Annotated in this window: 109 protein-coding genes (2 of these 109 cut by a window edge); 37 read left to right on the top strand and 72 right to left on the bottom strand. The window is 70.0% G+C overall.

From position 1 onward, the window contains the following. The 3 genes in view from Q0599_RS03610 to tagH are tightly spaced (at most 25 nt apart) and all read left to right on the top strand, a layout consistent with a single transcriptional unit that may run on beyond the window. Positions 1–72 carry the 3' portion of a DUF3365 domain-containing protein gene (locus Q0599_RS03610; RefSeq protein ID WP_298825787.1) on the top strand. Its footprint begins 801 nt before the window's first position, so 72 of the gene's 873 nt are visible here — the last part of the coding sequence; its start codon lies beyond the left edge, outside the window; its stop codon occupies positions 70–72. A 7-nt stretch (positions 73–79) separates the two neighbouring features. After that, the gene (locus tag Q0599_RS03605; protein WP_298825784.1) at positions 80–1,552 is read left to right on the top strand and encodes a serine/threonine-protein kinase; all 1,473 of its coding nucleotides are present in this window, start codon (positions 80–82) and stop codon (positions 1,550–1,552) included. Between the two features lie 25 nt (positions 1,553–1,577). Continuing rightward, positions 1,578–2,849 (top strand): type VI secretion system-associated FHA domain protein TagH, encoded by a 1,272-nt coding sequence (gene tagH / locus Q0599_RS03600; protein ID WP_298825781.1) that lies wholly within the window; start codon positions 1,578–1,580, stop codon positions 2,847–2,849. A 16-nt stretch (positions 2,850–2,865) separates the two neighbouring features. Here the strand turns inward: tagH and tagF are convergent, their stop codons facing one another. The 20 genes from tagF to Q0599_RS03500 all read right to left on the bottom strand — a co-directional run bounded on the left by tagF (position 2,866) and on the right by Q0599_RS03500 (position 21,560). Continuing rightward, on the bottom strand, positions 2,866–3,510 hold the full coding sequence (gene tagF / locus Q0599_RS03595; protein WP_298825778.1) for a type VI secretion system-associated protein TagF: 645 nt from the start codon (positions 3,508–3,510) through the stop codon (positions 2,866–2,868). Continuing rightward, a complete protein-coding gene (gene tssM, locus Q0599_RS03590; RefSeq protein ID WP_298825775.1) occupies positions 3,510–6,914 on the bottom strand; it encodes a type VI secretion system membrane subunit TssM in 3,405 nt (1,134 codons plus the stop codon). The genes tagF and tssM overlap by 1 nt, the downstream gene beginning before the upstream one ends. 20 nt (positions 6,915–6,934) lie before the next feature. Then, positions 6,935–8,089, bottom strand: coding sequence for a type IVB secretion system protein IcmH/DotU (icmH, locus tag Q0599_RS03585; protein ID WP_298825772.1), 1,155 nt, complete (start codon positions 8,087–8,089; stop codon positions 6,935–6,937). Continuing rightward, a complete protein-coding gene (gene tssJ, locus Q0599_RS03580) occupies positions 8,086–9,327 on the bottom strand; it encodes a type VI secretion system lipoprotein TssJ (RefSeq protein WP_298825769.1) in 1,242 nt (413 codons plus the stop codon). Before tssJ ends, icmH begins: the two co-directional genes overlap by 4 nt. A gap of 131 nt (positions 9,328–9,458) precedes the next feature. Beyond that, positions 9,459–10,298: a caspase family protein gene (locus Q0599_RS03575; protein ID WP_298825766.1), complete on the bottom strand. Its 840-nt coding sequence runs from the start codon at positions 10,296–10,298 to the stop codon at positions 9,459–9,461. Positions 10,299–10,303: 5 nt separating this feature from the next. Next, on the bottom strand, positions 10,304–10,921 hold the full coding sequence (locus Q0599_RS03570; RefSeq protein ID WP_298825763.1) for a hypothetical protein: 618 nt from the start codon (positions 10,919–10,921) through the stop codon (positions 10,304–10,306). Next, positions 10,918–11,505 (bottom strand): sigma-70 family RNA polymerase sigma factor, encoded by a 588-nt coding sequence (locus Q0599_RS03565; RefSeq protein ID WP_298825760.1) that lies wholly within the window; start codon positions 11,503–11,505, stop codon positions 10,918–10,920. The genes Q0599_RS03570 and Q0599_RS03565 overlap by 4 nt, the downstream gene beginning before the upstream one ends. Positions 11,506–11,693: 188 nt before the next feature. Next, positions 11,694–11,915 (bottom strand): hypothetical protein, encoded by a 222-nt coding sequence (locus Q0599_RS03560; RefSeq protein ID WP_298825757.1) that lies wholly within the window; start codon positions 11,913–11,915, stop codon positions 11,694–11,696. A gap of 102 nt (positions 11,916–12,017) precedes the next feature. Next, positions 12,018–12,587, bottom strand: coding sequence for an OmpA family protein (locus Q0599_RS03555; protein ID WP_298825755.1), 570 nt, complete (start codon positions 12,585–12,587; stop codon positions 12,018–12,020). 58 nt (positions 12,588–12,645) lie between these two features. After that, complete coding sequence (locus Q0599_RS03550; protein ID WP_298825752.1) at positions 12,646–13,356, bottom strand: DUF2807 domain-containing protein; 711 nt, start codon at positions 13,354–13,356, stop codon at positions 12,646–12,648. Beyond that, on the bottom strand, positions 13,353–13,769 hold the full coding sequence (locus tag Q0599_RS03545; RefSeq protein ID WP_298825749.1) for a hypothetical protein: 417 nt from the start codon (positions 13,767–13,769) through the stop codon (positions 13,353–13,355). Before Q0599_RS03545 ends, Q0599_RS03550 begins: the two co-directional genes overlap by 4 nt. Continuing rightward, entirely contained in the window at positions 13,753–15,291 is a 1,539-nt protein-coding gene (locus Q0599_RS03540; protein WP_298825745.1) for a DUF4384 domain-containing protein, read from the bottom strand. The genes Q0599_RS03545 and Q0599_RS03540 overlap by 17 nt, the downstream gene beginning before the upstream one ends. 27 nt (positions 15,292–15,318) lie before the next feature. Then, the gene (locus tag Q0599_RS03535) at positions 15,319–15,627 is read right to left on the bottom strand and encodes a hypothetical protein (RefSeq protein ID WP_298825741.1); all 309 of its coding nucleotides are present in this window, start codon (positions 15,625–15,627) and stop codon (positions 15,319–15,321) included. A 61-nt stretch (positions 15,628–15,688) separates the two neighbouring features. Beyond that, the gene (locus Q0599_RS03530; RefSeq protein ID WP_298825738.1) at positions 15,689–16,261 is read right to left on the bottom strand and encodes a hypothetical protein; all 573 of its coding nucleotides are present in this window, start codon (positions 16,259–16,261) and stop codon (positions 15,689–15,691) included. 156 nt (positions 16,262–16,417) lie between these two features. Next, positions 16,418–16,990, bottom strand: coding sequence for a hypothetical protein (locus tag Q0599_RS03525; RefSeq protein WP_298825738.1), 573 nt, complete (start codon positions 16,988–16,990; stop codon positions 16,418–16,420). An 88-nt stretch (positions 16,991–17,078) separates the two neighbouring features. Beyond that, positions 17,079–17,663, bottom strand: coding sequence for a GNAT family N-acetyltransferase (locus Q0599_RS03520; protein ID WP_298825735.1), 585 nt, complete (start codon positions 17,661–17,663; stop codon positions 17,079–17,081). A gap of 20 nt (positions 17,664–17,683) precedes the next feature. Beyond that, positions 17,684–17,971 carry a methyltransferase dimerization domain-containing protein gene (locus Q0599_RS03515; protein ID WP_298825734.1) on the bottom strand — a complete coding sequence of 96 codons (288 nt, stop codon included), beginning with the start codon at positions 17,969–17,971 and terminating at the stop codon, positions 17,684–17,686. Between the two features lie 209 nt (positions 17,972–18,180). Continuing rightward, positions 18,181–18,354, bottom strand: a complete 174-nt coding sequence (locus tag Q0599_RS03510) for a hypothetical protein (RefSeq protein WP_298825733.1) — start codon at positions 18,352–18,354, stop codon at positions 18,181–18,183. Between the two features lie 43 nt (positions 18,355–18,397). Further along, positions 18,398–18,520: a hypothetical protein gene (locus tag Q0599_RS03505; RefSeq protein ID WP_298825731.1), complete on the bottom strand. Its 123-nt coding sequence runs from the start codon at positions 18,518–18,520 to the stop codon at positions 18,398–18,400. A 121-nt stretch (positions 18,521–18,641) separates the two neighbouring features. Continuing rightward, on the bottom strand, positions 18,642–21,560 hold the full coding sequence (locus Q0599_RS03500) for an adenosylcobalamin-dependent ribonucleoside-diphosphate reductase (protein ID WP_298825728.1): 2,919 nt from the start codon (positions 21,558–21,560) through the stop codon (positions 18,642–18,644). A 264-nt stretch (positions 21,561–21,824) separates the two neighbouring features. Between Q0599_RS03500 and Q0599_RS03495 the strand changes: the two genes are divergently transcribed. The 9 genes from Q0599_RS03495 to Q0599_RS03455 are packed head-to-tail and all read left to right on the top strand — an operon-like array spanning position 21,825 to position 29,671. Then, positions 21,825–22,997: an ABC transporter substrate-binding protein gene (locus Q0599_RS03495; RefSeq protein ID WP_298825726.1), complete on the top strand. Its 1,173-nt coding sequence runs from the start codon at positions 21,825–21,827 to the stop codon at positions 22,995–22,997. Positions 22,998–23,033: 36 nt separating this feature from the next. Further along, a complete protein-coding gene (locus Q0599_RS03490) occupies positions 23,034–23,891 on the top strand; it encodes a branched-chain amino acid ABC transporter permease (protein ID WP_298825723.1) in 858 nt (285 codons plus the stop codon). After that, a complete protein-coding gene (locus Q0599_RS03485) occupies positions 23,888–24,853 on the top strand; it encodes a branched-chain amino acid ABC transporter permease (RefSeq protein ID WP_298825720.1) in 966 nt (321 codons plus the stop codon). The genes Q0599_RS03490 and Q0599_RS03485 overlap by 4 nt, the downstream gene beginning before the upstream one ends. After that, positions 24,850–25,593, top strand: coding sequence for an ABC transporter ATP-binding protein (locus tag Q0599_RS03480; RefSeq protein WP_298825717.1), 744 nt, complete (start codon positions 24,850–24,852; stop codon positions 25,591–25,593). The genes Q0599_RS03485 and Q0599_RS03480 overlap by 4 nt, the downstream gene beginning before the upstream one ends. Before the next feature lies 1 nt (position 25,594). Further along, on the top strand, positions 25,595–26,308 hold the full coding sequence (locus Q0599_RS03475) for an ABC transporter ATP-binding protein (protein ID WP_298825714.1): 714 nt from the start codon (positions 25,595–25,597) through the stop codon (positions 26,306–26,308). An 11-nt stretch (positions 26,309–26,319) separates the two neighbouring features. After that, entirely contained in the window at positions 26,320–27,519 is a 1,200-nt protein-coding gene (locus Q0599_RS03470) for a cytochrome P450 (protein WP_298825711.1), read from the top strand. Positions 27,520–27,549: 30 nt separating this feature from the next. Next, positions 27,550–27,873 (top strand): 2Fe-2S iron-sulfur cluster-binding protein, encoded by a 324-nt coding sequence (locus Q0599_RS03465; protein ID WP_298825708.1) that lies wholly within the window; start codon positions 27,550–27,552, stop codon positions 27,871–27,873. Beyond that, complete coding sequence (locus Q0599_RS03460) at positions 27,874–28,461, top strand: MarR family transcriptional regulator (RefSeq protein ID WP_298825706.1); 588 nt, start codon at positions 27,874–27,876, stop codon at positions 28,459–28,461. Then, entirely contained in the window at positions 28,454–29,671 is a 1,218-nt protein-coding gene (locus Q0599_RS03455) for an FAD-dependent oxidoreductase (protein WP_298825703.1), read from the top strand. Before Q0599_RS03460 ends, Q0599_RS03455 begins: the two co-directional genes overlap by 8 nt. Before the next feature lie 18 nt (positions 29,672–29,689). Here Q0599_RS03455 and Q0599_RS03450 read toward each other — a convergent pair whose 3' ends face one another. From Q0599_RS03450 to Q0599_RS03425, 6 genes are all read right to left on the bottom strand, one after another. Further along, positions 29,690–31,372 (bottom strand): hypothetical protein, encoded by a 1,683-nt coding sequence (locus Q0599_RS03450; protein ID WP_298825701.1) that lies wholly within the window; start codon positions 31,370–31,372, stop codon positions 29,690–29,692. Between the two features lie 82 nt (positions 31,373–31,454). Then, positions 31,455–33,116, bottom strand: a complete 1,662-nt coding sequence (locus tag Q0599_RS03445) for a hypothetical protein (protein WP_298825699.1) — start codon at positions 33,114–33,116, stop codon at positions 31,455–31,457. A 47-nt stretch (positions 33,117–33,163) separates the two neighbouring features. Continuing rightward, complete coding sequence (locus tag Q0599_RS03440; protein ID WP_298825696.1) at positions 33,164–34,414, bottom strand: NnrS family protein; 1,251 nt, start codon at positions 34,412–34,414, stop codon at positions 33,164–33,166. Beyond that, positions 34,414–35,391: a zinc-dependent alcohol dehydrogenase family protein gene (locus Q0599_RS03435; RefSeq protein ID WP_298825963.1), complete on the bottom strand. Its 978-nt coding sequence runs from the start codon at positions 35,389–35,391 to the stop codon at positions 34,414–34,416. Before Q0599_RS03435 ends, Q0599_RS03440 begins: the two co-directional genes overlap by 1 nt. A 29-nt stretch (positions 35,392–35,420) precedes the next feature. Then, positions 35,421–36,614 carry a nitronate monooxygenase family protein gene (locus Q0599_RS03430; RefSeq protein ID WP_298825960.1) on the bottom strand — a complete coding sequence of 398 codons (1,194 nt, stop codon included), beginning with the start codon at positions 36,612–36,614 and terminating at the stop codon, positions 35,421–35,423. 133 nt (positions 36,615–36,747) lie between these two features. After that, positions 36,748–37,365: a LysE family transporter gene (locus Q0599_RS03425; RefSeq protein WP_298825693.1), complete on the bottom strand. Its 618-nt coding sequence runs from the start codon at positions 37,363–37,365 to the stop codon at positions 36,748–36,750. Between the two features lie 150 nt (positions 37,366–37,515). Between Q0599_RS03425 and Q0599_RS03420 the strand changes: the two genes are divergently transcribed. Continuing rightward, complete coding sequence (locus Q0599_RS03420; protein ID WP_298825691.1) at positions 37,516–37,833, top strand: hypothetical protein; 318 nt, start codon at positions 37,516–37,518, stop codon at positions 37,831–37,833. An 84-nt stretch (positions 37,834–37,917) separates the two neighbouring features. Here Q0599_RS03420 and Q0599_RS03415 read toward each other — a convergent pair whose 3' ends face one another. The 11 genes from Q0599_RS03415 to rpe form a co-directional block, all read right to left on the bottom strand. Continuing rightward, positions 37,918–38,613: a carbonic anhydrase gene (locus tag Q0599_RS03415; protein WP_298825689.1), complete on the bottom strand. Its 696-nt coding sequence runs from the start codon at positions 38,611–38,613 to the stop codon at positions 37,918–37,920. A gap of 10 nt (positions 38,614–38,623) precedes the next feature. After that, entirely contained in the window at positions 38,624–39,406 is a 783-nt protein-coding gene (locus Q0599_RS03410) for a peptidylprolyl isomerase (RefSeq protein ID WP_298825686.1), read from the bottom strand. Between the two features lie 10 nt (positions 39,407–39,416). Beyond that, positions 39,417–40,154 carry a respiratory nitrate reductase subunit gamma gene (narI, locus tag Q0599_RS03405; RefSeq protein ID WP_298825683.1) on the bottom strand — a complete coding sequence of 246 codons (738 nt, stop codon included), beginning with the start codon at positions 40,152–40,154 and terminating at the stop codon, positions 39,417–39,419. Continuing rightward, positions 40,151–40,846, bottom strand: coding sequence for a nitrate reductase molybdenum cofactor assembly chaperone (gene narJ / locus Q0599_RS03400; RefSeq protein ID WP_298825680.1), 696 nt, complete (start codon positions 40,844–40,846; stop codon positions 40,151–40,153). The genes narI and narJ overlap by 4 nt, the downstream gene beginning before the upstream one ends. A gap of 2 nt (positions 40,847–40,848) precedes the next feature. Beyond that, a complete protein-coding gene (narH, locus tag Q0599_RS03395) occupies positions 40,849–42,372 on the bottom strand; it encodes a nitrate reductase subunit beta (RefSeq protein WP_298825677.1) in 1,524 nt (507 codons plus the stop codon). Next, entirely contained in the window at positions 42,369–46,157 is a 3,789-nt protein-coding gene (locus Q0599_RS03390) for a nitrate reductase subunit alpha (RefSeq protein WP_298825673.1), read from the bottom strand. The genes narH and Q0599_RS03390 overlap by 4 nt, the downstream gene beginning before the upstream one ends. Before the next feature lie 10 nt (positions 46,158–46,167). Further along, entirely contained in the window at positions 46,168–47,820 is a 1,653-nt protein-coding gene (locus tag Q0599_RS26095) for an antiporter (RefSeq protein ID WP_367180894.1), read from the bottom strand. Positions 47,821–47,847: 27 nt separating this feature from the next. Continuing rightward, the gene (locus tag Q0599_RS26090) at positions 47,848–49,098 is read right to left on the bottom strand and encodes a nitrate/nitrite transporter (protein WP_367180893.1); all 1,251 of its coding nucleotides are present in this window, start codon (positions 49,096–49,098) and stop codon (positions 47,848–47,850) included. Between the two features lie 224 nt (positions 49,099–49,322). After that, positions 49,323–49,991, bottom strand: a complete 669-nt coding sequence (locus Q0599_RS03380) for a LuxR C-terminal-related transcriptional regulator (RefSeq protein ID WP_298825670.1) — start codon at positions 49,989–49,991, stop codon at positions 49,323–49,325. Continuing rightward, positions 49,988–51,898, bottom strand: coding sequence for a type IV pili methyl-accepting chemotaxis transducer N-terminal domain-containing protein (locus tag Q0599_RS03375; RefSeq protein WP_298825667.1), 1,911 nt, complete (start codon positions 51,896–51,898; stop codon positions 49,988–49,990). The genes Q0599_RS03380 and Q0599_RS03375 overlap by 4 nt, the downstream gene beginning before the upstream one ends. A gap of 72 nt (positions 51,899–51,970) precedes the next feature. Continuing rightward, positions 51,971–52,651, bottom strand: a complete 681-nt coding sequence (gene rpe / locus Q0599_RS03370; protein ID WP_298825664.1) for a ribulose-phosphate 3-epimerase — start codon at positions 52,649–52,651, stop codon at positions 51,971–51,973. 57 nt (positions 52,652–52,708) lie between these two features. On the opposite strand from rpe, the gene apaG reads away from it, so the two are divergent. After that, complete coding sequence (gene apaG, locus Q0599_RS03365; protein WP_298825661.1) at positions 52,709–53,083, top strand: Co2+/Mg2+ efflux protein ApaG; 375 nt, start codon at positions 52,709–52,711, stop codon at positions 53,081–53,083. 57 nt (positions 53,084–53,140) lie between these two features. Here the strand turns inward: apaG and Q0599_RS03360 are convergent, their stop codons facing one another. From Q0599_RS03360 to Q0599_RS03350, 3 genes are read right to left on the bottom strand one after another with little or no spacing between them, the layout of a single operon-like run. Continuing rightward, on the bottom strand, positions 53,141–53,920 hold the full coding sequence (locus Q0599_RS03360) for a gamma-glutamyl-gamma-aminobutyrate hydrolase family protein (RefSeq protein WP_298825658.1): 780 nt from the start codon (positions 53,918–53,920) through the stop codon (positions 53,141–53,143). After that, positions 53,917–55,041, bottom strand: coding sequence for a YbdK family carboxylate-amine ligase (locus Q0599_RS03355; protein ID WP_298825655.1), 1,125 nt, complete (start codon positions 55,039–55,041; stop codon positions 53,917–53,919). Before Q0599_RS03355 ends, Q0599_RS03360 begins: the two co-directional genes overlap by 4 nt. Beyond that, complete coding sequence (locus Q0599_RS03350; RefSeq protein WP_298825652.1) at positions 55,038–56,276, bottom strand: cation:proton antiporter; 1,239 nt, start codon at positions 56,274–56,276, stop codon at positions 55,038–55,040. Before Q0599_RS03350 ends, Q0599_RS03355 begins: the two co-directional genes overlap by 4 nt. Before the next feature lie 307 nt (positions 56,277–56,583). On the opposite strand from Q0599_RS03350, the gene Q0599_RS03345 reads away from it, so the two are divergent. Next, positions 56,584–57,615 (top strand): murein transglycosylase A, encoded by a 1,032-nt coding sequence (locus Q0599_RS03345; protein WP_367180892.1) that lies wholly within the window; start codon positions 56,584–56,586, stop codon positions 57,613–57,615. A 15-nt stretch (positions 57,616–57,630) separates the two neighbouring features. Here Q0599_RS03345 and Q0599_RS03340 read toward each other — a convergent pair whose 3' ends face one another. Both Q0599_RS03340 and Q0599_RS03335 read right to left on the bottom strand, forming a co-directional pair. Next, a complete protein-coding gene (locus Q0599_RS03340; protein ID WP_298825647.1) occupies positions 57,631–57,834 on the bottom strand; it encodes a hypothetical protein in 204 nt (67 codons plus the stop codon). A 54-nt stretch (positions 57,835–57,888) separates the two neighbouring features. Then, positions 57,889–58,440 carry an Lrp/AsnC family transcriptional regulator gene (locus tag Q0599_RS03335; protein WP_298825644.1) on the bottom strand — a complete coding sequence of 184 codons (552 nt, stop codon included), beginning with the start codon at positions 58,438–58,440 and terminating at the stop codon, positions 57,889–57,891. A 136-nt stretch (positions 58,441–58,576) separates the two neighbouring features. On the opposite strand from Q0599_RS03335, the gene Q0599_RS03330 reads away from it, so the two are divergent. The 5 genes from Q0599_RS03330 to Q0599_RS03310 all read left to right on the top strand — a co-directional run bounded on the left by Q0599_RS03330 (position 58,577) and on the right by Q0599_RS03310 (position 64,615). After that, positions 58,577–62,143 (top strand): indolepyruvate ferredoxin oxidoreductase family protein, encoded by a 3,567-nt coding sequence (locus tag Q0599_RS03330; protein ID WP_298825642.1) that lies wholly within the window; start codon positions 58,577–58,579, stop codon positions 62,141–62,143. 149 nt (positions 62,144–62,292) lie between these two features. After that, positions 62,293–62,838: a cytochrome b gene (locus tag Q0599_RS03325; protein ID WP_298825639.1), complete on the top strand. Its 546-nt coding sequence runs from the start codon at positions 62,293–62,295 to the stop codon at positions 62,836–62,838. A 14-nt stretch (positions 62,839–62,852) separates the two neighbouring features. Further along, complete coding sequence (locus Q0599_RS03320) at positions 62,853–63,416, top strand: YceI family protein (RefSeq protein WP_298825636.1); 564 nt, start codon at positions 62,853–62,855, stop codon at positions 63,414–63,416. A 38-nt stretch (positions 63,417–63,454) separates the two neighbouring features. Then, positions 63,455–64,021, top strand: a complete 567-nt coding sequence (locus Q0599_RS03315; protein WP_298825634.1) for a YceI family protein — start codon at positions 63,455–63,457, stop codon at positions 64,019–64,021. Between the two features lie 12 nt (positions 64,022–64,033). Continuing rightward, a complete protein-coding gene (locus Q0599_RS03310) occupies positions 64,034–64,615 on the top strand; it encodes a YceI family protein (RefSeq protein ID WP_298825632.1) in 582 nt (193 codons plus the stop codon). Here the strand turns inward: Q0599_RS03310 and Q0599_RS03305 are convergent. Continuing rightward, a complete protein-coding gene (locus Q0599_RS03305; protein WP_298825629.1) occupies positions 64,609–65,229 on the bottom strand; it encodes a 2-dehydro-3-deoxy-6-phosphogalactonate aldolase in 621 nt (206 codons plus the stop codon). The two genes, Q0599_RS03310 and Q0599_RS03305, sit on opposite strands and share 7 nt — an antisense overlap. A 310-nt stretch (positions 65,230–65,539) precedes the next feature. Here Q0599_RS03305 and Q0599_RS03300 point away from each other — a divergent pair, with 310 nt between their 5' ends. From Q0599_RS03300 to Q0599_RS03255, 10 genes are all read left to right on the top strand, one after another. Next, positions 65,540–66,706 carry a TRAP transporter substrate-binding protein gene (locus Q0599_RS03300; protein WP_298825626.1) on the top strand — a complete coding sequence of 389 codons (1,167 nt, stop codon included), beginning with the start codon at positions 65,540–65,542 and terminating at the stop codon, positions 66,704–66,706. A gap of 85 nt (positions 66,707–66,791) precedes the next feature. Continuing rightward, positions 66,792–67,385 (top strand): TRAP transporter small permease subunit, encoded by a 594-nt coding sequence (locus Q0599_RS03295; RefSeq protein WP_298825623.1) that lies wholly within the window; start codon positions 66,792–66,794, stop codon positions 67,383–67,385. Next, a complete protein-coding gene (locus Q0599_RS03290; RefSeq protein WP_298825621.1) occupies positions 67,382–68,728 on the top strand; it encodes a TRAP transporter large permease subunit in 1,347 nt (448 codons plus the stop codon). The genes Q0599_RS03295 and Q0599_RS03290 overlap by 4 nt, the downstream gene beginning before the upstream one ends. Before the next feature lie 3 nt (positions 68,729–68,731). Beyond that, the gene (locus Q0599_RS03285) at positions 68,732–70,081 is read left to right on the top strand and encodes an amidase (protein ID WP_298825618.1); all 1,350 of its coding nucleotides are present in this window, start codon (positions 68,732–68,734) and stop codon (positions 70,079–70,081) included. Positions 70,082–70,109: 28 nt separating this feature from the next. After that, on the top strand, positions 70,110–70,271 hold the full coding sequence (locus tag Q0599_RS03280) for a hypothetical protein (protein WP_298825615.1): 162 nt from the start codon (positions 70,110–70,112) through the stop codon (positions 70,269–70,271). 45 nt (positions 70,272–70,316) lie between these two features. Next, entirely contained in the window at positions 70,317–71,699 is a 1,383-nt protein-coding gene (locus Q0599_RS03275; protein ID WP_298825612.1) for an AAA family ATPase, read from the top strand. Between the two features lie 15 nt (positions 71,700–71,714). After that, on the top strand, positions 71,715–73,202 hold the full coding sequence (locus Q0599_RS03270; protein WP_298825609.1) for a VWA domain-containing protein: 1,488 nt from the start codon (positions 71,715–71,717) through the stop codon (positions 73,200–73,202). Between the two features lie 222 nt (positions 73,203–73,424). Beyond that, positions 73,425–74,798, top strand: coding sequence for a sensor histidine kinase (locus Q0599_RS03265; protein WP_298825606.1), 1,374 nt, complete (start codon positions 73,425–73,427; stop codon positions 74,796–74,798). Beyond that, complete coding sequence (locus tag Q0599_RS03260; protein WP_298825604.1) at positions 74,795–75,616, top strand: LytTR family DNA-binding domain-containing protein; 822 nt, start codon at positions 74,795–74,797, stop codon at positions 75,614–75,616. Before Q0599_RS03265 ends, Q0599_RS03260 begins: the two co-directional genes overlap by 4 nt. A gap of 91 nt (positions 75,617–75,707) precedes the next feature. Continuing rightward, entirely contained in the window at positions 75,708–76,085 is a 378-nt protein-coding gene (locus tag Q0599_RS03255; RefSeq protein ID WP_298825602.1) for a hypothetical protein, read from the top strand. An 18-nt stretch (positions 76,086–76,103) separates the two neighbouring features. Here the strand turns inward: Q0599_RS03255 and Q0599_RS03250 are convergent, their stop codons facing one another. Both Q0599_RS03250 and Q0599_RS03245 read right to left on the bottom strand, forming a co-directional pair. Continuing rightward, a complete protein-coding gene (locus tag Q0599_RS03250) occupies positions 76,104–76,760 on the bottom strand; it encodes a lysoplasmalogenase (RefSeq protein WP_298825599.1) in 657 nt (218 codons plus the stop codon). Continuing rightward, positions 76,757–78,811 carry an ATP-dependent helicase gene (locus tag Q0599_RS03245; RefSeq protein ID WP_298825596.1) on the bottom strand — a complete coding sequence of 685 codons (2,055 nt, stop codon included), beginning with the start codon at positions 78,809–78,811 and terminating at the stop codon, positions 76,757–76,759. The genes Q0599_RS03250 and Q0599_RS03245 overlap by 4 nt, the downstream gene beginning before the upstream one ends. 163 nt (positions 78,812–78,974) lie before the next feature. Between Q0599_RS03245 and Q0599_RS03240 the strand changes: the two genes are divergently transcribed. Further along, positions 78,975–79,967 carry an AEC family transporter gene (locus Q0599_RS03240; protein ID WP_298825593.1) on the top strand — a complete coding sequence of 331 codons (993 nt, stop codon included), beginning with the start codon at positions 78,975–78,977 and terminating at the stop codon, positions 79,965–79,967. Positions 79,968–80,030: 63 nt separating this feature from the next. Here Q0599_RS03240 and Q0599_RS03235 read toward each other — a convergent pair whose 3' ends face one another. From Q0599_RS03235 to Q0599_RS03195, 9 genes are read right to left on the bottom strand one after another with little or no spacing between them, the layout of a single operon-like run. Beyond that, positions 80,031–80,450: a F0F1 ATP synthase subunit epsilon gene (locus Q0599_RS03235; RefSeq protein ID WP_298825590.1), complete on the bottom strand. Its 420-nt coding sequence runs from the start codon at positions 80,448–80,450 to the stop codon at positions 80,031–80,033. A gap of 9 nt (positions 80,451–80,459) precedes the next feature. After that, positions 80,460–81,872 (bottom strand): F0F1 ATP synthase subunit beta, encoded by a 1,413-nt coding sequence (gene atpD / locus Q0599_RS03230; RefSeq protein WP_298825588.1) that lies wholly within the window; start codon positions 81,870–81,872, stop codon positions 80,460–80,462. Positions 81,873–81,906: 34 nt separating this feature from the next. Further along, the gene (gene atpG / locus Q0599_RS03225; protein WP_298825584.1) at positions 81,907–82,785 is read right to left on the bottom strand and encodes a F0F1 ATP synthase subunit gamma; all 879 of its coding nucleotides are present in this window, start codon (positions 82,783–82,785) and stop codon (positions 81,907–81,909) included. 20 nt (positions 82,786–82,805) lie between these two features. After that, positions 82,806–84,359, bottom strand: coding sequence for a F0F1 ATP synthase subunit alpha (gene atpA / locus Q0599_RS03220; RefSeq protein WP_298825581.1), 1,554 nt, complete (start codon positions 84,357–84,359; stop codon positions 82,806–82,808). A gap of 47 nt (positions 84,360–84,406) precedes the next feature. Then, positions 84,407–84,940, bottom strand: a complete 534-nt coding sequence (locus tag Q0599_RS03215) for a F0F1 ATP synthase subunit delta (protein ID WP_298825579.1) — start codon at positions 84,938–84,940, stop codon at positions 84,407–84,409. Positions 84,941–84,942: 2 nt separating this feature from the next. Beyond that, a complete protein-coding gene (locus tag Q0599_RS03210; RefSeq protein WP_298825577.1) occupies positions 84,943–85,413 on the bottom strand; it encodes a F0F1 ATP synthase subunit B in 471 nt (156 codons plus the stop codon). A 47-nt stretch (positions 85,414–85,460) separates the two neighbouring features. Then, positions 85,461–85,724, bottom strand: a complete 264-nt coding sequence (gene atpE / locus Q0599_RS03205; RefSeq protein WP_047501588.1) for a F0F1 ATP synthase subunit C — start codon at positions 85,722–85,724, stop codon at positions 85,461–85,463. 55 nt (positions 85,725–85,779) lie between these two features. Next, complete coding sequence (gene atpB / locus Q0599_RS03200) at positions 85,780–86,637, bottom strand: F0F1 ATP synthase subunit A (protein ID WP_298825559.1); 858 nt, start codon at positions 86,635–86,637, stop codon at positions 85,780–85,782. 28 nt (positions 86,638–86,665) lie between these two features. After that, on the bottom strand, positions 86,666–87,136 hold the full coding sequence (locus tag Q0599_RS03195) for an ATP synthase subunit I (RefSeq protein ID WP_298825557.1): 471 nt from the start codon (positions 87,134–87,136) through the stop codon (positions 86,666–86,668). A gap of 223 nt (positions 87,137–87,359) precedes the next feature. On the opposite strand from Q0599_RS03195, the gene Q0599_RS03190 reads away from it, so the two are divergent. Further along, positions 87,360–89,471: a protein-disulfide reductase DsbD gene (locus tag Q0599_RS03190; RefSeq protein WP_298825555.1), complete on the top strand. Its 2,112-nt coding sequence runs from the start codon at positions 87,360–87,362 to the stop codon at positions 89,469–89,471. 60 nt (positions 89,472–89,531) lie between these two features. After that, entirely contained in the window at positions 89,532–90,119 is a 588-nt protein-coding gene (locus tag Q0599_RS03185) for a thioredoxin family protein (RefSeq protein ID WP_298825957.1), read from the top strand. Positions 90,120–90,128: 9 nt separating this feature from the next. Here the strand turns inward: Q0599_RS03185 and Q0599_RS03180 are convergent, their stop codons facing one another. Genes Q0599_RS03180 through Q0599_RS03160 form a run of 5 tightly spaced genes read right to left on the bottom strand, consistent with a single transcriptional unit; the run spans position 90,129 to position 93,978 of the window. After that, positions 90,129–91,025 (bottom strand): SMP-30/gluconolactonase/LRE family protein, encoded by an 897-nt coding sequence (locus Q0599_RS03180; RefSeq protein ID WP_298825553.1) that lies wholly within the window; start codon positions 91,023–91,025, stop codon positions 90,129–90,131. Then, a complete protein-coding gene (locus tag Q0599_RS03175; protein ID WP_298825550.1) occupies positions 91,022–91,888 on the bottom strand; it encodes an aldose 1-epimerase in 867 nt (288 codons plus the stop codon). Before Q0599_RS03175 ends, Q0599_RS03180 begins: the two co-directional genes overlap by 4 nt. Positions 91,889–91,937: 49 nt before the next feature. After that, positions 91,938–92,744: an HpcH/HpaI aldolase/citrate lyase family protein gene (locus Q0599_RS03170; RefSeq protein WP_298825548.1), complete on the bottom strand. Its 807-nt coding sequence runs from the start codon at positions 92,742–92,744 to the stop codon at positions 91,938–91,940. Between the two features lie 24 nt (positions 92,745–92,768). Beyond that, positions 92,769–93,287, bottom strand: a complete 519-nt coding sequence (locus tag Q0599_RS03165) for a GNAT family N-acetyltransferase (RefSeq protein ID WP_298825544.1) — start codon at positions 93,285–93,287, stop codon at positions 92,769–92,771. A gap of 10 nt (positions 93,288–93,297) precedes the next feature. Then, positions 93,298–93,978, bottom strand: a complete 681-nt coding sequence (locus tag Q0599_RS03160) for a cytochrome b/b6 domain-containing protein (RefSeq protein WP_298825541.1) — start codon at positions 93,976–93,978, stop codon at positions 93,298–93,300. Between the two features lie 185 nt (positions 93,979–94,163). On the opposite strand from Q0599_RS03160, the gene Q0599_RS03155 reads away from it, so the two are divergent. Next, positions 94,164–94,628, top strand: coding sequence for a cytochrome c (locus Q0599_RS03155; RefSeq protein ID WP_298825538.1), 465 nt, complete (start codon positions 94,164–94,166; stop codon positions 94,626–94,628). 36 nt (positions 94,629–94,664) lie between these two features. On the opposite strand, the gene Q0599_RS03150 is transcribed toward Q0599_RS03155, so the two are convergent. The 6 genes from Q0599_RS03150 to Q0599_RS03125 are packed head-to-tail and all read right to left on the bottom strand — an operon-like array spanning position 94,665 to position 99,839. After that, a complete protein-coding gene (locus tag Q0599_RS03150; RefSeq protein ID WP_298825535.1) occupies positions 94,665–95,636 on the bottom strand; it encodes a threonine dehydratase in 972 nt (323 codons plus the stop codon). Between the two features lie 19 nt (positions 95,637–95,655). After that, on the bottom strand, positions 95,656–96,303 hold the full coding sequence (locus Q0599_RS03145) for a VOC family protein (RefSeq protein WP_298825532.1): 648 nt from the start codon (positions 96,301–96,303) through the stop codon (positions 95,656–95,658). Next, on the bottom strand, positions 96,300–97,139 hold the full coding sequence (locus tag Q0599_RS03140; protein WP_298825530.1) for a PhzF family phenazine biosynthesis protein: 840 nt from the start codon (positions 97,137–97,139) through the stop codon (positions 96,300–96,302). Before Q0599_RS03140 ends, Q0599_RS03145 begins: the two co-directional genes overlap by 4 nt. Then, positions 97,136–98,302, bottom strand: coding sequence for a PLP-dependent aminotransferase family protein (locus tag Q0599_RS03135; RefSeq protein WP_298825528.1), 1,167 nt, complete (start codon positions 98,300–98,302; stop codon positions 97,136–97,138). Before Q0599_RS03135 ends, Q0599_RS03140 begins: the two co-directional genes overlap by 4 nt. Further along, on the bottom strand, positions 98,299–99,228 hold the full coding sequence (locus Q0599_RS03130; protein WP_298825526.1) for a DMT family transporter: 930 nt from the start codon (positions 99,226–99,228) through the stop codon (positions 98,299–98,301). Before Q0599_RS03130 ends, Q0599_RS03135 begins: the two co-directional genes overlap by 4 nt. Beyond that, on the bottom strand, positions 99,225–99,839 hold the full coding sequence (locus tag Q0599_RS03125) for a LysE family transporter (RefSeq protein WP_298825523.1): 615 nt from the start codon (positions 99,837–99,839) through the stop codon (positions 99,225–99,227). Before Q0599_RS03125 ends, Q0599_RS03130 begins: the two co-directional genes overlap by 4 nt. A 91-nt stretch (positions 99,840–99,930) precedes the next feature. Here Q0599_RS03125 and Q0599_RS03120 point away from each other — a divergent pair, with 91 nt between their 5' ends. Further along, positions 99,931–101,397 (top strand): PLP-dependent aminotransferase family protein, encoded by a 1,467-nt coding sequence (locus Q0599_RS03120; RefSeq protein ID WP_298825519.1) that lies wholly within the window; start codon positions 99,931–99,933, stop codon positions 101,395–101,397. A 30-nt stretch (positions 101,398–101,427) separates the two neighbouring features. Further along, complete coding sequence (locus Q0599_RS03115) at positions 101,428–102,168, top strand: hypothetical protein (protein ID WP_298825516.1); 741 nt, start codon at positions 101,428–101,430, stop codon at positions 102,166–102,168. A gap of 15 nt (positions 102,169–102,183) precedes the next feature. Here Q0599_RS03115 and Q0599_RS03110 read toward each other — a convergent pair whose 3' ends face one another. Next, entirely contained in the window at positions 102,184–104,085 is a 1,902-nt protein-coding gene (locus tag Q0599_RS03110; RefSeq protein WP_298825513.1) for an ATP-binding cassette domain-containing protein, read from the bottom strand. Positions 104,086–104,141: 56 nt separating this feature from the next. Here Q0599_RS03110 and glyA point away from each other — a divergent pair, with 56 nt between their 5' ends. Beyond that, positions 104,142–105,452, top strand: a complete 1,311-nt coding sequence (gene glyA, locus Q0599_RS03105) for a serine hydroxymethyltransferase (protein ID WP_298825510.1) — start codon at positions 104,142–104,144, stop codon at positions 105,450–105,452. On the opposite strand, the gene gshB is transcribed toward glyA, so the two are convergent. The 6 genes from gshB to gshA form a co-directional block, all read right to left on the bottom strand. Then, on the bottom strand, positions 105,445–106,398 hold the full coding sequence (gene gshB, locus Q0599_RS03100; RefSeq protein WP_298825507.1) for a glutathione synthase: 954 nt from the start codon (positions 106,396–106,398) through the stop codon (positions 105,445–105,447). The two genes, glyA and gshB, sit on opposite strands and share 8 nt — an antisense overlap. A gap of 93 nt (positions 106,399–106,491) precedes the next feature. After that, on the bottom strand, positions 106,492–106,917 hold the full coding sequence (locus Q0599_RS03095) for a DoxX family protein (protein WP_298825504.1): 426 nt from the start codon (positions 106,915–106,917) through the stop codon (positions 106,492–106,494). Positions 106,918–107,052: 135 nt separating this feature from the next. Beyond that, complete coding sequence (locus tag Q0599_RS03090) at positions 107,053–108,261, bottom strand: AGE family epimerase/isomerase (RefSeq protein WP_298825501.1); 1,209 nt, start codon at positions 108,259–108,261, stop codon at positions 107,053–107,055. Between the two features lie 26 nt (positions 108,262–108,287). Continuing rightward, positions 108,288–109,457 carry a benzoate/H(+) symporter BenE family transporter gene (locus Q0599_RS03085; RefSeq protein ID WP_298825498.1) on the bottom strand — a complete coding sequence of 390 codons (1,170 nt, stop codon included), beginning with the start codon at positions 109,455–109,457 and terminating at the stop codon, positions 108,288–108,290. A gap of 73 nt (positions 109,458–109,530) precedes the next feature. After that, complete coding sequence (locus Q0599_RS03080) at positions 109,531–111,405, bottom strand: potassium transporter Kup (RefSeq protein WP_298825495.1); 1,875 nt, start codon at positions 111,403–111,405, stop codon at positions 109,531–109,533. Positions 111,406–111,445: 40 nt separating this feature from the next. After that, positions 111,446–111,663, bottom strand: the end of a protein-coding gene (gshA, locus tag Q0599_RS03075; RefSeq protein ID WP_298825493.1) for a glutamate--cysteine ligase. It continues 1,078 nt past the right edge of the window; 218 of the gene's 1,296 nt are visible here — the last part of the coding sequence; its start codon lies off the right edge, out of view — the gene reads right to left on this strand; its stop codon occupies positions 111,446–111,448.

The following is a 111,663-nucleotide window of genomic DNA, read 5'->3' as shown; positions in this document are numbered from 1 at the left end:
GGCCGCCTGGCCGAGTCGTTCACCCGCATGCGCCGCAGCCTCGAGCAGGCGATGAACATGCTGGGAGCCTGAGCCGACGATGAGCGCCGCCCTGCCCCCGTCGCGCAGCGCCATGCCCGCCGAGTTGCCCGCGCGCATCGGCGGCTACGACGTGCGCGGCGTCATCGGCACCGGTTCGATGGGCGTGGTGTACCTCGGCCACGATCCCGTGATCGACCGGCCGGTGGCGATCAAGACCATCCAGCGCCACCTGCTGGAGGCCGGTGCGCAGCAGCATGGCGCCGAGGCACGCTTCCGCGTCGAGGCGCAAGCGGCAGGCCGGCTCAGCCACCGCAACATCGTCTCCGTCTACCAGTTCGGGCAGGACCCGGCCTGCGCCTACATCGTGATGGAGTACGTCGACGGCCACAGCCTGGGCGACTACCTGCGTCGGCCCGAACGACTGACCCGCGAGGAAGTGCTGTGCCTGATGTTCCAGCTGCTCGACGCACTGCACTACGCGCACGAGGCCGGCGTCGTGCACCGCGACATCAAGCCGGCCAACCTGATGGTCGATGGCGAGGGCCGGCTGAAGATCACCGACTTCGGCATTGCCCGCACCGAGTCGTCGCAGGTCACCCGCGTCAACACGGTGATCGGCTCGCCGGGTTACATGGCGCCCGAGCAATACACAGGCGGCCCGCTCGACCGGCGCGTCGACGTCTTCTCCGCCGGCGTGCTGCTCTACCAGATGCTCGCGGGGGTGATGCCGTTCACCGGGAGCGACGAGGCGATCATGTACCAGATCGTCTACGGCCAGCCCGGCCAGCTGTCGCTGCGCGGCGGTGATGCGTCGCTGGCCCTGTTCGACGCCATCGTCGACAGTGCCTTGGCGAAGCTGCCGGCGCAACGCTTCGCGAGCGCGCTCGAGTTCCGCGATGCGCTGAAGGCCGTGGCGCCGGGCCCGATCCCCGATCGGATCGCCGCGCCGCGGCTGATGCCGCCGCGTGTCATTGCGCAGAAGCCGGCCGCACCGGCGGGCGTGGTTGCACCGGCGCAGGTCTTCGCGGACAGCGGTCTGCCCTCGCAACTGCCGGTGCCGACCGGCTGGGACGAGACCGAACTCGCCGACCTGGAGCGCGAATTGACGCGCTACGTGGGGCCCGTGGCCCGGGTGCTGGTGCGCCGCGCGGCCCGCGACAAGGCGGATGTCGCCGAGGTGCGGCTGAGCGTCGCCGCGGCGATCGTCGACCCCGACGTCCGCGAACGCTTCCTCACTGCCACGGACGGCCGCGGCAAGCCGGCGTTCCGCAACAGCGCGCCTCCGTCCAGCGGCTTCCCCGAGACCCAGCCGTCGCTGCCTCGCGATGGCACGCCCCTGCGGCCCGGCGATGTCGACAAGGCCGCCGCGACGCTGGCCCGCTCGCTGGGACCGATCGGCAAGGTGCTCGCCGGTCGATGCGCCGAAGGCGCCGCCACGCGCGAACAGTTCGTCGCCCGCGTGCTGGATCAGCTGGCGGCGCGCGTCGATGCCAAGACAGTGGAGGCCGATCTGTGGCGCAGCCTGATCTGAATCGCTGCCCGTCCCGGCACGGCCGATGAGCACGCTGACGATGCGCCTCGTGCGGCTGCCCGAAGGCGCCGCCTCCGGGCCGGTGGCCCGGCCGGTCGGCGACGGCGGCGCATCGATCGGTCGTTCGGCCGACTGCGATCTGGTGCTCGACGACCCCTTGCGCCTCGTCTCGCGCCGCCATGCGATGCTCGTGCCCTGCGGCGCGGGCCAGGCGACGCTCCATTGCGTCAGCACGAGCGCGTCGCTGACGGTCAACGGCGAAGCGCTGCCGCCCGGTGGGCAATGCGCCGTGACCGACGGCGATCGCATCGGCATCGGCGCCTTCGAGATCCTGCTCGAGGTCCAGCGTCCCGCCGACGCAGCCCTGATGGAACTGGCTCGCCATGTCGCGCCGCCGCCCTCCGCACCCGCCATCGCGCGACCCGGCCCCGCGCGATCGTCACGGCTCGACCAGTGGTTCGCGCTCGATACCGTCGCCGACCCGCTCGGCCCCGGGTCGCCGCTGGCTTCGCTCGACGCGCCATCGCCCATCCCGCCGGCCCGCCCTGCCGCCGTGGCAGCTTCCGCTGCCGTTGCGGCGCCGCCGCGCGCCGCCGAGCCGACCCCGCCCCCCACCGCGGCGCCACCCGACGGCCCCCCCGCCGGCGTCGAAGGCGACGCCGCAGCACTGCGCCAGGCTTTCCTGCGCGGCGCCGGGCTGGCCGACGGGCGCATGCTGGGCCCCGCCTGGGCCGAGCACGCCGGCGCGCTGCTGCGCAGCATGACGGAGGGAACCTTCGAGCTGCTGCGCAGCCGCGCCGCCACCAAGCAGAGCATCCGCGCGCAGGGCACGCAGATCGCGGCGCGCGAGAACAATCCGCTGAAGTTCGCGCCCGACGCGAGCGAATGCCTGCGCCTGCTGCTGCAGGAACGTGCCCGCCCTGGCTTCCTCGCGCCGCTCGAGGCGCTGCACGATGCGCACCGGGACCTGCAGATGCACCAGCTGGCCATGGTGGCGGGCATGCGCGCAGCGGTCTCCGAGCTGATCCTGAGGCTGGGACCGACCGCGATCGAAGAGGCCGCCGGCGCGCCACGCGGCTGGGCCCGCATCCTCCCGTGGCTGCGCGAGGCGGAGTTGTGGCGCCGCCAGCGCGAACACCACGCGCGGCTGCTGGACAACCTCGACGACGCATTCGAGGCCGCCTTCGGGCGCGAATTCCTGCTGGCCTACGAGGCACAGGCGCGGCGTACCGCGCCACGCCCCGAGACACACCGCGACGCGGAACTCCCGCCCGCAGAAAGCGCCTCGCGCCCCTAGCCGCCCTGCTGCCGCTTCAGTCGGGCACGGCGAGCCACTCCAGCAGCAGGGACTCGCGCGGCGGCCAGGGTTCACCGAGCACCTCGCCGTCATGTGCCGGCGGCTCCAGGCGCCACCAGAACGAGCCCGCCGACGGCCGGCCTTGCCGCAGCCCGGCGAGCGTGCCATCGGGGGCGGGCCGACCGGCCGTGGCTCGCGACGTCCACGCCGCCGTGGCCCATCGCGCCGCGGCGATTTCGAGCTCGCGCGGCGACGAGCCTGGGGCGGCATCGCGCAGCCACGACGCGATCTGCGCGGCGCGCCCGCGCAGCGCTGCCAGATCGACCCGCTCGAGCGCCGGCTCGTCGTAGGCCTCGGCGAACAGCAGCGGGAAGACCCGGCCGACCCGATCCGACGAGGCGGTCACGACGCCGTTCCATGCCGGCTGGCCGGCCGTTGACGGCAGCACCAGGCACTGCCACGGCGACATCGCGAGCAGCCGTTCGCGCAACAGCGCCGCCTCGACCTGCCGCGACGCATCGGCCAGGGCCCGCTGCAGCCAGTCGTCCCAGAGCCGCAGCCACGGCCGAGGCAGGCCCCGGCCGACGAAGTCGCCGCGGGATGGCAGCTTGCCCCACCAGCCGACGGCCTGCGGCAGCAAGGTTTCGATGTCGGCGTCCATCACCAGGCCTCCGGGCAGCGGAAGCGCCCGAGTTCGCCGAGCAGCGTGGCGGGCACGGAGGAGCCCTCGGCACGGAGGTCGACCGTGAGCGCCCGCCCATCGACCTCCAGTCGCGCGCTCGTGGCCGCACTGCCGCCGCGTTGCACGCCGCCGCGCTGCAGCACGCGCAGCAGCGCCCACGGGCCCTCGTGCACCTCCGCACCGACCCCATTGGGGCCGGCGGGCAGGATGCGCATCAACACGCGCTGCGTCGCCCCGGGCCCCGGCCAGAGGATGGTCTTCGGCCGGCGCGGGCCGTTCTCGTAGCGCAGCAGCTGGCCGTCGACGTCGGCGCTGAACATCAGCAGCTCCCCGTCCATGGCGGCGGGCGTCAGCTGCAGCCGCAGCTGCGGCAGCTCGGACTGCGCGGGGAAGAACAGGCGCCGGATATCGTCTGCCATCTCGAACGAGCGCACCGTCGCCTGCGCCTTCTCCGACGTCGCGACTTCGCCGTGCGGCCGCCAGGGCCGCACACGCGTGTCCACCTGGCCGGCGAGACGGGTGCGGAAGAAGCCGTCGAGCAGGCCCGATGGCCCGAACAGGCGTGCGAAGTCGGCGAACGGCATGTCGCGCCGGGCGTCGGTCGCGAACGGGAATCGGTCGGCGGTCAAGCGTCGGCAGGCCTGTCCGAGCTCGGCCAGGCTGGCGCCGATCTGCTGCTCGAAGGCGCGCCGCTGCTGCGCGGCGAGCGCGTCGGCCAGACCGGTCCACACTGCGCGCAACGGCAGCGGCGCGCGGCCGGCCTCGGCGCGCAGCTCGCGCGCGAGTTCGGCACCGCGGGCCCCGGTGGGTTCGCCCAGCACGCCAGCGAGCGGCTCGACGAGGCGGTCCACGGCGGCCCCGCCCGACGTCTGCACGTAGTCGCGCAGGCCGCCGAAATGCGCGCCGAGCGCCTCGTCGTAGGCCTGCGTCGCCACCGACGCGGCGCCCCCCGGCGGGGCAGCAGGAAACTCCGTGGCGATGCGGCGCAACAGCTGGCGCAACGGGGAATCCGCTGCGGCGAGCCGCATGCCCAGCCGGACGAGGCCGTCGCGGTCCGTGGGCGGCTGCAACACCAGTGTCGCGAGCAGCCGGTCCCACTGCTCGGCGGTCGCCTGCGCATGGCGCCGTGCGACCTGACGCGCGAGCGGCTCGCGGGCGCTGCGCTCGCGCGTCAGCCGCTCGTTCGCACTCGAGCGCTCGCCGAGCACCCAGCCGGCTTCCTCGGCGAGCTCGGCGATCGTCGGCTCGATCGCCGGTTCGATGACCTCGCGCCAGGCCTGCCGCGTATAGGCCGCCGGCAGGACTGCCGAGTCCGCCGCGTCCTGGGGCGCGAAGGCGATCACCGCCGCAGGGCTGGCAAGATCGGCAAGCGTCTGGTCGCCGGCGAGCCGCTCGCGGGCACGGTGCATCAGACGGTCGTGCACGCGCTGCTCCATCGACATGCCCGCCAGCGAAGCACGCGCCGCGCGTACGCTCGCTTCGTCGAGGCGGATCAGGCCGAGCACCGCGTTGCGCTCGAGCAGCGCGTCGAGATGGCGAAGCCACTCCTGCTGCTCGCCGGCGCCGGGGCCCTGGCCGCCGGTGGCTGACGTCCCGGCAAAGGCCTGCGCCGCCCAGCGCCGCACCTCGCCGCGCTGCAGACGGTTCGGCGTCGCCAGCATCAGGCCGACACGCAGCGCCTCGTAGCGCGCTGCCGGGTTGCCTTCCTGCCGGATCGCCTCGGTCAGCCGCTCGGCCAGCAGCGGCGCGAGCGTGCGGTCGAGGACGCGCTGGTAGGTCTGCCGGGCCGACTGGGCCATCCTGGGCCCCTGGAACAGACCCAGGTCGAGTCGCCACGACGCCTGCCCGGGGTCGACCGCGCCGCTGTGTGCCAGCTGGCCGAGCAGGGCGTAGAGCGGCAGCAGCTGGTCGATGTCGGCGGCACGCGCCAGGTCGATCTCCTGCGCCACCTTCTTCACGCGCTCGCGCACCGCCTCGACGTATTGCAGATTGCTGCGATAGCTGACGATCCATCCCGCGCACGCCGCCAGCAGCAGCGCCGCGACGGTGCCGCCGAGCCCGGCGGACAGCCAGCGGCGACGCTGTCGGCGCTGCAAGTTCCTGCCGGCCAGCGCCGCCTCCGGGATGATCAGCTGCTGCAGCAGCCGGGCCAGGAAGTACGCCTTGCCGCTGCCGGCCGGGCGCGCCGGCGCACGCAGCGCCATGCCGAAGCTGCGGCTGAGCTCGCCGAGCACGCGGTCGATCGGATTGCCTTCCTGCGTGCCGCTGGACAGGTAGACGCCGCGCACCCATTGCCTGGGTGGCTCGGCCGCGTGGCGCAGCGCCTGCCGCGCGAAGCCCTCGAGGGCGGGCAGCAGCGCATCCAGCTGCGCCGCGAAGTGGTAGATCGCGGCGCGGCGCTGCACCAGGGGCTCGGCCTGCAGGCGGCGCGGCGTCATGGCGGCAATGCGCGACGTGAGCGCCGCAAGCTGCGCGCGCAGATCGTCGGGCAAGGGCGCCGTGGCACTCCGGGCCTCGGCGTCGAAAGTGACCCCCCACACCTGCTCGCGTTGTGCGGCGTCGAAGTCGCCGAAGAACTCGACGAAGCCGGCGAGCAGGTCCGCCTTGGTGACGAGCAGGTAGACCGGAAAGCGCTGGCCGAGCTGCGCGCGCAGCTCCTGCAGCCGGCGATCGACGGCCGCGGCCTGCAGTTCCAGGTCGGCGCCGCCTTGCAGCAGGTCGGGCACGCTGACCGTGACGATCACGCCGTTGATCGGCTGCACCGGCCGGTAGCGACGCAGCAGCTGCAGGAAGGTCTGCCACTCCTGGGCATCGACCGAGACGTTGCTGTCCTGCGTCGTGTAGCGGCCTGCCGTGTCGATGAAGACCGCCTGCTCCGTGAACCACCAGTCGCATTGCCGCGTGCCGCCGACTCCCGCCACGGGAACGCTGCCCAGTCGCTCGGCCAGCGGGAAGCGCAGACCGGCGTGCAGCAGTGCCGTGGTCTTGCCGGCGCCGGGCGCGCCGATGAACATGTACCAGGGCAATTGGTAGAGATGCCGCCGCGGCTGCCACCAGCGCGCCTGCTGCGCGCCCGATGCGGCGACGCCGGAGCGCAGCAGCTGCATCGCGTGGGCGAAGCGCTGCGCGAGCATGTCGGAGGCCGGATGGTTGCCGCCGAGCTGTCCGAGCAGGCGCGCGTTGCGCCTCTGGCGCAGCAGCCGCTTGGCGGCCCAGAGGCCGATCAGCAGAAGCGCGCTCGCGGCCAGCAGGCCGAGCCGGGCGGTGCGGCTGTCGAAAGGCCGCCAGCCGTCCCACGCGATCAGCGGTGCGGCGAGCCACAGCAGCGCCGCCGCGCCGGCGAGGTTCGCGACGGTCTGCAGGCGCGGCAGGTTCGTGCTCATCGACCGACCGCGCCAGCGCCTCAGGGATAAAGCACGATGTCGACGCGGCGGCGCGGCTGCGTCGCCGCCCCCGCGTCGTCGAAGTCCGCCGCACCCTCCACGGCCAGCCGCTGCGCCGGCAGCGCGCGGCCCAGCGCACCCGCCGCTTCGCGCGCCCATTCGAACGACTGGTGCCAAGGCGACGGCAGCCGCGCGCTGCGTGCGTCCTGGCCGTCGGTGTGGCCGACCACGACGATCTTGCCCGGCCGGTCGGCCAGCGCCGCAGCGATGCGCGACAGCAGTGCCGCGCCCTCGCCGGTCAGCCGCGTGGAATCCGCCTCGAACAACTGCTCGGTCGGCACGGACACGACGCTGCGGTGCTCTTCGTCCCGCACGCCGATGCGCCGAGCTCCGAGATCCTCGGCCAGCAACGGCACCAGCCGCGGCGCGGCGGCCGGGGCCGAGGCGGCCGGCGTCGCCGGCGGGCTCTCGGCGCCGCGCGGCGCGATCTGCTGCATGGAGGCGAACACCTCGTCGACACGAGCGGCGAGCCGGACATGCGCCGTGGTGTAAACGCCCAGCGTGCCCAGACCGAGCAGCAGCACGGCGGCCAGCCAGGCATGGCGCTGCCACACCGGCCGCGGCGGACTGACTGCCGTGCGCCACGGTGGCGAGAGTTCCGACTCGGCACCGGACGGCAGCGTCAGGAACAGGCGCGTGCGCAGCCTGTCGAGCTGCTGCGCAGCATCGGGCGCGCCGCGCAGGTCGCCGGTCATCCCCAGGCTGAGACAGGCGTGGAACAGCTCGAGCAGCGCCTGGTTCCTCTCCGGCTGCTCGGCCAGTCGCGACAGCAGCCGCATCACGCGGGCCCCCCCGCCGGGCTCGCCATGGAAACGTTCGAGCAGTGTCGTGCCGCCCGCGCCCCACGGCGTGTCGGCGACGACCTCGTCGACCCACACGCACAGCACGTAGCTCGCTGCGACGATGCTGCGCTCGTCCCAGCCCGCCACGGCCAGCTCGCGCTCGAGGCGCTCGACGGCAGCTGCCAGCGCGCGCTTCATGCCCTCCGGCGACTCGAGCACCGCACGGCGCAGCTGCGTGGCCAGCGCGACCAGTGGCCGCGAACTCGCCTGCAGGACGCGCGCCTGTCGCCGCAGCTCGGCAGCAGCCGGCACGGCATCCGCCCTGTCGCTCACGGTGCCCACGTCAGCATCACTTGGCGGGCGCGCGCGCTCAAGTGAGCCGGCGGCACGGGCTGCGCCGCCGGCAGGGCGAGCACGCTGCGCCACTGCGACCGCTCCAGTTCGCGATAGGCCGCCACGACCGCGACGAAGCGGGCCTCGCCGCCCAGGGTGAGCACCATCTCACGCGACTCGCCGGGACGCAGGTGCAGGACCTCCCGACGCAACAGCGCACTGCCGAGTGCCGCTTCGTCGTTGTCGTACAGGCTGTCGAAGCTGGCCAGCTGGATCGCCTGGCCGTCGCGCAGCACGTAGACGCGCAGCGCCAGCGACGCGGAGCCCTGCTGGCGGTCGGTGTTGAGGCTGCGCTCGGCCTGGATGCTCAAGTGCAGGCTGCGCTGGCCGGCCGCCTCGGCGCGCGGTGGCGCCTTCGCCGGCGCGGCGGCCGGCGCGGCCGCCACCGCCGTGGCCGCGCCGCCCGGGTTGAAGGTGAAGTTGACCACCATCGACGTGTTGACCCACGGGATCTGCCGTTCCTGGGTCTCGCGCAGCACCTTGATGCGCACGTTCTTCAGCATCTCCTCGACCTCGATGCCTTCGACACGCATCTCCTGCGCGAGCAGCCGGCTGTAGATGCTGTTCGTGCCCGGCGGGCCGTCCTCCGCGGTGCGGCCGGGCGCGGCGGAGAATGCGATCAGCGCACCGGGCGCGGCCATCTCGGCCAGCCCGGCGGGCGAGCGCGAGACGCGCTGCCGGTCACTGAAAGGGTTGTCACGGCAGGCATCGATGATGAAGATGCGCGCGCGCGCGCGCACACGGTCGATGTGACTGAGCAGCGCCTCCTCGAGGTCGATCGCCTCGTCCTTCACCTCGCTTTCATCGCGCAGGTTCAGGTCGACGGGCAGCAGGTAGTTGCGCCGGTCGATCTGCATGCCATGACCCGCGTAGTAGAAGACCGACGCACTGTTGTCGTCGTCCATGCGACGACCGAACTCGCGCAGCACGCGACGGAACTCGCGCACCTTGAGGTCGAAGTGCATGGTGACCTCGAAACCGAGCGCCTTCAGCGTCGCTCCGACGAGTCGCGCGTCGTTCACCGGATTCGCCAGCGGCGCCTGCGCGTACTCGGCGTTGCCGATGACCAGCGCAACCCGGCGCGATGCACCGGCCACCGGTGCCGCACGCAGCGGCAGCGCCCCCAGCCACGAGGCGGGTGCCAGGCCGAGCCAGGCGAGGATGCAACGGCGGTACATGCGCGAACTCCGGCCGAGCGGCACGAGGTCATCCGGCGACGGTCGATTCTGCGGCGAAGCAGGCGCCGCGCGCAATGCGCGGTCATCCCCTCCCCGGTGGCGCCGGTACCCCTAGAACCCCGCCAAGGTGTTCAGCCGCACTGCCCCTGCGCGCCGGTCTTGAAGCAGAAGTCGGAGGTCAGGCTCGACGACTCCCATGGCACCTGCACGCGCTGCGTCTCCTCCGCCACGCCGATGCGCACGCGCTTGAACAGCTGTTCGATCGGCAAGCCCGGTGTCTGGATGTGCTGCAACAGGTGCTTCGCATAGATGCTGTGCGCCCCCACCGGGCCGTCGAGCGCCACCCCGTTCGGCGCGGTCGAGAACGCGACCAGGGTGCCGACCGGCGCGTCGACGCGGGCCAGTCCGGTGGGCGTCAGGCCGCGGAACTTCAGCCTGCGGCCGTCCGGACCGACGATCACCCCACCGGCGAACGGGTTCACGCGGCAGGCATCGAGCACCACGATATTCAGCCCCTGCTTGTTCGCCCCGAGCCGGTCGATGAACTCGCCGACGTCGGCAGCCTTGGCGGCGATCTCGTCCTCGTCCTGCGGCTCGACGTCGACCGGCAGCAGATAGTTGCGGCCCCTGGCCTGGATGCCATGGCCGGCGTAGAAGAGCAGGCGCACGTCGCTCTTCACCGAGCGCAGCGAGAAGTCGCGCAGCGCCTCGATCAGCTCGAACAACGTGGTGTTCTGCCGCAGCGTGACCTCGTAGCCGAGGTCCTTCAGGCTTGCCGCAACGGCCTGCGCGTCACCCACTGGGTTCTTCAGCGGCGCCGACTTGTACGCGCCGTTGCCGATGACCAGCGCGCTGCGCCGTTGCGTCCGTGCCGTCGCCGCCAGCGCAGGCACACCAAGCGGAAGCAGCGTCGCCGCGGCCAGGCGCAGCAGGTTGCGCCGCTCGATGCTCGTGTGTTGCAGCCCGGCCATGATGCTCACTCCCGCGGCGGCAGGCCCGGCGCGAGCGAGACGGCCGCCACGATCGGGTTGGACTTGAGCTGCTCGGCGATCACCGCCTCCTTGCCGCGCGGCACGATGACGAAGTAGTCGCCGAGCTGGCCGGGCCCGCCGGCCAGGCGCCCCTGCACGGACATCAGCAGATGGCGGATCTCCGCCTCCTTCGCGTCCGGCGCGAAGTTCAGTTTCAGCATCGGCCCTTCTTCGACGACCGAGGCGCGCAGCGCGCGGATCTCGGAGGCGTCCTCGCGGGCTGCGTCCATCATGTTCAGGATCACCCCGCCTTGCACCGCGAAGATCGCCAGCCCGGCGAACGCCGTCGCCGGGCGCATGCCGAGTCCGGCGAAGAACGCCGACACGCGCTCCGAGAAGGTCGGCCGATCGCCTCGAATCAGCGTCATCGCCTTGGCCAAGCCGATCGTCTCGGGCACCGCGGGCGCGCTGTCGCGCAGCTTCTGGCCGAGCGAGCGGTACCAGTCGAGCTCGGCGCGCGCCTGCGGGTGTTCCTCGAGGTACTTCTCGACCCAGGCGCGGTCCTCGTCGCCCAGCGTCCCGTTCGCGTACCAGGGCAGCAGTTCGTCGAATCGCTGCTTCATGATTGCACTCCGATCGGCGATGCGCCTTCGCGCTGCAGCATCGTGCTGAGGCACTTCTTGATCTTCTGGCGCGCGTGGAACAGCCGGGTCTTGACGGTGTTCTCGGGACAGCCCTGCACCTCGGCAACCTCGGCCAAGGACATCCCCTCGAAGAACACGAGGTGCATGCACTCGCGGTGCTCGTCCGACAGGCGGCCCATGCAGTGCTGCACGCCCTCGCTGCGCTGCTTCTCGGCCAGCTGCGCGAAGCCGTCGGGCGTGTCGGCCGCGGTGGTTTCGGCGATGTCGTCGAGGTCGTCGTGCACCTCGTCGGGACGGCGGCCTCGGTAGACCATCAGCGCCTTGTTGCGCGCGATGCCGATCAGCCAGGTGCCGAACTGCGAGTCGCCGCGGAAGCGCGACGGTGCGCGCCAGACTTCATGCATCGTGTCCACCAGAATCTCCTCGGCGCGGCCGTGATCCTTGACCATGTTCAGCGCGTAGGTATAAACGCGACGGCTGAACGCCTTGTAGAGCTCGCGGAAGGCAGACTCTTCTCGCCGGCCGATCCGATCAAGCAGTTCCCTCAGCCGGTCGTTGTCCATGGCGCGGAGGTGGCAGTGGCGTCGGACGAATATAGCCCAGAGCTTTCGCCGCTCCACCCCATGACACGAGGAGGCCGAGACCCGTGGCGCCCCGGCGTGCCGGGGCAGATCGAGGCGCCACGCATCCTTGAGTTGCCGCGCAGGCGCCGACGGTTCAAGGTTTTTCGCCGGCGCCTGCCAGGCAGTCGTCAATGCAGCGACCGCGGCAGCAGTGCGGGCATCGAGAACTCGCGGCCGATCAGCGTGCGGGCGTACAGGTAGTTCAGCCGCAGCGTCCCGCTGAGGCGGTCGATGTCGACGTGCCCCCTGGCGTCGCAGGGAAAGGCGAGGCCGCGGCCCTCGTTGAAGAGCGACTGGAAGCGCAGTTCGAAGCCGGCTTCATCGTGCGTCTGGGTGTGCATCGGGTTCATGGTCATCTCCTGTGAGGTAGGTATCGACATGAACCTGAGTTGCACGGTCTGCGCGGTCGGTTCAATCGATCGTCGGGGTCCGGTCGCGCCGGTCGGGGCGACTCAGGAACCGCGGAACTCGACGCGTCGGTTCGCCCCGGCGTACGGGTCGATGCCATCGATCGGACGGCCCTCGCCGTAGCCGGCCGTCCTCAGCGTGCCGCTGTCGATGCCGTGCCGGTGCACCAGGTAGTCGCGCACCGAGCGCGCCCGCTCGCGCGACAGCTCGAGGTTGTAGGCCTCGCTGCCGGCCGCGTCCGTGTGGCCCTCGATGGTGACCACGGCCGCGGCCGGCAGCATCTTGATGCCGGCGGCCAGTGCGTCGAGCTGCGAGCGCGCGGCCGGCAGGATCTCGGCCGATCCGAAAGCGAAGCGCACCGGCAGCGACAGGCCAGCGGCCTCGTCCGAGGCCGGCGCGGCCACGTTCACCACCGGCGACGGCGCAACGGCACCGGCGGCAGGTGCCTCGTCGAGCAGGCGGATCGAGCGCGTGCGCGCGCCGAGCAGGCGAACCACGTCCTGCGCCTCGACACGCTGGCCTTCGCGGTAGTGGACGATGGTTTCGGCCGGCACGGCCACGGAGAAGAGCGCCGCCGCGAGGGCGACGGGAAGGGCGCGGAGGGAGCGTTGCATCATGGTCTCCATGGGCAGGTCGTCGATGCCCATGGGTTGCGCCGACCGCGGCGCAGGTTCAATCTCTTTCGACCGAACCGATGCCGCGGATCGACTGCGTCAGCGCCGGCTCGCCGCGGTAGTGCACCTGGCCGACGCCGCCGATGCGCACGTCCAGCGTGCCGGCGGCGGCGAGCCGCGCCTGGCCGTTGCCGTCGATCGCCACCTCGGCGCGTTCGCTGTCCATGGCCGGCGCGACGTAACCGCCGATGCCGGTGATCACCACGCGCTGCGCCTTGACGTGGCCGCCGCCGATGGCGACATCGCCGGCACCGGCAATGCGCACCTCCAGCGTCTGTGCGAGCACACGGGCGACGCGGATCGATCCGCCGCCGCCGAGCGTCAGCGCGAGCGACGCCGCCTGCAGCGGCCCGGCACTCACGGCGCCGGCCGCACGCGACTCGAAGGACCGAATCTTCCGCAGCGCCAGCGTCATGCGGATCGGCTGCCTCGTCTCGACACGCCCGGGCGCGAGGCCGATGCGCAGCCGCCGCTGCCGGACTTCCGTCGTGATCATGCGCAGCACGGCGGGCTCGGCCTCGAGCGTCAGAGCCTCACGCGGGCCCTGCTCGATGCGCAGGTCGCCGGCGACCTCGAGCACCACCTCGTCGAAGTCCGCGACGCCGCGTGACTCGACCTCGGCCCGGGCAGGCGCGGCGCTGCACGCGAGGGCGGCCAGCGACGCCGCGGCGAGGCGACGCAGGCCGATGGCGGCCTCCCGAGCCCTCACCGCGGACCCTGCTCGCGCGGCGCTGCCGGGCTCGGCGACGCCGCGAAGGACCGGGCCAGGCAGGTGGTGCCGCCGGCGTCGGTGACGAGCAGCGGCGCGCCGCTGCGATCGGTACCGACCAGCTTGGCGCCCAGCCGGGCATCAGCGTTCAGGCTGACTGGACCCTCGTCGAAGATCAGCCGGCCATACTGCCAGCAGCGCAGGCGGTAGGTGACGGAGGACTTCGGCGTCGCGGGCGGTGCCGCCGGCACCGCCGACGCGGGCGGCTCGCCGGTGGGGCGGATCGTGCCGGCGGGCCCGACGCCCGCGGAGGCACCGAGCGGCCACTGCAGCAACCCGGCGACCGCCAGCAGCGACACGCCGGTCAAGGCGGCCAGCCGGCGCGGCCATGTGCGCTCACTTGGCTTGGACATGGAGGTTCTCCTGGACGAGCGCACCGCCGCTGGCCTGCACGAAGGCGGCGCGGATCATCTCCAGCGTCGCACCCGGCAGGGGCTCGAAGTCCGTGCCGACCAGCGCCTGCGGCAGCTGGGCCAGCACGTCGTGCGGGGTGGCAAAGCAGCTGACCGTCTCGGACACGCCCTTCGGGCTCACGACCAGCTGGAATCGCTGCGTGCCCGGCAGCACGAGGGGCTTCGCGGCGGCCACACGCGAGTCGCGTTCGAAGCGGTTCGGGAAGAAGCGCAGCACCTTCGCGCTGTCGTCGAGCAGGTAGCAGTAGACATGCGCATCCTGGGACGGCGCCAGCGCCAGGTTGATCACCTCGCCGCGCACGAAGCGGGCCTTCGGCGTCGGCGCCGTGGTCAGCGACAGCGTCAGCGGCGCGGCGGGAGCCGGCGTCGCCTGGGCATGGCGGGCGGGCTCCGGCGGGCGCTTCACCTTGCTGTGGTCGGCCGCCAGGAAGGCGTAGAAGAACTTCTCCTCCAGCAGCGGCTCGCGGCTCAGGCCGAGCTCGGCGCGGTAGTTGGCAATGGCCTCGTCGATCGCCGCGTTGAACTCGCCGTCGATCGGGCCGTCGTAGAAGCCGCGCCGGCGCAGCTGGTTCTGGAAATAGGCGATCAGCTCGACGCGCGTGGCCGCCATGGCGTGGTACCAGTCGAACATCTCGAGCCGCGTCTCCTCGTTGGCCATCGGGTCGGTGACGCCCAGGCAGCTCCAGTACGGCGTCTTCGTCAGCTTGCCGACGAGCTCGACCGTGGCCAGTTCGACCAGGCCGCGCAGCGCCTGCGACTGGCCTTCGGAGCGCGCCAGGGTCATGCTGTAGTTGATGCCGAACTTGTGGTAAGCGGCGTCGCCGTCGAAGCCGCGGCCCTGCTTCAGGATCACCACCGAGTTGCGCGAGGTCACGCCCGGCAGCACCGCCATGTCGCTGGTCGTCAGCACGCTCAGGTCGAGCGCAAGCATGCTGGACGCCGCGTCGCGGGCGATGCCCAGGTTGATGAACGGCGAGAAGCCGATGCCCAGGTCCTTCTGGTTCTTGATCAGGTTCTCGTCGAACTGGGACACCGAGCCCTTGATGTCGTAGAGCGGGATCGCCTGGTAGGCCTGCGCACTCTGCGCGGAGGCGAGGAAGCTGATCATGTTCATCGTGTCCTTGCCGAACGCCACCAGGCGAACGGCACGGCTGCGCCGAGACATGTCCGACACTGACGAGATCAGCATGTCGCGGGTGCCGGCGTTGAGCTTCTTGGTCTCGTCGGCGATCTCCTCGGCGAGCATGGTCACGTCGCGCACGCCGTAGTCGAGCATCAGCGTGTCCATGCAGCGAAGTGCCTGCGAAAAGCCCGTGATCGAGCGCTGGGGGCGGTCTTCCGGGCCCTTGCGGATCTGCGCCGTCTGCTCGACGGTCGGCTTCTTGACTTCGAGCGCCTGGCAGCCGGTGAGCACCGCCAGGGCGGCGATCGCGAGCCAGCGAACGATACGGGACGGCTTCATGGGTCCTCCGTTCTGCCGGGCGGTCGATCAGTTGCAGCCGCCACGGCCGACGATGTTGACGGCGTTCGGCGCGAACACGAACACCTCGCGCGGCGCCGCGCCGATGCGCCCGCCGGTGTCGACGTTGCCGATGCTCTGACTTCCGCAGCGGCTTGCGTCCAGGGATTTGCCCTGGGCCTCGGCACGACGCTCCTGCGCGCCCAGGCGGATCTTCTCCTTGGCGATCTTGGCGCGGAAGCGGGCATCGACGCCCAGCATCTCCTGGCCGGCCTGCGCCGGCGCGCCGGCAGCGAGGGCGAGGGTGACCAGGGCCATGCGGAAGAGAGTGCAGTTCATGGGGTGCTCCTTGCTGGCATGCCCGCCGGCGCAGCATGCCGGCGGGCGGGGGGACGACAGGTCACTTCGCGACGCCGATGCTCTGGTCGGCGGTGGACAGGAAGCCGCCGGCGTTGTTCAGCGAGCCGCTGGCGATGACGGTCGAGTTCTTCAGCGTGCCGTTGCCCTGCGCGCCGCCGATCTGCTGGCGCGCCGTGGCCAGGAAGCCGCCGGCGATGTTGCTCGCGCCGTTGGCCTGCACCAGCGAGTTCTCGACCTTGCCGTTGCCCTTGGCGAAGCCGACCTCCTGCGAGGCCGTGCTCAGGAAGCCCGCGGCCGTGTTGTTCAGGCCCGTGCCGGTCACCACGCTGTTGGTGATCTTGCCGTTCTGCGTGGCGCGACCCACGCTCTGCGTGGCGCTGGACAGGAAGCCGGCGGCGGTGTTGGTCGCACCGCTGACGATCACGGTGCTGTTGGTGATCTTGCCGTTCTGTTCGGCCACGCCGATGTTCTGCCGCGCGGAGGCCAGGAAGCCCACCGAGCTGTTGACGGCGCCGCTGGACAGCACGGTCGAACCGGCGATCTCGCCGGCCATCGCGGCACCGAAGCCGAGACCGAGAGCGACGAGGACGGAAACTTTGCGAGCGACTTGCATGACGATCTCCTGAAAGGTTGGCGGGGTGAGGTGGTCGGGGGACTTGCGTGCCCTCCGCGACATGAGTTGCACCTGCCTCGCCAACGGTTCAAGAAACTTTCGCGCCAACGAAAAAGCCCGCCGGAAGGCGGGCTTGGCAACGCGCAGCGGTGCTGCTTACTTCGCGACGCCGATGCTCTGGTCGGCGGTGGACAGGAAGCCGCCGGCGTTGTTCAGCGAGCCGCTGGCGATGACGGTCGAGTTCTTCAGCGTGCCGTTGCCCTGCGCGCCGCCGATCTGCTGGCGCGCCGTGGCCAGGAAGCCGCCGGCGATGTTGCTCGCGCCGTTGGCCTGCACCAGCGAGTTCTCGACCTTGCCGTTGCCCTTGGCGAAGCCGACCTCCTGCGAGGCCGTGCTCAGGAAGCCCGCGGCCGTGTTGTTCAGGCCCGTGCCGGTCACCACGCTGTTGGTGATCTTGCCGTTCTGCGTGGCGCGACCCACGCTCTGCGTGGCGCTGGACAGGAAGCCGGCGGCGGTGTTGGTCGCACCGCTGACGATCACGGTGCTGTTGGTGATCTTGCCGTTCTGTTCGGCCACGCCGATGTTCTGCCGCGCGGAGGCCAGGAAGCCCACCGAGCTGTTGACGGCGCCGCTGGACAGCACGGTCGAACCGGCGATCTCGCCGGCCATCGCGGCACCGAAGCCGAGACCGAGAGCGACGAGGACGGAAACTTTGCGAGCGACTTGCATGACGATCTCCTGAAAGGTTGGCGGGGTGAGGTGGTCGGGGGACTTGCGTGCCCTCCGCGACATGAGTTGCACCTGCCTCGCCAACGGTTCAAGAAACTTTCGCGCCGGCGAAGCGCCCGCCGGAAGGAAGGTTCGGCGCAACCGGCCCGGGATTGAACTGCTTGACGTAGATCGCCGCGTCGCACGGCGTGCCGTCGGGGCGCAGCGAGTCGTACGGAAGCAGTCCGACGCGCATCCAGCCGAGCTTGCGGTAGAGGTGCTCGGCCTCGCTGCCGCGCCGCGTCGTCAGCGACAGCGCGTGGCGCCCCATCGCCAGCGCCTCGCGTTCCGCGGCACACATTAGCGCCGTGGCCAGGCCGCGCCCGCGCGCACGGCGGTGCACGATCACCTTGGCGATCTCGGCGCGGTGCGGCTGGAAGGCACTGCCCGACGGCAGCACCGCCGCCACGCCGGCGATGCCCTGGGCATCCAGCGCCACCAGCACGGCGCGTGCATCGTCGGCGCTCGCCGCCGCGCGCCACCAGGCCTCGGCCTGCGGCACGCTGACGTCGGCCATGTAGCCCACGGAGGCGCCGTCGGCCACGGCGTCCAGCACGAGCGCAGCGAGTTCCGGCGCGTGCGCCTCGACTTCCTCCCGGCGCAGACGGCGAACGACGGTCGGGTCGGCGCTCATGTTCATGCCCGTCCTCGTCTTCACTTGTAGGCCACCGCGGCGCTGCCCGGCCCGGCCAGCGGATTGCGACAGGCTGCCTGCTCGCTGTGGCCTTCGCGCTTGAGGAAGCCGAGCGCGAGCAACGCATCGGTGCAGTCGGGCAGCGCGCGCGGTTGAAGGCCGAGTTTGCGGCACAGCTCGTCGGCGGTCTTCGGGCCGTCGGCCAGCGCCGTCAAGACACCGAGCTCGACGGCCGACAGCAGCGTCTTGGACGCCCAGAAGCCCAGGCCGGTCTGCAGGATGGCGTCGGGAGAGGGAGGGTTGCGCATGGTGATGACCTCGTGCGGGGGGTGGCGTGCGGCACTCACGATCGGTGCCTGCAGGCAGTGTTCCCGCGCCGTCGCGGCCACGCATCGACCAAACGGGCCATCGGCGGGCCATGCGCGACCGTGTGCGCCCTCGCGAGGGATGTCCGAGCGGGGCACTCAGGGAGGCATGGCGCTGTCGCTGCGGCGAAGGGCCAGCGTGCAGGATGGGCTCACACCATGCCCCACTTTCCTGCGGTAAGGCGTGACAGCAGGACGGACACCGCGAGCCGATCCTGCTCCGTGGGCGCCAGCAGATGCCGCGCCAGTGGCACAAGCACCTCGTCTTCCAGCCTGGCGTGCTCTCGGTAGTGCTGCGCCAGGTCGGCCACTGCCGCGCCGTCCACTCGCGCCGCTCGATCGGCGGCAGCCGCTTGGCTGGCCCGGTGATCAGCGGCGCCATGCCGGAGCCTTGACCGCTGACCGTTTGTCGCCATGCACGATCACGCCGATGGTGACGCGGCCCTGGCGGAACAACGGTCCGTGTCGCATGTCGCCGTCGACGATCGCCACCAGGTTGCCGAAGCACAGGCCGCCGAGCCGGTAGCGTTCGCGCGGCGCGATGGTGTTCCGCTACGCCCAGAACTTCATCGCCGCAGACCACAAGAAGTGCCCGGGGCACGCCCCGGTCAGCTCACCCGCACTGCCCCACGTAGCCGCAGGCGGTGCAGAAGTCGCAGCCGTCCTTGTGGATCACCGTCGGGTTGCCGCACTCGGGGCACACCGAGCCGGCCTGCAGCGCCGGCGTGGTCGCCGCGCCGCCGCCCTTGGGCGACTCGAGCACGCCCATGTCGCGCAGCGGGAATCCCTGCTCGTCGAGCACGCCGAGCATGGCGTAGCGGTGGATGATCAGCCGCGCCAGATAGGCCACCGTCGACGGCCAGGTCTGCTGGCGACGCTCGCCATGCGGCAGGCCCGGCACGAAGGCCATGAAGTGGCCCAGCGGCTCGGCGTAGTTGAGCAGCTTGCGCAGCTTCATGCCGATCCAGGCCGGGTCGACGACGCGCATGTCCAGCGACAGCAGTCGCGCCAAGCCGTCGAGGGCGCGCGGGTAGTTGCCGCTGAAACCGACCGCGCAAGGCCGCGTCACCGTGCCGCCGTCGGGGCCGGGCAACGTGACCTCCTTGAGCGTCAGCGTGAAGTTCTCGCCGGTGGCCGGGTTGTCGATGTCCACCGCCCAGGCCAGCGTGCCCGAGGGGCCGGTGCGCGGCTCGTCGCGGCTGAACATCGCGTCGATCACCGGCGTGGCCGCCTTCTGGCCGAGCCGTGGCAGCGCCTTGAGCTGCTCGCAGCGCCAACGCACCACGGCCGCGGTGGCCGCCACCACGCCGGGGAAGAGGCGCTTCTCGCCATGCGGCGGGAACGGCATCTCGAAGGCGCGCTCCTCGGCCACCGTGGCCAGCGCATCGAGCTTGAGCTGCAGCCATGCCGGGTCGTTGGCGCGCAAGTCCATCGACAGCGTCTTGGCCATCGCGCCGAGGCCGCGCGGCTGCTCGGCGCCGTTCACCCAGACTTCGAACGGCTGCGGCGTGCCGCCGCCCTGCGGCGCGAGCTCCCCGACGAACAGCGCGAAGCTGCCGAAGGGGTGATTGATCATGAAAGTCCAGGCCGGGTTGCCGCCGGGCAACTCGGGGCGGCCCGGCCAGCGCAGCGAGGACAGCACCGGCGCGGGCAGCCGGTCGAGCGCGAGGCGGCGGTTCTTGTCCTCGATCTGCAGTGGCGCGGCGGCGGTGGGCGTGACGCTGAGCACCGAGCCGAGCACGGCGTTGGGCCGGTAGGTGGCCAGGCCCTTCAGCCCCGACTGCCAGGCCTCCAGGTAGAGGTGCTGGAAGTCCTCGTAGGGATAGTCGGCCGGCACGTTGACGGTCTTGCTGATCGCCGTGTCGATGAACGGCGCCACGGCGGCGACCATCGCCTCGTGCGCTTTCGCGCTCATCTCCAGCGCGGTGACGAAGGCGTTGCTCAGCGACGCCTTCTCGCCCTTGAGGTGGCGGTACAGGCGCCAGGCATGGTCCTCCACGGCGTACTCCTTGAAGCTGCCATCGGGCATGCGCTTCTTGCGCGTGTAGGTCCAGCTGAAGGCGGGTTCGATGCCGTTGCTGGCGTTGTCAGCGAAGGCCAGGCTGATCGTGCCCGTGGGTGCGATCGACAGCAGGTGCGAGTTGCGCAGGCCGTGCGCGCGGATGCGGTCCTTCAGCGCCTGCGGCAGGCGCGAGGCGAAGGTGCTGCCGGCGAGGAACAGGTCGGCGTTGAACAGCGGGAAGGCGCCGCGCTCGCGCGCCAGCTCGCTGGAAGCCTCGTAGGCCGCATCGCGCATCACCTCGCTGATGCGACGCGCCGTCGCGCGCGCCTCGGGCGTGTCGTAGCGCAGGTTGAGCATCACCAGCGCGTCGCCCAGGCCGGTGAAACCCAGGCCGACGCGGCGCTTGTTGCGCGCCTCCTGCTGCTGCTGCGGCAGCGGCCAGACGGTGACGTCGAGCACGTTGTCGAGCATGCGCACCGCCACCTTGGCGACCTTGGCGAAGCCGGACTCGTCGAACGAGGCATGGGCCTCGAACGGGTCGCGCACGAAGCGCGTCAGGTCGATCGAGCCCAGGCAGCAGCAGCCATACGGCGGCAGCGGCTGCTCGGCACAGGGGTTGGTGCTGGCGATCGTCTCGCAGTACGACAGGTTGTTGTCGCGGTTGATGTGGTCGAGGAAGAGCACGCCCGGTTCGGCATGGTCGTAGGTCGAGCGCATGATCTGTTCCCACAGGTCGCGCGCGCGCAGCTTGCGGTAGACCCACAGGCCGTGGTTGGCGAGATCGCCCTTCTCCGACTTCAGGTAGGCGCCGGCGGCCTTCTGCGCCACGCCGGGCTCGGCGCGGTGCACCAGCTCGAACTCGGCATCGCCCTGCACCGCCTCCATGAAGGCATCTGTCACACCCACCGAGATGTTGAAGTTCTTCAGGTCGCCGCCGTCCTTGGCGTGGATGAACTCCTCGATGTCCGGGTGGTCGCAGCGCAGCACGCCCATCTGCGCGCCGCGGCGCGCGCCGGCGCTCTCCACCGTCTCGCAGGAACGGTCGAACACGCGCATGTAGCTCACCGGGCCGGAGGCGCTGCTCTGCGTGCTGCCCACCCAGGCGCCGCGCGGGCGGATGCGGGAGAAGTCGTAGCCCACGCCGCCGCCGCGCCGCATCGTCTCGGCGGCCTCGGTCAGCGCGGTGTAGATGCCGGGATGGCCCTCGTCGTCGTGGGCGATCGAGTCGCCCACCGGCTGGACGAAGCAGTTGATCAGCGTCGCCGACAGTTCGGTGCCGGCGGCCGACTGGATGCGGCCGGCCGGCACGAAGCCAGCGTCGAGCGCGGCGGCGAAGCGTTCCTCCCAGGCCTTGCGCTGCTCGGGCGCCTCCGCCTGGGCCAGCGCGCGCGCCACGCGTGCATGCACCGCCGCGATGCTGCGCTCCTCACCCTTGGCGTACTTCTCGATCAGCACCTCTTCGCTGATCGGCTGGGCAGGCAGGTTGTGCGGCGTGTGCTTCGTGTCGGCGCTCTTGCGGGTCTCGTGCATGTTCTGTGTCTCCTGGTGCGAGGGCGGACGGTAGCGGCAGCGATCCGGCACGCATTTGACCTGGATGAAACGACAGGGTGCATGGTGCCGGATGCAGCAAACATTGACCCTCGGCAAAGCCCCACTGGTGAAAGGCACATCGGGTGAAACCCGCATGTTAGTTGCTATCTCAACTTGTTGACATACCAACTATTTCCACCGACCATTGCGGCAGATCAACACGCGCTCTTGCTTTCCCGCGGCGCACCCCACTGGAGACAGCCCATGAACTTCCGCAGCAGACGCAGCGTGGCCGCGCTGACCGCCGCCCTCGCACTGACCTCGTTCGGCGCCGCCGCACAGACCGTGAAGATCGGCATCGTCGGCCCCTTCTCGGGCCCGTTCGCGCACTACGGCACGCTGTTCAAGAACGGCGCCGAGGCCTACATCGCCTCCCAGGGCGGCAAGCTGGCCGGCAAGGATGTCGAGCTGATCTACCGCGACACGGGCGGCCCCAACCCCGGCCAGACGAAGACGCTGGTGCAGGAGCTGATCGTCAAGGACAAGGTCGACTACCTCGGCGGCTTCGTCTTCACGCCGAACGCCTTCGCGGTGGCGCCGCTGATCCAGCAGTCGCAGACGCCGACGGTGATCTTCAACGCTGCCACCTCGGCGATCACCGACAAGAGCGAGTTCTTCATTCGCACCAGCTACACGCTGTGGCAGGTGACGGTGCCCCTGGCGCAATGGGCGGCCAAGAACAACATCCAGAAGGTCGTCACCGCGGTGACCGACTACGGTCCCGGCATCGATGCCGAGGCAGCCTGGAAGAGCGAGTTCGCCAAGCAGGGCGGGACGGTGGTGGAGAGCATCCGCATGCCGATCGCCACGACGGACTTCGCGCCCTTCGTGCAGCGCATCAAGGCCAGCGGTGCGCAGGCGGTCTACACCTTCCTGCCCGGTGGCCCGCCCAACCTCGGCTTCGTCAAGGCCTACAACGAGAACGGCCTGGCCAAGGCCGGCATCCAGTTCCTCGGCACGGCCGAGATGGACGAGTTCGACCTGCAGAAGTTCGGCGACTCGGCGTTGGGCCTGACGACCGCCTTCCACTATTCGGCGGCGCACGACTCGCCGGCGAACACGGCCTTCGTCGCCGCGCTGAAGAAGAAGGACGCGGACGCGATCGCCAACTACGCTTCGGTGGGCGCCTGGGACGGCATGCACGTGATCCACAAGATGATCGAAGCCAACGGTGGCCAGAAGGACGGCTCGAAGGCGCTCGCCGCAGCCCGCTCGCTGCAGTGGGAAAGCCCCCGCGGCCCCGTGCGCATCGACCCGAAGACGCGCCACATCGTGCAGAACGTCTACCTGCGCAAGGTCGAGAAGGTCGGCAATCTGCTCGTCAACAAGGAAGCGCAGAGCTTCGGCCCGCAGCTCGACCACGGCCTCGTCAAGTAAGCCTCGCGACGCGGCCCGGACCTCGAACGACACGCCATGCAGCTGCTCGCCAATGTGCTGATCGACGGCTTGGCCTACGGCATGGTGCTGTTCATCATCGCCGTGGGCCTGTCGGTCACGCTCGGGCTGATGCGCTTCGTCAACCTGGCCCACGGCGCCTTCGCGATGATCGGCGGCTACGCGGCCGCCCTGCTCACCCGCGAGGCGCAGTGGAGCTTCTGGATCGCGGTGCCGGCGGCGTTGCTCCTCGTCGCCGCGCTCGGCGCGCTGCTCGAATCCCTGGTGCTGCGCCACCTCTACCGGCGCAGCGAGCTCGAGCAGGTGCTGTTCACCATCGGGCTGAGCTTCTTCCTGATCGCCCTGACCAACGCGGTGGCGGGCCCGCAGGTGCAATTGATCGTGCTGCCGCCGCTGATCGCCCAATCCGTCGACCTTGGCTTCCGCACGCTGCCGGCGCAGCGGCTGCTGGTGATCGCCGCCGGACTGGTCGTCGCCGCCGCCGCGGCCTGGACTGTCACGCGCACGCGCTTCGGCGTCTGGCTGCGCGCCGCAGTCGACCACCCGGACACTGCCGCCACGCTGGGCATCCCGATCCGCGCGGTGCAATGCGCCAGCTTCGCGGCCGGCGCGGCACTGGCGGGCCTCGGCGGCGTGCTCGGCGCCGAGTTGATGCCCCTGGAGCCCTACTACGCGCTGAAGTATCTGGTGCTGGTGCTGGTCGTCGTGGCCGTCGGCGGCATGGGCAGCCTGCCAGGCTCGCTGCTCGCCGCCGTGGTGCTGGGGATCGTCGAGACAGCGAGCAAATATCTGGCCTCCGAGTGGGGCAGTCTGTTCTTCTTCCTCGCCATGGCCGTGATGCTGGCCTGGCGGCCGAATGGCTTGCTGAAGCGATGAGCACCACCGACACACAGGCACCCAGGGTGGCGCCGCCCTGGCGCGCGCCGCTGGTGGTGCTGGCCCTCGGCCTCGTTGCCTGGTGGGCGCTGCCCGAACAGCTCGGCCTGCTCACGCGCATCGCCGTGACAGCGCTGTTCGTGCTGTCGCTCGACCTCGTCGTGGGCATCGCGGGTCTCGCCACGCTGGGCCACGCGGCGCTGTTCGGTGCCGGGGCCTACGCGGCCGGCATCTTCGCCCTGCGCGCGCATCCCGACCCGCTGCTCGGCCTGGCCGTCGGCACCGGCGCCGGCGCGCTGCTCGCGCTCGCCTCCGGTGCCTTCCTGCTGCGCTACCACGGCTTCACCTTCCTGATGCTCACGGTGGCCGTGGCACAGATCGTCGCCAGCCTGGCGCAGAAGGCGCGCGACTGGACCGGCGGCGACGACGGCCTGACCGGCTTCTCCGTGAGCCCGCTTCTCGGCCGCTTCGCCTTCGACCTCGAGGGCAGGACGGCGGCGCTGTACGCAGTGGCCATGCTGGCGCTGGGGCTGTACATCGCGCGCCGCGTGGTCGATTCGCCCTTCGGCCTGGCGGTGCGCGGCATCCACGAGAACCGGGCACGCATGGCGGCGCTGGGCACGCCGGTGATCCCGCGCCTGCTGGCGATGTACACGCTCGCCGGCGGGCTCGCCGGCGCGGCGGGCGCGCTGTCGGCGCAGACCAACGCAATCGTCGGCCTGGACAGCCTGTCCTTCGCCGTCTCGGCCGAAGCGCTGGTCATGCTGATCCTCGGCGGCGCCGGGAGGCTGCACGGCGCGCTGGTCGGCGCCATCATCTTCACGCTGCTGCACCACACGGCGGCGTCGATCAACCCGTACCACTGGCTGTTCGTCATCGGCGCCGCGCTGATGGCCGTGGTGCTGGTGCCGCCGCAGAAGGCCTGGGGCTGGCTGCGTGCGCGGCTGGGGGCAGGCTCATGAGCAGCCTTCTTCTCGAGACCCGCGGGCTCGACAAGCGCTACGGCGGCCTGCACGTCACACGCAGCGTGTCGCTGCAACTGCACGCCGGCGATCGACTCGCGCTGATCGGCCCGAACGGCGCCGGCAAGACCACGCTGGTCAACCAGCTCAGCGGCACCGTGGCGCCGAGCGCGGGCAGCGTCTGGCTGAACGGCGAGGACGTGACGCGCCACTCGCAGGCGCAGCGCGTGCGCGCCGGCCTGGCCCGCACCTTCCAGATCACCACGCTGGCGCCGCACCTGCCGGTGCAGCGGCAGGTCGAGCTCGCGCTGTTCGAACGCGAAGGTCTGACCGGCCGCTACTGGCGCTCGATCGACGGCTACCCGGCGCTGGCCGCCGAAGCGCAGGCGCTGCTGCGCGACCTCGGTCTGGGCGAACACGCCGGCTGGCCGACCGAGCGCCTGGCCTACGGCGAGCAGCGCCTCGTCGAAATGGCGCTGGCGCTGGCGCTGCGCCCGAAGGTGCTGCTGCTCGACGAACCAATGGCCGGGGTGCCGCAAGGCGAGGGCGCGCGCCTGCTCGCCGCACTCGACGCGCTGCCGGGCGATCTGGCCGTGCTGATCATCGAACACGACATGGACCTGGTATTCCGATTCGCCAAGCGCATCGTCGTGCTGGCCGAGGGCGCGGTGATTGCCGATGGCACGCCCGAGGCCATCCGCAGCGACCCGCGCGTGCGCAGCGCCTACCTGGGGCACTGAGATGGCCGCCCCCCTGCTCGAACTGCACGAGGTGGTCGCCGGCTACGGGCCAATCACCGTGCTCAATGGCCTGAGCCTGGCGGTCACGCCGCAGGAGAAGCTGGCGCTGATCGGCCGCAACGGCGTGGGCAAGACGACCACGCTGTCGGCGATCATGGGCCTGGCGCAGTTGCGCAGCGGTCGCATCGTCTTCGACGGAGAAGACCTCGCGGGCATGGCACCGCACGAGCGCGCCGCCCGCGGGCTCGGCCTGGTGCCGCAGACGCGCGACATCTTCCCCTCGCTGAGCGTCGAGGAGAACCTGGTCGCCGGGCTCAAGCGCCGGCCGAAGAGCGCACTCGACGAGGCCTACGCGCTGTTCCCGCGCCTGGCCGAACGGCGCCGCAACGGCGGCCAGCAGCTCAGCGGCGGCGAGCAGCAGATGCTGTCGGTGGCGCGTGCGCTGCTGGGCCAGCCGCGGCTGCTGCTGCTCGACGAGCCGCTCGAGGGCCTGGCGCCGCTGATCCGCCAGGAACTGCTCGCCGCCTTCGCCCGCATGAGCCGCGAGCACGGTATCACCGTGCTGATCGTCGAGCAGCAGGTGCAGGAAGCGTTGGGCTATGCGGACCGCGCGATCGTGCTCGAGCGCGGCGCGGTGGTGCACGAAGCGGCGGCCAGCGAACTTCGCGAAGACAGCGCCACGCTCGAACGCCTGGTCGGCATGGCCGTGCATTGAAAGGACCCACGATGAACGAGACTGCAGACATCCCCGAACTGGACATCGACCCCTACGCGGCCGAGAACCTGATCGACCCCTACCCGATGCACCAGCGCATGCGCGAAGCCGGGCCGGTGGTCAGGCTGACGCCCTACCCCAGCCTGGTGGCCTGCGCGCGCCACGAGCAGGTGCATGCGGTGTTCCACGACCACGCCACCTTCATCTCCGGCGCCGGCGTGGGCCTGACGAACTTCAACCTCGAGACGCCGTTCCGCCCGAAGAGCCTCATCCTCGAGGCCGATCCGCCGCTGCACACGCAGACGCGCGCCGTGCTGTCACGCATCCTCAGCCCGAAGGCGGTGATGCAGATCCGCGCCAGCTTCACCGAGGTGGCCGAGCAAATGGTGGATCGCTGCCTGGACAAGGGCCGCATCTGCGGCATCCACGACCTGGCGCAGATCTACCCGCTGAAGGTCTTCCCCGATGCGGTGGGCGTGGAGGAGGACGGCCGCGAGAACCTGCTGGTCTACGGCGACCTGATCTTCAACTCGATGGGCCCGCGCAATGCGCTGCTGGCGAAGGCGGCCGAGCGCATGGGCCCGGTCACCGACTGGATCATGGCCCACTGCCAGCGCGAGCACCTGCGCCCCGGCGGCTTCGGCGACCAGATCTACCAGGCGGCCGACGCCGCAGAGATCACGCACGAGCAGGCCCCGTTGCTGGTGCGCTCGTTCCTCTCGGCGGGCGTGGACACCACCATCAACGGCATCGGCAATGCGCTGTTCGCGCTCGCCCACCACCCCGAGCAGTACGCGAAGCTGCACGCCGACGCATCGCTCGCGCGGCCGGCCTTCGAGGAGGCGCTTCGCTGGGAGTCGACCGCGCAGACCTTCTACCGCACGGCGGCGCGCGACTGCGAGATCGCCGGCGTGCCGGTGGCCGAGAACACCAAGGTGCTGTGCATGCTCGCCTCGGCCAACCGCGACCCGCGCAAGTGGGCCGACCCGGACCGCTACGATATCGAGCGGCGGCCGAGCGGCCACGTGGCCTTCGGCGCCGGCATCCACGGCTGCGTGGGCCAGGCGGTGGCGCGGCTCGAGGGCGAGGTGGTGCTGACGGCGATCGCCAGGCGGGTCAAGCGCATCGAGGTCGCCGGACCGCACACCCGTCGACTCAACAATACGCTGCGTGCCCTGGACACGCTGCCGCTTCACCTCATCCCTGCCTGATCATCGCCTGACCATCGTTCGAGAAAGTCCATGCCCGACATCACCTTCATCCTGGCCGACGGCAGCGAGCGCGGCCTCGAGGCGCCCGAGGGCGTCAGCGTCATGGCCGCCGCCACCGGCGCCGGCGTGCCCGGCATCGTCGCCGAATGCGGGGGCTCGGCGATGTGCGCGACCTGCCATGTCTACGTCGACCCGGCCTGGGCCGAGCGGCTGCCCGCGCCGCTGGCCAACGAGTTGGAGATGCTCGAATGCACCGCTGCGCCGCGCCAGCCGAGCAGCCGGCTGTCCTGCCAGATCAAGCTCACCGCCGCCTTGCAGGGGCTGGTGGTGCGCATCCCGGAGCGCCAGCAGTAAGTGAAGCCCACCGCCCGCCCGGCTGCGAAGCCCGCCGTCCCGCGCAGGGCGTCGTCGGCTGCAGCGCAGAACGTCGACCTCGAACGCTACGTTCCGGCCTTCCTGACCTGGATCGCCAACAAGCTGTCGCGCGGCGCATCGCAGCACTACCTCGCCGTTTTCGACGTCGGCATCGAGACCTGGCGCTGCCTGGTGCTGCTGGCCATCCACGGCTCGATCTCGGCGCAGCAGGTCTCGCGCATCATCGGCATGGACAAGGCCTCGGTGAGCCGCTGCTTCAAGAGCATGCAGTCGCGCGGCCTGGTGACGATCGGCCTGGACGCGGACGACGGCCGGTTGCGCATCGCCACGCTGACGAAGCAGGGTCGCGAGTTGCACGACCAGATCCGCGGCATCGCGCTGGAGCGCGAGCGCGCCTTCCTCGAGGTCCTCGATCCCGACGAGGTGGAAACGCTGATCGGCTTGCTCAAGCGGCTGCACGAGAACCTGCCGGCGGTGGAAGCCGCCACCGCGCGCTACGTGAACCAGCGCTTCCCCGCGGCCGCTGCGCGGCGCCGCGCCCCCACCGAGGAGAGCGACGATGAGTGAGAACAGCCCGATCGTGATCGTCGGCGGCGGCCATGCCGGCGCGGCGCTGTGCGCTCTGCTGGCCGGGGCCGGCCTGGGCGCGCGCGTTCACCTCGTCTGCGACGAGACCGACCTGCCCTACCAGCGGCCGCCGCTGTCCAAGGCCTTCCTGAAGAATTCGCAGGAGTCGGTGCAGTTGCACCGCAACGAAGCCTGGTATGCCGAGGCCGGCATCACGCTGCACCGCGGCGACGCGGCGCTGGCCATCGACCGCGCGGCGAAGACCGTGACGCTGCGCTCGGGCACGAGACTGCCCTACGGCTGGCTGGTGCTGGCCACCGGCGCATCGGCGCGCACCCTGCCCGCGTTGCCGGCGACGCTGGCCAACGTGGCCGTGCTGCGCAGCGCGGCCGACGCGATTCGCCTGCGTGGCCAGCTTCAGGCCGTGCAGCGCGTGACCGTGCTCGGCGGCGGCTTCATCGGCCTGGAGATCGCCGCCACGGCCGCCGTCCTGGGCAAGCAGGTCAGCGTGCTGGAAGCCGCGCCACGGCTGCTGCAGCGTTCGGTCTCGCCGGAACTCGCCGAGCACGTGCTGGCCACGCATCGCACCAGCGGCATCGACGTCCGACTCGGCGTCGCGGTGGCCGATCCCGCCATCGAGGGCGACCGCCTCGATGCCCTGTCGGTGAGCGGCCGGCGTGAACCGGTCGAACTGCTCGTCATGGGCATCGGCGCGGCGCCGCAGACTTCGCTGGCGATGTCGGCTGGCTTGACCTGCGACAACGGTGTCGTCGTCGATGCGTCGCTGCGCAGTTCCGACCCCGCCATCCTCGCCATCGGCGACTGCGCCAACTTCCCCGAGCCCGGCAGCACACGCCGCCTGCGGCTGGAATCGGTGCAGAACGCGAACGACCAGGCACGCACCGCCTTCGCCACGCTGACCGGCGCGCACGAGCCCTACCGCGCACTGCCCTGGTTCTGGTCGGAGCAGGGTGCGCTGCGACTGCAGATGGCCGGAGTGATGCCCGCCGACGCGGTGCGGCATCGCCGGCCGGGCGCGAGCCCGGCGAGCTTCTCCATCCTGCACTACGCGGGGGACCGCCTCGCTTGCGTGGAGAGCGTCAACGCGCCGCTCGATCACATGGCGGCGCGCAAGCTGCTCGAGGGCGGCAAGAGCCCGGCGCCTTCGCTGGCCTGCGACCCGGCCGTGCCGCTGAAGTCGCAGCTCTGAGCCGGCGCCGCGCGGACCTCAGGCGGACTGCAGCACGCGGATCAGCGCGTCGATCACGTCGTTGCCGTCGGGCGACTTCAACCGGTGCTGGCGCAGCGTGCGGGCCAGGTCGGAGCGGGCCAGCATCTTGTGGTCGGCGCGGATCAGGATGCCGGCGATGGCGCGCTGCGCGTCGAGCGAGCGGGCCAGCGGGAACAGCCGGACGATCTCCTGCAGGCTTTGCGCGTCGGCGAGGCGCTGCCGGGCCAGCGCCTCGAGCGCACGCACCTGGGCGCGGGCGGCGGTCATGCGCCCGATGCCCGAGGTGACGGCACGCACCTCGGCGACGTCGGCCAGCGGCCGGTGACGCAGGTAGACCTGTGCGATCGCGACCTCCTCGTCCTGCGCACTCGTCAGCGCACGCACCGTGCGCTCGTGGGCTTCGGCGCTGCCCAGGCAGGCCAGCACGGCCGAGTGCGCGACATTGCCGGTCCGCGCAGCGCCGGTGGCCAGCACCTGCTGCGCGAGGTTCGACTCCCGCTCGCGATGGCTCGAGCAGACGAGATCGACCTCATGCTTGCCCAGGCTGCCGCGTGCCATGCGGTCGGCGACCATGCGTACGAATTCCGCCTGCTCCTGCGCCGGCGACAGCCAGCCGAGGTTGCGCGCCAGGGCCAGCATGCGCGCCTGCACTGACGCCTCGTCGGCGTCGCGTGCGAACTCGAGGTAGCGGTCGCGCGAACTGCGGTCGTGCTCGATCGCCGCCAGCGCCTGCGCCACCTCGGGCTGTCGACGCCGCGCCGGGTCGAGCGACGCCGTGTAGCGTTCGAGGTGGTCGAGGAACATGCGCACTTCGGCGACGTCGCGCTGCAGCACCTCGTGCATGAAGGCGAGCTTCTGCGCATCCGACGGGCGGTCGTCCACGAAGCCGCACATGTCGCTGCGGAAGGATGCGTGCGGATCCGACCCGGTCAGGCCCGACACGGCGATCATCGAACTCGGCCCGAACAGCTTCAGCAGCGTCGGGCTCGGGCGCCCGCTGCCGATCTCGCCCGCCGGCGCCGTCTGGAAGTAGCGCTCGAGCAGCGGCCCCGCATAGCGTCCGAGCGGCGCCTTGGAGGAGAAGCCGTAGAGCACCGGCACGTCCTTGAACACATGGCGCAGGCGGTCGCGATTGCTCTGCCCGTAGCGCGCATTCAACTGGGCGGCCACGCGCTCGGCATCCGCTCGCGAATGGCCCGAGCGTTCGAGGCTGCGCAGGATCTCGCCCTGGGCGACCTGCCTGGGCTGCGACTGCAAGGTGTTGCACCCGAACAGGTACACCTCCTTGAGCCGCGAGAACAGACCGTCATGAGGATGGCTGCACGACTCGTGCTGCATTTCCTGGACCGTCAGGAATTCGCGGTCGTGGTGGCGGTCGGTGTAGAACTCGGTGCCGTCGTCGAAGTGGCCGGAGATCACGAGCACGTCGCAACTCACGCCGCGCCGGCGCGCCGAAGCCAGCCAATCGGGCTGACCGCGCTGCACCAGTTCGACGAACTGGTATTCACCCGGCGGCAGGTGGCGCTGGAACGTCTCCTTCTCGTCGGCCGAATTGATGGTGACGGTGCACACCGTCTTCGGCGCGGCGCGCACGCCGAAGGAACATGCCGCGGCCAGGCTGGCCAGCAGCGTGGCCGACAGGCGCCACAGGAACCGGGGCGGGACAGCTCGATACAGCATGGGGTAAGTGTTCCACAGGGCCGGCCGAGAGGATGTAACCGATGGCGAACCAACTGCGCCGGATTTCGCACCGGCGTCACGCTCAGGGGGACTGCAGCCTGTGGATCAACGCGTCGACCATGTTGTTGCCCTCGGAGGACGACTGCCGCTTCTCGACCAGGGTGCGCAGCAGCTCCGGAGCGGCGATCGACCGCCGGTCGGCGCGGATCAGGATGCCCGCGATGGCGGTCTGCACCGACCATGACGGCGTCTGCGCGAACAGCTGCGTCAGCATCTTCAGCACCTCGGCGTCGGACACGTAGTGCCGGCCCAGCGACTCCAGCGCGCGAACCTGCGCCTCGCCGGGCTCCATGCGGGTAATGCCAGCGACGACTTGGCGCAACTCCTGCGCGTCGGTGATGGGCCGGTGGCGCAGATAGGTCTGTGCGATGAGGACCTCGGCTTCTTTCGCGCTGCGCAGGGCCTCCAGCGTGCGTGCCCGCCCCTCGGCGCTGCCCAGGCAGGCGCGCATGGCCGCGTGCGGCACGTCGTCGGCCGCACTGCCTGGCACGACGCGCCGGTTGAACGCGCCGTCGAGGTCGCCCTGCTCGTTCAGGCTGCAGGCCAGCCCCACCTCCGGCACGCCGACCACACGGCGGTCCTGCAGTTCGCCCAGCATCAGCGCGAACTGCTCCCAGCGCTGTTCTTCCGACAGCCAGCCCAGGTCGCGTGCGACGTCGACCATGCGTACGCGCTCGGTGGACGGCTCGAAGGCGCGTATTTCGTCGAGAAAGCGTGCCCGGGCGGTGCCGTCACGTGCAATGCCCTCGAGCGCCCGCGCCACCGCAGGGCTGCGGCGCGTCGGCTCGTCGAGCCCGTTGGTCAGGCGCTGGATGCGGTCGAGGTACAGCCTGGCTGACGCGCTGGGCCTGCGCAGCAGTTCGTGCACGAAGCCGAGCTTGGTCGCCTCCGACAGGCGCTCGTCGGCAAAGCGGCACATGTCCCGCCGCGCCTGGAGATGCGGGTCCTTCTCGGTCATGCCTTGTGCGGCCGTCATCGCGAACGGCGCGAAGTAACCCAGCAGGCGCCCGCTGGGATGGCCTCGGCCGATCTCGCGCGCGCCGCCGGCACGGAAGTAGCGGTCCAGCGTGGAGGCGGCGATCGGCCCCAGCGGCGCCTTCGTCGAGAAGCCATAGATGACCGGCACGTCCTTGAAGATCTGGCGCATGCGGTCGCGGCTGTTCTCGCCGTGCGCGGTGCTCAGCGACTCGAGCTGGCGCTTGGCCTCCTTGGGGGCGTGGCCCTCGCGCACCAGGCTGCGCACGATCTCGGCCGACGCGGCGCTCTGCGGGTGCGGATTCAGGGTGTTGCAGCCGAACAGATGGACTTCCTTCAGCCGGGAGAAGAGGCTCGGGCAGGAACCGCTGCAGGAGACGCGCTCCAGTTCGGAGACGGTCAGGAATTCGCGCACCTCCAGCTGGTCCGAGAAGAACTCGTTGCCGCCGTCGTAGTGGCCGGAGACGACGAGCACGTCACAGGAGACGTCCTCGCGGCAGGCCGAGGCCAGCCAGTCGGGGCGGCCGCGCTCGACCAGTTCGACGAAGCGATACCGGGCCGGCGGCAGGTGGCGGCGAAACGACTCCTTCTCGTCGGCGGAGTTGACGGTGATGGTGCACACCGTCTGCAGCTCGGCCGCATGCGCTTGCGTCGACAACGAGCAGGCGGTGGCGAGGAGGACGGCATGGATCTTCGGCGGCCAGCGCATGAGCCAATCGTACCGAGGTCGGCGCGGCGGCGCGGCGACAAGGGTCGTCAACCGGGGCGCCCGTCCACCCGCGGCCGGCCGAACCAGCGGCCACAGCGCACGGCCCAGCCCCCCACCGCGGCCGTCCAGGCCAGCGCGGCGGCGATCAGCAGGGTGGCCTCGGCGGCCGGCCACAGCGTCGCGGCCATGCGCAGCAGCACGGCGAGCTGCAGCACGAGGAACAGCGCCCAGGCCAGGTCGTCCGCCGCCAGGGTCCGGCCGGCCTGGCCGCTGGCGATCCGCGAGGTCATCGCCAGCATCGTGCTGCCGAGAAATCCGATCGTGAAGGCGTGCGGCGCGGCCAGGCCGAGCGCCTGCGTGCCCCCGCTCGCCCACAGCAGCGCCTGGGATAGCGCCGACAGCGCGAAGGACACGCCCAGCCAGACGAAGCCGACGTGCAGCATGGCGATCATGCGCGTGCGCATGCCCTGCACGCGCACCCAGCGCCACGCCAGCGCGAACACCAGCAGCGCGCCGGCGGCGTCGGCGACGATCTGCAGCGCCCGCCACGCGCCCGGCTGCGGCCACCACCACAGGTCGGCGAGGGCGAACGGCCACTGCGCAGCGCACAGCGCGAGCAGCGTCCACAGCAGCCACTGCGGCCGCCATGCGGCCAGGGCCGGCGAGGCGGACTCGCCGAGGAAGGGCACCAGGCGGTGCGCCGCCGCGACGAACACCGGGGCAATGAAGCCCCACAGGCCCAGTTGCACGGCGGCGCGCGCGGCGTCCTCGCGGCCGGCGAGCAAGCAGGCGGCGGTGGCGAGGATCGCCAGCGCGCCGACCCGGCCGGCAGCCAGCATCACCCGCAGGTGCACGCGGTCGCGCTCGACGCTTGCTCGCAGCAGGCCCGCAAGCCGCCGCACGATCGCCAGCCAGGCCGCAGCCACCACCACCAGCCCGAGCGCGGCGAGCAGCAGTTGCGCATGGACGCCGGCGACGAACAGCAGCCAGCCTGCCAGCGCCGAGGCGATCGCCGGCGCGAGCGCGCGCGCCTCGACCGGCGGCAGGCGCAGCCACTTCGGCCCGGCGGTGAAGAGGAAGCCGGCGAAGAACAACGGCATGAATCCGAATCCGAACCACACGCCGTGCGCGAGCCCGGGGGACACCGCCCAGCGCCAGGCGAGGCCGATGGCGTGCCGCGACAGCATCCAGGCCAGCCACCACAGTGCGGACAGCGCCAGCATGCAGGCGGCGGCGAAGAAGCCGAGCCGGTGCGGCGCGGCGAGCAGCCAGCGCGCGCGCCAGCGCCTGTCCGCCATCACGGCACCAGCACCGCCGCGCCGCTGACGCGCCCGCCGCGCAGGTCGGCCAGGGCCTGGTTGGCGTCGTCCAGCGCATAGCGCCTGGTGTGCACCTGCAGCGGCATGCGCGCGGCCAGCGCCATGAAGGCCTCGCCGTCGGCACGCGTGAGGTTGGCCACCGAGACCAGGCGACGCTCGCCCCACAGCCAGGCATAGGGGAAGGACGGGATGTCGCTCATGTGGATGCCCGCGCACACCACCGTGCCGCCGGCGCGCACCGCGCGCAGCGCTGCGGGCACCAGCGCACCGACGGGCGCGAAGATCAGCGCGGCGTCCAGCGGTTCGCGCGGCGCTTCGTCGGAACCGCCGGCCCAGGCCGCGCCGAGCTCGCGCGCGAGCGCCTGCGCGGCAGCGTCGCCCCGCCGTGTGAAGGCATGCACCTCGCGGCCCTGATGCACCGCCACCTGCGCGATCAGGTGCGCCGCCGCGCCGAATCCGTACAGGCCGAGCCGCGCGGCCTCGCCGGCCATTGCGTAGGCACGGTAGCCGATCAGGCCGGCGCACAGCAGCGGCGAGGCCTGCTCGTCGCTGTAGCGATCGGGCAGGCGAAACACGTAGCGCGCATCGGCCAACGCGTGCGCGGCGTAACCGCCCGGGATCTGCCAGCCGGTGAAGCGCGCCTGCTCGCAGAGGTTCTCGCGGCCGGCGCGGCAATGGCTGCACGCGCCGCAGGTCCAGCCCAGCCAGGGCACGCCGACGCGCTCGCCGAGGCTGAATGCGCTCACGCCCTCGCCCAGCGCCTCGACGCGGCCGACGATCTCGTGGCCCGGCACGACCGGGTGGTCCGGCAGTGGCAGGTCGCCGTCGACGAGGTGCAGGTCGGTGCGGCAGACCCCGCAGGCCAGCACGCGCAATGCCACCTCGCCCGGCCCGGGGGTGGGTCGCCGTTCACGCCAGACCTGCTGCAGCGGCCGGCCGGCAGCCTCGAGCTGCATGGACAGCCAGCCGCTCACGACCGCCCCTCTCAGGCCGGTGCCACCTCGGCGCGGGTCAGCAGCCGCTCCATCAGCTCGCGCACGCTGCGGATCTGCTCGCCGAAGGGCAAGGCGCCGGCGCCGCGGAAGAACAGACCCTTCTTGGTGTCGCCGCGCAGGGCGGCGGCGAGCTGGTTGTCGATGCAGAACTGGCCCCAGCCCTTCAGACCGTCGCGCAGCCCGCATTGCGCGAGGCAGTCGAAGGCCTTGGTGCAGCGCGTCTTCGCGTGCGTGACGGCCTGCAGCTTGTCCTCGATCTTCAGGTAGGCACGCAGCCAGGGCGTGGCCACCGCGCGCGCCGGCAGACCGGCCACGCTGGTGAACTCGACCATCTCCTCGTCCTTCGCGCCGGCGAGCACCTGCTTGAACGCGTCGCTCGCGTCGCCTTCCTCGGTGACGGCGAAGGGCGTGCCGAGCTGCACCGCTGCGGCGCCGAGCGACTGCAGCTTCGCGATGTCCTCGAAGGTGCGGATGCCGCCAGCGGCAATGAGGGGAATGTCGCGCTCGATGCCCGCGCTCTTGAGGAACTCGCGCGACTGCGGGATCACGTTCTCGAAGTCGAAGCGCGGGTCGTTCAGGTCGGCGATCTTCGCCGCGCCGAGGTGGCCGCCGGCCAGCCGCGGGTGCTCGATGACGATGGCGTCCGGCAGGCGCTTCTTGCGCTCCCACTTCTTCACGATCAGCTGCACGCCGCGCGCGTCGGACAGGATGGGCACGAGCAGCGCGTCGGGATGGTCGGCGGCGAGGTCGGGCAGGTCCAGCGGCAGGCCGGCGCCGACCACGACCGCGTCGATGCCGGCCTCCAGCGCGCGCTTCACCGAGGCGGCGTACTCGGCCACGGCGCGCATCACGTTGATGGCCAGCAGGCCGCGGCCCTGCGACAGTGTGCGCGCCGCCGCGATCTCGCGGCCGATCGCCTCGAGGTTGGCGGCGTCGATCTTCGCCTTGCTGTCGGCATCCATGCCCGGCCGCGAGGCCAGACCCTGGGTGCGCTCCATCAGGTCGGGGTGATGGCGGCGCAGGTCCACCGACGAAATCGTGCCCACGCCGCCGAGCGCGGCGACACTGCCGGCCAGCTTGTGCGCGGACACGCCGACGCCCATGCCGCCCTGCACGATGGGCAGCATCGCGCGACCGCGCAGGCGAAGCGCCGACAGGCCGCTGCGTTCGAAGAACGGCCGCATGCGCGGGTCGATGGCATCGGCGTCGGTTCTGAGCAACATGGGCAGTCAATCCTCCAGGCTGCGACTGTGCAGGGCACGAAGCGCTTCGGCATTGATGCCCGTCAAGCTCGAGCCAATCGCCACGATGGCACGGTCAGCCCGCGACCAACGAGACCAGCTGCCACAGCGCGAAGCCGGCCAGCACGCTGGCGCTGGCCAGGTTGACGCGGCGCCGCCAACGTGCATCGAAGCGCTCGCGCAACCGGCCGACCGCGCTGCTCAGCGCCAGCCACCACAGCGCGGAGCCGGCCAGCACGCCTGCCACCATCAGCGCCGGCGAGCTCGTCGCCGCACGACCGGCCATGCTGCCGAAGATGGCGATGAAGGAGAAGATCGTCGCCGGGTTGGACAGCGTCAGCACGAAGGTGCCGGCAAAGTACTGCCAACCGTTGCGCGCCGGCGCCATGCTCGCCGCGCGATCGGCCACCGGCGCGCGCACCAGCTGCCAGGCCATCCACAGCAGGAAGCCGCCGCCGAAGATCGCCAGCGGCGCGCGCGCCGCGACCAGCGCCTTGACCAGCCAGCTCACGCCGTAGGCGCCGATGGCGCCGTACACCGCGTCGGCCGCCGCGGCGCCCAGACCGGTGGCCAGGCCGGCACGCGCGCCGTGCTCCAGGCTGCGCTGGATGGTGAGCAGGCCGATCGGGCCGACCGGCGCGGCGATCGACAGGCCGATCAAACCAGAGGACAGGAACAGGGTCAGGGCATCCACGGGGCGGACTCTAGCCCGGTCGCCCGCTTGCGCTGGATCAATTCATACCACCCCCGGTGTCAACACAATGAACTCGGGTCACGTTGTAGTCCCGACCGGTCGCGAGTGTGGCCGGTGCCAAACTGAACACCACGAGAAGGAGAGAGCACCATGCAACTCAAGACCACGACCCTGATCGCCGCCGTCCTCGCCGCTTTCGTCGCCCAGGGCGCCCTGGCTGCGGACGCGAAGAAGACCGCCAAGGCGGACGAGTGTCTCGACGCGGCCACGATGCCGAAGGCCAAGTCGGAGAAGGAACGCGCCGAGGTGAAGGCCGCCGGCAAGGGCACCAGCCGCGAGTGCGACGCCAGCCCGGCGCCTGCCGCGAAGTCGGAGAAGAGCCGCGCCGAAGTGAAGCAGGAGGTCAAGGAAGCCGTCAAGTCCGGCGAGCTGTCCAAGAGCGACGCGATGGAGAAGGTGAAGAAGTAAGCCACCCCACCGGCTCCGAGAGGCGGCGACAGGGTGACCTGCCGCCGCTTCTTGCTTTGGGTTGACGCGGGATCGGCGCCGCGCTCAGCGCGGCGCGAAGGCGTCGTCGATCTCGTTGAACAGCGCGCCGCCGTCTTCGGCGCCCGCATAGGGCCCGGTGCCGCTGTGCACCGACTTCGACGCCGGAATGAAGCCGCCGCTCCTCACGTCGAAGACATGCACCTCGCCGTCCTCGATGACGTAGTGCCAGCCGTGCAGCGCGAGCTTCCCGCGCTCGACCTGCTGGCGCACCATCGGGTAGTCCATCAGGCGCTCGAGCTGCAGCACCACGGCGCGTTGCTCGGTGCGGCGCAGCGCCTCCGGCGTCAGCTGCACCGGCAGCACCGCCTCGCGGCCCAGCTCCAGCCAGGCATTCAGGTTGGTGGCCTGCGGCGAGACGCCCTCGTAGAGCGCACGGATGCCACCGCAGTGGCTGTGACCACACACCACGATGTGCGCCACGTGGAGGTTGAGCACCGCGAACTCGATCGCCGCGGCGGTGCCGTGATAGCCGGCGGACCCATCGTGCGGCGGCACGAAGGCGCCGACGTTGCGCACGATGAACAGCTCGCCCGGCCCGGTGCCCGTGAGCAGATAGGGCACGAGCCGCGAATCCGAACAGCCGATGAACAGGATGGTCGGGTGCTGGCCCTGCCGCACGAGGTCCTGGAACTGGTCCTGGACGCCGGGGAAGGTGTGGTCGTGGAAGCGCTGCAGGCGCTGCAGCAGTTCGTCGGGCATGGCGGCTCGCCTATTGCACCAGCGGCGTGTCGGCAGCCTCCAGGTCGACGCCCTCGACCGCCGCCTCGCCGGCAAGCAATTGCAGGTACTGGCGCAGCGCGGTGACGAAGGCCTGCTGGCGCAGCGCCATGGCGACGGCGCCGCGCACCGCCTCGAAGGGGCGGACCTCGCCCGCCTCGCGCTGCTGCACTTCGACCACGTGCAGCCCGAAGCGGCTGTGCACCAGCCGCGGCAGCACGCCGAGTTCGGCATGGCCGAACAGCTCGCGGGCGAACTCGGGGGCGCAGTCGGCCGCTTCCAGCCAGCCGAGCTCGCCGCCCTGCGCGCCGCTCGGGCAGTTGGAGAGCTCCTGCGCCGCCCGCGCGAATCCGTCGCCTGACGATCCGTCATGGCAGCGCACGTCGAGCAGGCAGGCTTCGGCGCGCTGGCGCAGTGCCGTGACGTCGACACCCGGCATCACCGCGAAGAGGATATGGCGCAGGCGCAGCCGCTCGCCGGCGGCGTAGCTCGCCGCATGGGCCGCGTGGTGGCGGCGGCAGGCCTCCTCCGACGGCTCGGGGAGCTGCAGCGCGCGGTCGAGCAGCGCATCGATGGCCGCCGAGGCGGCCTCGCTGATCGCGCCGTCGCTGGCCGGCGGGTCGTCCGCGGCCAGCAGGCCGGCGCGCTGCGCCGCCTGGCGCAGCAGCTCCGTGCAGGCGCGCTGGCGCAGCTCTTCCGCGCTCGGCCCCTCGCCCTCGTGCATCAGCGGCACGCCGTTGACCGACGGCAGCGTCGCGGTGCTCGTGCTCGTCATCGCCGCCTCCTCAGACGCTCGCGCCGGGCTGGCGCGGCAGGTTCTGGCCGGCCGGCACGTTCAGCCGGCGCGCGCGCACCACCTGGTAGGGGCGCACCACGTAGGCCAGCGTGCCGAAGCCGCTCCACACGTGCACCAGGCGCGTGAACGGGAAGATCAGGAAGATCGTCATGCCGAGGAACATGTGGGCGCGGAACACCGGCCCCACCTCGGCCATCAGCTCGGCGGCGCCGCCTCGGAAGGTGACGATGCGCTGCGCCCATTCGGCCAGCACCAGCATCATGCTGCCGTCCAGGTGCTGCGCCGACAGCGGCACGGTGGCCAGGCCGAGCGCGAACTGCAGCCACAGCAGGACGAGCAGCACGATGTCGCTGGTCCTGCTGGTGGCGCGGATGCGCGCGTCGGCCAGGCGCCGGTGCAGCAGCAGCGTCAGGCCGATGATGCCCAGCACGCCGAAGGCGCCGCCGGAGACCATCGCCAGCAGCTGCTTGGCGCCGGCCGTCATGAACGGCTCGTAGACGACGTGCGGCGTGAGCATGCCCACCGTGTGGCCGAAGAACAGGAACAGGATGCCGGCGTGGAACAGGTTGCTGCCCCATTTCAGCTGGCCGCTGCGCAGCAGCTGCGACGAGTCACTCTTCCAAGAGTACTGGTCGCGGTCGAAGCGCAGCAGGCTGCCGAGCAGGAAGATGGCCAGGCAGAGGTACGGATAGATGCCGAACAGCAGGGTGTCGAGCCAGGCTTTCATGCGCGGACTCCTTCGGAAGCGTGGATCTTGCGGACGATCTGCACCGGTTGCGGCGCGCCGGGACGGGCCTGGCCCTTCACCGAGCAGCCGTCGAAGGCGGCCGGCTCCGCCCAGCTCTCGTCGAGCGACTCCTCCGGCGCGACCTTGACCGGCTGCGCCCGCTCGCCGGCCAGCTCGATCAGTGCGCCCAGCACGCTGGCGTAGGGGCTCTGGCGCTGCTGCAACGCGCTGAAGATGGCGCTGAGGATGTGCACCATCTCGGCCAGGAAGGCGCGCGCCTCCTTCGGCGGCTGCGTCGAGGCGAACTCCAGCACCACCGGCAGGTGGTCGGGCAGTTCGTGCGGCCCGAGCAGCAGCCCCGCCTTCTCGTACGTCCGCACGAGATCGATCATCGCCGGACCGCGGTCGCGAGAGTCGCCATGCACGTGCTCGAACAGATGCAGCGAGGTGCTGCGCCCGCGGTCGAACAGCTCGACGTAGGTGGCTTCGGCCTCCAGCGCGCCCGCCTTGGCCAGGCCGTCCATCAGCGCATCGAGTTCGGCGCGGCGCGAGAAGCTCAGCGCGCGCTCCGACTGCAGCGCATCGCGCAACTCGGGCAGGTGACGGCGCAGCTCGGCATCGGGGTAGCCGAGCAGCTTCGCCAGCACGCGCAACGTGAGCGTCGCCTTGGGATTGGTGTCGAGGAAGCTCATGCTCAGACCTCCGCCTTGATGGGAATGGTGCGGCGCCTGCCGCCGCCGAACAGGCTGGTGTCGCTCGAGCCCTCCGAGCAGCCGTTGCCGAACGAGAAGCCGCAGCCGCCACGCACGTCGAAGGCGTTCTCGGCGTACTCGCGGTGCGTGCTCGGGATGACGAAGCGGTCCTCGTAGTTCGCGATGGCCATCACCTGGTACATGTCCTCGACCTCGGCCTCGCTCATCTGCACCTGCTGCAGTGCCGCGCTGTTGATCGTGCCGTCGACGTGCTTGGCGCGCTGGTAGGCGCGCATCGCCAGCATGCGCTCGAGCGCGCGCACCACCGGCACGGTGTCGCCCGCGGTGAGCAGGTTGGCGAGGTACTTGACCGGGATGCGCAGCTGGTTGACGTCCGGGATCTCGCCATTGGTGCCGACCTGGCCGGCATTGGCGGCGGCCGTGATCGGCGACAGCGGCGGCACGTACCAGACCATCGGCAGCGTGCGGTACTCCGGGTGCAGCGGCAGCGCCACCTTCCACTCCACCGCCATCTTGTAGACCGGGCTGCGGCGCGCCGCCTCCATCCATGCGTCGGGGATGCCGTCGGCGCGCGCCTGCTCGATCACCTTCGGGTCATTGGGGTCGAGGAAGATGTCGAGCTGTGCCTTGTACAGGTCGCGGTCCTGCGCCACGCTGGCCGCTTCCTGGATGCGCTCGGCGTCGTAGAGCAGCACGCCCAGATAGCGGATGCGGCCCACGCAGGTCTCGGAGCACACCGTCGGCTGGCCCGCCTCGATGCGCGGGTAGCAGAAGATGCACTTCTCGGCCTTGCCGGTGTTCCAGTTGTAGTAGATCTTCTTGTACGGGCAGCCCGACACGCACATGCGCCAGCCGCGGCACTTGTCCTGGTCGATCAGCACGATGCCGTCTTCCTCGCGCTTGTAGATCGAGCCCGAGGGGCAGCTCGCGACGCACGCCGGGTTCAGGCAGTGCTCGCACAGCCTGGGCAGGTACATCATGAAGGTGTTCTCGAACTGGCCGTAGATGTCCTTCTGCACCTCGTCGAAGTTCTTGTCCTTCGAGCGCTTGCTGAATTCGCCGCCGAGGATCTCCTCCCAGTTCGGGCCCCACTCGATCTTCTCCATGCGCTGCCCGGTGATCAGGCTGCGCGGCCTGGCGGTCGGCGCCGCCTTCATCTCGGGCGCCGACTGCAGGTGGTCGTAGTCAAAGGTGAAGGGCTCGTAGTAGTCGTCGATCTGCGGCAGGTTGGGGTTGGCGAAGATGCGCATCAGCAGCTTCCACTTCGCGCCCTGGCGCGGCTGGATCGAGCCGTCGGCGTTGCGGATCCAGCCGCCGTTCCACTTGTCCTGGTTCTCCCACTCCTTCGGGTAGCCGATGCCGGGCTTGGTCTCGACGTTGTTGAACCAGGCGTACTCCATGCCCTTGCGGCTGGTCCAGACGTTCTTGCAGGTGACCGAACAGGTGTGGCAGCCGATGCACTTGTCCAGGTTCAGCACCATGCCGATTTGTGCGCGGACCTTCATGCGTGCACTCCTTGCGTCGCGGCGACGGGCGTGTCCAGCCAGTCGACCTTGTTCATCTTGCGCACCACCACGAACTCGTCGCGGTTGGTGCCGATGGTCCCGTAGTAGTTGAAGCCGTAGCTCAGCTGTGCGTAGCCGCCGATCATGTGGGTCGGCTTGAGCACGATGCGCGTCACCGAGTTGTGGATGCCGCCGCGCGCCCCGGTGATTTCCGACCCCGGCGTGTTGATGATCTTCTCCTGCGCGTGGTACATCAGCACCATGCCCGGGTTGACGCGCTGGCTCACCACCGCGCGTGCTGCGATGGCGCCGTTGAGGTTGAACAGCTCGACCCAGTCGTTGTCGACGATGCCGGCGCGCTGCGCGTCGTCCTCCGACAGCCAGATCACCGGGCCGCCGCGGTTGAGCGTCAGCATCAGCAGGTTGTCGCTGTAGGTGCTGTGGATGCCCCACTTCTGGTGCGGCGTGATGAAGTTCAGCAGGATCTCCGTGTTGCCGTTGCCCTTCACGCCGTGGATGCCGGCAGTGGTCTTCAGGTCCACCGGTGGGCGATAGCTGACGAAGCCTTCGCCGAAGGCGCGCATCCACGGGTGGTCCATGTAGAACTGCTGCCGACCGGTGAGGGTGCGCCAGGGGATCAGCTCGTGCACGTTGGTGTAGCCGGCGTTGTACGAGACCTTCTCGCTCTCCAGCCCCGACCAGGTCGGCGAGCTGATGATCTTGCGCGGCTGCGCCTGGATGTCGCGGAAGCGGATCTTCTCGTCCTCGCGGTGCAGGGCCAGGTGCGTATGGTCCAGGCCGGTGGCCTTGGACAGCGCCTGCCAGGCCTTCACGGCGACGTGGCCGTTGGTCTCCGGCGCGAGTTGCAGCACCACCTCGCAGGCGTCGATGTCCGATTCGATCCGCGGCATGCCCTTGGTCACGCCTTCGTCCCGCACCACACCGTTCAATTCACCGAGCTGCCTGACCTCGTCCTGCGTGTTCCAGGCGATGCCCTTGCCGCCGTTGCCCACCTTGTTCATCAAGGGGCCGAGCGCGGTGAAGCGCTTGTAGACATTCGGGTAGTCGCGCTCGATCACCGTCATCTGCGGCGCAGTCTTGCCGGGGATCAGGTCGCATTCGCCCTTCTTCCACTCCTTCACGTCGAAGGGCTGGGCCAGCTCGGCGGGGCTGTCGTGCATCAGCGGCGTCAGCACCAGCTCCTTCTCGACGCCGAGGTGGCCGACGCAGACCTCGCTGAACTTCTTCGCGAAGCCTTTGTAGATCTCCCAGTCGCTCCTCGATTGCCACGCCGGGTCCACCGCGGTGGACAAGGGGTGGATGAAGGGATGCATGTCGCTGGTGTTGAGATCGTTCTTCTCGTACCAGGTGGCGGTGGGCAGCACGATGTCGGAGTACAGACACGTGGTGCTCATGCGGAAGTCCAGCGTGACCAGCAGGTCGAGCTTGCCTTCCGGCGCCTTGTCGTGCCAGACGACTTCCTCCGGCTTCGCGTCGTCGCGGCCGAGGTCCTTGCCCTGCACGCCGTTGCTGGTGCCCAGCAGGTGCTTGAGGAAGTACTCGTGGCCCTTGCCCGACGAGCCGAGCAGGTTGGAGCGCCAGACGAACAGGTTGCGCGGCCAGTTTGCGGGCGCGTCGGGATCTTCGCAGCTCATGCGCAGGGCGCCGCTCTTCAGCGCGCCGACCGCGTAGTCCTTCGGGTCGAGGCCGGCGGCCGCCGCGTCCTTCACCACCTGGATCGGATTCGTCTGCAGCTGCGGCGCGCTCGGCAGCCAGCCCATGCGCTCGGCACGCACGTTGTAGTCGATCATGCTGCCGCCGAACCTGGCCTTGTCGGCCAGCGGCGAGAGCACCTCGTCGACGCCGAGCTTCTCGTAGCGCCACTGGTCGGTGTGCGCGTAGAAGAAGCTGGTGCTGTTCTGCTGCCGCGGCGGGCGGATCCAGTCCAGCGCGAAGGCCAGCGCGGTCCAGCCGGTCTGCGGGCGCAGCTTCTCCTGGCCCACGTAGTGCGCCCAGCCGCCGCCGCTTTGCCCGATGCAGCCGCACATCATCAGCATGTTGATGATGCCGCGGTAGTTCATGTCGCTGTGGTACCAGTGGTTCATCGCCGCGCCGATGATCACCATGGACTTGCCGCGCGTCTTGTGCGCGTTGCCGGCGAACTCGCGCGCCACGCTGATCACCTGCTCGCGCGGCACGCCGGTGACTTTCTCCTGCCAGGCCGGCGTGTACGGTGTGTCGGCGTCGTAGTTCACCGCCGCGTTCTCGCCGGGCAGGCCGCGCGCCACACCGTAGTTGGCCACCTGCAGGTCGAACACCGTGGCCACCAGCGCCTCGCGGTGGTCGCCTTCCTTGCCGAGGCGGATGCGCTGCACGGGCACGGTGCGCACCAGCACGTCGCCGCCTTGTTCGTTGGCGGTGAAGTGCGCGGTCGCGATGCCGCCGAAGTAGGGGAAGCCGACCTGCGCGGTCTGCTCGCTCGGATCCTGCCCTTCCAGCACCGAGAGCTTGAGCTTCACCTCGCCGCCGTGGCGGGCTTCCTTGGCCTCGAGGTTCCACTGACCGGCATCGGCGCGCCCGTCCGGGCCCCAGCGGAAGCCGATCGCGCCGTGGGGCAGCACGACCTTGCCCTTCTGGTCGAGGGCGACGGTCTTCCAGTCGGGGTTGTTGGCCTGGCCGAGCTTGCCGTTGAAGTCGCTGGCGCGCACGTAGCGGTCGGGCACCATCACCGTGCGGCCGTCGGGCAGGGTCTGCTCCTTGAGCAGCACCAGCATCGGCAGGTCGGTGTAGCGGCGTGCGTAGTCGTCGAAGTACTCGCTGCGCTGGTCGAAGTAGAACTCCTTCAGGATCACGTGGCCCATGGCCATCGCGAGCGCCGCGTCGGTGCCCTGCTTCGGGTGCAGCCAGAGGTCGCAGAGCTTGCTGATCTCGGCGTAGTCGGGCGTCACCGCGACCGTCTTCGCGCCCTTGTAGCGCACCTCGGTGAAGAAGTGCGCGTCGGGCGTGCGCGTCTGCGGCACGTTGCTGCCCCAGGCGATGATGTAGGTCGAGTTGTACCAGTCGGCCGACTCGGGCACGTCGGTCTGCTCGCCCCAGATCTGCGGGCTGGATGGCGGCAGGTCGCAGTACCAGTCGTAGAAGCTCATGCACACGCCGCCGATCAGCGACAGGTAGCGCGAGCCGGCGGCGTAGCTGACCATCGACATCGCCGGGATCGGCGAGAAGCCGATCACGCGGTCGGGGCCGTACTTCTTGATCGTGTAGACGTTCGCCGCCGCGACGATCTCGTTGACCTCGTCCCAGCTCGAGCGCACGAAGCCGCCGAGGCCGCGCACGCTCTGGTAGTCGCGCCGCTTGGCCTCGTCCTCGACGATGCTCGTCCAGGCGGCGACCGGGTCGTTGGCCAGGCGCGCCTCGCGCCAGGCCTTGAGCAACCGGCCGCGCACCATCGGGTACTTCACGCGGTTGGCGCTGTAGAGGTACCAGCTGTAGCTGGCGCCGCGCGCGCAGCCGCGCGGCTCGTGGTTGGGCATGTCCCAGCGCGTGCGCGGGTAGTCGGTCTGCTGGGTCTCCCAGGTGACGATGCCGCCCTTGACGTAGATCTTCCACGAGCACGAGCCCGTGCAGTTCACGCCGTGGGTGGAGCGCACGATCTTGTCGTGCGCCCAGCGGTCGCGGTAGGCGTCCTCCCAGGTGCGATCTTCTCCGGTGGCGACGCCGTGGCCGTTGGAGAAGCTCTCCTTGGGCTGCGCGAAATGGGTCAGTCGATCGAGGAAGTGGCTCATTGTCTTGTCCTCAGGGGTTCTTCACGTAGGCGTTGGCGCGCAGGTAGAACCACCAGTTCAGCACCAGGCACACGGCATAGAAGGCGGCGAAGCCGTACATCGCGAACTGCGGCGTGCCGGCCTTGATCTGTCCGCCGATCACCACCGGCGCGATGAAGGCGCCGTACGCCGCCACCGCGGAGGTCCAGCCCAGCACCGGGCCGGCCTGCTGGCGGTCGAAGATCACGCCGATGGTGCGGAAGGTCGAGCCATTGCCGATGCCGCTGGCAGCGAACAGCACCACGAACAGCGACATGAAGATCAGAAAGTACTGCTCGGGCGTGGCCGACTGGTAGGCCAGCAGCATCACGTAGCCGACCCCGGCCGAGGCCGCCACCATCACCGCCGAGATCACCTGGGTGACGATGGAGCCGCCGACCTTGTCGGAGATCCATCCGCCCACCGGACGGATCAGCGCACCGACGAAGGGTCCGATCCATGCATAGGTCAGCGCCGAGGGCGCATTCGGGTTCTTCAGCGTGTGCTGCATCACGCCGTTGGCATCGGGCACGTGGCTGATGCCGAAGATCACCGTGATCGCCAGCGGCAGCGCCATCGAGAAGCCGATGAATGAGCCGAAGGTCACGATGTACAGCGCGGTCATCGACCAGGTGTGCTTGTTGCCGAAGATGGCGAACTGCTTGGCGATGTTGTCCTTCATCGTGCCGAAGGCCGTCAGCTTCATCGTGAACAGCGTGGCGACGATGATCAGCGGCAGGGCAACCCACAGGTTCAGCAGGCCGAGCCCGGTGGGCTTGGGCAGGTAGAGGTAGAGCCCGATGCCGGCCGGCACGAAGGACAAGGTGTACAGCCAGATGATCTTCAGGAACGCCGGGATCGTGCCGCCGATGTTGGGCGAGACCGTGGCCAGGTTGTTCATGCCGAAGAAGCACAGCACCGACAGCGGCACCAGCGACAACAGCCAAGCGAAGCCGGCGTTCTGGATCCAGGTTGGCGTGCCCGCGGCGATCTTGCCGAAGATCCAGCCGCTGTCCTTCACCAGTGTCATCGACTCGCCGCCGAGACCGCCGAAGATGCTCATCGTCATCACCAGCGGGATCACCACCTGCATGGTAGTGACGCCGAAGTTGCCCAGGCCGGCATTCAGGCCCAGCGCCGTGCCCTGCAGCCGCTTCGGGAAGAAGGTGCTGATGTTGGACATCGAGCTGGCGAAGTTGCCGCCGCCCACGCCCGACCACAGCGCCATCAGCTGGAAGGCCCACAGCGGCCAGTCCTTGTGCTGCAGCACGATGCCGGTGCCGATGGCCGGCGCCAGCAGCATCGCGGTGGTCAGGAAGATGGTGTTGCGCCCGCCGGCCAGACGGATCAGGAACGACGCCGGGATGCGCATCGTCGCCCCGGCCAGGCCGGCGATGGCGGTCAGCGTGAAGAGCTCGGCCTGGCTGAACGGGAAGCCCAGGTTGAGCATCTGCACCGTGATGATGCCCCACATGCCCCAGACCGCGAAGCCGCACAGCAGCGCGGGCACCGAGATCCAGAGGTTGCGGTAGGCGATCTTCTTCCCGGTGCTCTCCCAGAAGGCATCGTCCTCGGGGCGCCAGTCGACGATGTCGGCGCCGCTGGTGGGCCGTGCCTGTGCACTGCCCGCAGTCGTGGTATTCATGGTGTGACTCCGTGGTGGAGGTGACGCTCAGCGGGCGAAGGCCTGCGAGCGGGGGCCGATGACCTCGGTCTTGCGCACCTCGGTCCAGTACATCCAGATCAGCGAGACCCAGACCACGCCGTACATCAGCATGAAGGCGCTGGAGCGGATGCCGGTGAGGTCCATCAGCGCGCCGAACATGATCGGCAGCACGAAGCCACCCAGGCCGCCGGCGAGGCCGACGATGCCGCTGATGGTGCCGATGTTGTGCGGGTAGTCGTCGCTGATGTACTTGAAGACGCTGGCCTTGCCGAACGCCCAGGCGATGCCCAGCAGGAACATCAGCAGCGTGAACACGTAGACGTTCAGGCCGATGTGGAAGGTCTTCGGACCGTTGGCGGTGAGGATGGTGAAGTCGGTCTGCGGGTAGGACAGCAGGAACAGGCAGATCCAGCTCACCCACATCACCCACCAGGTGACGTGGTGCGCGCCGTACTTGTCGGACAGCCAGCCGCCGATCGCACGCAGCACGCCGCCGGGCAGCGAGAAGCAGGCCGCGAGCAGCGCCGCGGCGCGGATGTCCAGGCCGTACTCGCCGACGTAGTACTGCACCATCCACAGCGACAGCGCGACATAGCCGCCGAACACGATGCTGTAGTACTGGCAGTACTTCAGCACCCGCGGGTCCTTCAGCGCCTTGAGCTGGTCGACGAACTTGGTGTGCGCCGGCACGAGGTGCGCCGGGTCGCTGTGGCTGAACATCCAGAACACGATCAGCGTGCCCAGCATGACCGCAGCGTAGACCTGCGGCACCATGGTCCAGCCGAACGCGACGACCAGCGCCGGCGCGACGAACTTGTTGACTGCCGCGCCCGAGTTGCCGGCGCCGAACACGCCCATCGCGAAGCCCTGGCGGTTCTTCGGGAACCAGCGCGCGACGTAGGGCGTGCCGACCGAGAACGAGCCGCCGGCCAGTCCCAGCACCAGGCCGATGGAGAGGAACTGCCAGAACTGCGTGGCGTAGGCCATCGCCCAGATGGCCGGGATCGTGATGGCCAGCAGCACCGCCATGACGATCCGGCCGCCGTACTTGTCGGTCCAGATGCCCAGCGGCACGCGAACCAGCGATCCGCTGAGCACCGGCATCGCGGTCAGCAAGCCGAACTCGGTCGCGTTCAAGCCCAAGGTCTTGCGGATCGGGATGCCGATCACCGCGAACATCATCCAGACCATGAAGCAGACGGTGAATGCCAACGTGCTGACGATCAGCACGGACAGCGCCTGTCGTTGTCGAGTCATGGTTCAACCCCTTCCTCAGTGATGCCGTCACTGTAGGAACGGGGCTGCCGCGACGGCATCCTGCGGTGGAACGCGCGACGCGCGGCGGAAGGACGATGCGCTGACGCGGCGCATCCTCCGGAAGAACTAGTGATGGCCGATCGTTGATCCGCATCAACCCGGCGCGTGCCGCCGGTCAGGACGGCAGACGCCCCGCCTCGCGCATGGCCCGCGGCGCAGGGCCTTCAGCCCAGGCCCTGCTCGGTGGCAAGCACCGCGGCCTGCACGCGCGAGCTCACGTCGAGCTTGCGCAGCACGTGCTGCACGTGGATCTTCACCGTGGTCTCCGCGATGCCCAGCGAGCGCGCGATCTCCTTGTTGCTCTCGCCGCGGGCGATGCCGCGCAGGATCTCGCGCTCGCGCGGCGACAGCTGTGCCAGCGGCGACGCGGCCGGCTCCGGCCCGTCCGCCTGCGAGGTGCCGGCGCCGCGGAAGGCCGCCACCAGCTTGCCGGTCATCTCCTCGGCGATCACGCTCTCGCCGCGCATCGCGCGACGGATCGCATGCCCCAGCGCGTCGCCCTCGGTGGTTTTGAGCAGGTAGCCGCAGGCGCCGTTGCGCAGCGCAGCGGCGAGGTCCTGCTCGTCCTCGCTGACGGTGAGCATGATCACGCGCGCCGCCGGCGCCGCCTCGCGCAGCGCGGGCAGCGCGTCGACGCCGTTCACGCCAGGCAGGTGGTTGTCGAGCAGGATCAGGTCCGGCTGCAGCTCGAGCGCGCGGCGCTGCGCCTGCCCGGCGTCGCCGGCATCGCCGACCACCTGGAACTGCGGATCGAGCGAGAGCAGCGCCATCAGCCCGCGGCGGAACAGCGTGTGGTCGTCGACGACGAGGATACGGACCGTGTCGGCGCTCATGCCGCGTCCCGCAGGTCGGCGGCGTCGGCGGCGCGCGCCGCGGTGCCGGCCGGCAGCGTCAGCACCACCGAGGTGCCTCGGCCGGCCACCGAGAAGGTCTCGAGCTGCGCGCCGATGCGCTCGGCGCGCTCGGCCATGATGCGTCGTCCGACATGCGTCTCGTCGGGGGCGCCTTGCTCGACGTCGAAGCCGATGCCGTCGTCGCGCACCTCGAAGCGCCACTGCGGCTGCTGCTGCACATCGACCCACACCCGCGTCGCATGGGCATGCTTGCGCACGTTGGACAGCGCCTCCTGCACGATGTGCAGCACCTGCAGCTGCAAATCGGGCGGCAGCGGCAAGCCGTGGCCGTGCATCTGCAGCTCGGCGCGCAGGCCGCTCTGGTGCTCGAACTTGCGCAGCGTGGTCTGCAGCGCGGGCTCGATGTCCTCGCCGCTGCTGCGCGTGCGGAAGTGCATCAACAGCTCGCGCACGTCGCCGTAGCTCTCGCGCACACCGGTGTCGATCTCGGCGACCACCTGCTCGAGCCGCTGGGCGTCGCCGCTGCGCAGCGCCTCGCGCAGCAGCTGCACCTGGATCTTCAGGAAGGCGAGCGACTGCGCGATCGAGTCGTGCAGCTCGCGCGCGATGAAGCTGCGCTCCTGAGAGACCGCGGCCTCCTTCTCCAGCGCGTTCAGGCGCAGGTATTCCATCGCCGCGGCCAGGTGCGCGGCGAGCACCTCGAGCAGCGAACGCTCCGCGTCGCTGAGGGTGTACTGGGCATGGAAGAACAGGTCGATCTCGCCCATCACGCGCTCGTGCTGGCGGATCGGCACCGACACCACCGTCTCGAAGCCGGCCTCGCGGCAGTGCGGCATGGCGGCCGCCTCGCTGCGCAGCGGGATCACGCGCACGCCGTGCGCGGCGCCGTCGGTCACGCCGCAGTGGCACTGGCCGGCGTGCAGGCAGTGCTCGCCCTCGGCCATGGCCACGGGCAGCCCCTCGCTGGCGAGCATCAGGTAGCGCTGCTGCGTCTCGTCCGACCAGCGCAACGCCACCGCGTCGGCATGCACCGCCTCGCGCACGCGCTGCGCGAAGTTCCGCGCCAGCGGCTCCAGCGCGCTGGCGCCCGCCACCAGCGCAGTCACGTCGTAGAGCACCTGCAGGCGCTCGCGCTTCTCTTCCAGCTGCGCGGTCTTCTCGCTGACCTTGGCCTCCAGCCCGCGGTACATCTGCTGCAGGTTCTCGGCCATGCCGTTGAAGCCGTCGGCCAGCGTGCCGAACTCGTCGCGCGTGGGGCGGTCGACGCGGGTCGAGAAGTCGCCCCCCTGGATGCCCTCGATCGCGCGCTTGAGATCGCCCACCGGCTCGAGCACGAAGCGGTAGCCGCTGTAGACCAGCACGGCGGCCCCGACCACCGCGAGCACCATCATCGCCGTCTGCAGCAGGTGCATCAGCGCCGTCCAGCGCGACATGTGCGCCTCGATGGCGGCGACCAGCGCGTCGATGTGCCCGGCGAACGCCGCGCTCTCCTCGCGCAGGCCGGCGATCGAGGCCGGCGGCGCCACTGTCCAGCGCGCGCGAAAGTGCCGCCAGTCGGCCTCGACGCGGTCGAAGCGCTCCGCCACCTTCTCGTCCCAGGGCAGGAACAGCGGCCGCTCCGGGTCGCCGTGGCGCAGCAGGGCCACGCTGCGATCGAATTCGGCCACCTGCGACGGCAGCACGTCGCGGTCCACGCTCGCCACCGACAGCGCCATGCGGTAGGCCTGCATGCGCATGCGGCCGGCTTCGTTGACCGCCGCGGCGCCGCCGTCGAGCTGCCACGACACCCACAGCGTCAGGCCGATCGAGGTGAACGCGAGCAGCAGGAACGGCGCCGCCACCAGGGCGAGCTTGGTGCCGAGGGTCCAGGCGCGGGAGCGGGCCATGGGCGCAGTCTAGACAGCGGTCCGGCTCTCGTCTTGATTCCGGTCAAGCCCGAGCGTCCGGCCCGCGCCGATTCAGCGGCCCAGCCGCGCGCGCATCGCGTCGATGACGACCTTGTAGTCGCGCTGGCCGAAGATCGCGCTGCCGGCCACGAAAGTGTCGGCGCCGGCGTCGGCCACGGCGCGGATGTTGTCGATCTTGATGCCGCCGTCGACCTCCAGGCGGATGTCGCGGCCGCTGGCGTCGATGAGGCGGCGCGCACGCTCGATCTTCTTCAGCGCCGCGGGGATGAAGCTCTGCCCGCCGAAGCCGGGGTTGACGCTCATGATGAGCACCAGGTCGACCTTGTCGAGCACCCAGTCCAGCACGTCCAGCGGCGTGGCCGGGTTGAACACCAGGCCGGCCTGGCAGCCCTCGGACTTGATGAGCTGCAGCGTGCGGTCGACATGCGCGCTGGCCTCGGGGTGGAAGCTGACCAGGTCGGCGCCTGCCCTGGCGAAAGCCTGCGCCAGCGCATCGACCGGCTGCACCATCAGGTGCACGTCGATCGGCGCGCGGTGGCCGGCCGGCGTCACCGCATGCTGGCGCAGCGCCTCGCAGACCATCGGGCCGAAGGTCAGGTTCGGCACGTAGTGGTTGTCCATCACGTCGAAGTGGATCCAGTCGGCGCCCGCCGCGAGCACGTCGCGCACCTCCTCGCCGAGGCGGGCGAAGTCGGCAGAGAGGATGCTGGGGGCGATTCGATAGGTGCTCATGGCGGATGGGCTTGTGAATGCGAGGGAATTCTAGGTGCGCTCCTAGAATGCGTTCGCATGTCACGCCCCGAGTTCACCAATACCGTCGCCGTGCGGCCGCTGCCCGAGCAGTCCGACCCGGCGAACGGCCAGCATGCGTTCGCCTACACCGTCACCATCCGCAACACGGGCGACGTGACCGCGCAGTTGATCGCGCGCCACTGGGTCATCACCGACGCCGACGGCCACGTCGAAGAGGTGCGCGGCCTCGCGGTGGTCGGCCACCAGCCGCTGCTGCAGCCCGGCGAGAGCTTCGAGTACACGAGCTGGACGCGCCTGGCCACGCCGCACGGCACGATGCGCGGCACCTTCTTCTGCATGACCGAGGACGCGCACCCCTTCGACTCGCCGGTGCCCGAGTTCGGGCTGACCACCGCGTCCTCGCTGCACTGAGCCGCCCGAGGGCGGGCGCGGGCCGGGGCCGGAGCGCTCCGGGCGGGACGAGGCCGCTCAGCGCGCAGCACGCGCCGCGTCGAGGAAGGCCTCCATCAGGGGCGTGCCGCTGAGCAGTCCGGGCACGCCGGCGTGGAACTCGGGATGCCACTGCACGCCGGCCACGAAGGCCGACCCGCGTGCGCGGATCGCCTCGACGACGCCATCCTCGGTCGAACGTGCCTCGACCACGAGATCGGCGCCGAGGCGGTCGACGGCCTGGTGATGGATGCTCGTCACCAGGCCTCCCGGCCGGCCTTCGTAGAGCTCGGCCAGGCGCGCGTCCTGCTCGAAGCGCACCTCGTGGTGCAGCTTGTCGTACAGCAACGGGTCGACGTGGTCGCGCGAGGCAGCCCGCTGCGTCGGGATGTCCTGGATCAGCGTGCCGCCGAAGGCGACGTTGAGCAGCTGCGAGCCACGGCAGATGCCCAGCACCGGCTTGCCCTTGGCCAGAAAGCCCTCGAGCAGCTCCATCTCGTAGCGGTCGCGCACCAGGTCACCCGACCATTCCGGCCGCAGCGGCTGCTGGCCGTAGCTGCTCGGACTGACGTCGGCGCCGCCCTGCAGCACCAGCCCGTCGAGCAAGTCGACGTAGTGGTGCACCGACACCTTGCGCCGCGACACCTCGGCGTCGTAGCCCAGCGTGGGCAGCATCAGCGCCAGCGCGCCATGCGCCATCACCCAATGCGCGATCGACTGCTCGAGGTACTGCAGCGTCTTGTTGCGGAAGCCCAGTTCGGCCGGCGGCTGGTGCAGCAGCCGCGCCGACAGGCCGATGCGCAACGGCGCAGGGTTCACAGGGGGCGGCCCTCCCACCGCAGGCACTGCTGGCGCACCACCTCGGGCAGCAGGTGCTCGCGCTCCCAGGCGGTGCGGATCCAGCTGGCGTCGTTGCCGTCGCCGACCAGCTCGTTGCGCAGCAGCCGGATGGCGTCCTCCGCCTCCAGCTCCATGGCGTGGATCTCCAGCGCCGCGAAGCTGGCCTCGATGTCCTCGCGCAGCGTGCGCTGCTCGCCGCTCTTCGGGTCGACGAAGATGCCGTCGAGCCCGAAGCGGCAGGCCTGGAAGCGGTTGAAGGTGTAGGGCAGGTAGTCGTCCTCGGCCGGCTCGTAGGGCCGCTCGACACGCAGCCAGCGCGCCAAGCACTGGATGTAGGCGGCCAGCGCGGCCGACTTCTCGATGGTCAGCGGCGTGTCCAGCACGCGCACCTCGATCGTGCCGTACTCGGGCTTGGGCCGGATGTCCCAGTAGAAGTCCTTCATGCTCTTGACGACGCCGGTGCGCGCCATCTTCTCGAAGTGCACGAGGAAGTCCTCCCAGCGCAACACGAACGGTGCCCGTCCCGACAGCGGGAAAGCGAACACCGAGTTCAGGCGCGCGGAGTGGAAGCCGGTGTCGGTGCCCTGCACGAAAGGCGAGGAGGCCGACAGCGCGATCAGGTGCGGGATGAAGCGCGACAGCCCGTGCAGCAGCACGAGCGCCTGATCGGGGCCGGCGCAGCCGACGTGCACGTGCTGGCCGAAGATGGTGAATTGCTTGGACAGGTAGCCGTACAGCTCGGAGAGCTGCTTGAAGCGCGGTTTGTCGAAGATGCGCCGCTCGCTCCACTGCTGGAACGGGTGCGTGCCGCCGCCGCACAGCCCGACGTTGAGCCTGTCGGCGCATTCGACGAGCGCATCGCGCGTCTCGGTCAGTTGGGCCAGCACCTCGGCATGGCTGGCACACACCGAGGTGCACAGCTCGATCATGCTGTTGGTCATCTCCGGCGTCACCGCGCCGGGGATCTTGCGCGAGCCCATCAGTCGCAGCAGGTCGCGCGCGCTGGGCGAGAGGTCGTAGTCGTGCGTGTTGACGATCTGCAGCTCCAGCTCCACGCCGAGCGTGAGCGAGCGCGATTCGGCGAAGGGCCCGAGGCTCATGCGCGCGCTCCCGGCGGACGGTGGGCCGGATGATCCTCGTCGGCCAGCCGCAGCCCCCACTGGACGGCCAGCGGTCCGGCCAGCTCCATCGCCGCGACGGCGGTGAGCACCACCGGGGCGATCGTGATGGCGAGATCGGGATGATTGAAGTGCAGGTCGGCGAACAGCACCAGCGCCGTGCCGGACACCGGCATCAGCGTCAGCGTCAGCGCGACGCCCTGGCGCGTCTCGATGCCGCTCCAGCGCGCCAGGCCGATCACCGCGACCGCCTTGGCCAGCCCCCGCGCCGCCAGCAGCAGCAGCGCGCCCGCCGCGCCCAGCGCCAGGGCCTGCACCGACCAGGCCGAACCGACGACGACGAACAGCATCAGCACCAGCACGCCGCCGGCGGTGCCGAAGTGACGCGGCCACACCCAGGGCCGCTCCGTGCTGTTGCGCAGCACGACGCCGGCGAGCAGCGGCACGAGCAGCGTCGAGAGGCTGAACGCGCGTGCCAACGTGAGCGCGAGCACGATCATGCCCAGCAGCAGCAGCACCGAATTCTCGTTGCGCAGGTCGAGCCGCCGCGCCACCCAGGCGACCAGCCCGGCGAGCAGGAAGGCCAGCAGCACCGAGCCGCCGAAGGTGTAGAGGGGTTGCGCGATCGCCTGCCCCCAGTTGCCGGCGCGGTCCAGGTACAGCCAGCCGATCACCAGCTTGTGCACCAGCACCGCGAACAGCGTGTTCAGTGCCGTCAGCATCAGCATGCGCTCGGTGACCTGCCCTTCGGCCTTGAGCTCGGTGGCGACACGTCCGACCACCGCGCCCGACGCCGCCACCGTGATGGTGGCGCAGGCCAGCGCGAGAGGCGTCTCCATGCCCAGCCAGGCGAGAGCGGCGACGATCGCCGCGAAGCTGAGCAGCGTTTCGGCGCCGCTGGTCCACAGCAGGGCCGGGTTGATGCGCAGCCAGCGCAGGCGCAGGCGGCTGCCGAGTTCGAACAGCAGCAGGGCCAGTGCGAGGTCGACGATCAGCCGCAGGCTGCCGCCGAGGCGGCCGTCGGCCAGGCCATGCCCGGACAGCGCGATCGCCATGCCGACGACGCTGTAGCCGACGATGCGCGGCAGGCCGAGCCCGCGCTGCACCCCCTCGCCGAGCAGCGCACCGGCCACCAGCGCGAGCGCCGACCAGAACATCGCGTCGGGCACGGGCGGCCAGGGCTCCACCTGCAGGTAGGCAGCAAACTCCGTCAACATGCTTGTCTCCGTGTGCCGGGCCGAAACGGGTTGCCTCGGTTCCGACCGTCCTCGCCGGCCACGCTCCGGCTACTCATCCGCGTCTCGACGGCGCTCGCCGCGCGAGCGACCCGAGAACATCGTCCACCAGACGATGAGCAGCAGGATGACCAGCGCCCCCAGCGCTTCCAGCAGAATCAGCCACATGACTATGTCTCTCTGCCGCGTGTCGATCGGCGCGTGGATTCTAGGCGGACTCGCCGCCTGCGCCGTGGAGCCGGAGCCCTCGCCACCGGCTGCGCCGGCCTCCGTTGCAGCGCAGCGCCCGATGGTCACGGCCCCCCCCGCAGCGGCCGACGCTCCCATCGTGCGTGCGCGCTCGCGCTGGCTGCCGGCGGACTGGTCCGAGCTGCCCGGCTGGTCCACCGACGCCACGCGCGAACTCTGGCCTGCACTGCAGCGCGGTTGCGACAAGCCCGCGCCGGGCTGGGAAGGCGTCTGCGTGGCGGCGCGCGGCTTCCAGCCGGGCAACGACGCCGACGCCCGCGCCTGGCTGCAGGCACGGCTGCGGCCCTACCGTGTCGAGGCGCCCGACGGCACGATCGAAGGCCTGGCCACCGGCTACTTCGAGCCGCTGATCGAGGCGCAGCGCCAGCCGCGCGCGGCCTTCCGCGTGCCGCTGCACGCGCTGCCCGACGACCTTGCCACGCGCAAGCCCTGGTGGACGCGCCAGCAGATCGACACGCTGCCGGCCGCGCAGGCGGCGCTGCGCGGGCGCGAACTCGCCTACGTGGCCGATCCGCTCGATGCGCTGCTGCTGCAGGTGCAAGGCTCCGGCCGGCTGCTGCTGTCGGAGGGCAACGGCACGCGCCGCCAGGTGCGCGTGGCCTACGCGGGCCACAACGACCAGCCCTACAAGTCGGTCGGCCGCTGGCTGATCGAGCAGGGCGAGCTGCGGCCCGAGCAGGCTTCGTGGCCGGCCATCAGGGCCTGGGCGAGGTCGAACCCGAAACGGGTCCAGGAGCTGCTGTGGAGCAACCCGCGTTACGTGTTCTTCAAGGAGGAGCCGCTGCCCGACCCGCAGGTGGGCCCGAAGGGTGCGCAGGCCGTGCCGCTGACACCGGGACGCTCGATCGCGGTCGATCCGCAGTCGGTGCCCTACGGCACGCCGGTGTGGCTGGACACCACCGAGCCGCTGTCGAGCACGCCACTGCGCCGACTGGTGATGGCGCAGGACACCGGCAGCGCGATCACCGGTGCGGTGCGCGCCGACTACTTCTGGGGCTGGGGCAAGGAGGCCGAGGCGCAGGCCGGGCGCATGAAGCAGCCGCTGCGCATGTGGGTGCTGTGGCCGCGCTGAAGCGAGGTCAGGCCATCACCGTCCGGTCGGCCCGCTGACCGCCTGCGCCAGTGTCTGCCCGGGCGCGAGCGCCGCGAGGCCGGCCGAAAAGGCCACCGCCACCAGCGCGAGCCACGCCACCGGCCGGCCCGGCGCCATGCCCACCCAGACGAAGCAGGCCTTGCTGCCGACGCTGTACACCATCAGCGCGCAGGCGAGCAGGCAGCGCGCGGCGCGCACACGCTGGCGCGGGTCGCTGCCCAGCAGCGCATCGCCCAGCGCGCCAGGGCGGACTCATCGCGCCCCCGACGTCTCGGCGGCGCCACGCAGATGGCCCAGCGGCAGCGCGCCGCCGGACTTCACCTCGCCGAGGGAAAAGCTGGTGTGCAGGTCCTTCACGTGCGGCAGGCCCATCAGCACGTCGAGCGCGAAGCGCGAGAAGGCGTCCAGGTCGGTGGCCATCACCTGCAGCTCGAAGGTGCCCGAGCCCGAGATGTAGTGGCAGGAGATCACCTCGGGAATGCGCCGGATGGCGTCCTCCAGCTCGCGCGTCGCCGCGGCGGTGTTGCGGTCGGCGTCGATGCGCACGAAGGCCAGCACACCCAGGCCGATCTTGCGGCGGTCGATCTCGGCGCGGTAGCCGGTGATGAAGCCATGCTCTTCCAGCCAGCGCACGCGGCGCCAGGTCGGCGCCGCCGACAGGCCGATGCGCGTGGCCAGTTCGGCGTTCGACAGGCGTGCGTCTTGCTGCAGGGCGCGCAGGATGGCAATGTCATAGCGATCGAGTGCCGCGCCATGGGTCTCGGGCTCGCCGCTGGACGCTGGGGTTTTCCCTGAAGTGACCATACCGAGCGCGATTCTCGAATGTTTTCGACACTTCAAGCAAGACTCTTTCTCCGCATAGCCGTACTCGGGCAATGAAAGAAAGCACTTCACGGCGCCGAATCTCTACACTGTGCCTCGCCCCACCACGGAGCTGGTCATGAACGCACCCCTTCCCGAGGCGATCCGCAAAGCGCTGGAGAGCGCATCGCTCGACGACAAGTACAGCCTCGACCATGGCCGCGCCTTCATGAGCGGCGTGCAGGCGCTGGTGCGGCTGCCGATGCTGCAGCGCCAGCGCGACGCAGTCGCAGGGCTGAACACCGGCGGCTTCATCAGCGGCTACCGCGGCAGCCCGCTCGGCGGCTACGACCAGGCGCTGTGGGCGGCAAAGAAGCACCTCGAGGCCAACCACATCGTCTTCCAGCCGGGCGTCAACGAGGAGCTCGGCGCCACCGCAGTGTGGGGCACGCAGCAACTCGACCTCTACCCTGAAGCGAAGAAGTACGACGGCGTGTTCGGCATCTGGTACGGCAAGGGCCCGGGCGTGGACCGCTGCTCCGATGTCTTCAAGCACGCCAACATGGCCGGCACCGCCAGGCACGGCGGCGTGATCGCCATCGCCGGCGACGACCACGTGGCCAAGAGCAGCACCGCCGCGCACCAGAGCGACCACATCTTCAAGGCCTGCGGGCTGCCGGTGTTCTTCCCGTCCAGCGTGCAGGACATCCTCGACATGGGCCTGCACGCCTTCGCGATGAGCCGCTACGCCGGCGTCTGGTCGGGCATGAAGACGATCCAGGAGGTGGTGGAGTCCAGCGCCTCGGTGAGCGTCGACCCCGACCGCGTGAAGATCGTGCTGCCCGAGGACTTCACCATGCCGCCGGGCGGCCTGCACATCCGCTGGCCCGACGCCGCGCTCGAGCAGGAGGCGCGCCTGTTCGACCACAAGTGGTATGCGGCGCTCGCCTACGTGCGCGCCAACCGCCTCAACCACAACGTCATCGAGGGGCCGAACGACCGCTTCGGCATCATCGCCAGCGGCAAGGCCTACAACGACACGCGCCAGGCGCTCGCCGACCTGGGCCTGGACGACGACACCTGCCGGCGCCTCGGCATCCGGCTGCACAAGGTCAACGTCGTGTGGCCGCTGGACGCCACCATCACGCGCGAGTTCGCAAAGGGGCTGCAGGAGATCCTGGTCGTCGAGGAGAAGCGCCAGGTCATCGAGTACCAGCTCAAGGAAGAGCTCTACAACTGGCGGCCCGACGTGCGCCCCAACGTGCTGGGCAAGTTCGACGAGCCGGAGGGCGACCTCTCCGGCGGCGAGTGGTCCATGCCCAACCCGAGCGAGAACTGGCTGCTGCGCGCCAAGGCCGACCTGACGCCGGCCATCATCGCCAAGGCGATCGCCAAGCGGCTGAAGAAGCTCGGTTTCGCGCCCGAAGGCAGCGAGACAGCGGCGCGCATGGACGCGCGGCTCGACGTGATTGCCCAGCGCGAGCGCGCCATGGCCGCGATGAAGGCCGACACCGGCGATCGCCTGCCGTGGTTCTGCAGCGGCTGCCCGCACAACACCAGCACGCGCGTGCCGGAGGGTTCGCGGGCAATGGCCGGCATCGGCTGTCACTTCATGTCCGTGTGGATGGACCGCAGCACCAGCACCTTCAGCCAGATGGGCGGCGAGGGCGTCGCCTGGGTCGGCCAGGCGCCGTTCACCAAGGACCGCCACGTGTTCGCCAACCTCGGCGACGGCACCTACTTCCACAGCGGGCTGCTGGCGATCCGCCAGGCCATCGCGTCGGGCGTCAACATCACCTACAAGGTGCTCTACAACGACGCGGTGGCGATGACCGGCGGCCAGCAGGTCGGCGAGCGTCCGGAAGGCCACTCGGTGCTGCAGATCCAGAAGAGCCTCGTCTCCGAGGGCGTGAAGAAGCTGGTGATCGTGACCGACGAGCCGGAGAAGTACACCGGCGTCGCGCTGGAGCCGGGCGTCACCGTGCACCACCGCGACGAGCTCGACGCGATCCAGCGCCAGTTCCGCGAGATCCCGGGCACGACGGCGATCATCTACGACCAGACCTGCGCCACCGAGAAGCGCCGCCGCCGCAAGCGTGGCAAGCTGGCCACGCCGTCCAAGACGGTGGTGATCAACGAACTGGTGTGCGAGGGCTGCGGCGACTGTTCGGTGCAGAGCAACTGCCTGTCGGTCGAGCCTGTGGAAACCGAATTCGGCCGCAAGCGGCGCATCAACCAGAACACCTGCAACAAGGACTTCTCCTGCGTGAAGGGCTTCTGCCCGAGCTTCGTCACCGTCGAAGGCGGCACGCTGAAGAAGGCGAAGAAGGAGAAGAAGGGCGACCTCTCGGCCCTGCCGCCTCTGCCCGAGCCGAGCCTGCCCCTGACCGAGAAGCCCTGGGGCATCGTGGTCGGCGGCGTCGGCGGCACCGGAGTCATCACGCTCGGCCAGTTGCTCGGCGTCGCTGCGCACCTGGAAGGCCGCGGCGTCGTCACGCAGGATGCCGGCGGCCTGGCGCAGAAGGGCGGCGCCACCTGGAGCCACATCCAGATCGCCAACCGGCCCGAGGCTATCCACACCACCAAGGTGGACACCGCGAAGGCAGATCTGGTGATCGCCTGCGATGCGATCGTCGGCGCGAACAAGTACACGATGAGCGTGATGCGCGACGGCCGCACCTTCGTGGCGCTGAACACGCACGGCACGCCCACCGCCGCCTTCGTGCGCAACCCCGACTGGCAGTTCCCCGGCGGCAGCTGCGAAGCGGCGCTGGCCGCGGCGGTGGGCGCCGAGATGGTCGGCGGCTTCGACGCCGAGCGGGCCGCCGTGCAGCTGGTGGGCGACTCGATCTACACCAACCCGCTGCTGCTCGGCTATGCGTGGCAGAAGGGGCGCGTGCCCCTCACCCACGCGGCGCTGATGCGCGCCTTCGAACTCAACGGCGTGCAGGTGGAGAACAACAAGGCCGCTTTCGAGTGGGGCCGCCGCTGCGCGCACGACCTCGCGGCGGTGCAGTCGCTGTTCGCCGCCGCGGCGGTGATCGAGTTCGTCAAGAAGCCCTCGCTGGACGAGGTGATCGCCCGCCGCGTGGAGTTCCTCACCGGCTACCAAGACGGCACCTATGCCGCTCAGTACCGCGCCTTCGTGGACAAGGTGCGCGCCGCCGAGGCGCCGCTGGCGAGCACGAAGCTGACCGAAGCGGTGGCGCGCTATCTCTTCAAGCTGATGGCCTACAAGGACGAGTACGAGGTGGCGCGGCTGCACACCGATCCGGCCTTCACGGCGAAGCTCGCCGAGATGTTCGAGGGCGACGTGAAGCTGGTGCACCACCTCGCGCCGCCGCTGCTGGCCAAGGCCAACGACAAGGGAGAGTTGCAGAAGAAGCCGTACGGTCCCTGGATGCGCAGCGCCTTTACGCTGCTGGCGAAGCTCAAGGGCCTGCGCGGCACGGCGCTCGACCCCTTCGGGCGCACCGACGAGCGCAGGACCGAGCGCGCGCTGGTCGGCGAGTACCGCGCCTGCATCGATGAACTGCTGGCCTCGCTTGCGGCCACCAACCTCGCCCAGGCGGTGGAGATCGCGCGCCTCCCCGAGGAGATCCGCGGCTTCGGCCACGTGAAGGCGCGCCATCTCGCGGCGGCGCGACCCAAGTGGGAGACCCTGATGTCGCAATGGCGCGCGCTCGCACAGCGTCGCGCCGCCTGAAGCGCAGGGCGCCGACACAAGGCGTCACAACTGCCGGCCGCCGGGTGGCGAACCGGCAGTGTTTTTGAACGGTCACATCAAGTGCCGTGAAGTGCCATCGAACGGTCGCGGCCTAGAGTGCCGTGCCCCGGCTTCACGGAGCGACGACCATGACCGAACGCCCCCTGCCCGAGCGCTACACCGGCACCGCGATCGCCCTGCACTGGCTGCTGGCGCTGGCCCTGCTCGGCTCGTTCGTCGTCGGCCTGTACATGACGGAGCTTCCCGTCTCGCCGCAGCGCCTCAAGCTCTACAACTGGCACAAGTGGGCCGGCATCGTGATCCTCACGCTGTCGGTCATCCGGCTCCTGTGGCGGTTGACGCACCGCCCGCCGCCCGACCTCGCCATGCCGGCCTGGCAGCGCAAAGCCGCGCACGCCGTGCACCGGCTGCTGTACCTGCTCTTCTTCGCCGTGCCGCTGGCCGGCTGGGCCTACAGCTCGGCCGCCGGCTTTCCCGTCGTCGTCTTCGGCGTGCTGCCGCTGCCCGACTTCGTGGCGGCGGACAAGGAACTGGCCGAGGCCATCAAGCCTCTGCACAAGATCCTCGCCTACACGATGGCCGTGCTGGTGCTGGCGCACGTGGGCGCCGCGCTCAAGCACCATCTGATCGACCGCGACGGGCTGCTCGCCCGCATGCGCCCCGGTCGCGCCTGACGGAATCCCCTGATATGAAGACCTACCTGCTCGTCAGCATGCTCGCCCTCGCCGCGACGTTCGCGGCGCCGGCCTGTGCCCAGCAGCTGGTGCCCGCGACCAGCGAGATCGCCTTCACCAGCCGCCAGATGGGCGTGCCGGTCGACGGCAGGTTCCGCAGGTTCGAGGCGCAGGTCGCCTTCGACCCGAAGAAGCCCGAAGCCGCGAAGATCGGCTTCACCATCGACCTGGCCAGCGTGTCGCTGGGCGTGACCGAGACGGAGGCCGAGGTGGCCAAGCCGGACTGGTTCGACACCAGGAGGTTTCCGCAGGCCACCTTCCAGAGCACCGCAGTGAAGGCCACCGGCGCGGGCAGGTACGAGGTGGCCGGCCGCCTGACGATCAAGGGCGCCACGCAGAACGTCGTCGTGCCGGTCGCGCTGGCGCAGGCCGGCGGCACGACCACCGCCAGCGGCACGTTCGCCATCAAGCGCCTCGACTTCAAGATCGGTGACGGCGACTGGAAGGACACCTCGATGGTCGCCAACGACGTCCAGGTCAAGTTCAAGCTGGCGCTGACAGGCATCGGCGCGCTCTGAGTTCATCCCCATCATCCATGCACAGGAGAGGATTGCCCATGACCAAGTCCCTGCTCGCCGCCGCCCTGCTGGCCGCTGCCGGTCTCGCACAGGCGCAGAGCGCCACCTACAGCATCGACCCGGCTCACACCTTCGTGACCTTCGAGGCCAGGCACTTCGGCACCTCGACGCTGCGCGGCCGCTTCGATCGCAAGGAGGGCGCCGTGCAGTTCGACCGTGCCGGCAAGAGCGGCAAGGCCGAGATCACCATCGACATGGCGTCGGTGAGCACCGGCGTCGGCCCGCTGGACGGTCACCTGAAGAGCAAGGACTTCTTCGACGCCGCCGTCAACCCGACCGCGAAGTTCGTCGGCGACAAGTTCGTCTTCGAGGGCGACAAGGTCGGCGAGGTCAGCGGCTCGCTGACGCTGCTGGGCAAGACCCACCCCGTCACGCTGAAGGCCAGCAACTTCAACTGCTACCAGAACCCGATGCTCAAGCGCGAGGTCTGCGGCGGCGACTTCGAGACCACGATCACGCGCAGCCAGTGGGGCATGACCTACGGCCTGCCGGGCATTCCGGACAACATCCGCCTGCTGATTCAGATCGAGGCCATCAGGCAGTAGACGGATCGGGCCGTGTCGCGCCCGCCGAAGCACATCGCCCTCGCCGCCCTGCTGGCGGCGCTGGGTGCGCCCGCCGGCGCCCAGCCGGCGGTCTACCGCCTCGACCCCGCGCACAGCTTCGTGCACTTCGAGGTGATGCACTTCGGCACCTCCACGCTGCGCGGCCGTTTCGGCCCCCTGGAGGGCTTCGCGAGGCTGGACCGAACGGCCGCGCGCGGCGAGGTGACGGTGCGCGTGCCCACGCGCGTCGTCAGCACCGGCCTGCCGGTGCTCGATGGCCGCCTGCGCCAGGCCGACATGCTGGCCAGCGACGAGCACCCCGACGCCTTCTTCGTCGCCGAGCACTTCGTGTACGAGGGCGCCCGGCTTCGCGAGGTGCGCGGCGAGTTGACGTTGCGCGGCATCAGCCGGCCGCTCGCGCTGCTCGCGCAGCGCTTCTCCTGCGGCATGCATCCGCTGCTGAAGCGCGAGTGGTGCGGCGGCGACTTCGAAGCCGAGCTGCGCCGCAGCGACTACGACATCAGCTTCGGACTGCCGCTGGTGGCCGACCGCGTGCGCCTGCTGGTCCAGGTCGAGGCGATCCGCGATCAGTGAGCGCCTGACCAGGCGTCCATGAACGCGCGAGCGGCGCGGTCGATGTCGGCCAGCGCCATGCCCGGCCGGAACAGCTGGCTGCCGAGTCCGAAACCGGTGGCGCCCGCCTTCACCCAAACGGCCAGGCTTTCCGGGGTGATGCCCCCGACCGGCCACAGCGCGGTGCCTGCCGGCAGCACCGAAGCCATCGCCCTGAGGCCCGGCGCACCGACGACCTCGGCCGGAAACAGCTTCAGCACATGGGCGCCCGCGTCCAGCGCGGCAAAGGCCTCGCTCGGCGTGGCCACGCCCGGTGCCGCGACCATGCCGCGCTGCCTGGCCTGCGCAATCACCGCCGGCTGGCAGTTCGGCGCCACCATCAGCCGGCCACCGGCAGCATGCACGGCATCGACGTCGGCCGGCGTGAGCATCGTTCCGCCGCCGACCAGCACGTCGGCCGGCGCCATCCGCGCGATGGCAGTGATCGATTCCAGCGCGCCGGGCCGGTTCAGCGGCACCTCCACGATGCGAAAGCCAGCGTCGAACAGGACGCGCGCCACCTCCGCGGCACGCTCGGGCTCGAGGCCACGCAGGATGGCGGCCAGGGGCGGCGCGGCGATGCTGGGGGCAGACATGCCGGCAATGCTAGGCGATGGAACCATGCGCGCGACTTCACAGGCATGCGCGCCCGCGGTCGCCGACGGGGTCGAAACAGTTTTGACTGCCGGGTTGGACTGGGGTTTTTTGACCCGTCGCCCGAGGGACCAGCGCCTCGAAAGGGTCTCTACGTAGAAGCCACATCTCGGGTTACCCCCCGCCCCAATTGTCGGGCCCGTCGGTAAGGTACGAGGGCACGGACGCGATCGTCGCGTCGCGCGGCAGTGCTGCCGCCTTGGGCGGCGTCTGCCGTTAGTTAACCGATCACACCAAGACCTGGAGGCCAGGATGACCGAAAAGACTTCGACCGTTGCTCAACAGCCTGCCGCTCGAGAGGAGCGGCCGTCCCGTCGCCGGTTCCTCGGCTCGGCCGCTGCGGGCGTGGCTGGCGCTGCGGCGCTGACGGCACCGATGGTGGCCGTTGCACAGTCGCCGGTGGTGCTGAAGATGCAGGGCGCCTGGGGTGCCAAGGACATCTTCAACGAGATGGCCGAGGAGTACGTCAAGCGCGTCAACGAGATGGCCGGCGGCCGCCTGCGCATCGACTACCTGATCGGTGGCGCAGTGGTCAAGCCGTTCGAGGTCATGGACGCCACCAGCAAGGGCGTGCTCGACGCCTGCCACGGCGTGCCGGTGTACTGGTACGGCAAGAGCAAGGTGGCCTCGCTGTTCGGCTCGGGCCCGATCAACGGCTGCGATGCGCCGCAGACGCTGGCCTGGATCTACCGGGGTGGCGGCCTGGAGATGTACCAGGAGCTGCTGAAGAAGATCAACCTCGACGTCGTGGGCTACTTCGCGATGCCGATGCCGACCCAGCCGCTGGGCTGGTTCAAGAAGCCGATCAAGAGCGCCGACGATCTGAAGGGCCTGAAGTACCGCACCGTGGGCCTGGCGGCCGACCTGATGCAGGAAGTCGGATGCAAGGTCACGCAGTTGCCCGGCGGCGAAATCGTGCCGGCGATGGACCGCGGCGTGATCGAGGCCTTCGAGTTCAACAACCCGACCTCCGACCGCCGCTTCGGCGCACAGGACGTGGCGAAGAACTACATGATGGGCAGCTTCCACCAGGCGATGGAGTTCTTCGAAATCGCCTTCAACAAGAAGAAGCACGACTCGCTGCCCAAGGACCTGCAGGCCATCCTGCGCTATGCGGCCGAAGCAGCCTCGTCGTCCAACTGGTGGACGGCGATGGACAACTACTCGAAGGACCTGGACGAGCTGATCAACAAGGACAAGATCAACGTGCTGCGCACGCCGAAGGCCGTGTTCGACGCGCAGATCAAGGCCTGGGACGTGGTCACCAAGAAGCTTTCCGACGAGGATCCGTTCTTCAAGAGGGTGGTCGACAGCCAGCGTGCCTGGTCCAAGCGCGTGGCCAAGTACATGTTCCTCAACGAGGCCGACTACCAGCTCGGCTACGAGCACATCCACGGCAAGATCCCGGGTCTGTCCTGACCCGCCACGGGCGGCCGCCCTGGGCGGCCCGACCCGTTTCCACGAAGGGAGGCCGGTGAGCCTCCCTTCTTCGTGAGGAGTTCCCATGATTCGCGATGTCATTCGCACGATCGATCTGCTGAACAAGTCGGTCGGCCATGCGTTCGCCTGGAGCATCGTCATCCTGACCCTGGGCGTCAGCTACGAGGTGTTCGTGCGCTACGTGCTGCGCGACCCGACCAGCTGGGCCTTCGACCTCAGCTACATCCTGTACGGCGCTATGTTCCTGATGGCGGGCGCCTACACGCTGTCGCGCGGCGGCCACGTGCGCGCGGACGTGTTCTCGCGCCGCTGGCGACCGCGCACGCAGGCGACGGTCGAACTGGTGCTGTACTTCATCTTCTTCTTTCCCGGCGTGCTGGCCCTGGTCATCGCCGGCTGGGGCTACGGGCACGAGTCCTTCGCGATCCGCGAGGTCAGCGTGAACAGCCCGGTAGGTGTGCCCGTGTGGCCGCTCAAGCTGCTGATCCCGGCCGCGGGCGTGCTGCTGACGCTGCAAGGCATCGCCGAGGTGCTGCGCTGCCTGCTGTGCCTGAAGGAGGGCGCCTGGCCGCCGCGACTGCACGACGTCGAGGAGCTGGAAAGCCAACTGATCCACTCCCACGCCGCGCCCACCGACAACGCCGGAGCCCAGTCATGAGCAATCCCCAGCTCGCCCTGCTGATGCTGGGCCTGTTCATCTTCATCATCATGCTGGGCTTCCCGATCGCCTTCACGCTGATGGCGATGGGCGTGGCGTTCGGTTTCTACGCCTACTGGCAGCCCGACCAGGCCTTCTTCGACAACCGCGTCTTCTACCTGTTCACCCAGAACACCTTCAGCGTGATGAACAGCGACATCCTCGTCGCCATCCCGCTGTTCCTGTTCATGGGCTACATGATCGAGCGCTCGAACATCCTCGACCAGCTGTTCCTCAGCCTGCAGGTGGCGTTCCGGCGCGTGCCGGGCGCGATGGCGATCGCGGCGCTGGTCACCTGCGCGCTGTTCGCCACGGCCACCGGCATCGTCGGCGCGGTGGTCACGCTGATGGGCCTGCTCGCCTTCCCGGCGATGCTCAAGGCGCGCTACGACCAGGGCATCTCGGCCGGCGTGATCTGCGCCGGCGGCACGCTGGGCATCCTGATCCCGCCGTCGATCATGCTGATCGTCTACGGCGCCACGGCGGGCGTGTCGGTGGTCAAGCTGTATGCGGCGGCGCTGATCCCGGGATTCCTGCTCGCCGGCCTGTACATGGCCTACGTGGTGGTGCGCGCCCTGCTCAACCGCAACCTGATGCCGCGCATGCCCGACGACGTGTCGCCGATGGCCTTCGGCCAGGTGGTCGTGCTGCTGTTCAAGGCCTTCGTGCCGCTGGCGGTGCTGATCATGTCCGTGCTCGGCGCGATCCTCTTCGGCCTGGCCACGCCGAGCGAGGCCGCGGCGATCGGTGCGCTGGGCTCGGTGGTGCTGGCCGCCGCCTACCGTGCCATGTCCTGGGACAAGCTGCGCGAGGCCGTGTACCTGACGGCGCGCACCTCGGCGATGGTGTGCTACCTCTTCGTCGGATCGTGGACCTTCTCGTCGATCTTCAGCTACCTGGGCGGCGAGGCGCTGGTGAAGGATTTCGTGCTCGGATTGGACCTGAACACCGTCACCTTCCTGCTGCTCACCCAGGTGATCATCTTCGTGCTCGGCTGGCCGCTGGAGTGGAGCGAGATCATCATCATCTTCGTGCCGATCTTCCTGCCGCTGCTGGAGCACTTCGGCGTGGACCCGATCTTCTTCGGCATTCTCGTCGCGCTGAACCTGCAGACCTCGTTCCTCACGCCGCCGATGGCGATGTCGGCCTACTACCTGAAGGGCGTGGCGCCTCCGCACGTTCAGCTGGTGACGATCTTCAAGGGCTGCCTGCCGTTCGTGTCGATGGTCTTCGTCGCGATGGCGATGATGTACGTCTTCCCGTCGCTGGTGACCTGGCTGCCGGGCGTGCTCTACAGCCGCTGACGCATGGCGATCGACCCCGCAATCCTGGTCGCCATGGGCGCCGTAGAGGCCACCGGCCGCATGTCGGCGGGCGAGTTCTCGGCGCGCGACTACGCCGAAGCGCTTCTCGCGCGCGTCGAGCAGGTCGAACCGCAGGTGCAGGCCTGGGCGCATCTGGACCGTGCCCATGTGCTGTCGCAGGCCGAAGCGGCCGACGAGGGGCACCAGCTCGGCGAGCCCGACGCGGCACTGTTCGGCATCCCGGTGGGGGTGAAGGACATCATCGACACCGCCGACCTGCCCACCGAGAACGGCACCGTGCTCCACGCCGGCCGCCAACCGCGCACCGACGCCTACGTGGTGCGGGCGCTGCGCGCCGCCGGGGCGCTGGTGATGGGCAAGACGGTGACCACCGAGCTCGCCACCTACGCTCCCGGGAAGACGCGCAACCCGCATCACCCCGGCCACACGCCGGGAGGCTCGTCCAGCGGTTCGGCCGCCGCCGTCGCCGCGGGCATGGTGCCGCTGGCCATCGGCACGCAGACCAACGGCTCGGTGATCCGGCCGGCGTCGTTCTGCGGCGTCGTCGGCTACAAGCCGAGCGCCGGGCTGATCCCGCGCAGCGGCGTGCTCACGCAATCGCCGCCGCTCGACGCGGTGGGCGTGTTCGGCCGCAGCGTGGAAGACGTGGCGCTGCTTGCCCAGGTGCTGGCCGGTCACGACGCGGCCGACCCGGCGACCCGGCTGCGTGCCATGCCGCCGCTGCTGCGCACGGCGAGCAGCGACCCGGCCCTGCCGCCCACGCTGGCCTGGGTGGCCACGCCCTTCTGGGAGCGTGTGGAGCCCGATGCGCGCGCCGCCTTCGACGAACTGCGATCGCTGCTCGAAGGCCGCATCGCGCCGTTCGAGTTGCCGGGCAGCGCAGCCGATGCGATCGGCTGGCAAAAGCTGGTGATGGAGGCCGATCTCGCAGGCTCGTTCGCGGCCGAATACGAGAACGGCCGCGAGCAGCTCTCGGCCTCCCTGCGCGCGCAGATCGAGCGCGGCCGCCAGGTGACGGCGGTGGACTATCGCCGCACGCTCGAACGTGTGCCGGTGCTGAACGAGGCTTTCGACACGGTGTTCGACAGCTTCGACGCCATCGTCACGCCAGCCACGCTGGGCACCGCCCCGGCGGGGCTGGAGGCCACCGGCGACCCGATCATGTGCACCCTGTGGACCTTCCTCGGGCTGCCCTGCCTGAGCCTGCCGCTGCTGCACGGCGCCAACGGGCTGCCGATTGGCGTGCAGATCGTCGGACGGCGCGGCGACGATGCGCGGCTGCTGCGCACCGCGCGCTGGCTGGTGCGCACCGTGCAGGACGCCTGCGCATGACCCCCCAACCCGTATCCTGGAGACAGCCATGAAGCTGGTATTCGGACTGCTCGGCGCGTTGCTGATGATCGCGTTCCTCGGCAGCATCGTGTTCAAGGTCAAGGAAGTCTCGCTGATCGCGGTGGTGCTGGTCGGCGTCGCGCTGATGCTGGTCGACCTCTGGCACGCGCGCAACGAGAAGGACACTTGACCGCGTCGGGGTGGCCGCTGGCGTGAATCGCGCCAGAATCGGCGCATGAATGCCGCCCTCCACGACCGCGCGTACCTGGCCGCGCTGATCGCGCAGCTCGAAGAAGGCCTGCTTGAGCGTGACTCTGCCGTGCGCCTCGCGCTGCTCGCCGCGCTGGCCGGCGAGCACGTGCTGCTGATCGGCCCGCCCGGCACCGCCAAGAGCGAGCTGGCGCGGCGACTGCATCGTGCCTTCGCCGGCGCGCGCTACTTCGAGCGGCTGCTGACGCGCTTCTCCACCCCCGAGGAGCTGTTCGGCCCGCTGTCGCTGAAGGCGCTGGAGCACGACCGCTACGAGCGGCTCGTCGACGGCTACCTGCCCACCGCCAGCGTTGCCTTCCTCGACGAGGTGTTCAAGGCCAACTCGGCCATCCTCAACGCGCTGCTCACGCTGCTCAACGAGCGCGAGTTCGACAACGGCAGCGCCCGTGTCCGCGCGCCGCTGATCAGCGTGGTCGGAGCCACCAACGAGGTGCCGGCCGAGGAGGCGCTGATGGCCTTCTACGACCGCTTCCTGGTGCGCGTGCCGGTGGCGGGCGTCAGCGACGAGGCCTTCGCCGCCCTGCTCACGCTCGACGCCCGCCCGCAGGCGCCCGCGCTGCCGATCGCGCCGGAGGCATTGCACGAGGCGCTTGCGCAGCGTGATCGCGTCGCCCTGCCCGACGAGGTGCTGGCGGGGCTCGGCGCGTTGCGCGGCTTCTGCGGCTCGCACGGCATCGTGGTGTCCGACCGGCGCTGGCGCCAGCTCGTCGGGCTGCTGCGCAGCGCGGCCTACACCGAGGGCCGCACTGCGGTCGATGCACTCGACCTCTGGCTGGTGCCCTACGTGGTGGCAGCGCAGCCGGCGCAGGTGGCGACGCTGCACGACTGGTTCGTCACAGAAGTCGCCCAGGCGGCCTTGCAGGACGCACCCTGGCTCACGCGCGCCGTCGAGGCCTTCGAGAAGCAGCTCGAGATCGAGCTCTCCATGCCGGCCGAGGGCGGCGACGATAGTGCCGGCAAGCTCGCGCTGGCCCGTTCGATCGGCGGCGCGAAGGACGACGGCATGCTGCGCATCGTCTCTGCCGCGCTGGAGGAGACGATGCGCCGTCGCTGGAGCCCGGTGCACGTGGCCGCGCGGCTGGCGCAGGTCGACGAGGTGGCGGCACGCGCTGCGCAGCCGCTGGACGGTCTGCGCGGCGCCCTGGCGACACTGGAAGGCACGCTGACCGGCCGCGTCTGGCTGCCGCCCTCGCTGGCGGCGACGCTGCTGGGCAACCGGCGCCAGACGCTGGCCAAGCTGGAGGCGCTGCTGGCACGGCTGACCGGCGTGCGCGACGGCTTCGCCGCGCTGCCGGTGGACGAGACGCTGGCGCCGGCCGAACCCGCGCCGATCGCCATCGGCGCCTGAGTGGACCGGACTGGCGTGATCGCCCTCGACCCGCCCTACGACCGCCTCGCCGCGCTGCCGCGCGAACTGTGGCTGCCGGGGCTGGTCACCGCCTGCGGCGACAGCGCCGCGAGGCTGGCCGACCTGCGCGGCTGGCTGGCCGCACTCGTCGAAGGTCGGCTGCCGGAGCCAGGGCTGGACTTCGGCGACGCCGCCGCGCTCGCACCGATGCGCGAGGCGATCGGCGAGCTCGATCTGCCGGCGTTGACGCGCGGCGTACCGGCGCTGGCCGAGCAGGTGCTGCGCACCATGCTCTGGCACCTCGACCGCATCGTCGACCTGCAGCCCTGCCTCACGCGCGAGCAGGCCATCGCGCACAGCGCCGAGGGCTTCCGTGCGGAGTGGACGCTGGAGAAGAGCGGCTGGGAGGAGGCGCTGGCGCTGATGCAGGGCCTGGGCGACCTCGCCCACCTGCGCTGGGACGAACTGCGCGGCCGGCTCACATCGCGCGAATGGCGCGAGGCGCAGCGCATCAGCGCGATGCTCGCCCACCTGCAGCCGCTGGCCGAGCTGATCCGCAGCCTCGGCCGCGCCCACCACCATCCGGCGCAGCCGCCGGCTCGTACCGCGCAGCTCGCCGCGACCGAAGCGCCGCTGCCGCTCGTCGAGCGCGAGACGCGCCTGCCCGACGCGCCCGGCGAGCTGATGGGCATCCGCCATTCCGACCGGCTCGAGCGCATGCTCGGCAGCGAGGCGATGCAGATCCGCCACCCGGTACTGCACAAGCTGTGGCGCGCCAAGCTCGCCGAGAGCCGGCTGCTGACCTACCAGAGCGAGGCAGTGCTGGTCGACCACGTGCCCGACCCGCGCGGCCGCGCGAGCCGGCGCAGCGCACCGCAGCCCGAGCGGCTGGAGCGGGGCCCCATCATCCTCGCCGTCGACACCTCGGGCTCGATGCAGGGGGCGCCGGAAAACATCGCCAAGGCGGTGGTGCTGGAAGCGCTGCGCAGCGCGCACCGCGAGCGGCGCGGTTGCCTGCTGATCGCCTTCGGCGGGCCGGACGAACTCGTCGAACGTGACTTGCATCCGGCCGAGCGCCCGCAGGCCGGGCTCGACGCGCTGCTGGACCTGCTCGGCCAAAGCTTCGACGGCGGCACCGACGTGCAGGCGCCGATCGAGCGTGCCGTGCAGCGCGTGCGCGAGGCACGCTGGAGCAGCGCCGACCTGCTCATCGTCAGTGACGGCGAGTTCGGCTGCACGCCGGCAACGCTGCAGCATCTGGAGGATGCGCGCCAGGAGCTCGGCCTGCGCGTGCAGGGCATCCTCGTCGGCGACCGCGAAACGCTCGGCCTGCTCGAGACCTGCGACGCCATCCACTGGCTGCGCGACTGGCGCCGCTTCGCCGGCGAGACGCCGCAGCGCGAGGGCTTCGTGCCGGTGCACACGCCTAGTCTCACGGCGCTGTACTTCCCGAACGCGCTCAACCCGCGCGCCTCGGCGACCGCGGCACGGCGCGGCGCCTGAGGAAGCGGCGCGGGCGCCATCGGCGTGCCACGCCGTGGTGACGGGCCGGGACCGCCTCCGGTCTGTCGGCGCTGTCTGCAGACTGTTACCGCGCTGCGCCGGGCTGTCGCATGGCGCTCGCGCCGTTGGGGACGCGACCGTACAGTCGGGGCCGATTGCAGCAGGTGCCCGATGACGCCCCCACCCGTGCCCCCCGTCCCGCCCGCCCCCCCGGCGCCCCCCATGCCGCCGATCCCGCCGCGGCCTGCGACCACCGGCCGGTGGTCGGCGTTCACCGCCGCGGTGATGCGCGGCTACCACGCCTACGGCAGCTGGCTGGTGAGCATCAGCTGGAAGCGCTTCCTGCTGCTGTCCCTGCTGCTGCTGATCGCCACGGGCATCCTGCAGAACATCCCGCCATTCAGCCTCAAGTGGCAGACCTGGGAGCCCGTGCCCGAGAAGCGCAAGACGCCGGCCGCGAAGATCGAGCACGCCAGGCCGTCCGATCCGGCGGCGAGCGCAGCCCAGGGTGAGGTCGAGATCAGAATTGGCGAAGGAGGCATCCGCATCCGCCGCAGCGCTCCGCCGGCCGCGAGCCCGGCGTCGGGCGCGGCATCGGCACCGCCGCCGTTGCTCGACATCGGTCGCGAGGGCATCGAGATCAAGGTGCCGTCCGGCGCCGACAACGCGGAGGTGCGCGAAGCGGTGCGCGAGGCACGCGACCAGATCCGCGAAGCGATCGAGGAAGCGCGCGCGGCCGCCGAGGAGGCCGCCGCCGAAGCGAAGGAGCTGAACGACACGACGGTGCGCATCGGCCCGGCCATGCGCGTGCGCCACACCAGCCTCGGCGAGGCCCTGCCCGAGATGGCGTTCCTGTGGATCGCGATGTCGATGATCCTGAAGATCACCTACAAGGGACGCCTGCAGGCCGAGGTGAAGGCCGCGCGGGCCACCGAGACCGCCGAGTCCGAGTCGCTCAAGCGCCAGGTGGTCGAGGCGCGCATGGCGGCGATGCAGGCGCAGGTGGAGCCGCACTTCCTGTTCAACACCCTGGCCTCGATCGACCATCTCATCGAGACGGATCCGAAGCGCGCCTCGGTGATGCAGAAGAACCTGATCGCGCTGCTGCGCGCCAGCATGCCGACGATGCGCGAAACCGCCGCCAACGGCGTGCGCGACCTCGGCCGCGAGATGGCGGTGATCACCCCCTACCTGGAGATCCTCAAGGTGCGCATGGAAGATCGCCTGGCCACGCAGATCGACGTGCCGGACGGCCTGCGATCGGCCGAGTTCCCGCCGATGATGATCCAGAGCCTGGTCGAGAACGCGATCAAGCATGGCCTCGAGCCCAAGCCGGAAGGCGGCACGCTGACAGTGAAGGCCGAGATCGTGCACGGCAGCCTGGCGGTGACCGTGGCCGACACCGGCCTGGGCTTCGGCAAGGCGGCCACCGCGGGCACCGGCATCGGCCTGAACAACATCCGCGAGCGGCTGCAGCTGCTCTACGGCCACAAGGCCACGTTGACCGTGGCCGAGAACCAGCCCAGCGGGACCCGCGTGACGATCACCGTACCCTACGTGGCGCAGGCGCGCGACGACGCTACGATGCCGGCATGAGCACCCCCAAGCCGCTGCAGGCGGTGATCGCCGACGACGAGCGCTTGATGCGCGAGCAGCTGCGCGCTCGGCTCGCCGAGGTGTGGCCCGATCTGGAGGTCGTCGCCGAGGCGAAGAATGGCACCGAGGCCGTGCAGCTCGTCGAGCAGCACCATCCGGACATCGTCTTCCTCGACATCCGCATGCCCGGCATGACCGGCGTGGAGGCGGCGCGCGCGATCGCGCAACTGCCCAGTGGCGACGAAACGTCCGACGGCTGGGCCGGCTGCGAGATCGTCTTCATCACCGCCTACGACGAATATGCCGTCGAGGCTTTCGAGCAGGGTGCCGCCGACTACGTGCTCAAGCCGGCCGAACGCGAGCGCCTGGAACGCACCGCCGAGCGCATCGGCAAGCGGCTGGCCCAGCGCGGCGCCGACGAGGGCCCGGCGCTCGGCGGCATGCAGCAGCTGCTGCAGAAGCTGTCGTCGCACATGAACCCGGCCTCGCCCCCGAAGCTGAAGTGGATCCAGGCCACCGTCGGGCAGAGCATCCAGATGATCCCGGTGGAAGACGTGCTGTTCTTCATCTCCGACGAGAAGTACACGCGCGTGCAGACGGCGACGATCGAGGCGCTGATCCGCAAGCCGATCAAGGAGCTGGTCGAGGAGCTCGATGCCGAGCTGTTCTGGCAGATCCACCGCTCGACGCTGGTCAACGTGAAGGCGATCGCCGGCGTCAGCCGCGACCTGCGCGGCCGCCAGCTCGTCAGCGTGAAGGGTCACCCGGAGAAGCTGGAGGTTTCGCGCAGCTTCACCGGGCTGTTCAAGGGGATGTGAACGCGCAGCGGCGGCAAGTCATGCGGCGCGCGGAATAGGTCGCATTGGCACGGCGTACACCGGAGGACCCCTCACCCTCGAAAGGTTCTCCATGTCGCTGCATCGATTCGCTCTTTCCGCCTCTCTCGCCCTGACGCTCGGCGCCTGCGCCATGATGTCGCCCGCTCCGGCCAGCGTGGCCGACGGCGTCCTGGTCGGCCCGAACAAGATGACGCTGTACACGTTCGACCGCGACCCGGCCGGCGCTGGCAAGAGCGTGTGCAACGGCCCCTGCGCCACCAACTGGCCGCCGCTGGCGGCGGCCGCCGGCGCTTCCGCATCCGGCGACTGGAGCATCGTCGTACGCGATGACGGAAGCCGTCAATGGGCCTTCAAGGGCAAGCCCGTGTACTACTGGGTCAGGGATCAGAAGCCCGGCGATCGCACCGGTGACGGATTCAACAGCGTGTGGCACCTCGCGCGGCCGTGATGCAACGCGGCGCGGCGATCAGCCGTGCCCGCGTCGCAGCGACGTGGCGATGAACCACTGCGCGAGCCAGTAGGTCGTCAGGATCCACAGCGCCGAGAGCGGGACGGGCGCCGCGAACTTGTTGATGGCCAGCAGCGCGTCGGAAGCGACGAACAGCGCGCCGCCGATCGCGCCGCAGCGTGCGGGAACCTCGTCGGAGGAGCCGCGCGCCGCGCGCCAGACGGCCGCCGCCTGCGCAGCCATCGAGGCCAGGCAGAGCACGTACAGGACCACCGGCACGCGCAGGCCTGGCGGCACGCCGGGCCAGAGCGCCGCAAGGATCGCTCCGGCCACCGCCGCATAGCTGGCGAACGGCAACCGGCGCGCGAAGAAGCGCAGCTTCGTGGAGAACGCCGCGATGTAGGCCAGGTGCGCGAGCAGGAAGGCCACCAGCCCGGGCAGGAAGCCGCGAGTCGGCCAGAGCAGGAAGACATCGCCGGCCAGCGAGAAGCCCAGGCCGATGAGCACGAAGCGGCGTGCGCGAGGCTCGTCCTGCCCGCGTGCCCAGGCGAACGCGCACAGCAGCGCCGTCGTCAGCGGCTTGGCGACGAAGAGGACCCATGCCGGCAGGGCAGCGATGCCGGACGCGATGGCCAGCGCCGCCGACAGCACGATGGCCGACGGCAGCGGACTCACGGCTCCACCTTCGCCGTCGCCGCGCCGGCGAGTGCCGCCCGCGCCGCCGCGGCCTCGCGCAGCGCCTTCAGCTTGGCGCGCGGGTCTTCCTTCTGCCGCACCTCGTGCAGCCTCATCTCGCCGATGAAGCGGCTGGGCACGCCGGCGACGGTGTCGCGGCCACGCTTGCGGCGGCGCAGCGTGCTCACCGCCAGCGTGGTGCGCGCTCGCGTGATGCCGACGTACATCAACCGGCGCTCCTCCTCGAGGCGCTGCGGCGTCATCTCCTCATCCTCGCTGCGGAAGGGCAGCAGGCCCTCGTTGACGCCAGCGAGCACGACATGCGGCCACTCCAGGCCCTTGGCGGCGTGCAGCGTGGACAGCGTCACCACGTCCTGCTCGTCGCCGCGCTCGGCCAGGCTGATGATCACCGAGATCGTCTGCGCCACCTCGAGCACGCTCTTCCTTTCGGTCTCGACCGTCAGGCCGCCGTCGTTCTCGATCTCACCGCCGCAGCGCCTGGCCACCCAGTCGACGAAGTCCATCACGTTGGACCAGCGCGCAGCGGCGAGCTTCTCGCTGTCCTCGCCCTCGTAGAGGTGCTTCTCGTAATCGATGTCCTTCAGCCAGCCGAGCAGCAGCGTCTTGGCATCCTCGGCGCCGACGGTGTGGCGCGCGCGGTACTCGAGGTCGTTCACGTAGCGGCCGAACTCGTGCAGCGAACCGATCGCGCGCGCGTTGATCATGGTGGACAGGCTCTCGGCGAACAGCGCCTCGTAGAGGCTGGTCTTCCACTTCGCGGCGAACTCGCCCAGGCTGGCCAGCGTCTGGTGGCCGATGCCGCGCTTGGGCGTGGTCACCGCGCGCAGGAAAGCCGGGTCGTCGTCGTTGTTGACGAGCAAGCGCAGCCAGGCACACAGGTCCTTGATCTCGGCGCGGTCGAAGAAGCTCTGCCCGCCCGACACCTTGTAGGGGATGCTCGCCCTGCGCAGCGCCTTCTCGAACACCTTGGCCTGGTGGTTGGCGCGGTACAGCACGGCGAAGTCCTTGAAGGCCACCTGGCCACCCTGGCCGCGCAGGCTCTGGATGAAGGCGACCGCACGCTCCGCCTCGTGCTCCTCGCCATCGCACTCGACCACGCGCACCGGCTCGCCGTCGCCGAAGGCGCTCCACAGCTTCTTCTCGAACAGCTTGGGGTTGTTCGCGATGACCGCGTTGGCGGCGCGCAGGATGTGGCCGGTGGAGCGGTAGTTCTGCTCCAGCGGAATGACCTTCAGCGCCGGGAAGTCGGCGGGCAGACGGCGAAGGTTGTCGATCGTCGCACCGCGCCAGCCGTAGATGCTCTGGTCGTCGTCGCCCACCGCGGTGAACATCGCACGCTCGCCGGCCAGCAGCTTGAGCATCTCGTACTGCGTGGCGTTGGTGTCCTGGTATTCGTCGACGAGCAGGTACCGCAACTGCGCCTGCCACCTGGCGCGCACCTCGGCGTCACGCTGCAACAGCCGCACCGGCAGGCCGATCAGGTCGTCGAAGTCGACCGCCTGGAAGGCGGCCAGACGCTCCTCGTAGCGCTGCATGACGCGCTGCGCGACACGTTCGTCGTCGTGGACGGGATCGACGTCACCGCTGGCCAGGCCCTGGTTCTTCCACAGGCTGATCGCCCATTGCCAGCGGCGCGCCAGCGCGTTGTCGCCGCTGCCGCCGGCATCCTTGAGGATGGAGAGCACGTCGTCGCTGTCCAGGATGCTGAACTGTTCCTTCAGGCCGATGCGCTGCCCGTCCTCGCGCAGGATGCGCACGCCCAGCGAGTGGAAGGTGCTGACCACGAGGGGCTTGGCGGCGCGCGCGCCGATCAGCGACCGCGCACGCTCGCGCATCTCGGCAGCGGCCTTGTTGGTGAAGGTGATCGCTGCGATCTGTCCGGGTGCGTAGCCCGCCTGCAGCAGCCGTGCGATCTTGTGCGTGATGACGCGCGTCTTGCCCGACCCGGCGCCGGCCAGCACCAGGCAGGGGCCGCCGAGGTGGTGCACCGCGTCGAGCTGGGCCGGGTTGAGCGATGCGGGTTCGGACACGGGAGGCGGCGCAAGCGACGTCGACAAGGCGCGCCATGATAGCGGCGCGCGGTCGCCCGAGGGCGCGACGTGCAGCCTCCCGCGGCAGGCGGGCTCACGACAGGGTTCTTCGCCTCGCGCACCCGGAGCACAGCGCGCCTGTCGCGCTGCGATACTCGCGGCCATGCAGGCGATTCTGGCCGTCACGTTCCCCTTCTTCGCACTCGTCCTGCTCGGCTACCTGGCAGTGCAGCGCGGCTACCTGCCGGAGTCCGCCATCCCCGGGTTGAACGGGTTCGTGCTGTTCTTCGCCCTTCCCTGCATGCTGTTCCGCTTCGGGTCGAGCATGCCCTTCGCGCAGCTCATCGACCCGGTGCTGATCACGATCTGGGGCGGCAGCGCGCTGCTGCTGGTGGTGTTTACCATCGCGCTGACCCTGAGGCGCTCTCCCGAAGGAGCAGGCGTTTCGATGAAGGATGCGGCCTTCGGCGCGCTGGTGGCCGCATTCCCGAATTCCGGCTTCATGGGCTTCCCCTTGCTCATCGGGCTGATGGGCGAGAAGGTGGCCGGGCCGCTGATCGGCTGCATCCTGATCGACATCGTCGTGACCAGCTCGCTGTGCCTGGCGCTGGCCCAATTGCGGCCGGCGAGCGAGACCGCGACGCAGCACGGGCTGCTCGCGCCTTTCCTTCGCGCGCTGCGTGGCGCCGTCTCCAACCCGTTGCCGTGGGCGATCGCGCTCGGGGCGCTGGCGGCAGCGCTGAACGTGCCTCAGCCTGGCCCGGCCAAGGAGATCGTGCGCATGCTCGGCGACGCCGCCACGCCAGTGGCCCTGTTCACCATCGGCGCGGTGCTGTGGCGCGCCCAGCAACATGCGCACACACGCACGCCGGCGGCAAACTACGTGCCGGTGGCGCTGGTCAAACTGCTCATCCACCCGCTGCTGGTGCTCAGCGGCGGTGTGGTGGCCAATGCGGTGGGAGCGGAGATCTCGCAGTTTGCGTTGCTGGTGCTGGTGCTCAATGCCGCGCTGCCCAGCGCCAGCAACGTGGCCATCCTCGCCGAACGCTACGGCGCGGACAACGGCCGCGTCACGCGCATCATCATGGTCAGCACGGCGCTGGCCTTCGCCACGTTCTCTCTCATCGCCTGGGTGTTCGGCGTCCGCCCTGGCTGAGCGGACAAAGAAAAGCCCGCCGGGCGTCGCCGCCGGGCGGGCTTCGGTCGAGCCTCGCGGTGCTTACTTCTTGCGCAGCTTGGCGATCGCCGCGAGCTGCGCGGCCATGGCCGCGAACTCGCTTTGCGCCGCGGCGAAGTCGATGTCGCTCTTGGCGTTCTTCATCGCCTCCTCGGCGAGCTTCTTCGCCTCCAGGGCCTTGGCCTCGTCGAGGTCGTGGCCGCGGATCGCGGTGTCGGCCAGCACGGTGACCGTGCCCGGCTGCACCTCGAGGATACCGCCGGCGACGAAGACGAACTCCTCCTCGCCGTTGTCGGCACGCTCGATGCGCACCGCACCCGGCTTGATGCGGGTGATCAGCGGCGTGTGACGCGGCAGGATGCCGAGCTCGCCGGCTTCACCCGGCAGCGCGACGAACTTCGCCTCGCCGGAGAAGATGCTCTCTTCGGCAGAGACGACGTCGACGTGGATGGTGGCGGCCATGGCGGCTCCTTATTGGATCTTCTTGGCCTTCTCGAAGGCCTCGTCGATCGTGCCGACCATGTAGAAGGCCTGCTCGGGCAGCGAATCGCACTCGCCGTTGACGATCATCTTGAAGCCGCGGATGGTCTCCTTCAGCGGCACGTACTTGCCCGGCGTGCCGGTGAACACCTCGGCGACGTGGAAGGGCTGCGACAGGAAACGCTGGATCTTGCGCGCGCGGGCCACGGCCAGCTTGTCTTCCGGCGACAGCTCGTCCATGCCCAGGATCGCGATGATGTCGCGCAGTTCCTTGTAACGCTGCAGCGTGGCCTGCACCGCGCGGGTGGTGTTGTAGTGCTCCTCGCCGACGACGTTCGGGTCGACCTGGCGCGAGGTGCTGTCCAGCGGGTCCACCGCGGGATAGATGCCCAGCGAGGCGATGTCGCGCGACAGCACCACGGTGGCGTCGAGGTGGGCGAAGGTGGTCGCGGGCGAGGGGTCGGTCAGGTCGTCCGCCGGCACGTAGACGGCCTGGATCGAGGTGATCGAGCCGACCTTGGTCGAGGTGATGCGCTCCTGCAGGCGGCCCATTTCCTCGGCCAGCGTCGGCTGGTAGCCCACCGCGGAAGGCATGCGGCCCAGCAGCGCGGACACTTCCGTGCCGGCCAGCGTGTAGCGGTAGATGTTGTCGACGAAGAACAGCACGTCGCGGCCCTCGTCGCGGAACGACTCGGCGATCGTCAGACCGGTCAGCGCGACGCGCAGGCGGTTGCCCGGCGGCTCGTTCATCTGGCCGTAGACCATCGACACCTTGGACTCGCCCAGGTTGTCGAGCTTGACGACGCCCGACTCGGCCATCTCGTGATAGAAGTCGTTGCCCTCGCGGGTGCGCTCGCCCACGCCGGCGAACACCGACAGGCCGCTGTGCGCCTTGGCGATGTTGTTGATGAGCTCCATCATGTTGACGGTCTTGCCGACGCCGGCACCGCCGAACAGACCCACCTTGCCGCCCTTGGCGAACGGGCAGATCAGGTCGATCACCTTGATGCCGGTCTCGAGCAGTTCCTGCGACGGGCTCAGCTCGTCGTAGGTCGGCGCCTTGCGGTGGATCGGCATGGACAACTCGGCGTCGACCGTGCCGCGCTCGTCGATCGGATTGCCCAGCACGTCCATGATGCGACCGAGCGTCGCCTTGCCCACCGGCACGGTGATCGCGGCGCCGGTGTTGCTGACCATCAGGCCGCGGCGGATGCCGTCGGACGAGCCCAGCGCGATGGTGCGCACCACGCCGTCGCCGAGCTGCTGCTGCACTTCCAGCGTCAGCGCCGAGCCTTCGAGTTTCAGCGCGTCGTATACGCGGGGCATCTGGTCGCGCGGGAACTCCACGTCCACGACCGCGCCGATGCACTGGACGATCTTGCCCTGGGCTTGAGTGTTGGCCATTTGTCTTTCCTTCAATCGGTATTCGTGTGCGTGATCAGACCGCGGCCGCGCCGCTGACGATCTCGGAGAGTTCCTTGGTGATCGCAGCCTGGCGGGTCTTGTTGTAGATCAGCTTGAGCTCGGCGATCAGGTTGCCAGCGTTGTCGGTCGCAGCCTTCATCGCGACCATGCGCGCCGACTGCTCCGAGGCCATGTTGTCGGCCACCGCCTGGTAGACCAGCGCCTCGATATAGCGCGTCAGCAGTTCGTCGATGACCGAGGGCGCATCCGGCTCGTAGATGTAGTCCCAGCCGTACTGCGCCTTCTCGGCGGCGGTCTGCTGCAGGTGCGCCGCCGACAGCGGCAGCAGTTGCTGCACCTGCGGCTCCTGCTTCATCGTGTTGATGAACTGCGTGAAGCACAGGTAGACCGCGTCGACCTGCCCGGCCACGAACGCGTCGAGCATCACCTTGACCGGACCGATCAGCTTCTCGAGCTGCGGCGCGTCGCCGAGCTGGATGGCGTGCGAGACGATCTTCGCACCGATGCGGTTGAGGAAGCCGTAGCCCTTGTTGCCGATCGCCACCGCCTCGACGCCGACACCCTCACCCTGCAGCTCGCGCATCTTCGTCGTGACGGCACGGAGGATGTTGGTGTTCAGGCCGCCGCACAGACCCTTGTCGGTCGTGACGACGATGAAGCCCACCTTCTTCGCGTTGCCGCCCGAACGCATGTAGGGCGACTGGTACTCGGGATTCGCCTGCGACAGGTTGGCCGTGATGTTGCGGATCTTGTCGCTGTACGGACGCGCCGCGCGCATGCGCTCCTGCGCCTTGCGCATCTTGGAGGCGGCGACCATCTCCATGGCCTTGGTGATCTTCTTGGTGTTCTCCACCGACTTGATCTTGCCGCGAATTTCCTTGCCGACCGCCATGGTCTAGCTCCTTGTGCAGGTCAGGCGAAGGACTTCTTGAACGCCGCGATCGCGTTGTTCAGTTCGGCCTCGGCGTCCTTGTCCATGGCCTTGTCGCTCTCGAGCTTGGCGAGCAGGCCGGCGTGGCTGGACTTCAGATGCTGGTGCATGCCGTGTTCGAAGGAGAGCACCTTCTTCACGTCGATGTCGTCCATGTAGCCCTTGTTCACCGCGAACAGCGACGCGGCCATCAGGCTGATGGGCAGCGGCGAGTACTGCGGCTGCTTGAGCAGTTCGGTGACGCGGGCGCCGCGGTCGAGCTGCTTGCGGGTGGCGGCGTCGAGGTCGGAGGCGAACTGCGCGAACGCGGCCAGCTCGCGGTACTGCGCGAGGTCGGTACGGATGCCGCCGGAGAGGTTCTTGATCAGCTTGGTCTGCGCCGCACCACCGACGCGCGACACAGAGATGCCCGCGTTGATGGCGGGGCGAATGCCGGCGTTGAACAGCGAGGTCTCGAGGAAGATCTGGCCGTCGGTGATCGAGATCACGTTGGTCGGCACGAAGGCGGACACGTCGCCGGCCTGCGTCTCGATGATGGGCAGCGCCGTCAGCGAGCCGGTCTTGCCCTTCACTTCGCCCTTGGTGAACTTCTCGACGTAGTCGGCGTTGACACGCGCGGCGCGCTCGAGCAGACGGCTGTGGAGATAGAACACGTCGCCGGGGAAGGCTTCGCGGCCCGGCGGGCGGCGCAGCAGCAGCGAGACCTGGCGGTAGGCGACGGCCTGCTTGGACAGGTCGTCGTAGATGATCAGCGCGTCCTGGCCGCGGTCGCGGAAGTACTCTCCCATCGTGCAACCGGAGTAGGCCGACACGTACTGCATCGCAGCCGACTCGGAGGCCGAGGCGGCGACGACGATGGTGTACTCCATCGCACCGTGCTGCTCGAGCGCGCGCACCACGTTCTTGATCGACGACGCCTTCTGGCCGATGGCGACGTAGACGCAGGTCATGTTCTGACCCTTCTGGTTGATGATCGCGTCGATCGCCACCGCGGTCTTGCCGGTCTGGCGGTCGCCGATGATCAGCTCGCGCTGGCCGCGGCCGACCGGCACCATCGAGTCGATCGACTTCAGGCCGGTCTGCACCGGCTGGCTCACCGACTGGCGTGCGATCACGCCCGGAGCGACCTTCTCGATCACGTCGGTCATCTTGGCGTTGATCGGGCCCTTGCCGTCGATAGGCTGGCCGAGCGCGTTGACGACACGGCCGATCAGCTCGGGGCCGACCGGCACTTCCAGGATGCGGCCCGTGCACTTGACGGTGTCGCCCTCGGAGATGTGCTCGTACTCGCCCAGGATCACCGCGCCGACCGAGTCGCGCTCCAGGTTCAGCGCCAGGCCGAAGGTCGGCTGGCCGTCCTTGGTGGCGGGGAACTCGAGCATCTCGCCGGCCATCACGTCCGACAGGCCGTGCACGCGCACGATGCCGTCGGTCACCGACACCACCGTGCCCTGGTTCTTGATGTCCGCCGAGGCGCCGAGGCCCTCGATGCGGCTCTTGATCAGTTCGGAAATCTCTGCGGGATTCAGATTCATGTCTTTCTCCGGGACGTAGGGCTCACGCGCGCACCGCGAAGCGGTGCTCAGGCGCTCAACGCCACTTTCATTTGTTCGAGCCTGGCCTTGACCGAGGTGTCGAGCACCTCGTCGCCGACGACCACGCGGATGCCACCGATCAGCGACGCATCGACCACCACGCTCACGTTGAGCTTGCGGCCGAAGCGCTTCTCCAGCGAGGCCACCACCTGCGGGAGCTGCGCCGCGTCGATCGGGAAGGCGCTGTGGACCGTGGCGTCGGAAACGCCGGAGCGCGCGTTGACCAGCGCGTGGTACTGCGCGGCGATCTCGGGAAGCGCCGCCAGGCGGCCGTTGTCGATCACCGTGCGCAGCAGGTTCTTTGCCGCGTCGCCGAGCGGGAGCTTGGCCACCGTCGCGAGCAGGTCGAAGACCTGCTGCGCGCCGACCTTGGGGTTGTCGGCGAACTGCCGCACCTGCTCGTGCCCGGCCACCTGGGCAAGCGCGCCCACCTGCTCGGCCACGGCGACCGCATCTTGCGCGGACACCGCCTTGAACAGCGCTTCGGCGTACGGTCTTGCGATGGTTGCCAGCTCGGCCATGCTCAGAGCTCCGTCTTCAGGCGGTTGAGCAGGTCGGCGTGCACCGAGGCGTTGACCTCCTTGCGCAGGATCTGCTCGGCGCCCTTGACCGCCAGCGCGGCGACCTGGTCGCGCAGCGCTTCGCGGGCCTTCACGGCTTCCTGCTCGGCCTCGGCCTTGGCGGCAGCGATGATCTTGGCGCCCTCTTCGGACGCACGGCCCTTGGCCTCCTCGATCATCTGCTGCGCCAGGCGTTCGGCATCGGCCAGGCGCTGGGCGGCGTCGGTGCGGGCGGCGGCGAGCTGCTCCTCGACACGCTTGTTGGCGCTGGCGAGGTCGGCCTTCGCCTTGTCGGCGGCCGACAGGCCGTCGGCGATCTTCTGCGCACGCTCGTCGAGCGCCTTCGTGATCGGCGGCCACACGAACTTCATCGTGAACCACACCAGGATCAGGAAGACGATCAACTGCGCAATCAGCGTAGCGTTGATGCTCACGTTGTTGCCTCTGGAACGTCAGTGGGATGTCGCGCGCGGGCGGCGACTTACTTCGGCAGGTTGGCGATCTGGGCCAGGAACGGGTTGGCGGTGGCGAACCACAGCGCGATACCGGTGCCGATGATGAACGCCGCGTCGATCAGGCCGGCCAGCAGGAACATCTTCGTCTGCAGTTCGTTCATCAGCTCGGGCTGGCGGGCTGCCGACTCGAGGTACTTGCTGCCCATGATGCCGATGCCGATACACGCGCCGATGGCGCCCAGACCGATGATCAGGCCGGCGGCGAGGGCAACAAAGCTAATGACTTCCATGGTGGCTCCTTGATGGATTGAGAAAGGAAAAGGGGGGAAGGAAAGAAATGAAGCGTCAGTGCGCGTCGTGGGCCTGACCAACGTAGACCAGCGTGAGCATCATGAACACGAAGGCCTGCAAGGTGATGATCAGGATGTGGAAGATGGCCCACACCGTGCCCGCGATGAGGTGGCCGAGGAACAGCGCGATACCGGTACCCGACAGGGCCCATGCGCCACCCATCAGCGCGATCAGCATGAAGATCAGTTCGCCGGCGTACATGTTGCCGAACAGCCGCATGCCGTGCGACACGGTCTTGGCGACGAACTCGATGATCTGCATCAGGAAGTTGACCGGGTAGAGGAACCACTTGTCGCCGAACGGCGCGGCGAACAGCTCGTGGATCCAGCCGCCCGCGCCCTTGATCTTGACGTTGTAGACCAGGCAGGTGATCAGCACGCCCAGCGACAGGCCCATGGTGATCGACAGGTCGGCGGTCGGCACGACGCGCATGTAGTCCTTCATGCCCAGCGCCGGACCGACGGAGTGCCAGATCGCCGGGATCAGGTCGACCGGCAGCAGGTCCATCGCGTTCATCAGGAAGATCCAGACGAACACCGTCAGCGCGAGCGGCGCCACGAGCTTGCGGCTGGTGGCGTTGTGCACGATGCCCTTGGCCTGGGCATCCACCATCTCGACCAGGACCTCGACGGCAGCCTGGAAGCGGCCGGGCACGCCCGAGGTCGCCTTGCGTGCAGCCAGCCAGAGCAGCCAGCAGCCGAGCACGCCGAGCGTGACGGAGAAGAACAGCGAATCGAGGTTGATGATCGAGAAATCGACCACCGCCGACTGCTTGCCGGTCTGCAGATGATGCAGGTGGTGGACGATGTACTCACCGGCGGTGGGCGCGTGCGCTGTGCCTTCTGCTGCCATGTTTGTCTGCTCGAACGTTTTCGTTGACTCAGCGGGCGCGCCACAGCAGCGCCACCCAGTTCACCTTGATGCACACCACCATCGTGATCAGCAGGGCGGGCCAACTCAGATCCGGCACCACCCTTGCGGCGATCACGAGCATGGCAATGGCCACCCCGATCTTCAGCATCTCCCAGAACAGGAACCCCGCGGCCGCAGCCACCGGGGAGCCCGCCCCTCGCGTCATTCCGCGCGCCAGCAAGGCACCCGGCACCACCACAGCGGCCGCGCCATACAGCGCCGACCAGGCTGCCCCGCTGCGCTGGGTGAGGAACCATGTGACGGCCCAGCACACCAACCCCGCTACGGCCTGAGCCGCAACGACCCGCCAGGGCGAGACCTGGGGGATGGAAGCCCTCAAGGCCTGTGCTTCTTCGCGAGACAGTGTCTTGAACGGCGGATCCGATGCCTCATCTGCAGCGTTGGCGTGTCGCGCACCGTGGTCGATCGTGTCGGTCATGGTGCTCGGTTACGTCCGCTTGCAGCAAAGCCTTGGAATTATACGTGGTAACCCGGTCATTTCGACCGACCCCCGGTTCCGCTGGGTCTTGCTGCCGCCGCGCAAGGGTGAGCGCGGTACTGCCGACATGATGCGACGCGATGTTCGGGCGTTTGCCTTACAACACGCTTTTCGGGCGGTCCGGCCCGACAATGCGAAGCCTTTGCGTCTTGCCCATACCACCATGCGTCTGCTGCGCACTCTGCTCGCGTTCCTGCCTCTCGCGCTGACGCTGCCGTCATGGGCGTTGCCGCGCGCGGTGGTCAGCACCGAGCAGGTGCGGGCCGAACTGGTCGCCCACGCCCCCCAGGGCATCGCACCCGGCCAGACCGTGTGGCTGGGCCTGGCCATCGACCATGCGCCGCACTGGCACACCTATTGGAAGAACCCGGGCGATTCAGGCTTGCCGACCACGCTGCAGTGGACCTTGCCCGAGGGCTTCAAGGCTGGCGACATCGAGTGGCCGACTCCGAGCCGCCTGCCGATCGGGCCATTGGTCAACTACGGCTATGAGGGCCGCCTGGTGCTGCCGGTGCGCGTGCAGGTGCCGACGGACTTCGCGGCAGACAACCTGCCGGTGAAGCTTCGTGCCGACTGGCTGGTGTGCAAGGACGTGTGCATTCCGGAATCGGGCGAGTTCGCACTCGACATCCCGGCGCGCGCCGCCTGGTCGGCACAGGCCGCGGCCTTCGAGGCGGCGTTCGCGGCACGGCCCGGGCCGCTGAACGACGCGAAGGCGACGGCGAAGGTCGGGCCCGACGGGCTGACACTCGACATCACCGGCCTGCCTGCCGGCTGGATCGGGAAGGCGATCGACTTCTTCCCGGAAGCGCCCGGCGTGCTCGACAACGCCGCCCCGCGCCCGGCGACCTGGGACGGCCAGCGCTGGACCGTGCGCGTGCCGCTGTCGGACCAGCGCATCGACGGTCCGGCGCGTATGGATGCCGTGCTGGTTCCCGCCGGCACGACGGTTGGCGGCCGCATCGGTTTCGACATTGCGGGCACCTGGCCTGCCGTCGGCGCGACGCCTCGGCCCGTGTCGGCTGCCGAGCCGCCAGCTGCCCCGGCACCGACGCTCGGCCTGGCCGCGGCGCTGCTCTTCGCGCTGGTCGGCGGCGCCATCCTCAACCTGATGCCTTGCGTGTTCCCGGTGCTGTCGCTGAAGGTGCTGGGATTCGCCGGACATGCCGATGACCGTCGCGCGCTGGCCCTCGGCGGCATGGCCTACACGGCAGGCGTGGTGCTGTCCTTCGTCGCGCTGGCCGCGCTGCTGCTCGTGCTGCGTGCCGGCGGCGAACAGCTCGGATGGGGCTTCCAGTTGCAGTCGCCGGCGGTGATCGCCGTGCTGGCCGCGCTGTTCACGCTGATCGGCCTGAACCTGGCCGGCGTGTTCCAGTTCGGCTCGGTACTGCCCAGCGGCCTGGCGTCGCTGCGCGCCAGACATCCGCTGGTCGACTCCCTGCTCACCGGCGTGCTCGCCGTGGCGGTGGCTTCGCCCTGCACGGCACCGTTCATGGGTGCGTCGCTGGGCCTCGCCATGACGCTGCCGGCCGCGCAGGCCCTGACGGTGTTCGCCGCGCTCGGTCTGGGCATGGCACTGCCCTACCTGGCCGCCAGCCTGTGGCCCGGCCTGGCTCGGCTGCTGCCCCGACCCGGCAACTGGATGGCACGCTTCAAGGTGCTGATGGCATTCCCGATGTTCGCCACCGTGATCTGGCTGGTCTGGGTGATCGGGCAGCAGACCGGCATCGACGGTGCCGCTGCGCTGCTCGCCACCTTGCTGGCGCTGGCGTTCATCGCCTGGGCAATGGGCACGCCGGGCTTCGGCGGCATGGCACGCGCGGTGTTCGGCGCCGTCGGGCTGCTCGGCCTGGCGCTTGCGCTGTCCTGGATGCTGCCCACGTTCCAGGCCTCCGCCTCGACGGCGACGCCGCCGCGCAGCGGCGAGGCCGGCACGGCCTGGGAGCCGTGGAGCGAGCAGCGCGTCGCCGAATTGCGCGCGGCCGGCAAGCCGGTGTTCGTCGACTTCACCGCCGCCTGGTGCGTGACCTGCCAGTACAACAAGCGCAGTACGCTGGCGGATGCCGGCGTGATGGCCGACTTCGCCGCGCGCGGCGTGGTGCTGATGCGCGCCGACTGGACGCGCCGCGACGCCGCCATCACCGCCGCGCTGGCGGGTTTCGGCCGCAGCGGCGTGCCGGTCTACGCGCTCTACGGCATCGACGGCGGGCCGCCGCAGCTCCTCAGCGAGATCCTCAGCGTGCGCGAGGTACGCGACGCTCTGGCACGACTCTGAACCCCACCGACCTTGTCCGTACGAAAGGAGCCCTCGATGAACCCGATCGCCCGTCTCGCCATGCTCGCGGCCGCGCTGTGCACGTCGGCTTCCGTGTTCGCCGCCGCCGTGGTGGGCCAGCCCGCCCCGGCCTTCAGTGCCGTCGACACCGCCGGCAAATCCGTCTCGCTGGCCGACTTCAAGGGCAAGACGGTGGTGCTCGAATGGGTCAACCCCGGCTGCCCGTACGTCAGAAAGCACTACGACAGCGCCAACATGCCTGCGACGCAGAAGAGCGCCATCGCCAAGGGCGCGGTGTGGCTGGCGATCAACTCCACGCACACCGGTGCGAGCGACTACCTGGCGCCGGCGGCGCTGGCCGGCTGGATGAGGGACAAGGGCGCCTCGCCCACGGCCACGCTGATGGATGCCGACGGCAAGGTCGGCCGCGCCTACGGCGCGCGCACCACGCCGCACATGTACGTGATCGATCCCAGGGGCACGCTGGTCTATGTCGGCGCGATCGACAGCAAGCCGACGGCCAATCCGGCCGACATCAAGACGGCCACCAACCACGTCAACGCGGCACTGGCCGAGGTGCTGGCTGGCAAGCCGGTGAGCCAGCCGGTCACCCAGGCCTATGGTTGCTCGGTGAAGTACGGCGACTGAGCCCGGCGCTCAGGTCGCGAAGTTGACCGGCAGCCCCGGCACGTCGACGTCCAACGCGAGCACGCAGCCGGCGAACGGCTGCTCGGCCAGTTCGTCCGCCGGTCGCTTCTCGCGCGCGGTGGTGACGTACACCGTCTTCTGGTCGGCCCCGCCGAAGCAGGGCATGGTGGGGCAGCGCACCGGCAGGCGCACCTCGCGCAGCACCTCGCCGGTGGGGGCCAGGCGCAGCAGGCGCTGGCCCTCGAACATGGCCACCCAGTAGCAGCCCTCGGCATCGACGGCGGCGCCATCGGGCCGGCCGCCGTAACTCTCCAGCGTCTGGCCGTTCTGCCTGGGCGGGAAGCTCGCGAACACACGCTGGCGGCTCAGCGCCCCGCTGGCTGGCTCGAAGTCGAAGGCGTAGATGGTGTGCGCCTTGGTGTCGGTCCAGTACATCGTGCGGCCGTCCGGGCTCCAGGCCAGGCCGTTGGCCACGGTGACGCCGCCGGCGCGCTGCGCCAGCTTGCCGCCCGTCCAGCAGTGCAGCGTCGCCTTCGCCGCGTCGCGCGGCTCGTAGATCGTGCCGACCCAGAAACGGCCCTGCGGGTCGCACTTGCCGTCGTTGAAGCGCTGCTGCGCCGGCTCGTAGGGAGGCTCGGCGAGCAGCGTGCGCGCACCGCTGGCGGGGTCGAAGCACCACAGGCCGTCGCGCATCGCCAGCAGCAGCCGGCCATCGACCCGCGGCGCGCAGCTGCCCGGCTCGGTGTCGAAGTCCCAGTGCACGAGCGAACCGCTCGCGGGTTCGAAGCGCTGCAGGCGGCGCCCGGGGATGTCGCAGTAGTACAGCGCCTGCTCGCGCGGATGCCAGAACGGCGACTCGCCCAGCAGCGACGCTGCCGCGACGGCGACGCGCAGCTCGCCGCTCATACCACCGCCACGTCGATCTGCATCCAGGCGCTGGTGCTCTCTCCCGGCGCCACGCTGCGCAGGCCGTGTGCGAGCGGATCGGCCATGTGGATGGCATTGCTCACGTGGCTGACCGGCTCGACGCAGAAGTAGTCCTTGTGCTGCGGCGTGTAGACGACGAGGCGATCGAGCGATGAACTCAGCTGCAGCGAGAAGCGCTCGTCGCGGATGCGCGCGGCGCCGCGCCAGCCATCGAAGCAGTTGTCGAAATCGAGGTGAGACACGTCGCTGTCGATGCCCGGCTGCGCGACCTTGCGCACCGGCAACTGCGCGGCGTCGTTGTCCCAGCGGTCGGACAGCTCGATGTGCAGTCGGCTGCGCGCGCGCTTCGGGAAGTAGGGGTGCCAGCCCAGGCCGACCGGCTGCGCGACGTCGGCGAGGTTGGTGACGATCATCTCGACATGCATCGCCTGCGGCGTGAGCGTGAAGTACTGGGTGGCTTCGAAGGCGAAGGGCCAGTCGGCGTCGGCCCGGTGGCGATAGCGCAGCACCACCTCGACCGCGCTCGACGACACCAGCTCCCAGGGGCGCTGCCAGCCCACGCCGTGCACCGAGTGCACGCTGTCGCCGAAATTCGGCCGCGTGGCGTGGTCGTGTCCCTTCCAGCGGAACCGGCAGTAGCCGACGCGGTTCGAGTAGGGCACCAGCGGGTAGCTGGCCGACAGGCGCGACGTGGCCAGGTCCACCGGCTCGCTGCTGCGCAGCACGGGCGTGTCACGATGCCAGAAGCCGGTGATGCAACCACCGAGGTCGGCGCGCAACGCCAGGCGCAACGCGCCGGCATGGAGTTCGAAGCTGTGGGCGGTGGAGGCGTGTGCGGTCATGCACCGATGCTACGCCGGTACCGGCGTGAAACCGGACGGCCGGCTCCGCTCAGTAACCCTTGGTCCCCGAGGACACCGAGTGCACGTGTTCGCTGCCCGGCGTGCGCAGCGCGGCGATCGCCGAGCGCGCGCCCTGCATGAACAGGCCGAGGTCGGAGCCGACCGCCACGTAATCGAATCCCGCTGCACGGTACTGCGCCACCGCCTCGGGGTCGCCGCCGATCGTGCCCACCGGCTTGCCGACCGCCTTGCAGCGCAGCACCGCCTGGGCCATCAGGTCCATCACCGCCGGGTGGGTCAGGCCGCCGACATGGCCCATCGAGGCCGACAGGTCCGCCGGCCCGATGAACAGGCCGTCCACGCCGTCGACCGCGGCGATGTCCTCGAGTTGCCGCACCGCCTGCACCGTCTCGAGCTGAACGATCACGCCGATCTGCTTGTTGGCCGTGGCGAAGTAGTTCGGCACCGTGCCGAAACGGTTGGCGCGGCTCATGCCGGCCATGCCACGCACGCCCTGCGGCGGGTAGCGCGTCGCCGCCACGGCGCGTTCCGCCTCGACGGGGTTCTGCACGAAGGGGAACATCACCGTGGTCGCGCCGGCGTCGAGCACGCGCTTGACCGTCACCGCATCGTTCCAGGGCACGCGCACGATCGGCACCAGCTTGGTGGCCGACAGTGCCTGCAGCAGCTGCACCACCTCCATCACGTCCAGCGGCGAATGCTCCATGTCGATCACGCCCCAGTCGAAGCCGGCGTGGCCGGTGGCCTCGGCGAGCAACGGGCTGGCGGACATGATCCAAGTGCCCACCGGTGGGTGGGACCCGGCAGCCTTGAGCAGGTGCCTGAACGGATTCATGGCGGACTCCTTGGTGATTCGGTATCAGTAGCGGCTCATGCTGTCCGAGAGATCGGCAAGCAGGTAGTGTGCGCCGGGAATGGGATTGAAGTAATAAGGCGCCGTCTCGACGAAGCCGAGCGCGGCGTAGAGTTCGCGCGCCGCCTCCATGTCGTCCAGCGTATCCAGCAGCATCACCGAGTAGCCGACGCGCCGCGCCTCGTCCATCAGCGCCTCGGCGAGCCGCCGGCCGAGGCCGAAGCGGCGGAACGCAGGACGGACATAAAGGCGCTTCATCTCGCACGCATTGGCATGGTCGACGTCGTGCAGCGCGCGGAAGCCGCCGCAGCCCGCCACCTCGCCATCGACCAGCGCCAGCAGCAGCTGGCCGGCCGGGGCGGCGTACTCACCGGGCAGGGCGGCCAGTTCGGCCTCGAAGTTCTGAAAGCACAGGTCGACGCCGAGGCCGTCGGCGTACTCGCGGAAGATGCCGCGCGTCGCGTCGATCGCCTCGGCCGTGTCGGGCACGACCAGGCGGATGTCGGGGGCGAGGCCGGCGCTCATCGGCATCGCCTCAATCGCCCAGGCTGACCAGCCAGGCCACCGCCGCACCGCACAGCGCGGCCAGGACGAGGGCAAGACTTCGCGTGACGTGCGTGTCGGCAGAGGCCGGCACGCCGGCCGGCAGCGACTTGTCACCGAAGATCATCGGCGCGACCAGATCCCGACCGAGCCGCGCGCGGTAGACACCGATCGCGACGACGTGCAGGGCCACCAGCGTGAGGATCAGCCACTGCCCCCAGGTCTTGTGCCAGGAGGTCAGCGTGCTGCTGACGGCACCGGAGACGAAGCGGATCAAGGGGCCGGTGTTGGCGATCTCGTCGTCCGCGAAGAGCCCGGTGCCGACCTGCGCCACCAGGACGAGCAGCAGCGCGAGCACCGACAGCGCGCCCAGCGGGCTGTGGCCCACCTCGTGGTGCTCGTCGGCACGGCTGGCGCCCTTCAGGTAGCGCAGCAGTGCCGCCGGCGCATAGAGAAAGCTCGCAAAGCGCGACCAGCGTCCGCCGACCAGGCCCCAGAGCAGGCGAAAGGCGAGCAGCGTGAAAACCACGTAGCCGAAGCGGAAGTGCCACACCATCGCGTTGCCGCCGAGTTTCGCGCTCGTCACCGAGCCGATCACGCACAGCGCCAGCAGCCAGTGGAACAGTCGGGTGGGCAGGTCCCACACCCGCACGCGGACTGTCTCGGGAATCATGCCATCGTCATCGTCGCCACGTTGCAGGGCCGACGATAACCGCAGTCGGCCATGGCGCAACAGGGTGAGCGCAATCGGTGATTCTCGGGAATGATCTCGCCGCAGTCCACGTACACGCTTCGGTGCCCGCCTGCCGAACCCGTGGCGGCGCCAGTCCCGACCATCGAATACCCAGGAGAACCTGCATGAACCGTCCGCTCCCGTCGATCCTGCTCGCCGCCGTCGCACTGTCCGGCCTGGCCACTGCCCTGCCGGCAGCTGCGCAGTTTGCCAAGCCGGAGGATGCGATCAAGTACCGCAAGGCCGCCATGACGGTGATGGCGGCGCACTTCGGTCGCGTGGCCGCGATGGCCAACGGAAAGGCACCGTTCGATGCCAAGGTCGCCGCCGACAATGCCGAGATCGCCACCTCGATGGCTCAGCTGCCCTTCGCCGGCTTCGTCGACGGGTCCGACAAGGGCGACACCAAGGCCAAGCCGGAAATCTGGGCCGAGATGGACAAGTTCCGCGCCGGCGCGACGAAGATGCAAGAGGCGATGGCCAAGCTCAACGCCGCGGCCAAGGGCGGCAGCTTCGACGCCGTCAAGGCGGCGACGGGCGATGTCGGCAAGTCCTGCAAGGGCTGCCACGACAACTACCGCAAGGAGTGATGCACCGGGCGGCGCAGGCCGGCTGCGCCGCCGACTTCACCCGTGCGCCAGCACGCGGGCGAACACCTCGCTGTCGACGTTGCCGCCGCTCAGGCTCAAGCCGATGCGGCGGCCCGACCAGCGGCCGCGCTGCTGCAGCAGCGCCGCCAGCGCAGCAGCGCCGGCGCCTTCGGCGACATTGTGCGTGTCGGTGAACAGCGCACGCATCGCCGCGGCCACCTCTTCGTCATCGACCGAGACGACTTCATCGACTTCGCGCCGGATGATGTCCAGCGCCTGCGGCTCGGGGACACGGCAGGCCAGACCGTCGGCCAGTTGCGTGCTCACCGGCGCCTCGATCGGCCGACCGGCCTCGAACGACAGGCGGTAGGCCGGCGCATCCGCTGACACCACACCGATGATGCGCGTGGCCGCACCGCAGGCCGCGCGCGCCGCGGCGCAGGCGCAGATGCCGGAGCCGAGGCCGATGGGCACGAACACCGCCTCAGGGACCTCACCGCGCGCGAAGCTCTCGAAGAACTCCATCCAGTACGTGGCCACGCCGCGCACCAGGTCGTCGTGGAAGGACGGCACCATGTGCGCGCCGCGCTCGGCCGCCAGGTCGATGGCCCGTTCGCGTGCCGCCTGGAAGTCGTCGCCGTGCTCGATCAGTTCGGCACCGAGGGCGCGCATGGCGGCGTTCTTCTCGACCGAATTGCCGCGCGGCACGACGATGGTGACGGCCAGGCCGTGGCGCGCCGCGGCAAAGGCAATCGACTGGCCATGGTTGCCTCGCGTGGCACTCATCACCGCACGCGCGGCGGGCTCTCGGCGGGTCAGCGCGTCCATGTAGACGAGGCCACCTCGCACCTTGAAGGCGCCCACGGGGGTGTGGTTCTCGTGCTTCACCCACACCTGCGCACCGCAGCGTCCATCGAGCAGCGGCCAGCGCTGCTGCGGCGTCGGCGGCATCACCGTGCGCACCAGCGCCATCGCCGACTGCAGGCTGGCGAGGTCGGGCAGGCTCATGCCGGGTCTCCGCAGCGCCTCATGCGCCGGCTTCCAGGCGGACACGCCCAAGCGGCGTGCTGAGCGTGGCGGCGAGGCCCGCACCCGTGGCGACGCCGGTCGGCAGGCGCTGCCTCGCCGCCTCGGGCAGGGCGCCCACGCTCAGCGACTCCAGCCGGAGGGGACTGGCGGCCAGCGCTTCGGCCGGATGCGTGTCGCCCCACTCGATCAGTGTCGGCAGCGAGCCATCGAACAAGCGTGCGCCGTCGGATCGCACGGCGATGCGCCAGCGCAGCAGGCCGCGCGGCGTGTCCCGCTCGGCCGCCAGCACCTCGCCGCGCTCGACGCCTGCCGCCGCCAGCGCCGCGCACTCGCCTGCCACGTCGTCGCAGCGCGCCACCCAGTGGATCAGGCGAGGCCCTGCAGCGAGCACCGCGCGCAGTGCCGGGTCGTCGAGGTCGAACCAACGCCGCCGCGCCGGCGGCGGCGCCTGCGGGTCGACGGCGATGATCTCCAGATAACTGCGCGGAAACCCTCCTGAACCGATCGCCAGCAGCAGGTTGTGCGTGCCCATCAGCGCGTGTTGGCCTCCCGGGCCGGGCCGCACCCCCAGCGTGGCCGCGCACCAGGCAGCGCCCTGCTCCAGCGTGGCCGCGCCGACCACCAGGTGATCGACCTGCCAGCTCACAGCATGACCTGCCCACCCACGACGATCACGCTGTCGCCGCCGACCCAGACGTCGTCGCCGACCTGCTCGACGAACACGCGCCCGTCACGGCCGAGCGCCGTGCCCTGCGCGGCGACGTAGCGCGGCGGCGCCAGGCCGGTGCCGATCAGCCATTGCGCCAGGCCGGCGTTGAGGCTGCCGGTGACCGGATCCTCCGGCACGCCCAGGGTCGGCACGAAGGCGCGCACCTCGAACTGCGCGTCGTGGCCGGTCGGGCAAGGTGCGACCACGCCGAGCTTGAGGCCACGCATGGCGGCGAAGTCCGGCTGCAGCGCCAGCACCTCGTCGCGCGCACCGAGCATCACCGCCACCCAGCCCGGGCCGTTGTCCACCCAGTTCGAGGCGCGCATCGCATCGCGCGGAATCTTCAGGCTGCGCGCGGCATGTTCCAGCGTCGCCGCGTCGACCGCGCCGCTGCGGCGCAGCGGCGGCGCCGCGAAGGCCAGGCGCGAACCGTCGCGGCGGATGCGCACCAGGCCCACACCGCACTCCTGCACCACCGCCCCGCTGCTGCGCGCGCGGCCCCCTGCGGCCAGCCAGGCGTGGCAGGAGCCGAGCGTCGGGTGGCCGGCGAAAGGCAGCTCGCCGCCGGGGGTGAAGATGCGCACGCGGTAGTCCGCGTCCGGCGTGGTGGGCGGCAGCAGGAAGGTGGTCTCGCTGAGGTTGGTCCAGCGCGCGAAGGCGGCCATCTGCGCGTCGGACAGTCCTTCCGCGTCGTGCACCACGGCCAGCGCGTTGCCCTTCAGCGGCGCGGCGGTGAAGACGTCGAGCTGGGTGAATCGGCGGGTCGTGCTCATGTGTTCTCCTTCAGCATCTGCGCCAGCATCGCGACGCCACGATCGATCTCCTGCGGCGGCACGGTGACGAAGCTCAGGCGCAGCGTGTTCGCCTGGGCATGGTCGGCGAAGAAGGCCGCGCCGGGCACGTAGGCCATGCCGCGCTCGACCGCCTTCGGCAGCAGCGCGGTCGCGTCCATGCCGTCCGGCAGCTCGACCCAGAAGAACATGCCGCCGGTGGGCACGTTCCAGCGGCAGCCGGCGGGCATGTGGCGTTCCAGCGCGGCGCGCATCGCGTCGCGGTGGCTCCTGTAACGCGCCCGCACCGTCGGCACATGCGTGCGCAGGAAGCCCTCGCGGATCACCTCGTGCACCACCCGCTGGTTGAAGCCCGGAGTGTGCAGGTCGGCCGCCTGCTTGGCCTGCAGCAGCTTGGGGAAGAGCGCCTTCGGCGCGATCACGTAGCCCAGGCGCAGCCCGGGCGCGAGCACCTTCGAGAAGGAGCCGAGGTAGACGGTGCATTCGGGCCATTGCGTGGCCAGCGGTGGCGGCGGCTCGGCGTCGAACCAGAGATCGCCGTAGGGGTTGTCCTCGACGATCGGCAGGCCCAGCGCCTGCGCCTGCGCCGACAGCGCGATGCGACGTGCCGCGCTCATGCAGCGCCCGCTCGGGTTCTGGAAGTTCGGCAGCAGGTAGAGGAAGCGTGCGCCGCGCGCCGCCTGCAGCGCCTCGGGCAGCGGGCCGTCGTCGTCGCACTCGACCGAGACCACCTCCGGCTCGTAGGGCGCGAAGGCCTGCAGCGCCCCCAGGTAGGTGGGCCGCTCGACCGCGACGCCGCTGCCAGCATCGAGCAGCACCTTGCCGACCAGGTCCAAGCCCTGCTGCGAGCCGGTGGTGATCAGCACCTGCGACGCATCGGCGGCGAGGCCGCGCGAAGCCATCTCCGCCGCCACCCACTCGCGCAGCGGGGCGAAGCCCTCGCTGGCGGCGTACTGCAGAGCCTCCTTCGGCGTGTCGCGCAGCACGCGCTCGCAGGCCGCGCGCATCGCCTCGACCGGAAAGCTCTCCGGAGAGGGCAGCCCACCGGCCAGCGAGACGATGCCCGGGCGCTCGGTGACCTTCAGGATCTCGCGGATGATGGAGGGGTTCATGCGCTCGGCGCGCCTTGCCAGCTGGAAGCTCATGCCTGTCTTTCGAGGGGGGCGAGAGAGGCGGGGCGGTGCGTCGGCAAGCGTTTGCCGACGAACACGGTGGCGATCACCGCCAGCGCGAAGGCCACCGTCAGGATGTCGAGACGCTCGCCGAGCAGCGGCACAGCGAACAGCAGGCTAAGGAAGGGCTGCACCAGCTGTACCTGGCTGACGCGCACCGTGCCGCCCAGTGCCAGGCCGCGGTACCAGGCGAAGAAGCCCAGCCACATCGAGAACAGCGTGACGTAGCCGAACGCCGCCCACGAGGCGGCACGGGCCGGCTGTGCGGGCCACGCCAGCACGGCCAGCGGCAGCGTCACCGGCAGGCTCAGCACCAGCACCCAGCAGATCACTCGCTCGGCCGGCATCTGTGCCGACAGGCGCGCCCCGGCCACGTAGCCGGTCGCGGCGCTGGCCACCGCACCGATGAGCAGCGCGTCGGCCATCGTGAGCTGCCCGCTGCCGCGCAGCAGCGCGAAACCGACCACCAGCGTGCAGCCGGCGCTTGCGCACAGCCAGAAACCGGCCGACGGCCGCTGGCGGAACCACAGCGCCGCCGCCAGCGCGGTGGCCAGCGGCAGCAGGCCGGTGACCACCGCGGCGTGCATCGAATCGACGTGGCGCAGCGCCAGCGCCAGGAAGAGCGGAAAGCCCACCACGGTGCCGAGCGCCGAGACGGCGAAGGCCGAGAGCTGCCTGGCACGGGGCCGCGGTGCGCGCGTCGCGAGCAGCCAGACCGCGCTGAACAGCCCGGCCAGCGCGGCGCGACCGACGGTGACGAACAGCGGCGGCAACTGCGGGTCGTCGGCCGGGCCGACGGCCAGGCGCGTCATCGGCAGCGTCATCGCGAAGATGACCACACCGAGCAGGCCGAGCCAGAGTCCACGCGCCTCGTCGCGCGGCGAGGTGGTCGCGTTCATGCGGCCAGCAGCCACAGCGCGGTGGCCAGCAGGACGGCGGCCATCACGCGGTTGAAGACCACCAGCCGCCGGCCCCGCGCCAGCCAGCTGCGCAGCAGCGAGCCGACCAGCGCGTAGGCGAAATTGCTCGTGAAGGCGAAGCCCACCATCACCACGCAGACGATGGCCAGCCGCTCGCCCGGGTTGGTCGACGGCAGGCTGCCCGCGCTCGTCACCCAGCCGGCGGCCAGCGCCAGCGCCAGCATCCAGGCCTTGATGTTGAGGAACTGCAGCCCCACGCCCTGCCAGAAGCCGACGGCCAGTTGCGCCGGGTCGGCCTCCCCGAGCCGGCGCACCCCCGTCAGCTTCCAGGCCAGCCAGACCAGGTAGGCGATGCCGCCGAACTTGACCGCCAGGCGCAGCGCCGGCGCGGCCAGCACGAGCGCCGCGAGTCCCAGGCCGCACAGCAGCATCAGCAGCGTCCAGCCAGCCGGCACGGCAACGATGAAAGGCAGCGCACGCCGCAGGCCGAGGTTGGCGCCAAGCGCGGTGGACAGCGTCGTGTTCGGCCCCGGCGTGAAGCTCATGGCCGTCGCGAAGCTCATCAGGGCGGCGAGTTCTTCAGCAGACATGTCGCCAGTCTAGAGCCGGCACCAACACAGTAGCAGTACACTTTCGGTGACCTGACTTTTCACTGTACTGGTCCGGACACCAGCACAAGCCATGCTCGACCTTGCTGCCGATACGACGGCGCTGCCCGGCGCCGGCCGCCTTTCGCGTCAGGCGGACAGCACGCTGACCGAGCAGCTCGCCGCCCGCTTTGCCGAGCGCATCCGCGCGCGGCTGCTCGCCCCGGGGGCCAGACTGCCCTCGGTGCGCGAATGCGCGCGACGCCATGAGGTGAGCCCGACCACGGTGGTTGCGGCCTACGACCAGTTGCTCGCGCAGGGCCTCGTGGAGGCTCGCGCCCAACGCGGCTTCTATGTGCGCGCGCCGCTGGGCGAAGCGCCCGTCGGCGCGGCCCGTGCCACGCCACTGCCGCGCTCGCCAGTGCCGATCAGCGCGACGACGCTGATCCGTGGCATGTTCCAGCCGCCCGGCGCGCAGCCGATGCCGGGCCTGGGCACCCTGCCGGCCGAGTGGCTGGATCCGTCATTGCTCGCCGGCGCGATGCGCAAAGTGAGCGCTCAGCTCGGCCGCACGGCGCTGCTGTATGGCGAGCCGGCCGGCGAGCAGCGCCTGCGCCGGGTGCTGGCCACGCGCCTGTCCGACCATGGCATCGCGGCGACGGCCGAGCAGATCGTCACCACCGTGGGCGCTACCCATGCCCTGGACGTCGTCACCCGCACCCTGCTCAAGCCAGGCGACACCGTGCTGGTCGACGAGCCCGGCTGGTCGATCGAATACGCGCGGCTGGCGGCGCTGGGCTTGCACGTGCTGCCGGTGCCGCGCGGCCCGGAAGGCCCGGACCTGGCGGCCATGCAGCGGCTCATCGAGGCGCAACCGGCGGGCGCGAAGCCGCGCCTGTACGTCACCGTCTCGGTGCTGCACAACCCGACCGGCGCCTCGATCAGCCTGCAGTCGGCGCACAAGGTTCTGCAGCTCGCGCAGTTGCACGACTTCGCCATCGTGGAAGACGACACCTACGCCCACCTCGCGCCGCCGCACCTGCCGCGGCTGGCGGCGCTGGATGCTCTGGAGCGCACCATCTACGTCTCGGGCTTCTCGAAGATCCTCACACCGAGCTGGCGTGTTGGCTACATCGCCGCGCCGGCCCGGCTGGTCGACCGCCTGATCGACACCAAGCTGCTCTCCACATTGACCACACCGTCGATGACAGAGCTGGCGCTCGCTCACTGTCTGGAGCAGGGATTGCTGCGCCGCCATGCCGAGCGCGTGCAACGCCTGCTGGACGCGGCGCGCGGGCGTGTGGTGGAACTTGCGCGTGCCCACGGGTGCCGCTTCGTGGCCGAGCCGCGCGGGCTGTTCGGCTGGGTGGATGTGGGCGTCGACACCGAGCGGCTGGCCCAGCTGATGCACGACGACGGCTGGCTGATCGCGCCCGGGGCCCTGTTCCACGCCACCCACCGCCCCACACGATTGATGAGAATCAACTTCGCCACGACCCAGGAGGCGCGCTTCTGGCAGGCGCTGCAGCACGCCCGGTCGTCGCTGCGGCCCCTTTCGTGACCAAGCGTAACGAGAGAGAATGGCATGGTGATGAACAGCGAATTGTTCCAGCCCACGCTGCCCCTCGGCGAGGCGGAGTTGATGCGCGCGAGCGCCTACCAGCGCTACCTCGACGAGTTGCGCACCGAAGAGGGCGGCATCAGCACGCGCATCTCGCAACTCAGCCCCTCGTTGAAGGCCGACCTGCTGCGCTTCGGCGAGGATGGCGGCGCCTCCGAGGTGGTCGAGGTGATGGCGGCCTGCATCCGCCACGGCAAGCGGGTGACCATTCACATCCAGAGCGGCGAGCGCGTCGTGCCGCTGACGGTGTTTGCCCAGGAGCGACTGGTGCACTGCCCGGTGCCGCCGGAAGAGCTGGTCGGCAAGCCGCTGCTCGACCTGCGCGTGATGCACGTCGAGCCGGCACTGCTGCACCCCCCCGGCGAGCGCGATTCGGCCATGGTCGGCGCCGAGCAGGCGCACTACCCGCTGGCGCCCCTGCTCTGGGATCTGGCAATGCGCGGGCTGCGCCGCGAACTGCTGCCCGAGATTGCCGGTCCGGCCGTCTATCGCGTCGCGCCGGGCCTGGACGTCAACGCACTGCGGGCCAGCGGGGCCGTCATGGCAGCAATCCAGCGCCTCGCGCGGCAGAGCGCGTCGCTGCGCGAGATCTCCGACTGGCCGGGCATGGACCGCGAACGCGCTACGCGCCTGCTCAATGCCCTGTACCTGCAGTCCGGCCTGATCGTCAGCCGCTCACACCCGGATGCGGTGCGAGACGGCTGGTTCTGAGCCTTCCGGCATCCGCTAGCGGGCGCCGAGCTCCTCCCAGCGCTCCAGCGCCGCCATCAGTTCGTCGTCGATCTGCGCGTGACGCCGGTGCGCCTGCGCCATGCCCTGCGGGTCGCGCGCGTAGGCGTCGGGGTCGGCAAGCCGTTCGTTCAGCGCCTTCTGCTCCGCCTCGAGCGCCTCGATGCGCCCGGGCAATTCATCGAGTTCGCGCTGTTCCTTGTAGCTGAGCTTGCGCGGCTTGGCCACCGGCCCGGCGGCCCTGGCCGGTGAGCTCGCAGTCCCGGCACCGACCTTTTCCGCCGGCGCGCTGCGTGCCTCGGTCTGCTCGCGCAAGGCCCGCGAGCGCTCGCGCTGAATCCGCCACTCCTCGTAGCCGCCCTCGTACTCGCGCCACCGGCCCGGCGCGTCGTCACCCTCCCAGGCGATGGTGCTCGTCACCACGTTGTCGAGGAAGCGCCGGTCGTGGCTGACGAGGAACACCGTGCCGGCGTAGTTCTGCAGCAGCTCCTCGAGCAATTCGAGCGTGTCGATGTCGAGGTCGTTGGTCGGCTCGTCGAGCACCAGCACGTTGGCCGGCAGCGCGAACAGGCGGGCCAGCAGCACGCGGTTGCGCTCACCGCCGGACAGCGTGCGCACCGGCGAGTTGGCACGTTCGGGAGAGAACAGGAAGTCGTTCAGGTAGCTCATCACGTGCTTGCGCGCGCCGCCGACTTCGATCCACTCGCTGCCCGGGCTGATGGTGTCGGCCAGCGTCGCGTCGAGGTCGAGAGCGCTGCGCATCTGGTCGAAGTAGGCCACCTCGATGCGCGTGCCCTGGCGCACCGTGCCCGATGTGGGCTTCAGTTCGCCGAGGATGAGCTTGAGCAGCGTCGTCTTGCCCGCGCCGTTCGGGCCGATCAGACCGACCTTGTCGCCGCGCAGGATGGTGGCGCTGAAGCCGTCGACGATGAGCTTGTCGCCGAAGCGCATCGACACGTCCTTCAGCTCCGCGACGATCTTGCCGCTGGGCACGCCGCTGTCCACCTCGAGCTTCACCTGGCCGAGCGACTCGCGCCGTGCCTGGCGCTGCGCACGCAACACCTCGAGGCGCTGGATGCGCGCCACGCTGCGCGTGCGCCGCGCTTCTACGCCCTTGCGGATCCACACCTCCTCCTGCGCGAGCAGCTTGTCGGCGCGCGCGCTGGCCAGCGCCTCGGCGGCGAGCTGCTCCTCTTTGAGCCGCTCGTAGGCGCTGAAATTGCCCGGAAAGCTGCGGATCGTGCCGCGGTCCAGCTCGATGATGCGCGTGACCACGTTGTCGAGGAAGGCCCGGTCGTGCGTGATCAGCATCACCGCACCCTTGAAGCCGCGCAGCAGTTCCTCCAGCCAGGCGATCGAGTCGAGGTCGAGGTGGTTGGTCGGTTCGTCGAGCAGCAGCACGTCGGGCAGGGCGACCAGCGCCTGCGCCAGCGCCACGCGCTTCTTCATGCCGCCGCTGAGTTCGCCGACGACGCGTTCGCCGTCGAGGTGCAGCTGGTGCAGCGTGGTGTCCACGCGCTGCTCCCAGGTCCAGGCGTCGAGCGCCTCGATGCGCGTCTGCAGCGCGTCGAGGTCCACGCCCGGCGCATGCTCCTCGTAAGCCGCGCGCACCGCCTTGGCCTCGGCCACGCCCTCGCTGACCACCTCGAACACCGTCGCCGAGGGGTCGAACACCGGCTCCTGCGGCACGTAGCGGATGCGCAGGCCCTGCGTGACCTGCAGCAGCCCGTCGTCGGGTTTTTCCAGGCCGGCGACGATCTTCAGCAACGACGACTTGCCCGCGCCGTTGCGACCGATCAGGCCGAGCCGCTCGCCGGCTTCGAGCGAGAAGCCGGCGCCGTCGAGCAGGGCGACGTGCCCGAAGGCGAGGTGTGCGTTGGACAGGGAGAGAACGGCCATGGACCGATTGTCGCCGGGCGTAGGATGGCCGCTTCGACCACACCGCCCGCCCGTCCATGCTCGAACGCCGCCCCTGGGTGCCCGCGCCCTGCGAAGACCTCGTGCAGTCCATCGCCGCCGACGCCGCGCAACTCGACGGCGAGGCGGTCTTCCACGAGATCGCCCGCCTCGTCGCCGAGAACCGCCGCATCCACGACGTGCGCGGCATCAACCTCAACCCGGCGAGCAACGTGATGAACCCGCGCGCCGAGGCGATGATGGCCTCGGGCCTGGGTTCGCGCGCCTCGCTCGGCTACCCCGGCGACAAGTACGAGATGGGGCTGCAGGCGATCGAGCGCATCGAGGTGATCTGTGCCGAGCTCGCCGCCGAGGTGTTCGATGCCAGCTACGCCGAGGTGCGCGTCGCCTCCGGCGCGCTGGCCAATCTGTACGTCTTCATGGCGACCTGCCGCCCGGGCGACACGATCATCGCGCCGCCGGCGGAGATCGGCGGCCATGTCACCCATCATGCGGCCGGCGCCGCCGGCCTGTACGGCCTGAAGACCGTGCCCGCGCCCACGCTCGCCGACGGCTACACGGTGGACGTGGCGGGGCTTCGCACGCTCGCGCGCGAGGTGAGGCCGAAGCTCATCACCGCCGGCGGCAGCCTCAACCTGTTCCCGCACCCGGTGGCCGAGATGCGCGCGGTGGCCGACGAGGTCGGCGCCAGGCTGCTGTTCGACGCCGCCCACCTGTCGGGCATGGTCGCCGGCCGCCGCTGGGCGAATCCGCTGGCGCAGGGAGCGCATGCGATGACGATGAGCACCTACAAGAGCCTCGGCGGCCCGCCGGGCGGTCTGATCGTCAGCAACGACGCCGGCCTGGCCGAACGGCTCGACGCCATTGCCTACCCCGGACTCACCGCCAACTTCGATGCCGGCAAGGTGGCGGCGCTGGCGGTCACGCTGGTCGACTGGAAACGTCACGGAAGCGACTATGCGCAGGCCATGTGCGACACCGCGCTGGCGCTCGCCCGCGCGCTGCATCGCGAGGGGCTGCCGGTCCACGCCATCGAGCGGGGTGCCACGACCTCGCACCAGTTCGCCGTCGAGGCTGCGCGCTGGGGCGGCGGCCAGGCGGCGGCGCGGCGCTTGGCGCTGGCCGGCCTGCTCGCCTGCGGCATCGGCCTGCCGATCGCGCCGGTGCCCGGCGACGTCAACGGCCTGCGTCTGGGCGTGCCGGAGATCGTGCGCCTGGGCATGAAGCCCGAGCACATGGACGAACTGGGTTCATTGCTCACCCGGTCGCTGCACGACGACCCCGAACTGATCGCGCCGGAAGTCGAGCGCTTCCGCCAGCGCTTCCGCGAACTGCACTACATCAACTGAGCGGCCGCAGCGCCTTCTCCAGCGCGTCAACGAACATCTTCGCGACGTCGAAGCCGGTCTGGTCGGCGATCTCGCGGAAGCAAGTCGGGCTGGTCACGTTGACCTCGGTGAGGCAGTCGCCGATGACGTCCAGGCCGACCAGCAGCAGTCCGCGTGCCACGAGGACGGGCCCGAGCGTGGAGGCGATCTCGCGGTCGCGCGCGGACAGCGGCTGCGCCACGCCCTTGCCACCGACGGCGAGGTTGCCGCGGATCTCGCTGCCCTGCGGAACGCGCGCCAGGCAATAGGGCACCGGTTCGCCGGCGATCACCAGGATGCGCTTGTCGCCCTGCGCGATCTCCGGCAGGTAGCGCTGCACCATCACCGTGGTCGTGCCGTGGCGGTTCAGGGTCTCGGTGATGCTGCCGAGGTTGAGGCCGTCGGGGCCGACGCGGAAGATGCCCATGCCGCCCATGCCGTCCAGCGGCTTGAGGATGATGTCGCGGTGCTCCGCATGGAAGCGCCGGATCGCCTCGGCGTCGCGCGTCACCAGCGTCGGCCCGATCAGGTCCGGGAACTCGAGGATGGCGAGCTTCTCCGGATGGTCGCGCAGCGCCGCAGGCCGGTTGAACACGCGGGCGCCCTCTCGCTCGGCCTGCTGCAGGAGGTGGGTGGCGTAGAAGTACTCGCTGTCGAAGGGCGGGTCCTTGCGCATCAGCACCGCATCCATATCGGCCAGCGGGCTGGCCGGGACGAACTGCTCGGTGAACCAGTGGCTCGGGTCGCCGCTGAGGGCGATCTGGCGCATCGCCGCGCTGACGGTGCCGCCGCGCTCCCAGACCAGGTCCTTGGGTTCGCACGCGAACAGCTCATGGCCGCGAGCGCCGGCCTCGCGCATCATCGCGTAGGTGCTGTCCTTCTTGATGTTGAACTGTTCCAGCGGGTCGGCGACGAACAGCAGGCGCATGGCGGCATTCCAGGGATTCAGACCGGCCGCCACTGTGGCACAAACCCGCGCAGGTCGCCCTGCGCGGGTCTCATGGCCGGGTGTCGGCGGGCCTCAGGCCGCACGCGGCACGAGCACGCGGCGGGCGTCGACGCTCAACGGGCCGGAGCCCAGCGCGGCCAGCAGGAACAGGCCGCCGGCCACCGACAGGTTCTTCATGAACATCAGCTGCTGCACCATCGCCTGCTGCGCGGGCACGGACCAGAACGCATGGAACAGCAGGCTCGCCGCCAGCGTGAACAGGCCCAGCGCCAGCGCCGCCCAGCGGGCCTGGAAGCCGATCGCGATGGCCAGACCACCGAGCAGTTCGAGCAGGCCGACGATCACCGCCAATGCGGTGGCGAAGGGCAGTCCGCCGCTGGCGATGTAGCCGGCCGTGCCTTCGATGGCGGTGAGCTTGCCGTAGCCGGCAAGGATGAACATCAACGCCAGCAGCACGCGGGCGACGACGACCAGGGGGGTCTTGAAGGAATCAGTCATTTTCAATGCTCCGTGAATGGACTTGTCGATCCGCGTTCGTCGCGGCGTTCTGTGCACGGAAACAACTCTAGGCGCCACTCAGGGCCCCATCGGCAGCCCGCGGATGACGTCATCGTTCTGAAAATTTGACTTGACTCAGCCCTCCAGGGCTCGCAGCACGTCGTAGCAGGCGCCCATGGTGTGGTAGTCGGTCTTGCCGGCGGGGCTCTTCTCGTTGCCGAGCTTCGAGTTGTCGGGCGCGAGGATGCGGTACCAGGCGCCGTGCTCGTGGTCGACGAAGTGCTGCCAGGCGTAGGCCCAGATGCGCTCGTACCACTGCCAGTACGCGTCGTCGCCGCAACGCAGGGCGAGCAGCGCGGCCGCGGCGAAGCTCTCGGCCTGCACCCAGAAGTACTTGTCGCCGTCGCACACCGTGCCGTCGGGGCCGAAGCCATAGACGAGGCCGCCGTGCGTCGCGTCCCAGCCGCGCGCCATCGCGGTGTCGAAGAAATGGCGCGCGCGCGCCACCATCCATGCCGGCCGCTGCGCGCCGGGCAGCCAGCGCTCGAGCTGCATCAGCAGCTTGGCCCACTCGGTCAGGTGACCGGTCTGGTAGCCCCAGGGGCGGAAGATGTCGGTCCTGTCGTCGCGGTTGAAGTCCCAGTCGACCGACCAGCGGCCGTCCGCGCCGATGCGGTAATGCTCCCACACCAGTCCGTCGGCGAGCGACGCCAGCCGGCCGGTGACCGACTCGGCCAGCGTCAGCGCACGCTGCAGGAAGCGCTCGTCGCGTGTCGCCTCGTAGGCGGCCATCATCGCCTCGCAGGAATGCATGTTGGCGTTCTGGCCGCGGTAGGCGCCGAGCTGCCAGTCGGGCGCGGCCTCGTCGGCGTAGAGGCCGTTCGCCGGTTCCCAGAAGCGCCGCTCCATCAATGCGAACGTGGCGTGGAGACCGGCACGTGCCTCGTCCACGCCGGCCATCAGCGCATGCGCATGAGCGAGCAGCACGAAGGCCAGCCCGTAGCAGTGGTGGGTGCCGTCCTGCAGCGTGGCGCGCCCGTCGTGCCAGTCGATCTGCCACGCGTAGCCGCCCTGCGGCTGCGCGTGGGCGCGCTGCAGGAACGCCAGGCCGTGGCGTGCCGCGGCCTGGTATCCGGCACCGCCGAAGCGGCGGAAGGCCATCGCATGGTTGAAGACGAAGCGAGCGCTGCTGACGAGGTGGCGTGTGCGGCGGTCGTAGACCGTGCCGTCGTCCTTGAAGAAGTGGAAGAAGCCCCCGGACGGATCGAGGCAGCGGCCGTCGTAGAAGGCCAGCGTGTGGCGGACATGGCCGAGCAGGAACTCGGGCGAACGAAAGTCGGGCATGGTCGCGGCAGTCTACGGCCGTGCCGTCAGCGCCTCCAGGCGTGCACCCCCCAGGCCAGCGCGCCCGCCACCACGCCCCAGAAGGCCGAGCCGACGCCGAACAATGTCACGCCCGACAGCGTGACCAGGAAAGTGATCAGCGCGGCCTCGCGATGCAACTCGTCCTTCACTGCCACGGCGAGACCGCCGGCGATGCTGCCCAGCAGCGCGAGGCCGGCCACCGCCACCACCAGCTCGCGCGGGAAGGCAGTGAGCACGCCGGTGACCGCCGCGCCGAACAGGCCGATGACGACGTAGATCGCGCCGCAGGCCACCGCCGCGGTGTAGCGCTTGTCCGGGTCCTCGTGCGCCTCGCGTCCCATGCAGATCGCCGCGGTGATCGCCGACAGGTTCAGCGCGAAGGCACCGAAGGGCGCGAGCAGCAGCGTGGCCGCCCCGGTCATCGTGATGATGCGGGAGATCGGCATCTGATAGCCCGCGGCGCGGATCGCCGCCACGCCGGGCAGGTTCTGCGAGGCCATGGTCACGACGAACAGCGGCAGCGCCAGGCTCACCGCCGCGGCGACGCTGAACTCGGGCATGACGAACACCGGCGTGGTCAGCGCGAAGGTCACGCCGCCCAGATGGAGCTGCCCGTTCGCGAAGGCGTAGGCCGTGCCCGCCGCCAGCACGCCGGGCACCGCATAGCGCGGCCACGCCCGGCGGCCGACGAGGTAGGCGCCGAGCATCAGCAGCACCAGCGGCAGCGCAGCACGCGCCGCGAGGAAGGCATCCAGGCCGAAGCGCGCCAGCACGCCGGCGAGCAGGGCGCTGGCGATCGGCATCGGGATGCGGTCCATCACGCGCTCGAACCAGCCGGTGGCACCGGCGGCGATCATGAGCAGTGCGCAGACGATGAAGGCACCGGTGGCCTGCGCGAGCGTGAAGCTGCCGGCCGCCGCGGCGGTGGCAAGCACCGCCGCGCCGGGCGTGCTCCAGGCCACCATCACCGGCTTGCGCAGCAGCAGGGAGGGCAATGCCGAACACAGGCCCATGCCCAGGCCGAGCGCCCACATCCACGAGCTGATCTGCGCCGGCGTGGCACCCAGCGCGGTGGCCGCCTGGAAGACGATTGCCACCGAGCTGGTGAAGCCCACCAGCACGGCGACGAAGCCGGCGGTGAAGGCAGGCAGGGAGAGGTCGCGGAGGAAGCTCATGGCCCGGCACCGGGCCGCCCCAAGCCGGGCGGCGCCCCTGGGGGGCAGGAGCGAAGCAACTGGGGGGCCGTCATCAAATCTGCACTTTGGCGCCAAGTTCCACCACGCGGTTCGCCGGCAGGCTGAGGAAGTCTGCCGCTGCCGTGGCATTGCGGTGCATGCTCGCGAACAGCTTCTCGCGCCACAGCGACATGCCCTCGCCCAGCGTCGGGATGACGATGTCGCGCGAGAGGAAGTAGCTGGTCTCCATGTCGTCGAGCCGCACGCCGCGGTCGCGGATGAGCGCCAGCGCCTCGGGCACGTCCGGGTCGTTCTTGAAGCCGAAGTGCAGCGTCACCTGCCAGCAGTCGCTGCCCAACGACTCGAGCTCGCAGCGCTTCTCGAAGCCGATCCACGGCACCTCGTGGTGACGCACGGTGACGAACAGGTTGGTCTCGTGCAGCACCTTGTTGTGCTTGAGGTTGTGCAGCAGCGCGTTGGGCGCGTTGCCCTGCTCGGCGACGAGGAACACCGCCGTGCCCGGCACGCGCACCGGCGGGCTGACGAACACCGCCTCGAGGAAGCTCTTCAGGTCGATCGCATCGTCGCGCAGCCGCTCGCCCATCAGCGCGCGGCCCTGCTTCCAGGTCATCAGCAGCAGGAACATCACGGCGCCGATCAGCACCGGGAACCAGCCGCCGTCGAACACCTTCACCACATTGGCGGCGAAATAGGTGAAGTCGACGAGGAAGAAGAAGCCGGTAGCAGCCACGCACAGCCACCACGGATACCTCCAACCGTAGCGGATGACGAAGAAGGTCATCGTGGTGGTGATCAGCATGTCGATCGTCACCGCGATGCCGTAGGCGGCGGCCAGATTGCTGCTCGAGCGGAACAGCACCACGGCGAGCACGATGCAGACATACAGCCCCCAGTTCACGAACGGCAGGTAGATCTGCCCGGTGTCCTTCACCGAGGTGTGCACCACGCGCAGCCGTGGCAGGTAGCCGAGCTGGACCGCCTGCTTGGTCACCGAGAAGGCTGCGGTGATGAGCGCCTGCGACGCGATCACCGTCGCCGCGGTGGCCAGGGTGATCAGCGGATACAGCGCCCAGGTCGGCGCCATCTCGTAGAACGGGTTCTTCGCGTTCTCCGGGTGCGCGAGCAGCATCGCGCCCTGACCGAAGTAGTTGATCACCAGCGCCGGCATCACCAGGCTGAACCAGGCTAGGCGGATCGGCTTCTTGCCGAAGTGGCCGAGGTCGGCATAGAGCGCCTCGGCGCCGGTGACGCACAGCACCACCGAGCCGAGCGCGACGAAGGCGATGCCGGCGTGGGCGGTGAGGAACTCGATCGCATAGCCCGGATTGAGAGCCCACAGGATCGCGGGGTTCTTCGCGATGTGCGTCAGCCCCAGGACGGTGAGAACGACGAACCACAGCGCCGTGATCGGCCCGAAGAAGCGCCCGACGCTGGCGGTGCCGAGGCGCTGCACCATGAACAGGGCGGTGAGCACCACCAGCGTGACCGGTACGATCCAGGGGTGAAGCGCGGGTGCGGCCACCTCCAGACCCTCCACCGCCGAGAGCACCGAGATCGCCGGCGTGATGACACCGTCACCGAAGAAGATCGCCGTGCCGAAGATGCCGATCAGAAGCAGGCGCGCGCGCAGCGCCGGCCGGTCCTTCACCGCCTGAGAGGCCAGCGCGAGCATGGCGATCAGGCCACCCTCGCCGTTGTTGTCGGCGCGCAGGATGAGCAGCACGTACTTCAGCGAGACGACGACGGTGAGCGTCCAGAACATCAGCGACAGCACGCCGTGGATGTTCTCCGCGCTCATCGGCACGTGGCCGTGGGCGAACACCTCCTTGAAGGCGTACAGCGGGCTGGTGCCGATGTCGCCGTAGACGACGCCGATGGCGCCCAGCGTCAGTGCGGCAAGGCTGGACCGATTGCTGGGCTGGCTCACGGGAAGGAGTGTAGGGGTGGCCGCGCTCGCAGCCCCGCCCTCACTCGTAGATTTCGGCGTCGGGGTCGGTCGCTTCCAACTCGTAGCTGGCCGCGACCATGGCCAGGCGCGCAATCACGCCGTACATGTAGAAGCGGTTCGGCGCGCTCGCGCCCGGCTTGACGCCGGGCTTGGGCAGGTGGCCGCTCTCGGCAAAGGCCAGCGGCACGAAGCTCGCTCCCGGCGAGTTCAGGTTCTCGTCGATGCCGCGCTCGGCGT

It is taken from the genome of uncultured Piscinibacter sp., from assembly GCF_937952055.1.
GTDB lineage: Bacteria > Pseudomonadota > Gammaproteobacteria > Burkholderiales > Burkholderiaceae_C > Piscinibacter.
Note: the sequence above shows the minus strand (reverse complement) of the source record. Positions and strands in the feature narration are given on the sequence as shown.

Excerpts from the sequence above, each read along its gene's own strand:
- Q0599_RS03605 (WP_298825784.1), top strand. The coding sequence starts at position 80 with ATGAGCGCCGCCCTGCCCCCGTCGCGCAGCGCCATGCCCGCCGAGTTG.
- tagH (WP_298825781.1), top strand. The coding sequence starts at position 1,578 with ATGAGCACGCTGACGATGCGCCTCGTGCGGCTGCCCGAAGGCGCCGCC.
- tagF (WP_298825778.1), bottom strand. The coding sequence starts at position 3,510 with ATGGACGCCGACATCGAAACCTTGCTGCCGCAGGCCGTCGGCTGGTGG.
- tssM (WP_298825775.1), bottom strand. The coding sequence starts at position 6,914 with ATGAGCACGAACCTGCCGCGCCTGCAGACCGTCGCGAACCTCGCCGGC.
- tssJ (WP_298825769.1), bottom strand. The coding sequence starts at position 9,327 with ATGTACCGCCGTTGCATCCTCGCCTGGCTCGGCCTGGCACCCGCCTCG.
- Q0599_RS03575 (WP_298825766.1), bottom strand. The coding sequence starts at position 10,298 with ATGGCCGGGCTGCAACACACGAGCATCGAGCGGCGCAACCTGCTGCGC.
- Q0599_RS03570 (WP_298825763.1), bottom strand. The coding sequence starts at position 10,921 with ATGAAGCAGCGATTCGACGAACTGCTGCCCTGGTACGCGAACGGGACG.
- Q0599_RS03565 (WP_298825760.1), bottom strand. The coding sequence starts at position 11,505 with ATGGACAACGACCGGCTGAGGGAACTGCTTGATCGGATCGGCCGGCGA.
- Q0599_RS03560 (WP_298825757.1), bottom strand. The coding sequence starts at position 11,915 with ATGAACCCGATGCACACCCAGACGCACGATGAAGCCGGCTTCGAACTG.
- Q0599_RS03555 (WP_298825755.1), bottom strand. The coding sequence starts at position 12,587 with ATGCAACGCTCCCTCCGCGCCCTTCCCGTCGCCCTCGCGGCGGCGCTC.
- Q0599_RS03545 (WP_298825749.1), bottom strand. The coding sequence starts at position 13,769 with ATGTCCAAGCCAAGTGAGCGCACATGGCCGCGCCGGCTGGCCGCCTTG.
- Q0599_RS03540 (WP_298825745.1), bottom strand. The coding sequence starts at position 15,291 with ATGAAGCCGTCCCGTATCGTTCGCTGGCTCGCGATCGCCGCCCTGGCG.
- Q0599_RS03535 (WP_298825741.1), bottom strand. The coding sequence starts at position 15,627 with ATGAACTGCACTCTCTTCCGCATGGCCCTGGTCACCCTCGCCCTCGCT.
- Q0599_RS03530 (WP_298825738.1), bottom strand. The coding sequence starts at position 16,261 with ATGCAAGTCGCTCGCAAAGTTTCCGTCCTCGTCGCTCTCGGTCTCGGC.
- Q0599_RS03525 (WP_298825738.1), bottom strand. The coding sequence starts at position 16,990 with ATGCAAGTCGCTCGCAAAGTTTCCGTCCTCGTCGCTCTCGGTCTCGGC.
- Q0599_RS03520 (WP_298825735.1), bottom strand. The coding sequence starts at position 17,663 with ATGAGCGCCGACCCGACCGTCGTTCGCCGTCTGCGCCGGGAGGAAGTC.
- Q0599_RS03515 (WP_298825734.1), bottom strand. The coding sequence starts at position 17,971 with ATGCGCAACCCTCCCTCTCCCGACGCCATCCTGCAGACCGGCCTGGGC.
- Q0599_RS03500 (WP_298825728.1), bottom strand. The coding sequence starts at position 21,560 with ATGCACGAGACCCGCAAGAGCGCCGACACGAAGCACACGCCGCACAAC.
- Q0599_RS03495 (WP_298825726.1), top strand. The coding sequence starts at position 21,825 with ATGAACTTCCGCAGCAGACGCAGCGTGGCCGCGCTGACCGCCGCCCTC.
- Q0599_RS03490 (WP_298825723.1), top strand. The coding sequence starts at position 23,034 with ATGCAGCTGCTCGCCAATGTGCTGATCGACGGCTTGGCCTACGGCATG.
- Q0599_RS03485 (WP_298825720.1), top strand. The coding sequence starts at position 23,888 with ATGAGCACCACCGACACACAGGCACCCAGGGTGGCGCCGCCCTGGCGC.
- Q0599_RS03480 (WP_298825717.1), top strand. The coding sequence starts at position 24,850 with ATGAGCAGCCTTCTTCTCGAGACCCGCGGGCTCGACAAGCGCTACGGC.
- Q0599_RS03475 (WP_298825714.1), top strand. The coding sequence starts at position 25,595 with ATGGCCGCCCCCCTGCTCGAACTGCACGAGGTGGTCGCCGGCTACGGG.
- Q0599_RS03470 (WP_298825711.1), top strand. The coding sequence starts at position 26,320 with ATGAACGAGACTGCAGACATCCCCGAACTGGACATCGACCCCTACGCG.
- Q0599_RS03465 (WP_298825708.1), top strand. The coding sequence starts at position 27,550 with ATGCCCGACATCACCTTCATCCTGGCCGACGGCAGCGAGCGCGGCCTC.
- Q0599_RS03455 (WP_298825703.1), top strand. The coding sequence starts at position 28,454 with ATGAGTGAGAACAGCCCGATCGTGATCGTCGGCGGCGGCCATGCCGGC.
- Q0599_RS03450 (WP_298825701.1), bottom strand. The coding sequence starts at position 31,372 with ATGCTGTATCGAGCTGTCCCGCCCCGGTTCCTGTGGCGCCTGTCGGCC.
- Q0599_RS03445 (WP_298825699.1), bottom strand. The coding sequence starts at position 33,116 with ATGCGCTGGCCGCCGAAGATCCATGCCGTCCTCCTCGCCACCGCCTGC.
- Q0599_RS03440 (WP_298825696.1), bottom strand. The coding sequence starts at position 34,414 with ATGGCGGACAGGCGCTGGCGCGCGCGCTGGCTGCTCGCCGCGCCGCAC.
- Q0599_RS03435 (WP_298825963.1), bottom strand. The coding sequence starts at position 35,391 with ATGCAGCTCGAGGCTGCCGGCCGGCCGCTGCAGCAGGTCTGGCGTGAA.
- Q0599_RS03430 (WP_298825960.1), bottom strand. The coding sequence starts at position 36,614 with ATGCGGCCGTTCTTCGAACGCAGCGGCCTGTCGGCGCTTCGCCTGCGC.
- Q0599_RS03420 (WP_298825691.1), top strand. The coding sequence starts at position 37,516 with ATGCAACTCAAGACCACGACCCTGATCGCCGCCGTCCTCGCCGCTTTC.
- Q0599_RS03415 (WP_298825689.1), bottom strand. The coding sequence starts at position 38,613 with ATGCCCGACGAACTGCTGCAGCGCCTGCAGCGCTTCCACGACCACACC.
- Q0599_RS03410 (WP_298825686.1), bottom strand. The coding sequence starts at position 39,406 with ATGACGAGCACGAGCACCGCGACGCTGCCGTCGGTCAACGGCGTGCCG.
- narI (WP_298825683.1), bottom strand. The coding sequence starts at position 40,154 with ATGAAAGCCTGGCTCGACACCCTGCTGTTCGGCATCTATCCGTACCTC.
- narJ (WP_298825680.1), bottom strand. The coding sequence starts at position 40,846 with ATGAGCTTCCTCGACACCAATCCCAAGGCGACGCTCACGTTGCGCGTG.
- narH (WP_298825677.1), bottom strand. The coding sequence starts at position 42,372 with ATGAAGGTCCGCGCACAAATCGGCATGGTGCTGAACCTGGACAAGTGC.
- Q0599_RS03390 (WP_298825673.1), bottom strand. The coding sequence starts at position 46,157 with ATGAGCCACTTCCTCGATCGACTGACCCATTTCGCGCAGCCCAAGGAG.
- Q0599_RS26095 (WP_367180894.1), bottom strand. The coding sequence starts at position 47,820 with ATGAATACCACGACTGCGGGCAGTGCACAGGCACGGCCCACCAGCGGC.
- Q0599_RS26090 (WP_367180893.1), bottom strand. The coding sequence starts at position 49,098 with ATGACTCGACAACGACAGGCGCTGTCCGTGCTGATCGTCAGCACGTTG.
- Q0599_RS03380 (WP_298825670.1), bottom strand. The coding sequence starts at position 49,991 with ATGAGCGCCGACACGGTCCGTATCCTCGTCGTCGACGACCACACGCTG.
- Q0599_RS03375 (WP_298825667.1), bottom strand. The coding sequence starts at position 51,898 with ATGGCCCGCTCCCGCGCCTGGACCCTCGGCACCAAGCTCGCCCTGGTG.
- rpe (WP_298825664.1), bottom strand. The coding sequence starts at position 52,651 with ATGAGCACCTATCGAATCGCCCCCAGCATCCTCTCTGCCGACTTCGCC.
- apaG (WP_298825661.1), top strand. The coding sequence starts at position 52,709 with ATGTCACGCCCCGAGTTCACCAATACCGTCGCCGTGCGGCCGCTGCCC.
- Q0599_RS03355 (WP_298825655.1), bottom strand. The coding sequence starts at position 55,041 with ATGAGCCTCGGGCCCTTCGCCGAATCGCGCTCGCTCACGCTCGGCGTG.
- Q0599_RS03350 (WP_298825652.1), bottom strand. The coding sequence starts at position 56,276 with ATGTTGACGGAGTTTGCTGCCTACCTGCAGGTGGAGCCCTGGCCGCCC.
- Q0599_RS03345 (WP_367180892.1), top strand. The coding sequence starts at position 56,584 with ATGGTCACGGCCCCCCCCGCAGCGGCCGACGCTCCCATCGTGCGTGCG.
- Q0599_RS03335 (WP_298825644.1), bottom strand. The coding sequence starts at position 58,440 with ATGGTCACTTCAGGGAAAACCCCAGCGTCCAGCGGCGAGCCCGAGACC.
- Q0599_RS03330 (WP_298825642.1), top strand. The coding sequence starts at position 58,577 with ATGAACGCACCCCTTCCCGAGGCGATCCGCAAAGCGCTGGAGAGCGCA.
- Q0599_RS03325 (WP_298825639.1), top strand. The coding sequence starts at position 62,293 with ATGACCGAACGCCCCCTGCCCGAGCGCTACACCGGCACCGCGATCGCC.
- Q0599_RS03320 (WP_298825636.1), top strand. The coding sequence starts at position 62,853 with ATGAAGACCTACCTGCTCGTCAGCATGCTCGCCCTCGCCGCGACGTTC.
- Q0599_RS03315 (WP_298825634.1), top strand. The coding sequence starts at position 63,455 with ATGACCAAGTCCCTGCTCGCCGCCGCCCTGCTGGCCGCTGCCGGTCTC.
- Q0599_RS03305 (WP_298825629.1), bottom strand. The coding sequence starts at position 65,229 with ATGTCTGCCCCCAGCATCGCCGCGCCGCCCCTGGCCGCCATCCTGCGT.
- Q0599_RS03300 (WP_298825626.1), top strand. The coding sequence starts at position 65,540 with ATGACCGAAAAGACTTCGACCGTTGCTCAACAGCCTGCCGCTCGAGAG.
- Q0599_RS03295 (WP_298825623.1), top strand. The coding sequence starts at position 66,792 with ATGATTCGCGATGTCATTCGCACGATCGATCTGCTGAACAAGTCGGTC.
- Q0599_RS03290 (WP_298825621.1), top strand. The coding sequence starts at position 67,382 with ATGAGCAATCCCCAGCTCGCCCTGCTGATGCTGGGCCTGTTCATCTTC.
- Q0599_RS03285 (WP_298825618.1), top strand. The coding sequence starts at position 68,732 with ATGGCGATCGACCCCGCAATCCTGGTCGCCATGGGCGCCGTAGAGGCC.
- Q0599_RS03280 (WP_298825615.1), top strand. The coding sequence starts at position 70,110 with ATGAAGCTGGTATTCGGACTGCTCGGCGCGTTGCTGATGATCGCGTTC.
- Q0599_RS03275 (WP_298825612.1), top strand. The coding sequence starts at position 70,317 with ATGAATGCCGCCCTCCACGACCGCGCGTACCTGGCCGCGCTGATCGCG.
- Q0599_RS03265 (WP_298825606.1), top strand. The coding sequence starts at position 73,425 with ATGCCGCCGATCCCGCCGCGGCCTGCGACCACCGGCCGGTGGTCGGCG.
- Q0599_RS03260 (WP_298825604.1), top strand. The coding sequence starts at position 74,795 with ATGAGCACCCCCAAGCCGCTGCAGGCGGTGATCGCCGACGACGAGCGC.
- Q0599_RS03255 (WP_298825602.1), top strand. The coding sequence starts at position 75,708 with ATGTCGCTGCATCGATTCGCTCTTTCCGCCTCTCTCGCCCTGACGCTC.
- Q0599_RS03240 (WP_298825593.1), top strand. The coding sequence starts at position 78,975 with ATGCAGGCGATTCTGGCCGTCACGTTCCCCTTCTTCGCACTCGTCCTG.
- Q0599_RS03235 (WP_298825590.1), bottom strand. The coding sequence starts at position 80,450 with ATGGCCGCCACCATCCACGTCGACGTCGTCTCTGCCGAAGAGAGCATC.
- atpD (WP_298825588.1), bottom strand. The coding sequence starts at position 81,872 with ATGGCCAACACTCAAGCCCAGGGCAAGATCGTCCAGTGCATCGGCGCG.
- atpG (WP_298825584.1), bottom strand. The coding sequence starts at position 82,785 with ATGGCGGTCGGCAAGGAAATTCGCGGCAAGATCAAGTCGGTGGAGAAC.
- atpA (WP_298825581.1), bottom strand. The coding sequence starts at position 84,359 with ATGAATCTGAATCCCGCAGAGATTTCCGAACTGATCAAGAGCCGCATC.
- Q0599_RS03215 (WP_298825579.1), bottom strand. The coding sequence starts at position 84,940 with ATGGCCGAGCTGGCAACCATCGCAAGACCGTACGCCGAAGCGCTGTTC.
- atpE (WP_047501588.1), bottom strand. The coding sequence starts at position 85,724 with ATGGAAGTCATTAGCTTTGTTGCCCTCGCCGCCGGCCTGATCATCGGT.
- atpB (WP_298825559.1), bottom strand. The coding sequence starts at position 86,637 with ATGGCAGCAGAAGGCACAGCGCACGCGCCCACCGCCGGTGAGTACATC.
- Q0599_RS03195 (WP_298825557.1), bottom strand. The coding sequence starts at position 87,136 with ATGACCGACACGATCGACCACGGTGCGCGACACGCCAACGCTGCAGAT.
- Q0599_RS03190 (WP_298825555.1), top strand. The coding sequence starts at position 87,360 with ATGCGTCTGCTGCGCACTCTGCTCGCGTTCCTGCCTCTCGCGCTGACG.
- Q0599_RS03185 (WP_298825957.1), top strand. The coding sequence starts at position 89,532 with ATGCTCGCGGCCGCGCTGTGCACGTCGGCTTCCGTGTTCGCCGCCGCC.
- Q0599_RS03180 (WP_298825553.1), bottom strand. The coding sequence starts at position 91,025 with ATGAGCGGCGAGCTGCGCGTCGCCGTCGCGGCAGCGTCGCTGCTGGGC.
- Q0599_RS03175 (WP_298825550.1), bottom strand. The coding sequence starts at position 91,888 with ATGACCGCACACGCCTCCACCGCCCACAGCTTCGAACTCCATGCCGGC.
- Q0599_RS03170 (WP_298825548.1), bottom strand. The coding sequence starts at position 92,744 with ATGAATCCGTTCAGGCACCTGCTCAAGGCTGCCGGGTCCCACCCACCG.
- Q0599_RS03165 (WP_298825544.1), bottom strand. The coding sequence starts at position 93,287 with ATGAGCGCCGGCCTCGCCCCCGACATCCGCCTGGTCGTGCCCGACACG.
- Q0599_RS03160 (WP_298825541.1), bottom strand. The coding sequence starts at position 93,978 with ATGATTCCCGAGACAGTCCGCGTGCGGGTGTGGGACCTGCCCACCCGA.
- Q0599_RS03155 (WP_298825538.1), top strand. The coding sequence starts at position 94,164 with ATGAACCGTCCGCTCCCGTCGATCCTGCTCGCCGCCGTCGCACTGTCC.
- Q0599_RS03150 (WP_298825535.1), bottom strand. The coding sequence starts at position 95,636 with ATGAGCCTGCCCGACCTCGCCAGCCTGCAGTCGGCGATGGCGCTGGTG.
- Q0599_RS03140 (WP_298825530.1), bottom strand. The coding sequence starts at position 97,139 with ATGAGCACGACCCGCCGATTCACCCAGCTCGACGTCTTCACCGCCGCG.
- Q0599_RS03135 (WP_298825528.1), bottom strand. The coding sequence starts at position 98,302 with ATGAGCTTCCAGCTGGCAAGGCGCGCCGAGCGCATGAACCCCTCCATC.
- Q0599_RS03130 (WP_298825526.1), bottom strand. The coding sequence starts at position 99,228 with ATGAACGCGACCACCTCGCCGCGCGACGAGGCGCGTGGACTCTGGCTC.
- Q0599_RS03125 (WP_298825523.1), bottom strand. The coding sequence starts at position 99,839 with ATGTCTGCTGAAGAACTCGCCGCCCTGATGAGCTTCGCGACGGCCATG.
- Q0599_RS03120 (WP_298825519.1), top strand. The coding sequence starts at position 99,931 with ATGCTCGACCTTGCTGCCGATACGACGGCGCTGCCCGGCGCCGGCCGC.
- Q0599_RS03115 (WP_298825516.1), top strand. The coding sequence starts at position 101,428 with ATGAACAGCGAATTGTTCCAGCCCACGCTGCCCCTCGGCGAGGCGGAG.
- Q0599_RS03110 (WP_298825513.1), bottom strand. The coding sequence starts at position 104,085 with ATGGCCGTTCTCTCCCTGTCCAACGCACACCTCGCCTTCGGGCACGTC.
- glyA (WP_298825510.1), top strand. The coding sequence starts at position 104,142 with ATGCTCGAACGCCGCCCCTGGGTGCCCGCGCCCTGCGAAGACCTCGTG.
- gshB (WP_298825507.1), bottom strand. The coding sequence starts at position 106,398 with ATGCGCCTGCTGTTCGTCGCCGACCCGCTGGAACAGTTCAACATCAAG.
- Q0599_RS03095 (WP_298825504.1), bottom strand. The coding sequence starts at position 106,917 with ATGACTGATTCCTTCAAGACCCCCCTGGTCGTCGTCGCCCGCGTGCTG.
- Q0599_RS03090 (WP_298825501.1), bottom strand. The coding sequence starts at position 108,261 with ATGCCCGACTTTCGTTCGCCCGAGTTCCTGCTCGGCCATGTCCGCCAC.
- Q0599_RS03085 (WP_298825498.1), bottom strand. The coding sequence starts at position 109,457 with ATGAGCTTCCTCCGCGACCTCTCCCTGCCTGCCTTCACCGCCGGCTTC.